General features: G+C 49.1%; 99 protein-coding genes, 1 tRNA gene and 1 pseudogene (1 of these 101 running past the window's edge). 53 read left to right on the top strand and 48 right to left on the bottom strand.

The annotated features are described in order from the left end of the window. Positions 1-210 precede the first annotated feature (210 nt). Positions 211-432, bottom strand: a complete 222-nt coding sequence (gene yidD, locus ACFS7Z_RS06525; protein WP_377482558.1) for a membrane protein insertion efficiency factor YidD — start codon at positions 430-432, stop codon at positions 211-213. Positions 433-529: 97 nt separating this feature from the next. Between yidD and ACFS7Z_RS06530 the strand changes: the two genes are divergently transcribed. Then, the gene (locus ACFS7Z_RS06530; RefSeq protein ID WP_377482560.1) at positions 530-2,863 is read left to right on the top strand and encodes a S46 family peptidase; all 2,334 of its coding nucleotides are present in this window, start codon (positions 530-532) and stop codon (positions 2,861-2,863) included. A 73-nt stretch (positions 2,864-2,936) separates the two neighbouring features. Here the strand turns inward: ACFS7Z_RS06530 and ACFS7Z_RS06535 are convergent, their stop codons facing one another. Both ACFS7Z_RS06535 and ACFS7Z_RS06540 read right to left on the bottom strand, forming a co-directional pair. Continuing rightward, the gene (locus ACFS7Z_RS06535) at positions 2,937-4,403 is read right to left on the bottom strand and encodes a SusD/RagB family nutrient-binding outer membrane lipoprotein (RefSeq protein WP_377482562.1); all 1,467 of its coding nucleotides are present in this window, start codon (positions 4,401-4,403) and stop codon (positions 2,937-2,939) included. An 18-nt stretch (positions 4,404-4,421) separates the two neighbouring features. Then, a complete protein-coding gene (locus ACFS7Z_RS06540) occupies positions 4,422-7,619 on the bottom strand; it encodes a SusC/RagA family TonB-linked outer membrane protein (RefSeq protein WP_377482564.1) in 3,198 nt (1,065 codons plus the stop codon). Between the two features lie 380 nt (positions 7,620-7,999). On the opposite strand from ACFS7Z_RS06540, the gene ACFS7Z_RS06545 reads away from it, so the two are divergent. Then, a complete protein-coding gene (locus ACFS7Z_RS06545; protein ID WP_377482566.1) occupies positions 8,000-8,833 on the top strand; it encodes a hypothetical protein in 834 nt (277 codons plus the stop codon). A 1-nt stretch (position 8,834) separates the two neighbouring features. On the opposite strand, the gene ACFS7Z_RS06550 is transcribed toward ACFS7Z_RS06545, so the two are convergent. Continuing rightward, complete coding sequence (locus tag ACFS7Z_RS06550; RefSeq protein ID WP_377482568.1) at positions 8,835-10,085, bottom strand: cation:proton antiporter; 1,251 nt, start codon at positions 10,083-10,085, stop codon at positions 8,835-8,837. An 84-nt stretch (positions 10,086-10,169) separates the two neighbouring features. On the opposite strand from ACFS7Z_RS06550, the gene ACFS7Z_RS06555 reads away from it, so the two are divergent. Then, positions 10,170-12,263 (top strand): ComEA family DNA-binding protein, encoded by a 2,094-nt coding sequence (locus ACFS7Z_RS06555; RefSeq protein ID WP_377482570.1) that lies wholly within the window; start codon positions 10,170-10,172, stop codon positions 12,261-12,263. 139 nt (positions 12,264-12,402) lie between these two features. Here the strand turns inward: ACFS7Z_RS06555 and sigZ are convergent, their stop codons facing one another. From sigZ to ACFS7Z_RS06595, 8 genes are all read right to left on the bottom strand, one after another. After that, on the bottom strand, positions 12,403-13,017 hold the full coding sequence (sigZ, locus tag ACFS7Z_RS06560; protein WP_377482572.1) for an RNA polymerase sigma factor SigZ: 615 nt from the start codon (positions 13,015-13,017) through the stop codon (positions 12,403-12,405). Between the two features lie 186 nt (positions 13,018-13,203). Continuing rightward, positions 13,204-13,617, bottom strand: coding sequence for an ArsI/CadI family heavy metal resistance metalloenzyme (locus tag ACFS7Z_RS06565; RefSeq protein WP_377482574.1), 414 nt, complete (start codon positions 13,615-13,617; stop codon positions 13,204-13,206). A 179-nt stretch (positions 13,618-13,796) separates the two neighbouring features. After that, positions 13,797-15,704 carry a DUF3857 domain-containing protein gene (locus ACFS7Z_RS06570; RefSeq protein ID WP_377482576.1) on the bottom strand — a complete coding sequence of 636 codons (1,908 nt, stop codon included), beginning with the start codon at positions 15,702-15,704 and terminating at the stop codon, positions 13,797-13,799. Between the two features lie 53 nt (positions 15,705-15,757). Continuing rightward, positions 15,758-17,719 (bottom strand): DUF3857 domain-containing protein, encoded by a 1,962-nt coding sequence (locus ACFS7Z_RS06575; protein WP_377482578.1) that lies wholly within the window; start codon positions 17,717-17,719, stop codon positions 15,758-15,760. Positions 17,720-18,314: 595 nt separating this feature from the next. Then, the gene (locus ACFS7Z_RS06580; RefSeq protein WP_377482580.1) at positions 18,315-18,683 is read right to left on the bottom strand and encodes a hypothetical protein; all 369 of its coding nucleotides are present in this window, start codon (positions 18,681-18,683) and stop codon (positions 18,315-18,317) included. 185 nt (positions 18,684-18,868) lie between these two features. Further along, the gene (locus ACFS7Z_RS06585) at positions 18,869-19,642 is read right to left on the bottom strand and encodes a TIGR03915 family putative DNA repair protein (RefSeq protein ID WP_377482582.1); all 774 of its coding nucleotides are present in this window, start codon (positions 19,640-19,642) and stop codon (positions 18,869-18,871) included. Positions 19,643-19,658: 16 nt separating this feature from the next. Further along, complete coding sequence (locus ACFS7Z_RS06590) at positions 19,659-19,799, bottom strand: hypothetical protein (protein WP_377482584.1); 141 nt, start codon at positions 19,797-19,799, stop codon at positions 19,659-19,661. Positions 19,800-19,942: 143 nt separating this feature from the next. Then, positions 19,943-21,208, bottom strand: a complete 1,266-nt coding sequence (locus ACFS7Z_RS06595; RefSeq protein ID WP_377482586.1) for a putative DNA modification/repair radical SAM protein — start codon at positions 21,206-21,208, stop codon at positions 19,943-19,945. A gap of 265 nt (positions 21,209-21,473) precedes the next feature. Between ACFS7Z_RS06595 and ACFS7Z_RS06600 the strand changes: the two genes are divergently transcribed. From ACFS7Z_RS06600 to ACFS7Z_RS06620, 5 genes are all read left to right on the top strand, one after another. Continuing rightward, positions 21,474-23,369 (top strand): hypothetical protein, encoded by a 1,896-nt coding sequence (locus tag ACFS7Z_RS06600; RefSeq protein ID WP_377482588.1) that lies wholly within the window; start codon positions 21,474-21,476, stop codon positions 23,367-23,369. A 283-nt stretch (positions 23,370-23,652) separates the two neighbouring features. Further along, the gene (locus ACFS7Z_RS06605; RefSeq protein WP_377482590.1) at positions 23,653-24,489 is read left to right on the top strand and encodes a CvfB family protein; all 837 of its coding nucleotides are present in this window, start codon (positions 23,653-23,655) and stop codon (positions 24,487-24,489) included. 236 nt (positions 24,490-24,725) lie between these two features. Continuing rightward, on the top strand, positions 24,726-25,397 hold the full coding sequence (locus tag ACFS7Z_RS06610) for an oxidoreductase (RefSeq protein WP_377482592.1): 672 nt from the start codon (positions 24,726-24,728) through the stop codon (positions 25,395-25,397). 51 nt (positions 25,398-25,448) lie between these two features. Further along, entirely contained in the window at positions 25,449-26,234 is a 786-nt protein-coding gene (locus tag ACFS7Z_RS06615; RefSeq protein ID WP_377482594.1) for an SAM-dependent methyltransferase, read from the top strand. A gap of 112 nt (positions 26,235-26,346) precedes the next feature. Next, positions 26,347-26,835 carry a hypothetical protein gene (locus tag ACFS7Z_RS06620; RefSeq protein ID WP_377482596.1) on the top strand — a complete coding sequence of 163 codons (489 nt, stop codon included), beginning with the start codon at positions 26,347-26,349 and terminating at the stop codon, positions 26,833-26,835. Positions 26,836-26,942: 107 nt separating this feature from the next. On the opposite strand, the gene ACFS7Z_RS06625 is transcribed toward ACFS7Z_RS06620, so the two are convergent. The 8 genes from ACFS7Z_RS06625 to cmk all read right to left on the bottom strand — a co-directional run bounded on the left by ACFS7Z_RS06625 (position 26,943) and on the right by cmk (position 33,984). Next, positions 26,943-27,884, bottom strand: a complete 942-nt coding sequence (locus ACFS7Z_RS06625) for a succinylglutamate desuccinylase/aspartoacylase family protein (RefSeq protein WP_377482598.1) — start codon at positions 27,882-27,884, stop codon at positions 26,943-26,945. Between the two features lies 1 nt (position 27,885). Further along, positions 27,886-28,785, bottom strand: coding sequence for a 30S ribosomal protein S6--L-glutamate ligase (gene rimK, locus ACFS7Z_RS06630; protein WP_377482600.1), 900 nt, complete (start codon positions 28,783-28,785; stop codon positions 27,886-27,888). 7 nt (positions 28,786-28,792) lie between these two features. Continuing rightward, positions 28,793-29,275, bottom strand: a complete 483-nt coding sequence (locus tag ACFS7Z_RS06635) for an ATP-dependent zinc protease family protein (RefSeq protein ID WP_377482602.1) — start codon at positions 29,273-29,275, stop codon at positions 28,793-28,795. A 163-nt stretch (positions 29,276-29,438) separates the two neighbouring features. Continuing rightward, positions 29,439-30,644: a PQQ-dependent sugar dehydrogenase gene (locus ACFS7Z_RS06640; RefSeq protein ID WP_377482604.1), complete on the bottom strand. Its 1,206-nt coding sequence runs from the start codon at positions 30,642-30,644 to the stop codon at positions 29,439-29,441. Positions 30,645-30,835: 191 nt separating this feature from the next. Then, the gene (locus ACFS7Z_RS06645; RefSeq protein WP_377482606.1) at positions 30,836-31,648 is read right to left on the bottom strand and encodes an alpha/beta fold hydrolase; all 813 of its coding nucleotides are present in this window, start codon (positions 31,646-31,648) and stop codon (positions 30,836-30,838) included. Positions 31,649-31,719: 71 nt separating this feature from the next. Further along, the gene (locus ACFS7Z_RS06650) at positions 31,720-32,298 is read right to left on the bottom strand and encodes a DUF502 domain-containing protein (RefSeq protein WP_377482608.1); all 579 of its coding nucleotides are present in this window, start codon (positions 32,296-32,298) and stop codon (positions 31,720-31,722) included. Positions 32,299-32,379: 81 nt separating this feature from the next. Next, on the bottom strand, positions 32,380-33,270 hold the full coding sequence (locus ACFS7Z_RS06655; RefSeq protein ID WP_377482610.1) for a 4-hydroxy-3-methylbut-2-enyl diphosphate reductase: 891 nt from the start codon (positions 33,268-33,270) through the stop codon (positions 32,380-32,382). A gap of 9 nt (positions 33,271-33,279) precedes the next feature. After that, complete coding sequence (gene cmk, locus ACFS7Z_RS06660) at positions 33,280-33,984, bottom strand: (d)CMP kinase (RefSeq protein ID WP_377482612.1); 705 nt, start codon at positions 33,982-33,984, stop codon at positions 33,280-33,282. Between the two features lie 265 nt (positions 33,985-34,249). On the opposite strand from cmk, the gene ade reads away from it, so the two are divergent. Beyond that, entirely contained in the window at positions 34,250-35,890 is a 1,641-nt protein-coding gene (gene ade, locus ACFS7Z_RS06665; protein WP_377482614.1) for an adenine deaminase, read from the top strand. 51 nt (positions 35,891-35,941) lie between these two features. Beyond that, positions 35,942-36,784 carry a sulfite exporter TauE/SafE family protein gene (locus tag ACFS7Z_RS06670; protein ID WP_377482616.1) on the top strand — a complete coding sequence of 281 codons (843 nt, stop codon included), beginning with the start codon at positions 35,942-35,944 and terminating at the stop codon, positions 36,782-36,784. A 147-nt stretch (positions 36,785-36,931) separates the two neighbouring features. Here ACFS7Z_RS06670 and ACFS7Z_RS06675 read toward each other — a convergent pair whose 3' ends face one another. Together ACFS7Z_RS06675 and ACFS7Z_RS06680 are read right to left on the bottom strand one after the other, a co-directional pair. Beyond that, a complete protein-coding gene (locus ACFS7Z_RS06675; RefSeq protein ID WP_377482618.1) occupies positions 36,932-37,366 on the bottom strand; it encodes a response regulator in 435 nt (144 codons plus the stop codon). Positions 37,367-37,731: 365 nt separating this feature from the next. Continuing rightward, positions 37,732-38,715, bottom strand: a pseudogene (locus tag ACFS7Z_RS06680) (PLP-dependent cysteine synthase family protein); the annotation flags it as partial. A 360-nt stretch (positions 38,716-39,075) separates the two neighbouring features. Between ACFS7Z_RS06680 and sucD the strand changes: the two are divergent. Both sucD and ACFS7Z_RS06690 read left to right on the top strand, forming a co-directional pair. Then, a complete protein-coding gene (gene sucD / locus ACFS7Z_RS06685; protein ID WP_377482620.1) occupies positions 39,076-39,966 on the top strand; it encodes a succinate--CoA ligase subunit alpha in 891 nt (296 codons plus the stop codon). Between the two features lie 156 nt (positions 39,967-40,122). After that, positions 40,123-41,517 (top strand): mercuric reductase, encoded by a 1,395-nt coding sequence (locus ACFS7Z_RS06690; RefSeq protein WP_377482622.1) that lies wholly within the window; start codon positions 40,123-40,125, stop codon positions 41,515-41,517. A 15-nt stretch (positions 41,518-41,532) separates the two neighbouring features. On the opposite strand, the gene ACFS7Z_RS06695 is transcribed toward ACFS7Z_RS06690, so the two are convergent. Together ACFS7Z_RS06695 and ACFS7Z_RS06700 are read right to left on the bottom strand one after the other, a co-directional pair. Beyond that, positions 41,533-42,537: a porin gene (locus ACFS7Z_RS06695; protein WP_377482624.1), complete on the bottom strand. Its 1,005-nt coding sequence runs from the start codon at positions 42,535-42,537 to the stop codon at positions 41,533-41,535. A 358-nt stretch (positions 42,538-42,895) separates the two neighbouring features. Then, on the bottom strand, positions 42,896-43,840 hold the full coding sequence (locus ACFS7Z_RS06700) for a hydrogen peroxide-inducible genes activator (RefSeq protein WP_377482626.1): 945 nt from the start codon (positions 43,838-43,840) through the stop codon (positions 42,896-42,898). A 175-nt stretch (positions 43,841-44,015) separates the two neighbouring features. Here ACFS7Z_RS06700 and ACFS7Z_RS06705 point away from each other — a divergent pair, with 175 nt between their 5' ends. Next, positions 44,016-44,489 (top strand): Dps family protein, encoded by a 474-nt coding sequence (locus tag ACFS7Z_RS06705; RefSeq protein ID WP_377482628.1) that lies wholly within the window; start codon positions 44,016-44,018, stop codon positions 44,487-44,489. Between the two features lie 286 nt (positions 44,490-44,775). Here ACFS7Z_RS06705 and folB read toward each other — a convergent pair whose 3' ends face one another. From folB to ACFS7Z_RS06720, 3 genes are read right to left on the bottom strand one after another with little or no spacing between them, the layout of a single operon-like run. Further along, positions 44,776-45,132 (bottom strand): dihydroneopterin aldolase, encoded by a 357-nt coding sequence (gene folB / locus ACFS7Z_RS06710; RefSeq protein WP_377482630.1) that lies wholly within the window; start codon positions 45,130-45,132, stop codon positions 44,776-44,778. A gap of 9 nt (positions 45,133-45,141) precedes the next feature. Beyond that, complete coding sequence (locus tag ACFS7Z_RS06715) at positions 45,142-46,128, bottom strand: DivIVA domain-containing protein (RefSeq protein WP_377482632.1); 987 nt, start codon at positions 46,126-46,128, stop codon at positions 45,142-45,144. Beyond that, positions 46,125-47,054, bottom strand: coding sequence for a WD40 repeat domain-containing protein (locus ACFS7Z_RS06720; protein WP_377482634.1), 930 nt, complete (start codon positions 47,052-47,054; stop codon positions 46,125-46,127). Before ACFS7Z_RS06720 ends, ACFS7Z_RS06715 begins: the two co-directional genes overlap by 4 nt. A 105-nt stretch (positions 47,055-47,159) precedes the next feature. Between ACFS7Z_RS06720 and ACFS7Z_RS06725 the strand changes: the two genes are divergently transcribed. Beyond that, positions 47,160-47,795: a 4'-phosphopantetheinyl transferase family protein gene (locus ACFS7Z_RS06725; protein ID WP_377482636.1), complete on the top strand. Its 636-nt coding sequence runs from the start codon at positions 47,160-47,162 to the stop codon at positions 47,793-47,795. A gap of 23 nt (positions 47,796-47,818) precedes the next feature. Beyond that, positions 47,819-48,403, top strand: coding sequence for a thioredoxin family protein (locus ACFS7Z_RS06730; protein WP_377482638.1), 585 nt, complete (start codon positions 47,819-47,821; stop codon positions 48,401-48,403). A gap of 71 nt (positions 48,404-48,474) precedes the next feature. On the opposite strand, the gene ACFS7Z_RS06735 is transcribed toward ACFS7Z_RS06730, so the two are convergent. From ACFS7Z_RS06735 to ACFS7Z_RS06750, 4 genes are all read right to left on the bottom strand, one after another. Continuing rightward, entirely contained in the window at positions 48,475-49,323 is an 849-nt protein-coding gene (locus ACFS7Z_RS06735; RefSeq protein ID WP_377482640.1) for a transglutaminase-like domain-containing protein, read from the bottom strand. A gap of 178 nt (positions 49,324-49,501) precedes the next feature. Then, complete coding sequence (locus ACFS7Z_RS06740) at positions 49,502-51,130, bottom strand: acyl-CoA carboxylase subunit beta (protein WP_377482642.1); 1,629 nt, start codon at positions 51,128-51,130, stop codon at positions 49,502-49,504. A gap of 95 nt (positions 51,131-51,225) precedes the next feature. Further along, a complete protein-coding gene (locus ACFS7Z_RS06745; protein WP_377482644.1) occupies positions 51,226-52,323 on the bottom strand; it encodes an MlaD family protein in 1,098 nt (365 codons plus the stop codon). Between the two features lie 16 nt (positions 52,324-52,339). Beyond that, complete coding sequence (locus ACFS7Z_RS06750; RefSeq protein ID WP_377482646.1) at positions 52,340-53,122, bottom strand: N-acetylmuramoyl-L-alanine amidase family protein; 783 nt, start codon at positions 53,120-53,122, stop codon at positions 52,340-52,342. A 71-nt stretch (positions 53,123-53,193) separates the two neighbouring features. On the opposite strand from ACFS7Z_RS06750, the gene ACFS7Z_RS06755 reads away from it, so the two are divergent. The 9 genes from ACFS7Z_RS06755 to ACFS7Z_RS06795 all read left to right on the top strand — a co-directional run bounded on the left by ACFS7Z_RS06755 (position 53,194) and on the right by ACFS7Z_RS06795 (position 61,921). Then, on the top strand, positions 53,194-55,941 hold the full coding sequence (locus ACFS7Z_RS06755; protein ID WP_377482648.1) for a putative LPS assembly protein LptD: 2,748 nt from the start codon (positions 53,194-53,196) through the stop codon (positions 55,939-55,941). A gap of 79 nt (positions 55,942-56,020) precedes the next feature. Beyond that, on the top strand, positions 56,021-56,839 hold the full coding sequence (gene panB, locus ACFS7Z_RS06760; RefSeq protein WP_377482650.1) for a 3-methyl-2-oxobutanoate hydroxymethyltransferase: 819 nt from the start codon (positions 56,021-56,023) through the stop codon (positions 56,837-56,839). Positions 56,840-56,978: 139 nt separating this feature from the next. Further along, the gene (locus ACFS7Z_RS06765; RefSeq protein ID WP_377482652.1) at positions 56,979-57,653 is read left to right on the top strand and encodes an RluA family pseudouridine synthase; all 675 of its coding nucleotides are present in this window, start codon (positions 56,979-56,981) and stop codon (positions 57,651-57,653) included. A gap of 157 nt (positions 57,654-57,810) precedes the next feature. Next, positions 57,811-58,584 (top strand): acyl-CoA desaturase, encoded by a 774-nt coding sequence (locus ACFS7Z_RS06770; protein WP_377482654.1) that lies wholly within the window; start codon positions 57,811-57,813, stop codon positions 58,582-58,584. A gap of 237 nt (positions 58,585-58,821) precedes the next feature. Continuing rightward, a complete protein-coding gene (locus ACFS7Z_RS06775) occupies positions 58,822-59,376 on the top strand; it encodes a 30S ribosomal protein S16 (RefSeq protein ID WP_377482656.1) in 555 nt (184 codons plus the stop codon). Positions 59,377-59,387: 11 nt separating this feature from the next. Next, positions 59,388-59,969: a ribosome maturation factor RimM gene (gene rimM / locus ACFS7Z_RS06780; RefSeq protein WP_377482658.1), complete on the top strand. Its 582-nt coding sequence runs from the start codon at positions 59,388-59,390 to the stop codon at positions 59,967-59,969. Further along, positions 59,969-60,646, top strand: coding sequence for a tRNA (guanosine(37)-N1)-methyltransferase TrmD (trmD, locus tag ACFS7Z_RS06785; RefSeq protein ID WP_377482660.1), 678 nt, complete (start codon positions 59,969-59,971; stop codon positions 60,644-60,646). The genes rimM and trmD overlap by 1 nt, the downstream gene beginning before the upstream one ends. Positions 60,647-60,820: 174 nt before the next feature. Beyond that, on the top strand, positions 60,821-61,174 hold the full coding sequence (gene rplS, locus ACFS7Z_RS06790) for a 50S ribosomal protein L19 (protein ID WP_377482662.1): 354 nt from the start codon (positions 60,821-60,823) through the stop codon (positions 61,172-61,174). A gap of 162 nt (positions 61,175-61,336) precedes the next feature. After that, positions 61,337-61,921, top strand: a complete 585-nt coding sequence (locus tag ACFS7Z_RS06795) for an inorganic diphosphatase (protein WP_377482664.1) — start codon at positions 61,337-61,339, stop codon at positions 61,919-61,921. Positions 61,922-62,281: 360 nt separating this feature from the next. Here ACFS7Z_RS06795 and ACFS7Z_RS06800 read toward each other — a convergent pair whose 3' ends face one another. Then, a complete protein-coding gene (locus tag ACFS7Z_RS06800; RefSeq protein ID WP_377482666.1) occupies positions 62,282-62,980 on the bottom strand; it encodes a DNA repair ATPase in 699 nt (232 codons plus the stop codon). 216 nt (positions 62,981-63,196) lie between these two features. Between ACFS7Z_RS06800 and ACFS7Z_RS06805 the strand changes: the two genes are divergently transcribed. The 3 genes from ACFS7Z_RS06805 (at position 63,197) to ACFS7Z_RS06815 (ending at position 65,320) form a co-directional block, all read left to right on the top strand. Then, the gene (locus tag ACFS7Z_RS06805) at positions 63,197-63,604 is read left to right on the top strand and encodes a 6-pyruvoyl trahydropterin synthase family protein (RefSeq protein WP_377482667.1); all 408 of its coding nucleotides are present in this window, start codon (positions 63,197-63,199) and stop codon (positions 63,602-63,604) included. After that, positions 63,567-64,271 carry a GTP cyclohydrolase I FolE gene (gene folE, locus ACFS7Z_RS06810; protein ID WP_377482668.1) on the top strand — a complete coding sequence of 235 codons (705 nt, stop codon included), beginning with the start codon at positions 63,567-63,569 and terminating at the stop codon, positions 64,269-64,271. The genes ACFS7Z_RS06805 and folE overlap by 38 nt, the downstream gene beginning before the upstream one ends. Before the next feature lie 128 nt (positions 64,272-64,399). Then, complete coding sequence (locus ACFS7Z_RS06815) at positions 64,400-65,320, top strand: TIGR01777 family oxidoreductase (RefSeq protein ID WP_377482670.1); 921 nt, start codon at positions 64,400-64,402, stop codon at positions 65,318-65,320. Positions 65,321-65,508: 188 nt separating this feature from the next. Here ACFS7Z_RS06815 and ACFS7Z_RS06820 read toward each other — a convergent pair whose 3' ends face one another. Then, entirely contained in the window at positions 65,509-67,839 is a 2,331-nt protein-coding gene (locus ACFS7Z_RS06820; RefSeq protein WP_377482671.1) for a penicillin-binding protein 1A, read from the bottom strand. 363 nt (positions 67,840-68,202) lie between these two features. Here ACFS7Z_RS06820 and ACFS7Z_RS06825 point away from each other — a divergent pair, with 363 nt between their 5' ends. The 4 genes from ACFS7Z_RS06825 (at position 68,203) to ACFS7Z_RS06840 (ending at position 71,222) form a co-directional block, all read left to right on the top strand. Then, positions 68,203-68,685 carry a hypothetical protein gene (locus tag ACFS7Z_RS06825; protein ID WP_377482673.1) on the top strand — a complete coding sequence of 161 codons (483 nt, stop codon included), beginning with the start codon at positions 68,203-68,205 and terminating at the stop codon, positions 68,683-68,685. A gap of 183 nt (positions 68,686-68,868) precedes the next feature. Continuing rightward, positions 68,869-69,654 (top strand): class I SAM-dependent methyltransferase, encoded by a 786-nt coding sequence (locus ACFS7Z_RS06830; RefSeq protein ID WP_377482674.1) that lies wholly within the window; start codon positions 68,869-68,871, stop codon positions 69,652-69,654. Positions 69,655-69,817: 163 nt separating this feature from the next. After that, positions 69,818-70,693 (top strand): UbiA family prenyltransferase, encoded by an 876-nt coding sequence (locus ACFS7Z_RS06835; RefSeq protein ID WP_377482676.1) that lies wholly within the window; start codon positions 69,818-69,820, stop codon positions 70,691-70,693. A 55-nt stretch (positions 70,694-70,748) separates the two neighbouring features. Next, a complete protein-coding gene (locus tag ACFS7Z_RS06840) occupies positions 70,749-71,222 on the top strand; it encodes a hypothetical protein (RefSeq protein ID WP_377482678.1) in 474 nt (157 codons plus the stop codon). 85 nt (positions 71,223-71,307) lie between these two features. On the opposite strand, the gene rho is transcribed toward ACFS7Z_RS06840, so the two are convergent. Beyond that, positions 71,308-73,116 (bottom strand): transcription termination factor Rho, encoded by a 1,809-nt coding sequence (rho, locus tag ACFS7Z_RS06845; protein ID WP_377482680.1) that lies wholly within the window; start codon positions 73,114-73,116, stop codon positions 71,308-71,310. 285 nt (positions 73,117-73,401) lie between these two features. Here rho and serS point away from each other — a divergent pair, with 285 nt between their 5' ends. Further along, a complete protein-coding gene (serS, locus tag ACFS7Z_RS06850; protein WP_377482682.1) occupies positions 73,402-74,676 on the top strand; it encodes a serine--tRNA ligase in 1,275 nt (424 codons plus the stop codon). 239 nt (positions 74,677-74,915) lie between these two features. On the opposite strand, the gene ACFS7Z_RS06855 is transcribed toward serS, so the two are convergent. From ACFS7Z_RS06855 to polX, 3 genes are read right to left on the bottom strand one after another with little or no spacing between them, the layout of a single operon-like run. Further along, complete coding sequence (locus ACFS7Z_RS06855) at positions 74,916-75,317, bottom strand: hypothetical protein (protein WP_377482684.1); 402 nt, start codon at positions 75,315-75,317, stop codon at positions 74,916-74,918. A gap of 18 nt (positions 75,318-75,335) precedes the next feature. Beyond that, positions 75,336-76,319 carry a glycosyltransferase family 9 protein gene (locus ACFS7Z_RS06860; RefSeq protein ID WP_377482686.1) on the bottom strand — a complete coding sequence of 328 codons (984 nt, stop codon included), beginning with the start codon at positions 76,317-76,319 and terminating at the stop codon, positions 75,336-75,338. A 36-nt stretch (positions 76,320-76,355) separates the two neighbouring features. Next, positions 76,356-78,053, bottom strand: a complete 1,698-nt coding sequence (gene polX / locus ACFS7Z_RS06865; protein WP_377482688.1) for a DNA polymerase/3'-5' exonuclease PolX — start codon at positions 78,051-78,053, stop codon at positions 76,356-76,358. Between the two features lie 203 nt (positions 78,054-78,256). On the opposite strand from polX, the gene ACFS7Z_RS06870 reads away from it, so the two are divergent. The 6 genes from ACFS7Z_RS06870 to ACFS7Z_RS06895 all read left to right on the top strand — a co-directional run bounded on the left by ACFS7Z_RS06870 (position 78,257) and on the right by ACFS7Z_RS06895 (position 82,755). Continuing rightward, positions 78,257-78,664 (top strand): hypothetical protein, encoded by a 408-nt coding sequence (locus ACFS7Z_RS06870; RefSeq protein ID WP_377482689.1) that lies wholly within the window; start codon positions 78,257-78,259, stop codon positions 78,662-78,664. Positions 78,665-78,737: 73 nt separating this feature from the next. Beyond that, entirely contained in the window at positions 78,738-78,920 is a 183-nt protein-coding gene (locus ACFS7Z_RS06875; RefSeq protein WP_377482691.1) for a hypothetical protein, read from the top strand. Positions 78,921-78,978: 58 nt separating this feature from the next. Beyond that, positions 78,979-79,383, top strand: coding sequence for an EVE domain-containing protein (locus tag ACFS7Z_RS06880; protein ID WP_377482693.1), 405 nt, complete (start codon positions 78,979-78,981; stop codon positions 79,381-79,383). Positions 79,384-79,498: 115 nt separating this feature from the next. Next, entirely contained in the window at positions 79,499-80,989 is a 1,491-nt protein-coding gene (locus tag ACFS7Z_RS06885) for a hypothetical protein (RefSeq protein ID WP_377482694.1), read from the top strand. Positions 80,990-81,276: 287 nt separating this feature from the next. After that, positions 81,277-81,825, top strand: a complete 549-nt coding sequence (gene pyrR, locus ACFS7Z_RS06890) for a bifunctional pyr operon transcriptional regulator/uracil phosphoribosyltransferase PyrR (protein WP_377482696.1) — start codon at positions 81,277-81,279, stop codon at positions 81,823-81,825. Between the two features lie 9 nt (positions 81,826-81,834). Beyond that, a complete protein-coding gene (locus ACFS7Z_RS06895; RefSeq protein ID WP_377482697.1) occupies positions 81,835-82,755 on the top strand; it encodes an aspartate carbamoyltransferase catalytic subunit in 921 nt (306 codons plus the stop codon). A gap of 284 nt (positions 82,756-83,039) precedes the next feature. On the opposite strand, the gene ACFS7Z_RS06900 is transcribed toward ACFS7Z_RS06895, so the two are convergent. The 3 genes from ACFS7Z_RS06900 to ACFS7Z_RS06910 form a co-directional block, all read right to left on the bottom strand. After that, entirely contained in the window at positions 83,040-84,701 is a 1,662-nt protein-coding gene (locus tag ACFS7Z_RS06900) for an OmpA family protein (protein WP_377482698.1), read from the bottom strand. A 192-nt stretch (positions 84,702-84,893) separates the two neighbouring features. Beyond that, positions 84,894-86,183 carry an aminopeptidase P N-terminal domain-containing protein gene (locus tag ACFS7Z_RS06905; RefSeq protein WP_377482700.1) on the bottom strand — a complete coding sequence of 430 codons (1,290 nt, stop codon included), beginning with the start codon at positions 86,181-86,183 and terminating at the stop codon, positions 84,894-84,896. A 290-nt stretch (positions 86,184-86,473) separates the two neighbouring features. Further along, positions 86,474-87,472, bottom strand: a complete 999-nt coding sequence (locus ACFS7Z_RS06910; RefSeq protein ID WP_377482702.1) for a glycosyltransferase family 9 protein — start codon at positions 87,470-87,472, stop codon at positions 86,474-86,476. 425 nt (positions 87,473-87,897) lie between these two features. Between ACFS7Z_RS06910 and ACFS7Z_RS06915 the strand changes: the two genes are divergently transcribed. From ACFS7Z_RS06915 to ACFS7Z_RS06930, 4 genes are all read left to right on the top strand, one after another. Further along, a complete protein-coding gene (locus tag ACFS7Z_RS06915) occupies positions 87,898-88,680 on the top strand; it encodes a hypothetical protein (protein ID WP_377482705.1) in 783 nt (260 codons plus the stop codon). Positions 88,681-88,830: 150 nt separating this feature from the next. After that, a complete protein-coding gene (locus ACFS7Z_RS06920; protein WP_377482707.1) occupies positions 88,831-90,063 on the top strand; it encodes a M16 family metallopeptidase in 1,233 nt (410 codons plus the stop codon). A 116-nt stretch (positions 90,064-90,179) separates the two neighbouring features. Continuing rightward, on the top strand, positions 90,180-90,824 hold the full coding sequence (locus ACFS7Z_RS06925) for an O-methyltransferase (RefSeq protein WP_377482710.1): 645 nt from the start codon (positions 90,180-90,182) through the stop codon (positions 90,822-90,824). 324 nt (positions 90,825-91,148) lie between these two features. Further along, on the top strand, positions 91,149-93,740 hold the full coding sequence (locus ACFS7Z_RS06930; protein ID WP_377482712.1) for a LysM peptidoglycan-binding domain-containing protein: 2,592 nt from the start codon (positions 91,149-91,151) through the stop codon (positions 93,738-93,740). Positions 93,741-94,477: 737 nt separating this feature from the next. Here ACFS7Z_RS06930 and ACFS7Z_RS06935 read toward each other — a convergent pair. Further along, positions 94,478-95,806: an MFS transporter gene (locus ACFS7Z_RS06935; protein ID WP_377482714.1), complete on the bottom strand. Its 1,329-nt coding sequence runs from the start codon at positions 95,804-95,806 to the stop codon at positions 94,478-94,480. A 281-nt stretch (positions 95,807-96,087) separates the two neighbouring features. Here ACFS7Z_RS06935 and dnaE point away from each other — a divergent pair, with 281 nt between their 5' ends. Both dnaE and trxA read left to right on the top strand, forming a co-directional pair. Beyond that, positions 96,088-99,708: a DNA polymerase III subunit alpha gene (gene dnaE / locus ACFS7Z_RS06940; RefSeq protein WP_377482716.1), complete on the top strand. Its 3,621-nt coding sequence runs from the start codon at positions 96,088-96,090 to the stop codon at positions 99,706-99,708. 461 nt (positions 99,709-100,169) lie between these two features. Next, complete coding sequence (gene trxA / locus ACFS7Z_RS06945; RefSeq protein ID WP_115563496.1) at positions 100,170-100,496, top strand: thioredoxin; 327 nt, start codon at positions 100,170-100,172, stop codon at positions 100,494-100,496. Between the two features lie 78 nt (positions 100,497-100,574). Here trxA and ACFS7Z_RS06950 read toward each other — a convergent pair whose 3' ends face one another. Next, positions 100,575-101,063 (bottom strand): DUF421 domain-containing protein, encoded by a 489-nt coding sequence (locus tag ACFS7Z_RS06950; RefSeq protein ID WP_377482718.1) that lies wholly within the window; start codon positions 101,061-101,063, stop codon positions 100,575-100,577. Positions 101,064-101,400: 337 nt separating this feature from the next. Here ACFS7Z_RS06950 and ACFS7Z_RS06955 point away from each other — a divergent pair, with 337 nt between their 5' ends. Both ACFS7Z_RS06955 and ACFS7Z_RS06960 read left to right on the top strand, forming a co-directional pair. Then, positions 101,401-101,808, top strand: a complete 408-nt coding sequence (locus ACFS7Z_RS06955) for a DUF5329 family protein (protein ID WP_377482720.1) — start codon at positions 101,401-101,403, stop codon at positions 101,806-101,808. A gap of 77 nt (positions 101,809-101,885) precedes the next feature. After that, positions 101,886-102,290 (top strand): SpoIIAA family protein, encoded by a 405-nt coding sequence (locus tag ACFS7Z_RS06960; protein ID WP_377482722.1) that lies wholly within the window; start codon positions 101,886-101,888, stop codon positions 102,288-102,290. A gap of 138 nt (positions 102,291-102,428) precedes the next feature. Here the strand turns inward: ACFS7Z_RS06960 and ACFS7Z_RS06965 are convergent, their stop codons facing one another. Next, positions 102,429-102,572, bottom strand: coding sequence for a hypothetical protein (locus ACFS7Z_RS06965; RefSeq protein WP_377482724.1), 144 nt, complete (start codon positions 102,570-102,572; stop codon positions 102,429-102,431). A gap of 65 nt (positions 102,573-102,637) precedes the next feature. Then, positions 102,638-103,504, bottom strand: coding sequence for a sugar phosphate isomerase/epimerase family protein (locus tag ACFS7Z_RS06970; protein ID WP_377482726.1), 867 nt, complete (start codon positions 103,502-103,504; stop codon positions 102,638-102,640). A 267-nt stretch (positions 103,505-103,771) separates the two neighbouring features. On the opposite strand from ACFS7Z_RS06970, the gene ACFS7Z_RS06975 reads away from it, so the two are divergent. After that, positions 103,772-107,272, top strand: coding sequence for a ThuA domain-containing protein (locus ACFS7Z_RS06975; RefSeq protein ID WP_377482728.1), 3,501 nt, complete (start codon positions 103,772-103,774; stop codon positions 107,270-107,272). Between the two features lie 433 nt (positions 107,273-107,705). Here ACFS7Z_RS06975 and ACFS7Z_RS06980 read toward each other — a convergent pair whose 3' ends face one another. Then, the gene (locus ACFS7Z_RS06980; protein WP_377482729.1) at positions 107,706-108,737 is read right to left on the bottom strand and encodes an isoaspartyl peptidase/L-asparaginase family protein; all 1,032 of its coding nucleotides are present in this window, start codon (positions 108,735-108,737) and stop codon (positions 107,706-107,708) included. Between the two features lie 66 nt (positions 108,738-108,803). On the opposite strand from ACFS7Z_RS06980, the gene ACFS7Z_RS06985 reads away from it, so the two are divergent. From ACFS7Z_RS06985 to ACFS7Z_RS06995, 3 genes are all read left to right on the top strand, one after another. Continuing rightward, positions 108,804-109,298 (top strand): NUDIX hydrolase, encoded by a 495-nt coding sequence (locus ACFS7Z_RS06985; protein WP_377482731.1) that lies wholly within the window; start codon positions 108,804-108,806, stop codon positions 109,296-109,298. Positions 109,299-109,309: 11 nt separating this feature from the next. Continuing rightward, positions 109,310-109,867, top strand: a complete 558-nt coding sequence (locus ACFS7Z_RS06990) for a hypothetical protein (protein ID WP_377482733.1) — start codon at positions 109,310-109,312, stop codon at positions 109,865-109,867. Between the two features lie 207 nt (positions 109,868-110,074). Beyond that, on the top strand, positions 110,075-110,785 hold the full coding sequence (locus ACFS7Z_RS06995) for an OmpA/MotB family protein (protein WP_377482735.1): 711 nt from the start codon (positions 110,075-110,077) through the stop codon (positions 110,783-110,785). Positions 110,786-111,194: 409 nt separating this feature from the next. Here the strand turns inward: ACFS7Z_RS06995 and ACFS7Z_RS07000 are convergent, their stop codons facing one another. Together ACFS7Z_RS07000 and ACFS7Z_RS07005 are read right to left on the bottom strand one after the other, a co-directional pair. Continuing rightward, entirely contained in the window at positions 111,195-111,707 is a 513-nt protein-coding gene (locus ACFS7Z_RS07000; protein WP_377482737.1) for a DUF6141 family protein, read from the bottom strand. A gap of 201 nt (positions 111,708-111,908) precedes the next feature. Continuing rightward, entirely contained in the window at positions 111,909-113,048 is a 1,140-nt protein-coding gene (locus ACFS7Z_RS07005) for a cystathionine gamma-synthase (protein WP_377482740.1), read from the bottom strand. Positions 113,049-113,227: 179 nt separating this feature from the next. Here ACFS7Z_RS07005 and ACFS7Z_RS07010 point away from each other — a divergent pair, with 179 nt between their 5' ends. The 3 genes from ACFS7Z_RS07010 (at position 113,228) to ACFS7Z_RS07020 (ending at position 114,763) form a co-directional block, all read left to right on the top strand. Continuing rightward, positions 113,228-113,947 carry a TVP38/TMEM64 family protein gene (locus ACFS7Z_RS07010; RefSeq protein WP_377482742.1) on the top strand — a complete coding sequence of 240 codons (720 nt, stop codon included), beginning with the start codon at positions 113,228-113,230 and terminating at the stop codon, positions 113,945-113,947. A 72-nt stretch (positions 113,948-114,019) separates the two neighbouring features. Beyond that, a tRNA-Arg gene (locus ACFS7Z_RS07015) sits at positions 114,020-114,093 on the top strand. Positions 114,094-114,211: 118 nt separating this feature from the next. After that, the gene (locus tag ACFS7Z_RS07020; protein ID WP_377482743.1) at positions 114,212-114,763 is read left to right on the top strand and encodes a hypothetical protein; all 552 of its coding nucleotides are present in this window, start codon (positions 114,212-114,214) and stop codon (positions 114,761-114,763) included. A gap of 51 nt (positions 114,764-114,814) precedes the next feature. Here the strand turns inward: ACFS7Z_RS07020 and ACFS7Z_RS07025 are convergent, their stop codons facing one another. Next, a protein-coding gene (locus ACFS7Z_RS07025) for a hypothetical protein (protein WP_377482745.1) crosses the window boundary here: on the bottom strand, positions 114,815-115,343 show its 3' portion. Its footprint extends 161 nt past the window's final position; only the last 529 of its 690 coding nucleotides appear in the window; its start codon lies off the right edge, out of view; it ends in the stop codon at positions 114,815-114,817.

Here is a 115,343-nt window from a genome sequence, read left to right on the forward strand (position 1 = left end):
TTTGACTACCTTCATACTGTGGCAGTAGGGGCAGTTTACCTGGATAGTTATCTCGCACATAACTTTCAACTAACACCCTTGCTGCCATACTTATTCCAACATCATACATTCTAGACCACAGCCTAATTTATTTTATATTTTAACCATACCTGTGAATGCTGTAGCAAATAGAGCGACTAAGTCAGGCACATTTCAAAAGTACTACAAGAGCTATTTCACAGGATCGTATCCACTGCCGCCCCATGGGTGGCATCGCCCAATCCGCTTCAGTGCCATTAAGCCTCCCTTGAAGGGTCCGTACTTATTTACAGCATCCACAGCGTACTGCGAACAGGTGGGTGTATAGCGGCAGGCGGAGGGTGTAAGCGGAGATATCATACGCTGGTATACCCAGATGAACGCCAGCATAATTTTCTTGAGGATCCAGGACATGGTTTGGTTTTTGCAACGGCTTAGAAACCTAACAGTTGTTAGGAGCCGTAATAATTTGTTAAATTTGCAACAGTTTAATTCATCTAAACAAATCTCAATGCTAAAAAGAATCCTTTCACTCTTACTTTTAGTCTCGCTTAGCGCACCATTTACGGCCAAAGCAGACGAAGGTATGTGGCTGCCTATGCTCATCAAGCGTCTGAACTATACAGACATGCAGAAGCAGGGGCTGCAGCTAACTGCCGAAGAAATTTATTCTGTGAACAACTCCAGCCTGAAAGATGCCATTGTGCAGTTTGGTGGCTTCTGTACCGGTGAGTTCATCTCCCCGGAGGGTTTGCTTCTCACTAACCACCACTGTGGCTTTGGCGCTATCCAGTCGCACTCTACCACAGAGCATGACTACCTGACAGACGGATTTTGGGCTACTTCAAAAGATCAGGAATTGCCAAACGAAGGCCTGTACGTAGACATTCTCCACCACATGGATGACGTGACAGCCAAAGTACTGGAAGGCATCGATAGCAATACGCCGGAAGAGCAGCGCGCCAGGTTAGTTGCAGAGCGTACGCAGGCTTTAGCCAAAGAAGCTTCTGAGAACGGGAAATATGTTACCTATGTACGCGACTTCTTCAACGGCAATGAGTTCTACCTGTTTGTGTACAACCGCTACAACGATGTGCGCCTGGTAGGTGCTCCGCCGTCTTCAATCGGCAAGTTCGGTGGCGACACGGATAACTGGATGTGGCCGCGCCACACTGGTGACTTCTCTATGTTCCGTGTGTACATGGCGCCGGATGGCTCACCTGCCGCTTACTCCGAAAAGAACGTGCCTTATAAGCCAAAGCACCACCTGCCCATCAACATCGGCGACAAAGAGCCGGGTGATTTCTCTATGGTATTCGGTTTCCCTGGCCGCACAAAGCGTTTCATGACCTCGCATGGCCTGAAACTGGAAGTAAACCAGCTGAACAAGTCGCGCATTAAGCTGCGTGAGCAAAAGCTTGGCCTCTGGAAAGGAGATATGGACAAGGACCCGGCTACACGTATCAAGTATGCCTCTAAGTATGCTTCTACAGCCAACTACTACAAATACTCCATCGGCCAGAACGAAGGAATCAAGCGCATGCGCACCATCGAAGGCAAAATTGTGGACGAGGATAAGTTTCAGGCGTGGGCCAATGCGGATGCTACGCGTAAGGCTACCTATGGCAACGTGCTGAACGACATTGCAGCTGCCTATAAAAACATCGAGCAGTATAACCTGGGAACAGTGTATCTGAATGAGGCTGTGCTGGGAGTAGAATCATTGCTGATGGCGTACCGCTTGTCACCGCTTTATACTACACTGAATTCTGGTAACCATGCTGCTGTACAGAAAGCAGTAGAAGATATAATGCCTCGCGTGGAGTCTCACTTCAAGGACTATAATGCTGCCTCTGACAAAAAAGTGTTCGCTGCTTTGATGAAGAACTACTACGAGGACATCCCGAAAGACCAGCAGCCGGAGGAATTTAAAAAGCTAGTAAACAAGTACAAAGGCGATTTCCAGAAACTGGCCGACTATGTGTACAGCAACTCTTTTGTGGTGTCAGAGCAAAAAACAAAGGACTTCCTGAACAACAACCCGACGCAGAAGAAACTGGAAAATGACCCGGCTTTCCAGATTGTGAATTCTATCATCACCAACTACAGAAGCAACATTGCTCCTAAGCTGGCGGAAAGCAATGCCAAGCTGGATAGAGCGAACCGCCTGTATGTGGCTGGTCTGCGCCAGATGAACCCAGACAAAGTGTTCTACCCGGATGCTAACTCTACACTGCGCCTGAGCTATGGTGCCGTGAAGGATTACAGCCCGCAGGATGGTGTTGTGTATAACTACTACACCACGCTGGATGGCGTGATGGCCAAAGAGGACCCGAACAACGAGGAGTTTGTGGTACCTGCTAAACTGAAGCAGCTATACCAGGCGAAAGAATACGGCCGCTATGCCAACTCGAAAGGAGAACTGGTAACTGACTTTATCACGGATAACGATATTACCGGTGGTAACTCTGGCTCTCCGGTTATTAACGGACGTGGTGAATTAATAGGATTGGCATTCGACGGAAACTGGGAAGCCATGACGGGTGACCTCGTATATGACCCAGCCTATAAGCGCACCATCAACATGGACTCACGTTACCTGCTGTTCCTGATCGATAAGTTTGCTGGTGCTCAGAACCTGATAAACGAAATGACAATTGTAGACAGCAACAGCCCGGGTGCCGGCGACGCTGCGCAGGCAAAAGCCGAGACCACTACCCCACAAGGCGAACTGTTAGAGGCCACCATAAAAGAAGCAAACGAAAAGCTTCGTGCCGGTAAAACAGAGTTTAAAGTGGAGAAAAAGAAAGGCGACGTGAAAGTGAAGCTGCAAGTAAAAGACTAAGCATTGCTTAAGCTAAATATAAAGGCGCCGGAGATATCCCCGGCGCCTTTTTCTATTGTAACAAATAACCAGATTAATCTTCTGTGCCATCATCCCACCATACACCATTGGTATAAATGTTTACATCTGGAACGTTGATAGCATTCGCATCACGCTCACTAAGCGAGTAAGGGAAGCGGAGCGGCGGCGCCGAAATAGAATGTTCGGTAATAAACTCAGGTAAGCCCGTCCTTCTCCAGTCATTATAAGCTTCGAAAGGCTGAAAGTAAAAATAAGCTATCCACTTTTGCCTGATAATGTCATCTAAGTCCAACGTTGCCGGTGATTGTGGCAGAGAGGGATTATCCAGATAATCATCTATTGCGACAGTTAAATCAATACCCAGGTCATCAAACGCAGACCCACCAATCTGCCGTGTCATCGCAGCCCTTATTCCTTCCTGGTAAGCTTCGAACGCTTCTGCCATGTTACCCAAACGCAGGTATGCTTCCGCTTCGATGAACTTCAATTCATCATAGGTCATCATTGGCATTGGAGAGGTAGGGTTCAGCACTGCTGAGGTTACATCAGAGAATGCTACGTTTGCCTGATCGTTCGTAAGGGTGGCATTTGGAGCCCCTACTATTTCTCCAATTTTTGGCACAGGTGCTACCATCGCATCTAATCGCGGGTCATTCAGGTTATCCAGCGTCTCGATAAATCTTTCACTAACTGCAAGGTGTGACCTATCATTTAGCTCCTGAAACCAGGGGTGCTCACCAATGGCTGTATTTTCGTAGCTGTTAAAAATAAATCCATCATCCAAATTCTGAAAACCTTGCTGCGCGGCATCCAGTGCATTTTGTGCAGCATTCTCATTCACATTGGTTAATCTTAACCAATATCTTGCCAACAGGGAATAAGCTGTCCTTTTCCAGTCCGTTACATTACCGTTAAATATCAGGTCAGTGCTTCCGGGGTTGGGACCACCTCTGTCCAGGTCAGCAATGGCTTCATTCAGCAGCTGAAATATCTGGTCATACACTTCCTCCTGTGGGTCAAACACAGGCTGCCTGTTTTCTACCCCCAGCCCTATCTGTGAGTAAGGTACACGTCCCCAGGCATCAGTGGCGACCGAAAGAGTATATGCCTTTAATATCTTAGCGATACCTACGCTGATATAGCTGCCTTCCTCTGATCCTCCTTCCGATCCCTTGGCAATGATGTAATTGAGGTCAGGTAAAACGCCTGCATAAATATTGTTCCACACGTTATTCACTAGCGTTGGGTTCTCCAGGTCTGTCCTTCTGTCCGCTTCCTGCAACTGGGCATGTACCCCTGCCGTGTGCCTTACAAACACAGAGGAGTACCATGCCAGGTCAACGCCATGCACTGCGGTCGGAACGTTAACAGTTACCTGGGGTATCAGCAGTGAAATGCTGACGTCATCCGGGTCATTGGGGTTAGTATCAATTTCATCTAATACATCGTCGCTACAGGAACTGGTACTTATGACCAATCCTATAACTGCCAGAAAGTATAATAATATATTCTTCTTCATGTCTTTTCTCTTTTACAATTAAAAAGTAACTTTTATTCCGGCCCCGTAGCTTCTCGTCTGTGGCAGAGACACATACTCAAGGCCCTGGAAGTTACCGGCACCACCCACGCTCGTCTCTGGATCAAAGTTAGGGTAGTCGGTGATTAGGAACAGATTGCGGCCTGTCAGGAAGAAAGAGGCGTTACTGAACGGTGTGTTTTCCAGCACAGTGGCTGGCAGCGAATAGCTTAGCGCCACCTCTCTTAGTCGCACAAAAGAAGTAGAGTAAATATTAGACTCGGTAATAGCGTCCAATCTGCTCCAGAAAGACTGGTCTTGAGGTATTGCAATGTCGTTTTCGCCTTCCACCACCAGATTTCCATCAGCATCGAAGAAGCCTTTAGAACCTCCGAAAACCTGTGGTGTCTCGCGATCTTCTGTAAGTTCTGCCATACCGTAAATCTTCAGCAGGCGCGTGTTACCAGCATACATGTTACCTCCTTTACGCCAATCAACTTGTGCACTAAGGGCGAAGCCCTTGTAGTCAATGCCGTTGATGAAGGACATTTCAAAATCCGGCTGCACGTTGCCTATATTCTCAAACTCGCCCACCAGTGGCATACCATAGAAAGGATTGGCTGCTCCGTTTATAGTTTGGCGGCTGTCCACCACAATGTTGCCGCCATCGTCTCTTACATAAGAAGAACCAAAGATGATAGGATATGCAGAACCTGCCTGCGCCCGGATGTTTGGCGTTGTAAAACCTCCCAAGAAGATATTATCTACACCAGGGGCTAGCTCCAGCACTTCGTTATTATAAGTAGAGAAGTTTGTGGTGATAGTCCACTGTAATGTCTCGTTCCGGACAGGAATGACGGTTGCCATCAGCTCATGTCCCTTCGTCTGTAACTCACCCGCATTTCTAAATTCAGATAAAAAACCAGCAGCAGGAGAAAGTGGAACACTAAATATCTGGTCCGTTGTGGTTTGTACATAGTAAGTGTAATCAAACACAAGGCGGTTAGCAAAGAACCTGAAGTCACCTCCAAATTCCACTGTTTTGGTGTTCTGCGGTCTAAGATCTGTTGTTCTCAAGGTATTGTTGTAGGAACGCCCTATCACGCTGTTGAAGGGAAAGGCAATACCATCCTGCAAAAAACCAGACCCTGAGGTACCTTGCAGAAAAACGTTTCTCGTGATATAAGCGTCTTCCGGTGCCTGTCCAACTTCTGCATAGGAGGCTCTTATCTTACCGAAATCCAGCACATTGCTTTCAATGCCAAAGGCATCTGTAAACACAAAACCTACTCCCACAGAGGGATAGAAGAAGTCGCGGTTGCCTCTCGCCAGGTTAGATACATAATCCTGGCGTGCGGAAGAGGTCAGGAACAGGTAATTTTTATAGCCTAACTCGAGGTTCGCATAGAAGCCTGCAACCCTTCGACTTGTAAGTATCTCACTGTTCGTCTGCACAATGGTGTTGGCTATGTTGTTAAACCCGCCCTGCTGAATACCAGAACCAAAGTTGTTGATGAAGCGTGTCCTGATGTCATAGATTTCATTCCCCAGCAACAAACTAGCATTCAGGTCTTCTGTAATATCGCGGATAAAGGAAACAGAAATGTTCGAGTTAACCTGGTTTTGGGAGAACACATAGTCGTTTATCTGGCCACCTGATGGTGTAGCCGTTCTACCACCTGTTTGTCCGGATCCCAACTGATAAACTTCTTTACCGTCTGTTGTGAAATAGTCAGTACCTATTCTGTAATTTGCAGTTATCCAGTCAGTTGGCCTGTAAACTAAATTCGCAGATCCAATAAAACGGCGGGTATCTTCAAAGAACTCATTGTTTGCCACAGACCATCTCGGGTTATCAATCGCTGAACGGTAGTTTACCTGCCGGAAAGGGTTGGCAGGGTCGGCATACGGGAGCCCCCATAGATCATAGGTTCGGGGAGCCGCATAGAGCGTGAAAAGTGGATTGGACAAGTTAGAACCACCCGGCACCTTATCGACGTGTGTATCTGAATAGATAGCAGATACGCCCAGCGTTAGCTTTGGATCAACGGTAAAATCTCCCGCTACTTTCGCATTAAGCCTTTCCATGCCTGTAGTTGGCACAATACCTTCCTGATCGGTGTATCCAAGTGAAACGGCATAGTTTCCAAAATCACCGTTATTGGCAACAGTGAGTGAATTTGTAAAAGTGTGGCCTGTCTCAAAGAAAGGCTCTACGTTATCAAAAACGACATTCCCGGGCACTGTTTCTCCCACAGCGTTTACCACATCGCCAAGTGTACTAATTCGAGGGCCCCAGGAAATGGAAGTGGCGTTATCATAATTGCCCCCTGAGCCTTGAGCATATGTATCCTGCAGGTCTGGCAGCACAGATACCTTATCTATGGAGTAATCAGAACTAAAGGACACGACAGCTCCTTTTCTCTCGGCTAAGCCCTTTCCTTTTTTAGTTGTGATAACAACAACACCGTTTGCAGCGCGGACACCATATAACGCTGCAGCTGCACCTCCTTTCAAAACGGTCATGGACTCTATATCATTCGGGTTGATATCAAGTGCTCTGGAAGAAGCATCCGCACCACTAATACCACCTGTACCGGGTCCGTTACCAGTAACAGGATCCTGCTGAATGGAGCCGCTTTCAATTGGCATACCATCCACCACATAAAGCGGCTGGTTGTTACCTGTAAAAGAACGGTTACCGCGAATGGTGATGGTGGAAGAGGAGCCTGGCAAACCACTTGACTGACGCACAATAACACCGGCTACTTTACCCTGTATGGCGTTTGTTACGTTAGGCTGATTTGCCCTGGTCAGCTTTTCACCATCAATCTGCTGCACCGAGTAACTCAGTGCCTTTTCCTCCCGCTCTATACCGAAAGCTGTCACAACAACCTCGCTTAGCTGCTTCGTGTCAAGCACAAGCCCGACATCAATAGTGCTTTGATTGCCTATAACTCTTTCACTCCGAGTGTAACCAACATATCTAAAAATAAGGGTTTGAGATGCTGCTGGCTCAGGAACTTGCAAACTAAATTCGCCTGATATCCCTGTTGTAGCACCAATATTTGTTCCTCTGACTTGAACTGACACACCAGGCAAAGGCTGTCCGCTTTCCTCGTCCACCACTGTACCAGTTACAGTAGTGGTACCTTGTGCAAAGCATTCTATCGACATCATTATTGCTAGCAGAAGGTTAAATAGTAAAGTCTTTTTCATAAGCAGTTTTATTTATATTTAGTTATTGGAATAGATTAATTTTTGTGCAGAAGCTAAGTACATTAAATACGAATTTAGGATACTGGTATGTCTCCTGTTAAAATACAATCTCAGTTCATTTATGCTTCAACAAACTAATTCTAAGTGTAGACATCCAATTTTATTGAGTACATAATCTAAATTACCAAGGGAAGGTTTCTATTATAAGTTTCTTTGTAACAGCAACTTAAGAGCAAAAACAGACTGTAACTATAACTAAGTGTACTAGTGTTTTGTATAAAAAAATCACTTATTCGTATGGAGATACTCGTAGTTCATATGAATAAATTCATTTTTACATGGGTATATAAAAATACCTGTCACTGTACTTCCAGAATCTCATGAAGCTAAATCTAATTATAGTGCTATTTATTGGGTTAGTGCTGTTATCTGAAGCACATGCGCAGGCAGATGAACCAATGGGTGCACGTGCCGCTGCCCTAGGAAATGCTTCTGTCACGCTTCCTGGTTTATGGGCATTACACAACAATGTGGCAGGCATTGCAAACATGGTGCAGCCTGAGGTGGGTGCCTATGTCCATAACAGGTTCGGCATAAGCGCATTCACAACAGTGGCCTTGCAGGCCGTATATCCTACAGGTAAGTATGGCACTTATGGCCTGAGCATGAGCAGGTTTGGGGATGAGTTGTATAGCCAGCAGGCGCTTGGCATTGGTGTGGCGCATAAACTGGGGCAGTTTAGCTTGGGTGCTAAAGCCGATGTATGGCAGGTGGCTGTAGAGGGCTATGGCAGCAGAAAGGCCGTGGCCTTATCAGTTGGAGGGCAGGGTGAGATAATTCCAAACCTGTACTTTGGCGCCTATGCCTATAACCTGAACCAGGCGAGGCTGTCGTCCTTCGAGGATGAGCGCCTTGCCACCATCATGAAGGCAGGCCTTTCTTACAGGCCCCACCTGCGGCTGCTGTTAGCCATAGAGACAGAGAAAAACATAGCGCATGATGCTGACTTTAAAGCAGGTATTGAGTACCAGGTACTAAAGGAGAAGTTTACCCTACGCACCGGCTTCAGCACCCTTACGGGCAAAGCTACTTTTGGCGCAGGTTTTCAGGCAAGGCAGCTGCAGGTAGACTATGCTCTTGGCTCCACCACCCTACTCGGCCTTAGCCACCACCTTTCCCTCTCTTACCAGTTCGATGTAGCCAGAAGCGAGTAAACTATACAGTCACTTTCTTTCGGGAAAGCCGCCGGATAAGTGGCTCGATGGTTAGCCCCTGCACCAACAGCGACAGCAGCACTACGGCATAGGTGATGGCCACAATCAGGTCGCGGTGCATGTCAGGGGTAAGCGACAAAGCCAGTGCAATAGAGATGCCGCCCCGCAAACCTCCCCACGTCATAATAGGCAAGGTGCCGGGGGTAAAGGCACGGTTAAGGCGTAGGGTATAAGATGGAACGGCCAGGGCTATATAACGCACTACCAGTACAATCACGGTCGTAATCAAACCTACTATCACATACTCCCACCTGAAGGGCACTAACAGCAGTTCCAGCCCAATCAGCACGAACAGCACGGCATTGAATATCTCATCCACCATCTCCCAGAACTTGGTCAGGTAGTCTGCTGTTTGCTCACTCATCGCCAGCTTCGTTCCCTGGTTGCCAATCAGCAGGCCAGCCGCCACCATGGCTAGCGGGCCTGAGAAGTGAAAAATCTGGGCAATACTGTAGCCCCCGGTTACCACTGCCAGCGAAATCAGCACCTCTGTCTGGTAATGGTCGATGCGCTTCATAAAGAAGTAGGCAATGTAGCCAATGAGCAGCCCCAGCACAATGCCTCCGCCAACTTCCAGCAGGAAAAGCTCTGCTATAAAAGAACCCTCAATGTTAGCCAGCCCCTGCTGGGCAATCTGGAAGAGAGAAATAAACACCACTACACCCACGCCATCATTAAAGAGGGACTCGCCTGTAATGCTCACCTCCAGCTGCTTCGGGATGTTGGCTTTTTTGAGGATGCCCAGCACCGCAATGGGGTCTGTGGGGGAGATGAGGGCGCCGAACAGCAAGCAGTAGATATAATCAATGGGCTGCCCCACAATTTGCAGCAGGAAGTAAAAAGCTGTACCGGTTAAAGCGGTGGAAATGGCCACACCCACAGTGGCAAAAATCATGATAGACCACTTTGACTTCGACAGCTTTTCCAGGTCAGTGTGCAGCGCACCGGCAAAAAGCAGGAAGCTCAGCATAAATTCCAGCAGTATCTCTGAAAAATCAATACCCCGCAGTTTGGCCTCCACCATCAGCTCAAATTTAGGAGACACTGCCCCCCACCCCTGCACCAGCAAAGAGATTAAAAGACCGGCCAGCAGGAGCGCAATGGCACTAGGTAAACGGATAAACTTTTGGTTGATGTAAGCAAAGAAAGCCGAGATAACAAGTATCGCAGAGAAGAGGTGAAAGAGCTCCATGTAACTATTTTTAGATAACCTACATTAAACTACCTATAGCTTAACGAGAGATTTAAACATATTCTATTTTGTGTACTGATGCCTATGGTACAAAGGTTACTGCTGTGTTGGTTTACGTTGCTCTTTGTGGTGCCGCTGCAGGCACAGGATTACGCACGCCAGAACATCGACCTCGACCTGCTGGTGCAGGAACTCTTCTCTGAGCAGGAAGATGAAAACATAAGCTACGAGGACTTGTACGAGACGCTGTTCCAGTACTACCAGCGCCCCATCGACCTGAACCATACTACACCAGAGGAACTTGCTTCACTGTACCTGCTTTCGCGGCCGCAGATTGCATCTTTCTTCCAGTACATAGAGGAGAACGGGGAATTGCTGAGTATTTATGAGTTGCAGGCCGTGCCAAACTTCGACCTGCTCACAATTTACCAGTTGCTCCCTTTTGTGCGGGTGCAGGATGCGGGTTTGCAGGCCGACCAGAGGCCGCTGTGGCAGCGTGTCATCGGGGAGGATAACAACGCGCTGATATTACGGTATGAGCGGACACTGCAACAGCGCCGTGGCTATTCCGCAATAGATAATACCAGCAGCCGCTCTACTACCCGCTACCTGGGGTCCCCAAATAAGTTATTCTTACGTTACCGCGTCAGCCATGCCCGCGACTATAGTTTCGGCATTACGGCTGAGAAAGACGCCGGGGAACAATTCACCTGGTCGCCTGGCACCCGCCGATATGGGTTTGATTACTACACCGCACACCTGCAGCTTTACAATAAGGGGAAATTTAAAACGATAGCACTAGGCGATTACCAGTTGCAGTTCGGGCAAGGGTTATTGCTTTCATCGGGCTACAGTGTGGGCAAGGGCAGCGAAACCATTGCCACTGTGAGCAGGGCAAACCTGGGCATCAGGCCTTACAACTCTGTCCTGGAATATGCTTTTATGAGAGGAGCAGCGGCCACCTATACAGCAGGAAAAATAGATATTACCGGCTTTTACTCTAACAAACGTGTAGATGCCAACCTGCAGGCACAGCTTGACACGCTGAGCACATTCAATGACTTTTTCACAGGTGTCCAAACCACTGGCTTTCACCGCACCCCTACTGAGCTGGCAAACAAGCACCAGGTACGGGAGCAGGTATATGGCGCAAACGCCTATTACAAATCTGACAACAGGGCTTTTTCTGCTGGCATTACGGCAATGGGCACTCATTACAGTTCTCCCATTCAGAAGGCGGGAGCTCCTTACCAGCATTTCGAGTTTAATGGCACCAGCAACTATAACATTGGTGCAAACTACAGCTATACCTGGCAGAATGTGTACCTGTTTGGAGAATCGGCCATGAGCAAAAGTGGTGGCATCGGCAGCGTAAACGGTCTCATCGCTAACCTGTCTAACAACATAGAACTTTCCATGCTCTACCGCTACTATGCCCGTAACTTCCACACCTTCTACGGCAGCGCATTTGGCGAGAGCACACGAAACATCAACGAGCAGGGCTTTTACACCGGTATCAAAATCAGGCCCATGCCTAAGTGGGAAGTCACCGCGTATTATGATCGATTTCGTTTTGCGTGGCTACGCTACCATGTGGATGCACCTTCCTACGGACATGAATACCTGGTGCGGCTGTACTTCAGGCCCAACCGCCAGAGCAGCCTCTATGCGCAGATGCGGTATGAGAGCAAAGGACGCAACGTGTTCAATAACACCACCAACATAGATTATGTGGCTCAGGCAGCGCGCAGGAATTATCTGATTTATTTCGAGACCTCTCCCACACGCATGCTTCACCTGAAGTCGAGGGTGCAGTTCAGTACCTATAGCCATGAGTCGCCTCAGACAACAGGCTACCTGATTGCGCAGGATGTGAATTTTACTTTCAGCAAAGTACGGCTCAGCACCCGCTACGCCCTCTTCGACACCGACAGCTATAACACCCGCCAGTATGCGTACGAGCGCGACGTACTGGGTGCTTTTTCTATTCCGGCATTCAGCGGCAAAGGCACCCGCCTCTATGCCCTGCTGCAGTTCCGCCCCCTCCGTGATTTGGATATCTGGGTAAAGTATGGCATCACGCACTACCGCAACCAGGATACCATCGGTTCGGCTCTTGAAATAATCGAAGGCCCCAGAAGGTCGGATGTGAAAGCGCAGGTGCGGTATAAATTTTAATTGCTTATTAATCGTTACCCGTTTTGAGATGAGTTGCTAATGATGCTCGTTATGTTTGCTGCTCAACCAGAGGTTTGTGCAGGCATTTGCATCAAGTCAAATCTTACAAAACGTCACGTGATACGAAAACGAACAACGATTAACGAGCATTGAATAACGAACCACTACAGCTGGCTTTCACTTGTGCACTTATAACCTGTCCGTCCTTATCAAATTCTAAGTGGCAGCACTCCAGGAACAGCGCTTTTAGCTTTTCACGGCCGCGCTGAATGCGGGACTTGGCTCCTGAGTAGGACATACCCAGCCGTTGCGCAATCTCTTTCTGGCTGACTCCTTCCAGCTCGCTCAGGCGGAGCGGTTCAGCGTATTCTGGTGGCAACAGGTTGATAAGCGGCTCCACCAGGGCCTCGACCTCGTGGCGCGCCTGCTCGGGCAGCTCCTCTACTGCAAGCTCTGTTTCGATACCCAAGGGTTGGCAGCGGCTGTTCTCCCGGAAGAAATCATATACTGTGTTGCGGGTAATCTGGTAGAGCCAGGCCTTCAGGTTATGCACTTCCTGCAGCTGTTCGCAGTTCTTATACAGCTTTAGGTAGAGCTGCTGCAGAATATCATCCGCCACATCTTTATCCAGCACCCGCTTCTGCACAAAACCTTTCAGTTGCGCTTCATAAACCAGGAATACAGGCGCTACGGCTGCACAGGAGTCTATGGCAGCAGCCTGATGGGGCTTAATGTTGTTACAGCAGTTTTCCATGTTCCGCTACTGGTTTTGAAAGATTGTTTAAAGCAAGTAGAATATGTATTGGCGGCTGTTAAATTTAAGAAAAGCTAATATGGGAATAGCTGATTGTATCTAAAATAAAATGGGAATGAACAGCAGCAGCCACATCTTACATTTTCACATGTGGCTGCTGCTAATGCAGTTTATTATATAAATGGACTAATGCTCTTCAATTTGTGCGGCTCTGGCATTCGCGCCTTCTCCATATACCGTTGACTCGCCAAACGTATAAAATGCTTCCCAATCCACGCCCTGCGGGTCAGTTATCCATGATTTCTCAGATTTAGCGTAGCAGCAGGTGCATTGGCCTTCTTCCCTTATGGCTCCCTTCGCATTTTTCAGGTTGCCGTATACTTCCGCCAGTTCTTCCTCGCTTTCCGCCTGAATGCCCAGGTGCTCGATACCGGCGTTTTCAGGGTGTAATGAGATGGCGAAGTTGATGCGCGGATCTTCCAGCATCCACTTGGCGTAATCTTCTTTCAGTACAGTAGGCGCTGTGGCAAATAAGGCTGTGTAAAACGCCGTTGACTCTTGCAGGTTCTTAACGCGTACATTTACATGGAATCTTTTCATGGCTCTAGCTCTTTTTTGGGTCCTTATTTGATTTACACCCTGATGACGGAGAGAACTCTGAAAAGACGCAGGCTCCTGAAAGTTTTTTAGAAAAACTTTCAGGAGCCTGCGTCTCATTTGTATCCCACCGCTTTTTGTTAATGCTGCAGAATAATTCGCACAGATTTACATCAACGCCTCTACGGTATGTTTTTCACAAATACCACCTTCTCGCTGTCTGACTTTATCACGTTGTTCAGGAACGTTACCAGTTGCGTGTAAGATTCCGGGCTGTAGCGGCCTTTGCCCATTTGCATGCTGCGCAAGTACACAACCCGCTGCCCATCCACTTTCACAGAGGCTTTGTACTCCCCAAAAACAGATTTATGCACCACTTCCTGCGGCAGGTACTCTACTGCGTAGCCAGCGGGCAGCTGAAACTCCACCGTATCCACATCCAGGAAGGCCATTCTGCGCACTACATCCGTTAACCTTTTTTCCTTCTGGTTAGGTACGTAGGTCCACTTGCTCATCAGGTTGGGAGATACAAACATACGTTTGCCGCTGATGGTGGCACACTGGCGAAGGCTTAGCTCCAGTTGCTCTGTTACTGCTGGCAGCTTGTCCTTCTGCTGCACGAAAGCATACTTCTCTATTTCAAAGGCAGGAATTTTCACCTGCTGGTACAGCCATTTGCGCTGCTCATCAGGCTGCATGTTCTGAACAGCATTGGCATGCGACTCCTGCTGCAAGCCGGTATAACGTGTCGTAACGCTGGCGCTGCCGCTTCCTTTCTCATCCAGTGTCACTTTTATCTGGCGTATCTGGGCATTATCAGTGGCTTTGTAGTTAGGCGTTTTCACCAGCTTGCCTCCTTCAGGCGTAATCAGCAGCGCATGGCGACCACCAGTGGAGCTCCCGGCATATCCTGCCGCCTCTGTCTGGCTCGTACACTCCAGCCAGAGCGTGTCTTTGGCCATCGGAACGGACAGTACCACATGGTTAAACTGGCTGCTCGGGAAGTTGGTCCTGATATCCGGCTCACCGTCTCCGGCACGAATCAGGGCCTGGTATGAATTTATACCGACTGCTTTCAGCATGGCTTGTGTGTAGTTAGTTAGCGCCTTACAGTCGCCGTAGCCTTTGCTGTCCACAAAGCTAGCCTCGAAGGGCTGCCAGCCGCCTATACCCAGCTGAATGGATACATAGCGTGTTTTTCCCTGCAGGTAATCATACACAATCCGCACCTTCTCTTCCTGTGTTTTTGCTTTGGAGGTCAGCTCAACCAGCTTTTGCTTCGTAGCCTCCGGCAGCACATCCCGGCCTTTGTTCAGCTGGTCTATCCAGAGGCCATAGCTTTTCCAACTCTCCATGTTGCCCTTGTAGCCTTCTACCTCAAAATCCGTTGGAGCCGTGCGCACAATAGGCACCAGTTCCTCCAGCCCAGGACCAAAAGGCTCTGTTTCCACAGGTTTCAGGTTCTGCACCTGCCAGGTATACACCTCATGGGTAGCTGTAGCTGTTTTCTTTGCAGGCTGCGGCACGTTGCTTTCTAGGTAACGCAGCTTCATTCCCAGCGGCATCTGCACCTCAAAGCTGGCCTTCTCCACTGTCAGACGCTCTTCGTCCTGAGGGTGAAATATGGGATAAAACAGCAGGTTTTCAAAAGTCACCTCATACTCAAACTCTACGGTATACGGGTACACCGTGTGTGTCAGGTCAGCAATCTTCACCCGGTTGTCCTCATACAGGGAGAAGTCGCTGATGGCGCTCACATCGGTAACATCCTTGTTTTTCAGGGTCTTTATCTTATTTCCTGAACGGTCATAAGAAACACCTTTGATGTAGCCCACTTTACTCAGCTTGTCGTAATGCACGTACTGCTTTGCCCGGTGGTTACCGTTGTTGTTTAGAATAGTGATGGACACTTTGTACCTGGTGGTACCGCTCTTGAGAGAGTTTACAGTAAAAATGGTCTCTTCTGAGCGAATAATAATGTTAGTATCATCTGAAGGTCGGCTGACGCTGCTTTTAGTGTCCGCCATTGCTGGAGACTGCAGGAGTAGCAGGCAAACGAAGCCCCAGAGAAAGGTATGGATCTTTCGCATAAATACTGTTCGACAGTTTGTAATCAGGCTCATGATAGTGGTTTAAAGTTCCTTTAGTTTGCTGCTACTTTTTTCAGCACAATCTGCTCCGCCTGCTTCGCAATTATCTGATTGTAAAACTCCTTGAGGAGGGCATATTCCGGTGCGAAAAAAACCGGCTTGGTTATGCTCACCTTGCTCATCACCTGTAAGCTGCTTCCCTCCTGCTTCACCACATACATGAACCGGCCGCCCTTCTCAGGCAGGTTCACAACCAGGCTCTTGGGGACTTCATCCAGCTCATAGCCAGCAGGAATAGTGAAATGACTGATAAATGTTTCGTCTCTCGGTGTACCAAAATCCACCGGGTACAGGCGCTCATTCAGCTTGAATGGATTCTCCTCCTCTGCCTGCCCTAGCATGGGGTTCAGGTAAATGATGCTGACCTGGCCGTTGCTATTGGCACTGATGTTATAAGTAATATCCAGGGCTTTATTCACATCTGTCAGGTTCTTGATTTCAGGCTTCGTCATCTTAAAATCACCAACCTCTTTGGCTATGCGCTCTGCAAATTTGCTTTCCCCTTCCTCCAGAATAGTCTTCCGCAGGTATAGCGCGTTGTAACCACCAGCAGACTCGTGTCCGGTACCAGTCAGCTCACCCTTTTCATTTATGGTAAGCTTCGCATTGAAGAGCTTGGTATAAGCTGTTGAAGGGTTCAGTTCCACCCAACGCTGGTCCGCTTTCTTTATCAGGCGCCCATTTCCGTTCAGGCAGCGGAATGGCAGCATACCTACAGGCGAAAGTGGCTCTGTGGCATCCAATAGGTACTCCTGCCCGCCTACATTCACATGTGTTATCACATAGTTGAATTTGTTTATCATCGGACTATAGTTGGTCAGTACACGACCATGGTCCCGTGTGCTGACCAGCACCGGAGCTGCATCCAGGCCAGCCTCCAGCAGCATGGATGTTAGCAGCAGGTTAATTTCTGCAGCGCTTCCCTGGCGCAGGTCATACGCTTTCCGGATAGGGTTGCTCGTGTAAAGGCCGGTGTGCTGGTTCCACTTCATGCGTGCCTTCACAAGGTCAAAGATTGCCTGCATCTGCTGCTCCGGCTCTTTATGCTTGACTTTGATAGCGGCAATCTCATCTTTAAAGAAGCCATTGCGGTTTAGCTGAGCGCCAAAAGAAGTCTCTGCCAGCAGGTCTTCTGTTACTTTATTCCAGCTTCCAGTCATGATCTCGGTGCCTCTTCCGGGTATGTTCACCTGCTGCAGCTCAAACTCTATCTTTGACTGGTAGTCACCCAACGAGGTGATATACTTCTCCTCCTTAAGGGCAGGCACATCTTTCATGACCCACACATAGGAGTTGTTAATCATTTCTGTACCACCATTGCTCTGCTTGTCGTTCTGGTGCAATGGATGGTAGCCCTGCATCTGGAACCTGTAGTCGAAGTACTGCGGGATGCGCGCGCGGTATTCACTCCATACCGTTGGAATGGTGGACTGGAACTCCCACTCACGCAAATTGTACACCCTGTCGGAAGTAATAGTATAGCTTACATCAATTACAGATCCTTCTTTTACATTTGGCATCGTGAACTTCTTCAGGTACCAGTACTCATTCCGCTGCTCATCGAAAACAGTTTTAGACTCGAGTTTCACTTTCTCTACTTTTCCGTTCTCTAGGTTATAAGTATAGCCCTTGATGCTACCCACATTGTCTTTTGTAGAACCATTTCTGTAGTAAGGCACCGAAATGTTTGCCCAGTCATAACCGGACTTTTTCAGAATTTTGATGCGAATGTGGCGCTCTGTTACCACCTTCAGGTCATTCACCAGGTTAAAAGTGGTAAAGCCATAGTCTGACAGGATAACTGCGGCTGCGCTGGTGTCTTTGTCATACGTGCGCAATTTTAGCTCTGCCTCGTCTATTTTGCCGAATTTAGCGGCCTGTGCCAGCACCTGCGACCAGGAGCAGCAAAACAAAGAGAGGAGCAGAACAAGTTTTGTGGGTGAGTTTGTATTCATAGATAAGCTGTTGTTGAGTGAATTGAATTTGGTTTAGATTTAATAAGCGCCTGTAAATCTCGGAGAAGTCTATTTGCATACAGATTATAGTGTTCCCAGCAAAACATTTCTCCAAGTCGGCCTAAATAAAGTAATATAATAGTATATAATCAAACTAAATATATAAATATTCTTTTTCTTTCATTTAGCAGTTAAATTCCGGCATTTACACCCTACTATTCAATATATTCTATGGCTGCTCCCACAGAGGCACCTGCGTAAGTCTTATTCCGCACAAATAAACTCCTGCAGTATATCGTCATTCAGCTGCAGGCAAAACTGACAAGTATGGGCAATTGAGGGTTATGATTTAATTGAGATAGCGCAGGCGGCTGTTATCCTGCCGCAAAACCGGGAATATGCCGGGTACTCTCCTTCTTTTGACATGAACGGCTTCAGCAGAACAGAAGCCAGAGAGATAAGTCGATGCATGAGGGAAAGGTAGAAGGCAGATGAAGTGAATGTAAGAAACAACAAAAGGCAGAGCGGCAGCCTAAGATATACTTAGTGCTGCCGCTCTGCCTTTTGTTATTCTACTGGTTTTACTTTATGTCTCTTATAAGTAGGATTTAAAGTTTTTACCGTCCTGCCAGAATTCACGGCATGCATCCCGCTGCTCCTGAATAAATTTATGGTTCCGTTTCAGGTCTTTCCAACTGCCATAGCCAAGTCGCTCACAAAGCCTGAAAAAGTTGTCTCCCTGGTTCTTCTGCCCTTTAACACGCACCAGAGCACTAAGCAGAGGCCTCCCGGCTGCATGCTCTTTTTCTGAAATCTCATCGATTACCTCTGTCAGCATCGATTTCTCGTATGTGTTTTCCAGGTTCAGGCCGAGTTCAGCCTCGTAGATAAGATTTTGGAAGGACATCAGGTGCGCCCGACCCCGGGCTACTTGAATCAATTTCTTTCGTACCCTTGTGTTCATAGTGTAAAACATGTTTTACGCAGCATAAAGATCCAAGCGATTTTCTCCCCCAGATCCTTTACCTGCAGATACAACTAAAAAATAATATATATAACATTGAACGTATTTTAGAAGAAATGGTTGCGATAAAAGTGCAGTTATTTTCTTTTTTTAGTACAAAACACGATTTGAAGCTCCAGAAGATGCTACCGCAGCGCGTGGGGTTGCTTCTCTGACAGGTATTTCCAGTAGCGCCTGGGGATGTGGCGCAGGTGTAGCTTTGGGTTCTTCCGTTCCGGAATGTTCACATGGTCGAAGTATACCTGCCATAGCTGTTTGTACCTGTCTTCTTCCGCATCCAGCGCAACACCGGACAGGTTTTTGCGCTGGTGGGGCGGCAGGTCCAGTTTTATAAAAGTTGTGTTGTGCAGGTCGTAGTATATGCCATAGCGGCGGCGGGTATCGTATATTGCCCAGTGCTGGTCTGCATACCGTTTCCGGAAGTGGCTCATAATAAGCGGCAACACATTAAAGTCAGGGGAAATGGTGGCGTAGAACAGTTCATCTGCTGTTTTCTGAAAGCGCACAAAAGCCTCCATACGGTGTTTTTCGCGGTGCACCTGCTTTGCCGCCTGCTGCACCTGCAGCACGCAGGGCGCGGCAAAATTGCCCTCTATGTTCTCTTCCGTCCCGAAGACTAATCTGCTATAGTCGAAGATAATTTGCTCCAGGCCGGGCTGCTCCCACAGGTAAGTGTAGTAAAGCTCTTTTAGAGCCCCTGCCGATAGCTTTTTCTGCAACCCCTGCCATACACGCTGCGCCTTCTGCTCGTCTGCCACCACGGCAGTGGTTTCTCCGAACATACTGGGTTGCGCCACCTGCTCCTGCTCAATGCTGGTAGGCCAGGCTTTGCGCTCATACGCCTCGAACACCACTGTCAGCAGCCCTTCGAAAGTACCATCGTAGGTATACAGGTGCATAGCAGTACAGGCTGTGTTATTTATTTCCGTTGTAGCTGTTGCGACTTTTCTCTCCGTTCTCGGATTGCATTCTGGCAGTCAGGCTCTGTAGTTGCGGCACCAGCATATTAAGTTTGCAGCAAAGAGACACACGGGCAACCTTCTGATTTTTTCTCATGACAGTAACTTCTTTAGTTTGAACAGAATTAGATGTATGATTTGATTTGACTGTTTTCTTTTTTGCTGCGGCCATTGCTTTCAAAGACAAATGATGCTGATTACCCGGCTTCCCCCTCACATATTTGTACAAACCGCCCGACATTAGCCAACCTGCCGGAACAGGTCCAGTTGCTGCGTCAGCAGTGCGCTCCGCACAGAACCATCACCGAACAAAATCTTGTTGCGGATTTGCTGCGAGTCAAGTTCCTGCCGTTGCAGGCTTCTGGTCTGGCAGGTGATAAAGTACTTCGCCCGCTTCAGCACGACCCCCATCTGGCGCAGGTGCTCAAACTGAAGTGCTGTAAACATCCTTGCCGACACAATCTTTTTAGCCGACTTCACTCCTATGCCAGGCACACGCAGGATTATCTCGTAATCTGCCGTATTGATCTCCACCGGGAAAGCAAAGCGATTGCGCAGTGCCCACGCCAGTTTTGGGTCAATGTCCAGTTCCAGGTTCGGGTGCAGTTCATCTGCAATCTCCTTTGCGTCAAAGCCATAAAAGCGCATCAGCCAGTCGGCCTGGTAAATCCGATTCTCCCGGATAACAGGTGGCTCCGTGATGATGGGCAGACGGTTGTCGCTGCTCACCGGCACGTAACCGGAGTAATACACCCGCTTCAGGCTATAGTTCTTGTACAGCTGATTCGAGAGCTGCAGAATCTGGTGATCATTTTCTGCAGAGGCTCCAACAATCAGCTGCGTGCTCTGGCCGGCAGGCGCAAAGGCAGGCGCCGACTTGAACAACTTCTTCTCTTCCTTTGCCTGCACCAGTTGCTGGCTGATGGAGCCCATTGGCAGCAGAATCTCATTGTAGTTCTTCTCTGGTGCCAGTTGTTGCAAACTTGCCTCTGATGGCAGCTCAATGTTTACACTCAGCCTGTCGGCATACAGCCCCGCCTCTTTTATCAGTTCCTCACTGGCGCCCGGTATCGTTTTCAGGTGGATGTAGCCGTTAAACTTATGCTCCTGTCGCAACTTCTTAGCCACCCGCACGAGGCGCTCCATCGTGTAATCCGCATTTTTGAATATTCCGGAGCTCAGAAACAGCCCTTCAATATAATTGCGGCGGTAGAAGTTAATCGTAAGGTCCACTACCTCCTGCACCGTGAAGGCGGCACGCTCCACATCATTGCTCTTGCGTGTAACACAGTAGGCACAGTCGTAAATGCAGAAATTGGTGAGCAGAATCTTAAGCAATGATACGCAACGGCCATCCTCTGTATAGCTGTGGCAGATGCCCATTCCCTCGGCATTTCCTAAACCTTTGTTCTCATTCTTGCGCTTCCCACCGCTGGAAGAGCAGGACACGTCGTACTTCGCAGCATCTGCTAATATCTTTAGCTTGTCACTTATCTTACTGTCCATACTCCTGATGTTCTTGCTTTTAGTACTTTAAAGGTAAGGACACCTGTGCTATTAAACCAATATTATTAGCAATTTTTTATTCACATTGTTATCAACAGTTGTTGATAAACTAAAATTATTAGTAACTACTGCCACTATAGGTCCCATCTTGACTCCGAGATTGAAGGAATATCAAATTGTAAGCAGGAGGAAATACTAATGCTTTAATAAAGCGTTATATTAGTAGCTGTTAAAAGTGATGCTTCAGCGCCGTTAACTTCTATTCATGTCTATTTCGCACCTCTTCTTCTGCCGTTTACCAGTGGCTTGCCTTGTAGGCTTGCTCTTGCTGCTGGGAGAGGTATGCCAGGCGCAGCAGGTTATCCCCCCCGTTACACAAGACTCCACCCTCACCGACACGACCCGGCAGAAGTTTGACGACCGGGTGATGGAGAACCTCCGGCAGATGTCGGAGCGGAAGACCATCATGGGGAAATTGCTGAAAGCGATACTGGTGTTCGACCGGGTGGATGAGGAGGTGTATGGCCTGGATGCTGAACTGATTGAGAAGGAGTATGAGAAGCACACATACAAGATTGTGCGCCGCATCGATATCATGTCCTTGAAGCCTTTTGGATATTCTGTCAACGATACTTCCCGGGTACCGGCCAACTTCTTCGAAAAGCTGGGCAATTCCCTGCACGTGAAAACAGGCCGCGGCCAGATCCGAAACAAGCTGCTCTTCGAGAAAAAGGCCCCACTCGAGCCACTGGCACTGATCGAATCGGAGCGTTTGTTGCGCCAGACCTCTTATATTCTGGATGCCCGCATTATTGTGAACGAGGAAACCACCACTGAAGACAGTGTGGATGTGTTTGTTGTGACAAAAGACATCTTTAGCCTGGGTGGTTCCGGCTCTTACACCCCCTCCTCCGGCCGCGGGCGTGTTTCGCTGCGCGAGTTAAACTTTCTGGGCCAGGGTCACCAGGTAGAGGCTTCTTACCGCTTTAACCTGAACAACAGGCCCCGCCCCTGGGAGGCAGCCGGCTACTACTCCATAGAGAACATTGGCCGCACCTATATTGCCGCTGATGTGGCTTACGTAGATAAAAACTACTTTAAAGAGAAAAGTGCGCACCTGCGCCGCGACTTCTTCTCTACCAACACCAAGTATGCCGGTGCGGTAGGAGTAAGCTGGATTGACCAGCGCATTATGTTACCGCCTACCTCCGAAGATACTATCCCCACCTATGCCAACCTGGTCTATAACCAGCAGGATGCCTGGCTCGGCCGCTCCTTCAGGTTTAAGTCTTACAACTTGGGGTATGAACCCCGCAGCCGGCTCATCCTGGGGCTCCGCTACACCCGCACAGATTATTCTGTCAGGCCCTCAAACAGCTTCCAGGACAACACGCTCATCATGGGAAGTTTGGGCTACAGCATCCGGAAGTACTACAAAGACCGTTACCTGTTTGGTTTTGGTAGAACAGAGGACGTTCCAGTCGGCACGCTCCTCTCCTTCACTACCGGTTATGAGAAAGGCGACCTCAGGGAGCGGAAGTACTTTGCTGCCTCGATCTCACTGGCTAAATATGAAACAGAATTCGGTTACCTGTATGGTAAAGCCTCTTATGGTTCTTTCATGCGGGAAGGAAAGTGGGAACAAGGTGTACTGCAACTGGAAAGCCTATATTTTACAAAGCTGGCGGAGTGGGGCAACTGGAAACTGCGCCACTTTTTCTGGGGCCGAAGCACCTGGGGCATCAACCGTAACCCGGAGGAACTGCTTTCCATCAACGACGAGAGCGGGCTGCGCGGCTTCCGTTCTACTCTTCTGCGGGGCTCCCGCCGTGTGTCTCTTAATTATGAAGCAAACCTGTATACCCCGTTCTCCCTCTTCGGATTTAAGCTCGCCACGGTGGCTTTCGCTGATTTAGCCTGGCTATCGGCCGGAAACAAAAGCTCTCCGTTTAAAGGAGTGCCTTACCAGGGCTATGGCATCGGGTTCCGCTTCCGGAACGAGTACCTGTCTTTCAGCACGATACAGCTCACGCTGAGTTATTACCCGCAGTTGCCGGTCAATGAGCAAATCAACGCCTTTCGGATTTTCAACACTTCCCGGCCTTACTATGATTTCCACGATTTTCAGTTCACCCGCCCCGGCGTTGCTGACTTTTATTAGGGAAGCGGCGAAAACCAAAGCATAGGCTTAGCCTGAATAAAATCAGAAAAAAGGCAGCCTGCGAAGGGCTGCCTTTTTTTGTTCCTGCAGCAGCACGGAAAGGTAAGTGAGCACATGTTGGTTGGTTCATCAACGTATCATGAAAACCTGCTCAGGCGAATATTCTCCTCTTCATACATACTCATACCTTCCCCATGCGCTGTCACGCCTTTCAACCGGGGCAGTATTTTGTTAGTTTTGTAAAAGCATTCCCGTATAACAGCAAAAACAGAGAAGACACAACATGATAGAACTTGGCAATTACAACAAACTGGAGATAGCACGCGAAGTGGATTTTGGAGTATACCTCACCTCTGAGGACGGAGACATCCTGCTGCCCGCCAAATACATCCCAAAAGGAGCACAGGTAGGTGACATGGTGCGCGTGTTCGTGTACCGCGACTCCGAAGACCGTATTATTGCCACTGACCTGGAGCCGTTTGCTACGGTTGGCCAGTTTGCCTGCCTTACCTGCACCGACACTGCCTCGTTTGGCGCTTTCCTCGACTGGGGACTGGAGAAAGACCTGCTGGTGCCGCTCAACAACCAGAAAGACAAGATGCAGGTGGGCCGCAAGTACTGTGTGTACCTGTATCTTGATGAGACATCAGACCGTGTGGTGGCGACCTCCAAGTTGGGCAAGTACCTGCAGAACGAGAACATGCAGCTTACAGAAGGCGAAGAAGTACAACTACTGGTGGCAGGCTTCACTGACATCGGCATTAAGGTAATCATCAACAACGCCTACATGGGCATGCTGTATCAGAATGAAGTGTTCCAGGACCTGCACATGGGCGACAAAACCACCGGCTACATCAAAGCCATCCGCCCGGACAACAAGGTGGATGTGACACTGCGCAAGCCGGATGCCACCGTACTAAGTGAGGCGGAGGACGCCTCTGAGAAAATAATGCGCTTGCTACAGCAGGGCAATGGCTGGCTTCCCCTCTCCGACAGCAGCACACCCGAAGACATTTACAAGACACTTGCCATGAGCAAGAAAACCTTTAAGCGCGCCATTGGCGGCCTTTACAAAGCTGGCAAAATAGAGATAGAAGAAGGTAGCATCCGCCTCAAATAAGCACCTTGTGCTCCTCCCTTAAATAATATGCCAGGCTTGCGGTTTATATTAGGCAGTGAACTGCGGCCGGTACGGAGAACGCGCTGCAGAGTAACCCCAACCAAAAAGTAAGGTATTCAACTAAATGTTCCGGATGCTACAGATGCCTTACAGTAACAATTTTTTGAGTTTATCTATTATACTTTATAGACTATATAAGCTCAAAGAACGTACTGACTGCGTAAGATATAATTCCTATGCAAAAAGTAAGGATTGCCCTTATTGCAGGCGCCAGCGGACTGGTTGGCGGCCACCTTCTGAACTTACTCCTGAGAAGCCAGCGCTATAGCGAGGTGATATCAGTAGGCCGCCGTGAGCTGCCCCTGATATTCCCTAACCTGGAACAGCGGGTAGTTGATTTTGATAACCTGAACCTGCACTCCTCCGATTTAGTGGCGGATGACATTTTCTGCTGCCTCGGCACTACCATAAAAAAAGCTGGCTCCAAAGAAGCTTTTTACAAGATAGACCACACCTATGTGGTGGATCTGGCCAAAATTACAGCCAATAAAGGAGCTGCTCAGTTTCTAGTTGTTTCTGCCATGGGTGCCGATGCCGGTTCCATGATTTTCTACAACAAGGTAAAAGGCGAGATGGAGCAGCATGTGCAGCAACAGTCTTTTACCTCCGTGCACATCTTCCGGCCATCACTACTGTTGGGTGAGCGGGAAGAGCAACGTACCGGTGAGGAGTTCGCGTCTAAAATCATGAAGCCCCTGAGCAGCCTGATGATTGGGCCACTGGAGAAGTATAAGCCAATAGAGGCCGAAACAGTGGCCAAAGGAATGTTATATGCCGCATCTCAGGACAAACCGGGCGTGCACATCCATCCATCTGACGATATTGCCGAATTAGGTGCTAAACTCTAAACTGTAGCGCCTGCCCTGCCGTAAGCTACAGGCATCTACATTACTTTTTTTATGCCTTCTCAATCAATATACCACGTTTTCCCGAAGGTCTCCCGCTACGATCCGGAGTGGGTGCGCCAGCATTCTATGGGAGAGAACGTACTCTTCAACCTCGAGAGCCTCACTAAATCACTGGAACTGAAGCCAGGAATGCGTGTGCTGGACTTAGGATGCGGCAAGGCCATTAGCTCAATCTTCCTGGCAAAGGAATTCGGTGTGGAGGTGTGGGCGGTAGACAATGCCATCTCTGCCAGCGACAACTACCAGCGCATACTGGATGCAGGCTGCGAAAAGAAAGTGACACCCCTGGAGGCCGATGCCCGTGCCCTGCCCTTTGCCGAAGAGTATTTTGATGTTGTCATTGTAGTGGACTCCTATACCTACTTCGGCACAGATGAAAAGTACCTGCCTTACATTGCCCGCTTTCTTAAACCAGATGGGTTTCTTGCCATTGTAGATGTCTGCTTTACAAAGGAAATAGAAACGCTGGAGCAGGTACCGGATTTCCTGAGCAAGGATTACCAGAAGTACTGGTACTTTATACATACCGTAGACTGGTGGCGCAAGCTCTGGGAGAAGACCGGGCTGGTGCATATAGAGGCAGCCGAGGAACTTGACGAGGCGCAGCACGTGCGGGAGCATTATATTAAGGATTACGAGAAAGAAGGAAGCCCAGATCCCTTTGCAAAAGCATTAAAACTAGACAAGGAGCATTTTATATCATTCTTCAAGCTGATCGGGCGGCGTACCCAGAAAACCGCTTACCTGCAGAACTACAAGAAGGATACTAAAAAGTAGCATACATCACACAATTGTCGCCCTCCGCTTCGTTAGATTATCTATATTTGCAGCCGCTGTAATATTCGGTACAGCAATGTTTATTGCTCATTTTTCAATTCTGTTCAATTTCATGAAGACAATTTACCGCATTTCTTTAGCGCTTGCTATTATGCTGTGCATGGCGGTTGGCGCGCAGGCACAGGAATACCAGACAGGTATTGGTTTCCGGGGGGGGGCCGCATCCGGCCTTACGGTAAAGCACTTTATTAAGAGTGACGCCGCCATTGAGGGTATCCTGAGCACCAGCTTCAAGTACAGGGGCACTGTTATTACGGTGCTGTATGAGAAGCATGCACAGGCATTTGGCGCAAACGGCCTGCAGTGGTACTATGGTTTGGGAGGCCACGTGGGCTTCTACAACGGCCACGACTACTATGACCGCCACCACAAGAACTACGATGACAATGTGGTTGGGTTAGGTGTAGACGGTATACTTGGCTTGGAGTACTATATCCGTGATATTCCCTTTACCATCGGTGCCGATGTAAAACCATACTTCAACATCCCGCGCGGCGGCGGCTTTTGGGATACTGCCCTGCATGTGCGGTATGTGTTTTAGTGGCTGAGATAACGAAAAATAAAAAAGAGGCCTCGCTCATAAGAGAGCGAAGCCTCTTTTTTATTTAAGGCGCTTCCTGTGAAAATTCCTTAGCGCAGCTATCTCACTCAGAAAGAAATATGCATCAGCGCGTCGCCCTGGTTTACGACGGGCATGTTGTTGAGGCCCACTACATAGCCCGCGGCGGGAGCATTCAGCCGGACCTCCATCTCGCCATAAGGATCTGTGATGCTGCCGATGTTTTGATTCTTTTTGATGTACTCTCCCAGCCTGACATGGCTGCGCCACAAGCCAGCATTCTTAGCCCGTAGCCAGATGTCTTTCATGCATACCACACTTTCTTCATGCGGTGGCGTAAAGCTTGCCATCATACCCAGATGGTGCAGCACGCGGCAGCTGCCTTCAATCCCCATACTTATCCCCTTCTCATCAAACCGTAGCGATTCGCCTGTCTCATACACCATAATGGATTTACCCAATTTTGCAGCCTCTTTGCGCAATGAGCCCTGGCGGTAAGGAGAGTTCAGGATAAAGGGCGCACCAAAAGCGCGGGCCAGTTCCTCGTTCCGGTAGTCGGCCAGCACGCAACGTATCTGGGGGTAGTTGGCACGGCTGGAGCCACCAGTGTGGAAGTCCAAGCCATAGTCTACGTACGGAATAACTTCTTTCATGAACCGGTACGCCACGCGGCTGGCCAGTGAGCCGTCGCGGTTCCCCGGGAAACTGCGGTTTACGTCTTTACCATCCGGCACCTCCCTCGAAAAGTTAAGGAAGCCGTAAATATTCAGTACCGGCACTGCGATAATGGTTCCCTTCAGCGGGTACAGCATTTTCTTGGTGAGCATGCGCCGGACAATCTCTGTCCCGTTTACTTCATCACCGTGCATTCCGGCCATCAGCAACACCACAGGGCCATCATGTACAGAGCGGAATACATAGATGGGTATTTCAATAACGGTACCGCTGGGCAGTTTGCTGATGGCTAGTTTCGTCAGCACCTTTTCTCCACGGTCTATGCTTTTACCGTTAATAACGATGGTTTCAGGCATGCTATTCCTTTACTTTTTTCTGCTTTTTTTCCGTGAGCCCCTCTATATACTCAATTATTTTTCCTGCAATATCTTTCTGCGTAGCACGCTCAATACCCTCTAGGCCTGGCGATGAGTTAACCTCCAGAATCAACGGCCCGCGTTTGGACTGCAGCATATCTACACCGGCAATGCCAAGGCCAAGCGACTTGGCAGCCAACAGCGCGGCTGCTTTTTCCTGGCGACTTAATTTAATAAGCATGGCCTTGCCGCCACGATGCAGGTTTGAACGGAACTCTCCTTCCTTGCCCTGCCGCTTCATGGCGCCCACTACCTCGCCGTTCACTATAAACGCCCGGATATCGGCACCACCTGCCTCTGAGATAAACTCCTGCACAATAATGCGGGCCTTCAGGTTATGGAATGCCTCAATCACTGACTCAGCTGCTTTTCTTGTTTCGGCGAGTACCACGCCCAAGCCTTGTGTACCCTCCAGCAATTTAATGACAAGTGGTGCGCCACCTACCTCTTTCACCAGCTCGGATGTTTGTTTGGAGTAGTTGGTAAACGCTGTTTTAGGCATCCCCAGCCCTGCACGCGACAGGATCTGAAGGCTGCGCAGTTTATCTCTGGAGCGCACAATGGCCTGCGAGTCTACGGCGCTTTTCACTTTCATCATCTCGAACTGCCGCACCACGGCAGTACCGTAGAAAGTAACAGAAGCCCCGATGCGGGGAATAATAGCATCTATATCAGTTAAGCGCTCGCCTTTGTAAAGAATATGTGGGTCGCCCTGCTCAATAACGAGGTCGCAGCGCAGGTGGTCTAACACAACAGCCTGGTGCCCCCGTTGCTCAACTGCCTCTACTAAGCGGCGGGTAGAATACAGCTTCTGGTCACGGGAGAGAATGGCAATTTTCATAAATGATTTATTTCTTGATTTTTTTGATCTTCAATTTGTGTGCGAGGTTCTTGCGTGACACATCCACAATGAACTTCCCCTTTAGCAGCTTGCGGCCAATCAGCACGGGGTATTTCATGTCACTGCGGTCTGACAACGAAAACTCGGCGTCAATGGTCTCATCAAAGAGCTTTATTTTTGTACGGATGACATACCGTTCCTGCACCTCCCCTATGGAACTCTTTATTTCACGCAGGTCGTATTCCGAAAACTTGAGCTTTTTGTGGTTATACTTTGGGTGAGAAGGGTCCAGCAGATCCAAAGCAATCACCTTTGTTCCGTCGGCCTTTGTCTCTTCGTGTATATCAGAACAATGAATCGCAGACGTATAAGCACCAGTGTCTATCTTGGCTTCTATCTCGTCAATGTCCAGTTCCGGAAACGAAACTAACTCACGCCTCCCGATAACTTTCTTTTCAGGCTTTAGACTACTTTGTTTTCCCTCTTTCATAAGCTACTCTGAATAATTATGCATGCTGCATTATGAATTATGAATGGGATTTACCGGATGAAAAGTTATTCAGCTTCTCCTTCGGTGTATTCCTCTCACTTAAAGTTGAACCACGTGTGGTGGAGCTTATTCATTCATACTTTCTAATGCAGCATGCATTATTCTATTTGCTGTAAGTAATGCGGTAGATGGCATCGTTCTTGTCGTCTGACACCAGCATAGAGCCATCCTGCATCTGCAGCACGTCCACCGGACGGCCCCAGTCTTCCTGGCCCTGTAGCCAGCCTTCCGCAAATGGCTTGTGCGTGGTTTTTCCGTTCGCGTCTGTCGTTACAGTGGCTACGCTATAGCCTATCTTTTCGGAGCGGTTCCAGGAGCCATGCTGTGCTACAAATATCTGGTTCCGATACTCCTCTGGGAACATGTTGCCTGTGTAGAACTTCATACCCAGCGTTCCGCCATGTGGATGCAAATTCTGCACAGGTGCCACAAACTCATTGCAGTTTCGGTTCTTGCCAAATTCAGGATCCGACACCTCACCGGCATGGCAGTATGGGTAACCAAAGTGCTGCCCTTTCTCTGTCGCACGGTTCAACTCATCCGCCGGCACATTATCGCCCATCAGGTCGCGGCCATTGTCTGTGAAGTACAGGTCTTTTGTTTCCGGGTGCCAGTCGAAGCCAACGCTGTTACGCACGCCCTCGGCATATACCTCCAGATTAGAGCCATCGGGGTCCATACGGGAAATGGAGGCATAGATGGGTTTTTCTGATTTACATATATTGCAGGGTGCTCCCACCGGCACATAAAGCTTTCCGTCCGGGCCAAAGGCAATGTATTTCCAGCCATGGTGCTCATCGCTGGGAAACTGGTCGTTCACTACTTCGTATTTAGGCTGATTGCGGAATGTCTGCTCGATGTTATCAAAACGGATGACGCGGTTCACCTCGGCCACATACAGGTCTCCGTCGCGGAGAGCTACACCATTCGGCATCTTCAGCCCGGAGGCCACTACTACAACTTCATCGGCTTTGCCATCGCGGTTTTCATCTACCACGGCGTATACCTTGTCTTCCTCACGGGTGCCCACGAAAAGAATACCCGACTCACTCATAGCCATAGAACGGGCGTTGTCCACATCTTTGGCGTAGTAATCTATACGGAAGCCTTCGGGCAATTTGATTTGCTCCAGGCCTTCCTCAATAGGGCCTGTAGGTATACCTATATCCGAGTCGCTCACTGCCTGCTGCGTTTCAGTTGGTCCCGTTTTGGTAACCTCCCCGTTTTCAGCATTTTCGTTGGAAGAACAGCCTGTGCTTAAAGCCGCAACGGCAAAGAAGGACAGTATAAAGCTTAGTGTTTTTTTCATTATGAGGGGCGTCTTGTAAATTTTTAGTGTTCAAAATTGCGCATACTCCCTTCAAGTAGCAACAGCTACGGCAGCATGGCTCATTGATTTAAGCTAATTATACTCGTACAGGGGCACAATGTTTAAATGAGAAGGTGGTTTACTACTTACAGGCACTTGCAACGGACTCGTTCCGCCTGATAAAGCCTGTTTCAGCGCCCGCCTTTCATCCGCTTCCGGTGCAGCAGCGCCGCTACATCCTGCAACAGGTAAGAGTGACCTGTTTTCAAGACAACCAATTCCCCTTTATCCAGTGCATCTACAAACACGCCTACCCTTTTAGGAGCTATGATTTTGTCGTACTCCCCCAGAAACATGGTAACAGCTACCTGGTGCCTGTTAAGCAGGCGCACAATTTTCCGGATATCGAAGTTGAGCTCCCTAAAGCCTACCCAGCTGCGGTACACGCGCAGGCGCTTAGAAGTGCTGTCCATTTGGTAGTGGGCAAAGCGCAGCATGCTTTTGTGCACGATGTTGTATCTGTCCAGCATGCGCAGCAGCCCAAAGAAAAACTCCGGCTTTACCACGGTTCGCTTAAAGAGCTGCTGTAACCAACCGGGGTAAGTGGCAATGTTATACCAGAAGCTCGTTTTAATGCCGTCCGGCGCAATCAGGAACAGCTCCTCAATTTTCTCCGGCATACACTCCACCAGCGTTAGGGCAAACTTACCACCCATGCTGAAACCCATCAGGGAGAATCGGTCCAGTTGCTCTTTGTGCAGAAAGTGCTCGATGAGTTCCTGAAGAAAATCCTTGGAGAGGGGCATACTACGTTTGTGCAGGTAGCTGCGCCCATGAAAGAAAAGGTCGAAAGCGAAAATAGTATAGTCATTGCCTAGCGCCTGCTCCATGGAGTGGTAATAGCTGCTGTTCTGCCCGTAGCCATGGAAGGCCAGCATCGCACGGCTGCCGCGCCCAATGACCCGGTAGTGCAGTTTGGAGCTATTTTTAATGATAAAAGGCAAACTTTCTAATTACGAATTATGAATTCCGAATGGTTAAATTTTATACACCATCAGGCTATCAAAGGCAACAACTACAGCTTCGATACGCCGCCTGAAACGATGAACTTCATCACTTCGCTGCTGGGGACGTCCAAGAGAGTAACGTTCCGCTTGGGCACAAGAAACAGCTCCCCGGAAAAGTTATAGGAGTGCGGAAAGTACACGGCTACTTTGTCTTCGATGTTGATGGTGGCCAGCGTATCCTGCGTTAAGAAGCCCAGTTTGTAGTTGTCAGACTCTTCTGCCATCTTCACCATAACCGGCTGGTTAAACTTTTGGTTATCTCCCACAAAGGCATCGAACAGGTCTTTGATGCTGGAGTAGATAATGCTGACGAGCGGTACCTTGTGCAGGAAACGCTCTGTTACGATAAAGAAGGGTTTCACAAAAAAAGAGGAACCGATAAACCCGACCAGCGTCAACAACATTACCATCAGCAGAATACCCAGCCCTGGAATGCCCAGGTCAAAGAGGCTGTCCAGCCAATCAATAATGCCCACCACTATAAAGACGGTAATAGCAATGGGTGCTATGATTAAGAGTCCGTTTATGAAGTAACGGAAGATGTTTCTCATAAAGATGACGTTCAGAAAGCGGAAGTATCGGGTCATGTGCTTGCGTTTACAAAAAAGGCTTTGCCGTAGCAAAGCCTAAATGTAGCAAAAATGCCAATATAGTATACTGGTAATATTTCACACAGGCTCTGCCTCAATGGCGGCTATGCTGGTAGCCACCTGCTCCATCAGCCACATAGGGGTAGACGTTGCACCACAAACTCCTACACTCGTAGCATAAGCGAACCACTCGTCTACCAGTTCCTCTTCGTTTTCTACAAAGTAGCTGTTCGGGTTGTGCTGCTTACATACGCTGTACAATGCTTTTCCGTTCGAGCTTTTCTTGCCGCTCACAAACACAATAACATCGTGCTCAGCGGAGAACCTGGCCAGTTGCGGCTCACGGTTAGATACCTGCCGGCAGATGCTGTCGTTGGCATCGAACGTGGGCTGGGTACTATCTTGGTTTGCCTGCTTTAAACGCTCCTCTATCAGGGCCTTGATATGGTAGAAGCCCTTTGTGCTTTTTGTTGTCTGGCTGAAAAGCGTTACCGGGCGGGTAAAGTCAATTTTATCCAGATCCTCCTCCGTCGTCACAATGATGGCATCATCGCCTGTCTGGCCGGCCAAACCGATAACCTCTGCGTGGCCCACCTGGCCATAAATAACAATCTGTCCGTTCTCTGCTTTGCCACCGTCATAAGCATGCTTCACGCGGTTCTGCAGCTTCAGCACCACAGGGCAGGAGGCATCAATAAGTTCTATGTTATTTTCCAGGGCCAGTTTGTAAGTTTCCGGCGGTTCACCATGCGCCCTGATGAGTACTTTGCAATCGCGCAGCTCCTGCAACTGCTCACGGTCTATAATGCGAAGGCCTTTGTTGTAAAGGCGCTTCACTTCCATTCCATTATGCACTATATCTCCCAGGCAGTAGAGCTCTTCGCAATGCTCCATCTCATCCTCAGCCATCTGTATCGCAAACTCCACCCCAAAACAATAACCGGAGTTTTTATCTATAGTTACCTTCATTTTTCTGTTTCAGTTCTTCTGCAAAGAAACTTCATTTCTTAATATTTTGGATGCCACCTTCTCTAGCACAAAATCCACCTGTTCATCAATCGTCATGTGCGAGGTGTCCAGCAGGTGTGCGTCCTCGGCACGGCGCAACGGGCTTTCTTTTCTGGTAGAGTCAATATGGTCGCGCTTCTGCAGGTTCTCGCGTATATCGTCCAGGTTCACCAGCTGCTTTTTCTCCAGCAACTCCTCCTGCCTGCGCTTGGCACGCGTATTTACATCAGCGGTCATGAAAACCTTTACCTCCGCATCCGGAAAAACGGCTGTTCCTATGTCACGGCCATCCATCACTACACCGCGCTTCCTGCCCATCTTCTGTTGCTGAGCCACCATGGCATGGCGTACCTCCGGCACTACGCTTACTTCGCTTACCTGGTTCGATATATACATTTTCCGTATCTCATCTTCCACGTTCAGCCCATTTAGGAAAACTTCATTACGCGCAGTTTTTGGGTTGTAATGAAACTCCACTTCTACCTTATCCAGGGCATCCTTTATTTCTCTGGGGTTGGTAAGTGCTATGTGGTGCTTCAGAAAATACAACGTAACCGCCCTGTACATGGCACCGGTATCTATGTAGGCGTATCCAAGTTCTGCGGCTACTAACTTTGCCGTGGTGCTTTTGCCACATGAGGAATACCCGTCGAGTGCGATTACTATTTTCTTCATATTAAAGGAGAACCAAAGGAGGTTTTAATTGGAGTCGCAGGGGCAAGGCAGGTTGCCAAGCTTGCTTTTCCTTTTGAGGGATGCTGTCTTTTTTTGCTGAGGCGTTTTGGCGGTACAGCCAGCCAGAGGGCCTGTAGCAAGAAAACTCGCCAAAATCAGGCATGAAATTATCTTTCTCAAATCAACTGAATTTAATGCAAATATAAAGTAATTTACCGTTTTCCGCCCACTATAAGGGCTATTAACAAAATAAACACCTGTTACCATGCACACCAGTTTTTCCATTAGCGGACGCATTGTCGACATCCATAGCCAAGGGATTTATGATGGCACTGTTCATGTCTCAAACGGCCGCATTTCTAAAATAGTTCGTGAGGCCACAGCGGCCACCAATTATATTTTACCCGGATTTATAGATGCCCATGTGCATATCGAGAGTTCCATGCTGGTGCCCAGTGAGTTTGCCCGGCTGGCCGTTCCGCATGGCACTGTAGCCACTGTATCGGACCCGCACGAGATAGGAAATGTACTTGGTCTGAAGGGGGTGGAGTACATGATTGAGAATGGAAACAAGGTGCCTTTCAAGTTCTATTTTGGAGCTCCGTCCTGTGTTCCGGCCACACCCTTTGAGACAGCCGGCGCAGAGATTTCGGCCGCTGATATTGAGAAGCTGTTTCAGCGGGAGGAGATAAAGTACCTGGCAGAAATGATGAACTGGCCCGGCACGCTGCATCGCGCACCCGATGTGATGGAGAAGATTGCACTGGCGCAGAAGTACAACAAGGTAGTGGATGGCCATGCCCCGGGCTTGCGGGGAGATCAGGCCCTGCTATATGCCTCCGCAGGCATCAGCACCGACCATGAGTGTTTCACAGCCGAAGAGGGTCTGGACAAACTGGCTGCAGGCATGAAAATCCTGATACGGGAGGGCAGTGCGGCTAAGAACTTTGAGGCCCTAATTCCGCTGCTCCCGGAGCACTACCGGCACATCATGTTCTGCTCTGACGACAAACATCCCGACAACCTGGTGGAGGGACACATTAACCTGCTGGTAAAACGGGCGCTGGCAGATGGAAACGACTTATTCCACGTGCTGCAGGCGGCCTGCGTGAACCCGGTGGAGCACTATAAGCTGGAGGTTGGCCTGCTGAGAGAGGGCGATGCCGCCGACTTTATAACGGTGGACAACCTGGACAACTTCAATGTGCAGGCCACTTACATAAACGGGCAGCTAGTAGCAGAGCACGGGAAAAGTAAAATTGCCTTCACAGAGAGTGACGAGGTCAACAACTTCAACACAGACTTAAAATCGCCGGAAGAGTTTGCTGTACTGGCCGGTGCCGCCACCAAAATCCGTGTAATGGAGGCATTCGACGGGCAGCTCATTACGAAAGAAAGCTGGGCTACGCCTAAGGTAGAAGGTGGCTTTATAATGCAGGACGTGGCGCAGGATGTGTTGAAGCTGACAGTAGTGAACCGGTACGAAAATGCACCGCCGGCTGTGGCTTTCATCAAGAACATAGGTTTAAAAGAAGGAGCCATTGCCTCTTCCGTCGGGCACGACTCCCATAACATTGTGGCCGTGGGAGTGGATGATGAAAGCATCGCCCGGGCTGTTAATCTTATCATACAATCCAAAGGCGGCGTGGCTGCCGTACGTGAAGGGGTGCAACAGTTGTTGCCGCTGCCAGTGGCAGGCATCATGTCGGCAGAAGATGGGTATAGAGTAGCAGAACACTACTCCGCATTAGATCGCATGAGCAAGGAGATGGGCAGCAAACTGGAGTCGCCGTTTATGACGCTTTCCTTTATGGCATTGCTTGTTATACCGTCTTTAAAGCTCAGCGACAAAGGTCTTTTCAACGGAGATGAATTCAAATTCGTATCTGTGGCAGAAATAGATTAATTATAATAGATTAACTATATATTCAGGCTCCCCTTCAGGGAACCAAGGCAGATGCAGGAGTTTATACTTTTTGTTGTAGGTGTTATCGTCAGTGCGTTCGGGACTACCGTAGGCTTTGGTGGAGGTGTCTTTCTCGTGCCCATCCTGATCATCTTCTTTGGCTACAACATAGAGATTGCCATTGGCTCCACCATGTCGGCCATGATGCCGGGAGCCATCATAGCTTCCCTCTTCAACTTTCGCGACCGAAGCATAGATTACTTGGTAGGCACGCTGATACAGTTGCCTGCTATGATAGGCACTGTTCTGGGGGCCTTTCTGGTTGCTTTCCTGCCTGTGCAGGAGCTGCAGATGGTGTTCGCGCTGTTTGTGGTGGGCATAGGGGTGATGATGCTGCTGCCTAAAAAGAAAGAAGAGCCCAAGCACGCGGGCATGATGTACCGCATCCGGCGGGTACCCACCACTTTTATCCGGAAGAACAGGGCAAAAAAGATAGCTTACCGGCTAAATGGCGGTGTGGTCTCCATTTTCGGATTTATATCGGGCACCGTAGCAGGACTGTTTGGCATTGGGGGCGGATTTCTGCAGACGCCCATGATGATAAAGCTTTTCCGGATGCCGGCTCAGATTGCCACCTCCACCTCGCTGTTTATACTGGTGGTCACCAGCTTCACCGGCTTTATCAGCCATTTCCTGCTGGGCAACGTGCTCTGGAGCCGCAGCCTGCCCCTGATGCTTGCCTTTGCCGTAGGGTCACTGATAGGCAACCTGCTCAAGAAAAGGACTCCCCGGGGAAAGAAGCTGGAAATCCTTATTGCCCTTGGTCTGCTTTTGGCTGGCATCGGGGTGACTCTTAACCTGATGTTGAAGTCGAACGGCGGCTTTTCTTTCTAAGTATTGCGATACAGAAACAGAGCGGGCCTTGCATCACTTTGCAAGGCCCGCTCTGTTTCTGTCTTTACTGATGTGATATACCTGCGGTTTAGCTATACATAACGATTCAATATCCTGCATCTAATGCCCTGATTTGAAATCTATAATCTATGCCTCTTTCTGTTCGAAATGTTTTTTGAGCAGGGCGTTTACCTTTTCGGCAGTTAACGGCTTGGTCAGGTATTCGGCATTGTATCTTTTAAAGTTAGCTGTGTCCTGTGGGTGTGTGGAGGTGGTCAACACTGCCATCACAATGTTGTGGCGGAAATCAGCATCGAGGCGTTCGTAAAGCTCAAGCATCTCAAACCCATCCATCACCGGCATGTTAATGTCCAGAAAGATTAGCTCCGGTTTAAAATAATTACTGTTTTCTGCCTCGTAATTGTTGTTGCTAACGTTGTAAAGGTAGTCGAAGGCCTGCTTGCCGTTGACGAACGTACGCACATTGTCTGTTACCTTCATCCTGTCGAGCAGGCGCTGGTTGAGGAAATTAGTGGTATCGTCGTCATCGATAAGTAATACGCCTGATAACTTCTTTTTCATTTTTAGATTTAAACCCTATGCATACTTGTATACGGGGAAGCCGGATGAAGAAGTTTATGCAGATTCCTCCAGAAGAGATGAAATAGCTCCGCTGTGTTGTCTGCAGTAGATGTTTAGAGTGTGTCGCCTTCCGCTTCTGCTCTTTCCCTGGCTGTTTCTGCTTCAAAAGCTGAATTTCCTCTTCCGGTTCTTCCGGAAGTCGTTGCTGGCCCAAGGACTGATTAATGTAAAAGTATACAATCTTATCCTATTTAAAAAAATTAACCGTTCAGTTGGCAATCATGCAGCTTATGCTGATGCAAAAAAGGAAGCCCAGGTCAACAAGACCCGGGCTTCCTTTTTTATTATGAAATTGAGACTAGTTAATCAATGTATCCCTGCGCACGCATCCAGTCATCGTTGTAGAGTTTAGCTAGGTAGCGGGAGCCGTGATCTGGCAGTATCACCACGATCATGTCATCCTCTGTCAGGTTGTTTTCCCTGGCATACTCTAAAGCACCAAACACAGCCGTTCCGCAAGACCAGCCAACAAACAGACCTTCTTCTTTGGCCAGTCTCCTGGTCATCACAGCACCGTCTTTATCTGTTACTTTCAAGAAAGAGTCGATGAGGTCGAAGTTCACGTTCTTAGGCAGAATGTCTTCCCCTATACCTTCTGTAGCGTATGGGTAAATTTCGTTTTCGTCAAAAATCCCGGTCTCCTTGTACTTTTTAAACACAGAGCCATAGGTATCAATACCCACTGTAACAAGCTCAGGCTTTTGCTCTTTCAGGAATTGCGATGTTCCGGAAACAGTACCGCCCGTGCCTACTCCTGTCACAAAATGGGTTATTTTACCGTTTGTCTGGTCCCATATCTCAGGGCCAGTCGTCTCGTAATGCGCCACCGTATTCGACATGTTGTCGTACTGGTTCGGGTAAAACGAGTTAGGTATTTCCTGGTTCAGTCGCCTGGCTACGGAGTAGTAAGAATCCGGATGGTCGGGAGCCACGTTGGTAGGGCACACGATTACCTCGGCACCTACCGCTTTTAGCACATCTATCTTCTCCTTGCTTTGCTTATCAGACATGGTAAAAATGCACTTATAGCCTTTTGCAATGGCAGTCAGCGCCAGTCCCATACCTGTGTTACCGGATGTTCCTTCGATGATGGTGCCACCTGGCTTCAGTATGCCTGCTGCCTCCGCATCCTCTATCATTTTAACGGCCATACGGTCCTTAATAGAGTTCCCCGGGTTCAGGTACTCCACTTTCGCGAGCACAGTAGGCCTGATGCCTTTGGTGACATTGTTGAGCTTTACCAGCGGGGTGTTACCGATTGCCTCGGTAATATGGTTCAGATACTTCATCTGTTTTGTTTTTTGTTGCAAAGGTAAGAATTTAAATTGTTTTATGTTTTGAATCGGCAGCACCACAAAGCCAGTCTTCTTGCCATTCTACTGCCTCTCCCGGCCCTTATTGCACCTGGCAGATACAGCAAAGGGCTAAATAACAATGCCAACGGCTACAGCAGAAAATGCGTTTACGTTCACATTGGCCTATGCAATCAGGCCACTTAACTAACAGCATTACAGCCCTGACTCGTTCCGTTTTGCGTCATAGCCTGGCTCTATATTAGGGGCAACTATTTTTTGCAGGGGCAACAAAAAAGCCTATTTTTGCACAAGCTTATAGTTCGACCGTCAATACACAAACTAAATAAGATACACATGAGTGTTTTAGTAAATAAAGATTCGAAAGTGATCGTGCAGGGCTTCACAGGCTCAGAGGGATCTTTCCATGCACAGCAAATGATCGAGTACGGCACTAACGTAGTTGGTGGTGTAACTCCAGGCAAAGGTGGTTCTACGCACCTCGATCGCCCGGTTTTTAACACAGTTGAAGAGGCTGTTGAGAAATCTGGTGCCAATGTATCTATCATTTTCGTACCACCAGCTTTCGCCGCCGACGCTATTATGGAAGCTGCTGACGCTGGTATTAAAGTAATCGTGGCTATTACAGAGGGTATTCCTGTAAAAGACATGGTGCAGGCTAAAAACTACCTTCAGAACAAGGATGTGACATTAATCGGTCCTAACTGCCCGGGTGTTATCACGCCAGGCGAAGCGAAAGTGGGTATCATGCCGGGCTTCGTTTTCAAGCCAGGACGTATTGGTATCGTTTCTAAATCCGGTACTTTAACCTATGAAGCGGCAGACCAGATTGTAAAAGCTGGTCTGGGTATCTCTACAGCTATCGGTATAGGTGGTGACCCCATTATCGGAACGCCAACCAAAAATGCTGTACAGCTGCTGATGGAAGACCCTGAGACTGATGCTATCGTGATGATTGGCGAGATTGGTGGTAACTACGAAGCGATGGCTTCCAAGTACATCAGCGAGACTGGTAACCAAAAGCCGGTTGTGGGTTTCATTGCTGGCCAGACAGCACCTGCAGGACGCCGTATGGGCCATGCCGGAGCCATTGTGGGTGGTGCTGAAGATACAGCTGCTGCCAAAATGAAAATTATGCGTGAGAACGGCATCCATGTAGTGGAGTCTCCGGCTGAAATTGGCGATGCCATGGTGAAAGCTTTAAAAGAAGCTGGAATCACCGCTTAATTATTTGATACTACATACTTTTAAAGTATAAAGCTACGGAAAGGCTGCCCCGCAAAGGCAGCCTTTCTTTTTTTGTCTCTCTCCTGCTGGCAACCGACCGCTGCTAACGCCGTTTGGAATACTTTCACCACACCCAAGCTTACACCAACCACACTAATGCCAGAAAATCAGCAGCATTACAACACCATCATTATAGGAACTGGCCAGGGAGGTATTCCATTAGCCAAAGCCTTAGCCGAAGCGGGCCAGAAAATAGCTATCATAGAAAAAGACACCGTAGGAGGCTCCTGTGTAAACTATGGCTGCACGCCCACCAAAACATTACTTGCCAGCGCCCAGACTGCCCATATGGCACGGCGCGCGGCAGATTACGGTGTGCATGTGCCGGAGGTGCAGGTAAATATGGCGGAGGTAAAACAGCGTCGCGATAAAATGGTAAAGCAATTCAGGGAGAGCAGCGCAGAGGGTTTAGAGAATTCAGAGGCTGTGCTTATACGCGGCACTGCCTCGTTCCTGGATAAAAAGACATTAGAAGTGCAGTCTGAAGGAAAGGCTACGCAAACACTGACTGCTGACAGAATTGTCATCAACACGGGCGCCGCCCCCTTTGTACCTGCTATAGAAGGTATAGAACGTATAGAGCACCTCAACCATAAGACCATACAGGATCTTACTGTTGCACCAGAGCACCTGCTTATACTAGGCGGTGGCTACATTGGGCTGGAGTTCGGGCAGATGTTCCGGAGGTTCGGCAGCAAGGTAACGATAGTGCAGCACGGGGAACAGCTGCTGAGTCGCGAAGATGAGGATGTGGCATCAGAGCTGAAAAATATATTGGAAGAAGAAGGTATCAACATTCTGCTTGACACCTATCCGCAGCAGCTAACACAAGAAGGCAATAGCATTAAGTTAAAAGTAAAATCTAAAGAAGGAAAGCAGCAGGAAATAACCGCCAGCCATTTGCTCCTGGCTACCGGCGTAAGGGCAAACACAAAAGACCTTAACCTAGACAAAGCAGACATCAAAGGGGACGAGAAAGGCAATATCAAAACGGATAAGCACCTGCACACTTCTGCGGAGGATGTCTATGCCATCGGTGACGTGAAGGGTGGTCCGCAATTCACACATATCTCCTACGACGACTACCGCATATTGCGCGACAGCCTGCTGCACGGCAAGCACCGCTCCACCGATGACCGGCCTGTACCATACTGTGTTTTTACCGACCCGCAACTGGGCCGCATAGGACTAAGCGAGAAGCAGGCGAAAGAGCAGAGACTAAAGTATAAGGTAGCCAAGCTGGAGATGGCGAAGGTGGCACGGGGAGTTGAAACCGGCCATACTAAAGGCTTCATGAAGGTGCTGGTAAACGAGGAAAACGAGCAGATAATTGGAGCGGCCATACTGGCTGCCGAGGGAGGCGAAATTATGACGGCACTACAGATTGCGATGATGGGCAAGCTGAGCTACAAAGAGCTGCAGGAAGGCGTGTTTGCGCACCCAACTTACCTGGAGTCGCTGAACAACCTGTTCATGAGTATGGGTGAATAATTTATTCTGCGCTTTTCAGAACTTAAAGGAAAATGAAGTGACTAATAGCAGGTTGTTTTCTTCCGCCTCCTCTTCCCCATAAAAGATGCTGTCTTTGGAATTGTAGCCCCGGGCCTCCAACCGCCACAGGAAGTTTGGGGCTGGAATGTAGTCGAAGTTAAGCGAGGTGCTGGAGGTCTGAAAGCCGCCCGGAGTATCGGTTGTGATGATGATCTGGTCTGCATCGTTGTAATGCTCTACTCTGCCAGCCAGGGCAAAGTGCTTGCTTAGCCTGTAGCGGGCAATCAGCATTCCTGCGTACCAGCTGCCTGTTTCATCGCTGCCAAACAATTCCTGTCGTCCATAATCAGCACTGGCTCCCATCGAGAACCTGTCGGAGAAGGTGTAGCCGGCGTTGATGTTATGGAAGAACCGCCGTTTTGCCTCCATCTCATCTGGCGCTTCATTGCCATAGTAGTTATTGTAACTCAGCTCCAGTTCCTCTGTTGGGGTATAGCTAATGCCAAAGCCCAAGGACTTGGCGTTGTTTGTCTCCTGAATGTTCTGCCAGCCGTTCAGCACCAGAAACTTCATCGTTACCTTCTCTGACACCGCTGCCGTTAGCCGCGCTCCTGTCTCATAGTAAGGCGAATTTTCGGCCATCAGTGCCCGGGTATATATCTCGTTATTGCCGGAGAAAGTAGACTCATATCCGATATGCGATGGCAGAATACCAGCATCCAGCCACACGCCTTCGGCCAGCCTTACACCTGCATTTGCCTGCGCTATTAGTTGCGTCAGTTCGTTCGGTTCGGCAGCATAATTTGCCTGTACATAGGTTCCTGTATGTAGTGCCAGCGTGGCACGAACCCGGTCCGTGGCATAATCAGCTCTCAGAAATGCCCAGTTCAGGTTAAACTCATTATGCCGGTAGGCCTGCGTAGTGTACAGGCGGTCTAGCCCGATGGGTTCTGAAAAATCGTACCCATAATATACATCCACTGCCCCACTCAGCTGAAAAGGCCTTGCAGCAGCCTTCATGCTTAAAGAGTCTAAAGACTGAGCGTGTAAATTATTTGAATATGTAACTAGTAGAAGCAGGAATATGGAGGCAAGAAATCGCATAGTATATTTTTAACCTGTTACTGTCCTTTTGGTTCGTACACAAGTATTTTTTATATGCTATTTACCTCGTTTCAGGTTGGTGGGTTGTTTCTGCTCCAGCCTTGGATGCAAAATCAGGAGTCATGTTGAAGATAAAAATGTTGGAAGATACTGAAACCAGGTGGCATTACAGGACATACACATTCCACCGCGTTTGCCGTTGTTGCAAATTCTCACCTATAGAACTTGCTGGTCAAAAGACGCAGCAAGGGCGAAACGGCACAGGTGATAGAACTTACTTTATCGCCACTACCTGCTCTTTCTTTCTTGTGCTGATATTTTGCGGCACAGCGGCTATAATCTCTTTCTGTAATGCTTCAATCAGTTTTTTCTTCAGGAAGCTGCGGTGCACGGCCAAGCTTACCTCGCGCAGCGGCTGCGGCTCCTGGAAAGGGCGCACTAGCCGGAGCTTTTCGTCCGGCATGTCCAGCACTGATAGTTCCGGCAGAAGCGTGAGGCCGTGTTGTGTCTCCACAATACGTTTCAGGGTTTCCAGGGAACCACTCCTGTAATCGAGGTGGCCTTTGCCCTCTGCGCCTACATGCACGCCACGGTTGCAGATGTTAAGCACCTGGCTTCTGAAGCAGTGGCCCTCGTTCAGCACCCAAAGCTCTTCCAGGTCCAGCTCCGCCGGATCTATCGCCTCTGATTTGGCCAGTGCATGGTTCGGGTTTACGTACGCTACGAATGCCTCATAAAAGAGCGGCAGCTCCCTGATGGATTTGTTCTCCAACGGTGTTACCAGCAGCCCTACATCCAGCAACTCATGGTTCAGCTTTTCCACAATCTGGTCTGTGAGCAGTTCCTGCACCACAACCCGCACATTGGGGTATTTATCCAGGAAGTTTGTGATGAAGAGGGGAATCAGGTAAGGTGCCAGCGTCGGAATCACTCCCACGCGAAGTTCCCCGCTTAGCTCCTGCTTTTGGTTCTGCACTATTTCCTGCACCTTCTTCGCCTCTGCCAGCACTATCCGGGCCTGCGCAATAATGTCCTTGCCCACTTCTGTGGGGCGTACCGGCACGCGGCTTCTGTCAAAAAGCTGTACGCCAAGCTCCTCTTCCAGCTTTTGTAACTGCATGCTGAGCGTGGGTTGCGTTACAAAGCAATGTTCTGCTGCGGTGGCAAAGTGCCGGTAGGTGTCTACCGCCACTAAATAATCTAGCTGCACGAGTGTCATTGGCTCAATGAATTATATTCAAATAAAATGGATTCGGCTCCAATTGTTGAGCATTGCAGCAAAGTTAGCAAATAGATAAAACTGATACATGTATAACTAATATCAATTTGATTGATAAAAATACTTGCATCATCTTTGTACATAAACTCAGAGACAACTACTTAATAAAACGACTATGGAAAGACTAACTAATATAGGATTGCAAAAAGAAGATAGCCAGCAGATAGCAGAGAAGCTCAATGAGTTGCTGGCGAATTATCATCTATACTATCAGAACCTGCGTGGCTTCCACTGGAATATCAAGGGCATTCACTTTTTCCAGCTGCATACCAAATTTGAAGAGCTGTACACGGTGGCACTCACCAAAATTGATGCCATTGCAGAACGCATCCTGACCATCGGACAGCAGCCGTTGCATACCTTCTCTGACTATGTGCGGGTATCGAGCATACAGGAAGCTGGCAAGCTGAGTGGCGACAAAGAGACTATAACGGTGACACACCAGAACCTGAGCACCTTACTTGACCTGGAGCGCGAGATTCTGAAGTTAGCCGCTGAAACAGGCGATGAAGGTACCGTAAGCCTCATCAGCGAAGACATTAATGAAAATGAAAAAACGCTCTGGATGCTGAACGCCTTCCTGAGTTAATTTTTAGCGTAGCTTATACAACCCAACTACATACAAAAAGGAACTTTCTCGTCCCTGTCATCCTGAAAGAAACTTGTGAGATACCTGCAGGTAATTCACAAGTTTCTTTCAGGATGACAGAATAGAACAGCTTCATTCATTTTAAACTTTTACTTCTTTGAAGGCAGTGTGGGAGCTAAATAAATAACACAAGCGGCTGGCCCTTTCCAGGACCAGCCGCTTCTATTCTAGTGTATTGGGTTCAGGAAAAAGTCTTGTGTCTTATGTCCTGGAACGTGTTTCTATACTATCTCACTTCTTCCAGAGTAACTTTTGCCCATTGGCAAATGCCTCCTAGGGGCGGGTTAAACTTATATACGTTTACTTTAACAGAAGAAACGAAAGGGAACTTCTCGTACACTCTGTCTATGATACGGTGGCCCAGGTGCTCGAGCAAACGGGCAGGAGACTTCATCTCAGTCAGCACCAGCTTGTACAGCACCTCGTAGTTTACTGTCTCGTGCAGGTCGTCGCTTTCTGCAGCCCGGCGAAGGTCAGTATCTATGATTAGATCGATGCCATACTTGTTGCCTATTTTCTGCTCTTCATCATAGTACCCATGAAAAGCAAAAAACTCCATGCCCTCCAGCGCAATCTGTCCCATTGGTATAGTTTAGCCTATTTCATCGAAGAAAGAACCGGCAGTTGCAGGCTGTCTTACAGGAGCGGCGGCACTGTTGGCGTAGCTGCGTGACGGCTCTGTAAGCGGAGGCTGTATCTCGGGCTTGTCGGGCTGCACAGGCTGTATCTCGGGTACGGGTTGCTCAATGTCCGGCGCTGGCACACGGCCAGGATAATCCGGCTGCACTGGCTCTATTTCCGGGGACGGCACATTAGGAACCGTTGGCTCAATGGGGCTTGGCACCTCTGGTTGTGGCTGCGTTACGTCTGGCGCAGGATCACCCAGCGGGTGGTACCCGTTGGCATTACTGATGGCTACAGGCGCATTGGCAGCTGTAGATTCTGGCAGCTGATAGGCTGTAGTTTCGGTTGTCGTTTTCATCTCTTTCAAGGTTTTCAGCAGCTCGGCGCTTTCTACTTTCACGTCGGCGACTCTTGAAAGGATACTCTGTGTGTTGGTTTTAGGTTTTGCCTTTGTCTTCTCGGCTCTTTCCAGTGCCTCGTTGGCCAGGTTCTTCAGGTCACGCACCATCGTGTCCAGGTGTCCTTCCATGCGCTGGTAATCCTGCTCCAGCACTTTTACCTCCTGCTTCATCTCGGCTATCAGCTTCTCCGACTGCTTGGTAGCTTCCTCCAGCACCTGGCGGGCTTGGTTTCGGGCCTGGTTCAGCAGTTCATTGGCCTTTAGTTCTGCTTCGCGGGCTCTCAGTTCTGCTGATTTGGTTGCCTGCTCCACAATGCTGCTACCAGTGTCTTCGGCTGTTTTGAGGGTTTTGTAAAGCGACGATTCTACTTCACGCAGTTTTTGGGTTTCACGGTGCGAAGCGTCCAGCTTCATGCGCAAATCTTTGTTCTCATCCAGCAACTTTTCCCACTGTTGCGAGAGCGTCATCAAAAAGGCATTCACCTCATCCTTATCTAATCCTCTGAAAGCCTTTTCAAACGTTTTTTGTCTGATCTCTAATGGTGTAATCTTCATAACTCAAGCTCTTTAATATCCCAAACCGAAATGGTGCGATCGTCACTACACGAAACTAACTGATTCTGATGAGCCGACCAAAATAATTTGTTAACCGATGTGCCGTGGCTGGCATTCCGCACTTTGTCAATTACCTTCAGCAGTTTAAAGGTTTCTGCATCCCATATCTTAATGGACTTGTCCATGCTGCAGGTGGCAAAGTAGCGTCCGTCGGGGCTAAAGGTAATATGGTTGATGGTGTACATGTGCGCAATGGTATAGCCGCGCTCTTTGTAGTGCTGCTCCACCTCCCACACTCGTAGGTGCGCATCGCGGCTGCCTGACAGCAATTGTTTGTCATCCGGTGAGTAGGCCACGGTAAATACGGAGTTGGCATGAGAGGTCAGCTCGTGCTTCAGATCCATGGTGCCGGCATCGAATATCCGGATGATGTTGTCGCTGTAGCCCACTGCCAGTTCCTGCGTCTGCTGGTTATAGCCCATGCTGCGGGCGCTCTGGCCTGTTTTCCGGACGCTGGTTTGCAGCTCAAAGGTATCGCTGCTGATGACACAAATGGCGCCGTTGCCCATAGCTACAAATATCTTCTGTAAAGCAGGGGCATAGGCAATATCAAAAATAGCCACCTTCGGCAGCGGCACCGACTTAAGTATTTTCTTATCCTTTAGATCGATGACCTGCAGCCCTTCCTGGTTTTGCCCGATGAGCAGCAGGTTACGGTCCGGCATGTAGCGGAGCGCGTAAACAGAAGTACTCACCCGGGCCATCAGCTCACCGTTTTCCGGATCATCCAGGTTCCAGGCAACCACCATGCCGTCGCCGGCAGCTGAGAAAATAACGTGCTCCTCCTCTGACCTTTCCAGGGTATACACACAGTCGCGATGACCGGTGAGGGTTGTTATTTTTTGTACTTGTACTTTACTGGCCATAATGCCGTAGCGCTTTTAATCTCTAATTTTAGCTAAATTTACAATAAATACGCCGAACCTGCGGTGCCTGCAGGTATAAAACCACCGCCAACAGGAAGTTTACCTATGCCCCTTCTGCTCACCCGACAATTACAAAAAGACACCTGGCTCGGCATCTGGCAACTACAGGAACCTGTACAGGACTTGCTCGCCCTGCTGCCACCGCACGCTGACACCAGCGCTATGGAAGGCAAGGTGCACCCTAGGCGGCAACAGGAATGGCTGGCCAGTAGAGTGCTGGTATACCAGTTGCTGCAGCTTTATACAAATGAGCCGCTGGTGCTCGCGCGCAACGAGCACGGCAAGCCCTATTTCCCGAACCAACCCCTGCACGTATCTATTACGCACTCCCCAAAACTGGCTGCCGTTATACTTTCGGGGCAGCATCAGGTTGGCATAGATATTGAACTACTGTCACCAAAGGCATTACGTGTGGCAGACAAATTCCTGACAGAAGCGGAGAAGCAACATACCGCATCTAACGAAACGGCGACCTGCCTGTACTGGAGCGCAAAAGAAACATTGTACAAATTATACAGCCGTAAAAAGTTGATTTTCAAAGAAAATCTAGTGGTAGTTCCTGGAATAGAACCAAATTTATTACTGGGTCGTGTACAAGTCGAAAATTTTTCTAAATTGTATCAGATTTATCACGAAGTTATTCAGGAACACATACTCACTTACTGCGTTGACAGTAAATAAAAAGACAATAAACTAAAAACGATATGAAATACTTAGCCTCTCTTGCTACAGCTTTGTTCCTCTCAGTTGGTGCGTTTGCTCAGTCTGGAGGCTATCAATTGGGTGATAAAGTGACAAACTTCTCATTGAAGGGCAGCAATAACCAGACGACTTCACTGAATGATTTTGCCAATGCCAAGACGGTAGTCCTGGTGTTTACGAACAGCCAGTGCCCTTATGCAAAATTGTACGAAAACCGCTTGGTTACTCTAGCGAGCAGCTATGCCAGCAAAGGCGTGCAGTTTGTGTTTGTGAACCCGGGCCTGGGCGATGGAACTGAGACACTGGAGGCAATGGCCGCCAAAAACTACAGCTTCCCCTACTTAGCCGACGAAGGCCAGAAAGTAAGCAAGCAGTTTGGTGCTACTAAAACGCCAGAGGCATTTGTGCTGCATAACACCGCCGATGGCTTTGTTCTAAAGTACAAAGGTGCCATAGATGATAACCCACAGGTGGAGAGCGGGGTAAAAAATCATTACCTTAAAAGCGTCATTGATTCTGTACTGGCTAATAAAACAGTAGCTACGCTCGATAAACGTGCCACTGGCTGTTTGATTAAAAGATACTAGCCCCAGCAGCACCTGATAAAAGAAGAAGGCCATCCTGAGAGATGGCCTTCTTCTTTTAATCCTTCCCCTGCTTAAGCAGGAGTATCGTCATCAGTAATGGCGGCGAGCAGCTTGGTTACTTCTGTTGCCTTCTCCAGGTCATCCATTTTCTCGAATGAGAAAGACAGGTTACGCAATGCCCGCTTTACCACATCCAGGTTAGAGCAAGGCTCATAAAAGATATCCACCGGGTTCAGGTTCAGTTGCAGAATGTAGTTATCGATGTCTGATTTAGAAAGGATGAGCCCTTTGTTATACACGTTGATGTAAAACTGCACCCCATCCAGCTTATAAGTCAGAATAAACAGGTTTGGCAGGTTTACGCCATATACCGGCATCCCGAGTCGCTGCGCCAGCGTCATGTAGATAACGCACAGCGTGAGCGGGTTTCCGCGCTTTGTCTCCAGCACCAGGTGCAGCATGGAGTTTGCCGGCGAATGAAAATTCTTAGTGTTGGCTGAAAAGCGCTTTTCCCGGAACAGCACGTTGTTCAGCGACTTCACCTGGTCATACGGATGCATCTCATCCTTCATGTGCGTCCAGGCATCAAAATACAGCTGATCCATTATTCTGGAGATGTCGGCAAACTCCACATCCGGGTACATGTAAGAGTTTACGAGCCACAACCCCTCCAGCAGGTTCTCTGCTCCGTTATTTTTCCATGTTTTCAACCTGGAATGCAGCCCTTCGAACTGCAGGTTATGAATCAAATCCTCTATTTTCTTCTGAAGGTCTGAGTCCAGCGTTTCTTCCCATTCTTCCTCCAGAAACGGTATTATTCCTTCTCCCAACGCCACTATCCGCTGCTCCACATACTGCGCCACCTCGTTGTCATGATCCTCCAGCAGTGAGATCATCGCCTTAATTTCTTTCTTCGTCACTATACGCTCTTATATAAAAATTTAATACTCAAATTCAGCCTGTGAGCTGTATGAAGTACACAGAGATTAAATGCAGTTTCAATTGCCCTTGTACTTTTATTTTCCTCTTTTAATTGTACGGCAGGTATCCGTCTGGTTCCGATTTTTACTTTATAAATTCAGATACTTCACCAACTAATCACGTCTGTATCACTCCCACATTATAGCGCTTTTCAATGGGTGCGTGGTTGGCGGCCTCAATTCCCATGGAAATCACTTTCCGCGTTTCCAGAGGATCGATGATGCCATCCACCCACAGGCGGGCAGCCGCGTAGTACGGCGACAACTCTTCGTTATACTTGTTCGTGATGCGCTCCAGCAGCTCTGCTTCGGCCTCCGGTGTAATTTCCTCTCCCTTGGCCTTCAACGAAGACACTTGGATCTGGAGCAGTGTTTTAGCGGCCGCGGCCCCACTCATCACGGCTAGCTGGGCTGTTGGCCAGGAGTAGATCAGGCGCGGGTCGTAGGCTTTGCCGCACATGGCGTAGTTGCCGGCTCCATAGCTGTTGCCTATTAGGATGGTAAATTTAGGCACCACAGAGTTTGACATGGCGCTCACCATTTTGGCTCCGTCCTTTATGATGCCGCCATGCTCTGATTTGCTGCCCACCATAAACCCGGATACATCCTGCAGAAACACCAACGGAATCTTCTTCTGGTTGCAGTTCATGATAAAGCGGGCGGCCTTGTCGGCAGAGTCGGAGTAGATAACGCCGCCCATCTGCATCTCGCCTTTTTTGCTCTTCACAATCTTGCGCTGGTTCGCCACAATGCCCACCGACCAGCCGTCGATGCGGGCCAGGCCACAGATAAGTGTCTGCCCGTATAGTTCTTTGTAAGGCTCAAACTCAGAGTTGTCGACCAAGCGATGGATAATGTCCATCATGTCGTAGGGCTTCACGCGGTCGGATGGCAGCAGGCCGTAAATCTCCTGCTCGTCCAGCTTTGGGGCAGCGGGCTCTGAGCGGTTAAAGCCTGCAGAAGGGTTGTCGCCCAACTTATCAAAGATGTTGCGGATGTGGTCTAGGGCCTCCTGGTCGTCCTTGCACTTGTAATCGGTAACACCGGATATCTCAGAGTGGGTAGTCGCTCCGCCCAGCGTTTCATTGTCGATGGTCTCACCAACGGCCGATTTCACTAAGTAAGAACCCGCCAGGAATACAGAGCCTGTTCCTTCCACAATTAAGGCCTCATCGCTCATGATGGGCAGGTAGGCACCACCTGCCACGCAGCTGCCCATGATGGCAGCGATCTGCACAATGCCCATAGAGCTCATGACAGCGTTGTTGCGGAACATGCGGCCAAAGTGTTCTTTATCGGGGAAAATCTCGTTTTGCATGGGCAGGAAAACGCCGGCACTATCCACGAGGTACACAATCGGGAGCTTGTTTTCGATGGAGATTTCCTGCGCTCGAAGGTTCTTCTTGGCGGTGATGGGAAACCAGGCACCTGCCTTCACGGTGGCGTCGTTGGCCACCACCACGCACTGCCGGCCTTTGATGTACCCGATGCCTGTTACCACGCCCCCGCTCGGGCATCCGCCCACTTCTTCGTACATGCCTTCTCCGGCAAAGGCTCCAACCTCTAAAAACTCACTTTCCTCGTCGAGCAGGTAGCTGATGCGCTCGCGTGCGGTCATCTTGCCCTTCTCATGCTCCTTGCGGATGCGCTTCTCTCCTCCTCCCAGGTATACTTTATTCAGTTTTGTTTTCAGCTGGTACGTCAGCTGCTTTAATGCATCTTCGTTTTTGTTGAATTCAATATCCATGCAGACTGTTTTGAGGTGTAGAACTGACAGAGTAAAATGAAAAATCCGCCCTTGGAAGCGGATTTCACAAATATACCATTTTTAGCCTTGAAGGTTTAGTTTGATTTGACTGCCCCGGCTTTAGCAGGCTTTACAGCAGCCCCGGTTCCTGTTTTTGGCTCGGGCACCGGTACGTAGACAGTGTCCGGCACTGTGCGAAACTCCTGTGGGTTGCGTTCCTGTATCTCTTTTACTTCTTCCAGCGACACCACACGGCCTGTTTCATCTACTTTATACTTATCCTTCCGCCCAAAAACGGAGAAGCTCACGTAACGCTTTGGGTTGGTCTGGAAATCGAGCAGAAGCGAGTTAAGCGCTGCCGTAGAGCTTGCCAGGTTTTCATACAGTGTCTCATCGTTTATCAGCATACCCGCAGTCCCCTCCCGTGAGTTAAGCTTGTTGGCGGCCGCCTCCAGCTCAGCTACGGCGCTGTTTGCGTTCTGCACCAGTTGTTTTACTTCCAGTTGCTTTAGCGTGTCTGTGATATCAGCCATGTTAAGGGCCAGGCGGTTAATATGGCGTTCTGTCTGCTGCAGGGAAGCTGTAAGTGCGCTGAGGTTAGACGTTATCTGCCTTACGTTGTCTTGGTTGGCTCGAAGAATCTCGTTGATGGCATCGGTGGTTGCCTTAGTGTTGGCCAGTATTTCCTGTACGTTGCCTTTCGCCTCGCTTTCAAGTATCCTGTTTACACGGGCAAGGGTAGTATCTACTCTGTCTATTACCGGCACCGTCTTATTAGAGATGATATCTGCGATGCTGCTCTCTTTATAGGCAATTAGTCTTTCGCCGCCATCAAAAATCGTTGTACTATTACCCAGGTATAACGTGATGGCCTTACCTCCTAAAAAGTCAGAGTTACCGAGGGCCGCGATGGTAGAGTCTCCTATCTCCAGTTCTTTAAGCACCTCAATCTGTACCTGTATCTGATTCCCCTGGTCTGACAGCAGGGCCATTTCCTGTACGGTACCCACTTTGATACCGTTCATCATCACAGGGTTTGATGCTGTCAGGCCGTCGACATCATCATACACTACATAATAGGTATTGGTGTCGGAGAATAAGTCAGAGCCTTTCAGGAACATGAAGCCAAAGTACAGGATAACAATGGCAACTATAGCCAACAGGGCTACTTTTACTTCTTTAGAAATCTTCACGTAAGAGTGTTTAGTATTAATTCATGACCTCCAACTCTTTCTTGTATTCCTTGAAGGCCCGGTATATACCTGATGCCATATACGTTTGCCCGGTTTTATCGTTAAGAAATTTCTCCTCTTCCGGATTTGTCAGGAACCCGCACTCAATCAGCACACTAGGCATATAAGACTTCCAGAGCACCAGAAAGGGGGCCTGTTTCACACCGCGGCTCTTGCGCCCCACCCTTGAGCGGAACTCATTCTCCACCTTGTCGGCAAAGCGCAGGCTGTTATCGATATACGCGCTCTGGTGCAGCGTGAACAGGATGTGGCTCTGCGGGGAGTTCGGGTCGAAGCCGTTGTAGTTTTCTTTGTAGTTATCTTCCTGCAACACCACGGCGTTCTCGCGCTTAGCTACCAGCAGGTTGCCCTCAGACTTCTGGATACCCATGGTATAGGTTTCTGTACCGTAGGCAGTGGCAGGGCCGGAGTTGAGGTGGATGGAGATAAAGAGGTCAGCGTTGTTTTTATTCGCGATGCCGGCACGGTCTATCAACTCCACAAAGTGATCGCTCTTCCGCGTGTAAACAACTTTTACATCGGGTAGGTTTTGCTCAATAAGAGAACCAACCTGCAGCGCAAGCTTCAGGGCAACATCGGCTTCATGAGACACCCTTCCGTTACACCCTACATCCTTCCCACCATGGCCTGCGTCGATTACTACGGTACGCACTTTGTAATTTCTCTTAAACTCCAGCTTGTTTGAGGAGAAGAGCATAAAAACGATAGCCAGAAACGAAACACCAACAATATTTTTCACAACTTTCGTTAGTTAAAAGTTAAACAATAACTTTGTACAAAATAAGTAAACTTTTAGGGAACTCTGAAGATTTGCGCCACTTTTTAATTTTTTTACTCCTGCTGCCTTTCGCTTTACTCACCCCTTTGCTGGTGGAGGGCCAGGTATTGCAGCAAATGCCTGTTGCAGGGCAGGATACAACCCTTGCCGCGCAGGACTCAGTCACCCTTTCTGCCCCAAAAGGCGACATCGCAACGACTATCAAATATTCTGCCAGGGACTCCATCCGTTTTGAGGTAGACCGCAAGGTGGTACACCTATACGGCGATGCCAAAATCAACTATGGTACCATGTCGCTGGCCGCTGCCTATATTGAGATAGACTACGAGACCAACATGCTGTCCGCCCTCGCCCAGACCGACTCAACCGGAAAGGAGATTGGCGTACCTTTGTTTACAGATGGAGGCGAAACGTACGCAGCCAAAAAAATCGCCTATAACTATAAAAGCAGAAGAGGACGCATCTCTGAAGTAGTAACGCAGCAAGGCGAGGGTTATATACATGCGGAGGTGGTAAAAAGAAACGAGAACAATGAGTTCTTCGGCCTGCACTCCCGCTATACCACCTGCAACCTGGAGCACCCGCACTTCTACATCGGCTCACAGAAGTTTAAGGTAATCCCAAACGACAAGGTGATGTCCGGACCCTTTAACCTTGTTATTGGAGATATTCCGACTCCACTGGGCTTCCTTTTCGGCCTCTTCCCTACCCCGAAGGCACAAAAAAGGGCATCGGGCATTCAGGTGCCAAGCTTCGGAGAAAACACCCGGGGCTTTTACCTGCAGGACCTGGGCTATTACTTTGCCTGGAACGACTATATCGGCACCCTGGTAACAGCAGATATCTACTCTTTGGGAGGCTATAACTTAGATGCGAAAACAGACTATGTGAACCGCTACAGTTACAGAGGGTCGTTCGGCTTTCAGTACAATTATCTGAAGAACGATGAGGCGGATATCGCTTTCAGGTCAACCAACATCAATCCGCTTCCGCCAACACAGCGCAGTTTCTGGATTGACTGGTCGCATACGCCTGTGCAGAAACCAGGGCGCGGCCGCTTTTCGGCGAACGTGCGGGCAGGAACCCCGGGACACCAGCGCGTAAACTACAATGGCACCGCGAATTACCTGGCGGCACAGTTCAATTCCTCCATATCCTACCAGAAGACAATACCGAACTCGCCATTCAGCTATACCATCAATGCGCGCCAGGCGCAGAGCAACTCTCCCAGGGCTCAGACTAACGTGCGCGGTGAGGGACAGAGCACTGCTCCCGGTGCCGGCAGCATGTCCTTTGTGCTTCCCGACATTAGTTTGAGCATGACGACAGTAAGTCTTTATGAGCTTTTCAGTAAGGCACCTGCCACCGGCGCCTGGTACGAGAATTTTACAATAGGCTACAACGTGCGGGCGCGGAACGAAATAACCAATTATCTTCCTGCCCGGTCATTCCCAGGACTGAACAATGACAATATCATCGGCGAAACAGCAGCCGACACTATTCCCTTAAACTTCAGTAACCTCCAAAAGCTTTGGGAGAGTGGCAAGAGGCAGGCCGACCACAGCCTAAGCATTGGCCTTGGTAATTATAAAGTTTTCCGGTTCTTCAACTTCTCGCCAAGTGTCAGCTACAGCGAGACCTGGCTTGATGAGAAGTACTCGTTCCGTTTTGATCCGGATTCACAAAAAGTTAAAATAGACACCACCAACTTTGGGCGGGTGTACCAGTACGCGGCAGGCGCTTCCCTCAGTACCACTATTTACGGTACGGCTTACATCAAGGGCAAGAAGGTAGAGGCCATCCGCCACCTGATAAGGCCAAGCATCAGCTATAACTACCGCCCGGATTTTGGCGATGCCCGTTTTGGCTTTTATCAGGATGTACTGGTGGGGGCAGAGCCAACAACTAACCTGCCGTTGTACCGGACCCTGCCACGTTTCCGTTCCGGGGTGCCAGGTTCCTCTCTCAGCAGCGCGATGGGCTTTTCCATTGACAATAACATTGAGATGAAGGTGCGGGCTAAAACCGACACAGCGGCAACCAAATTCGAGAAGGTGACCCTGATTAACAACCTCAGGCTGAGTTCCGGCTATGACTTTGCGGCAGACTCTTTCAAGCTTGCTCCTATCCGCCTCACCATGAACACCCGCTTGTTCAAAGTGGTGGATGTTACCCTGGCATCGAGCTTCGACCCTTACAGGATCGGGGCTGATGATGCGGGTATTGTCAGAAGGCTGGATGAATATTACTTCGACATTACAAAATTAAGACTAGCAAGGGTTACCAATGCCAACCTGAACCTGCGCACCAACCTGAACCCGGCTGCAAGAAAATCGGAAACTACCTCCCCGACCAACCTGCCCGCCCTGCAACAGGATATGGACCCTTTGCTGCCAGACTATGTTGACTTCAAAATTCCGTGGACACTCTCGCTGGACTATACCTTGTCTTATAACCGCAATCTCGAAAGGACTGTTGTAAACAGGATAACAGTTATAAAGGAAGCCAGCAAAATCAACCAAACGTTTGGTATTAATGGTACCCTGGGCATCACAGAAAAGTGGCAGGTATCCTACAACGCCCAGTACGATTTCGTAAACCAGAACATTGCCCATGCCAACGTAAACATACACCGCGACCTGCACTGCTGGGACATGAGCATTGGCTGGGTTCCCTTTGGAATAATGCGTGGCTACAACGTCACCATCAACGCTCGGTCAGCGCTGCTGCGTGACCTGAAGCTGACGAAGAGAAGCAGAGGTTCCGGCCTTTACAGATAAGAATGCAGAACAGCCACACCCAATGTGGCTGTTTTTGTTTCTAGATTTTATAGCTTTACAGCTCAAAACTGTATCAACTATGTCTGTTCATAAAAGCGACGTAAAGAAAATAACCACGCACCAGTTGCAGAACATGAAGGAGCGCGGCGAGAAAATATCCATGCTAACGGCGTATGATTTCTCGATGGCAACCATTCTGGATGCTGCCGGCACAGATGTACTGCTGGTGGGCGACTCTGCCTCCAACGTAATGGCTGGACACGAGACCACCTTGCCGATTACACTGGACCAGATGATTTATCATGCCTCTTCTGTAGTAAGGGGCGTTAGCAGGGCCTTTGTGGTAGTGGATATGCCTTTTGGCTCTTACCAGGGCAACTCCTCCGAGGCACTGCGCTCTGCTATCCGCATCATGAAAGAGTCCGGGGCGCATGGCATCAAATTGGAAGGCGGAGCCGAGATAAAGGAGTCTGTGACCCGTATCCTGAGTGCGGGCGTGCCGGTGATGGGGCATTTAGGGCTGACACCGCAGTCTATCTATAAATTCGGCACGTACACGGTGCGCGCCAAGGAGGAGGCAGAAGCTCAAAAGCTGGTAGACGATGCGCAGTTACTGCAGGAACTGGGGTGCTTCGCCATTGTACTGGAGAAAATACCTTCCGAGCTGGCCAAGCGCGTGGCGGAGACGCTGACAATCCCCATCATCGGCATTGGTGCCGGCCCTCATGTGGACGGGCAGGTACTGGTGGTGCACGACATGCTGGGCATCAACAAAGAGTTTAAGCCCCGCTTCCTGCGCCGCTACGCCGACCTGCACACCATTATGACCGATGCGGTGACCAACTACATCAAAGACGTGAAAAGCCTCGACTTCCCGAACGAGAAAGAAGCCTACTGAATAATTACGTATTAAGAATTTCGAATGGGTGAGGTTCTGAATTGCCTTCTTGTGCATGCGCTGGATGACGTAAGAGAGGTACTATTACCGCCACTCCAAGTTCTGATTCGGAATTCTTAATCCGTAATTTCGTAACTAAATGATAGAGGTTCTGTTTGAAGACAACCATGTGCTGGCGGTAAATAAACCTGCGGGGCTGCTGGTGCATGGCGATGAGACAGGAGACACGACACTGGCTGACCTGGCAAAGGAATATATCCGGGAGAAGTATAACAAGCCAGGCAATGTGTTTATAGGCGTAGTCCACCGCCTCGACAGGCCGGTGAGCGGTGTTATACTGCTGGCCAAAACCTCTAAAGCCCTGGCACGCCTGAATGAACTGTTCAGAAGCAAGAAGACGAAAAAGACTTACTGGGCTGTGGTGCATAACAGGCCGGCACAGGAAGAGGGAACGCTGGTACACTGGCTCGTGAAGGATAGCTCAAAAAACATCACAAAGGCCTTTGCCAAAGAAAATAAAAGCGGGCAGCGCTCTGAACTGCATTTTAAGCTCCTGAGTGCGCAGCAGAACAAGCACCTGTTGGAAGTGACCCCCATCACAGGCCGGTCGCACCAGATACGGGTGCAGCTTGCCTCCATGCATTGCCCTATTCTCGGCGACCTGAAATATGGTGCTCCGCAGCCACTGCCCGATAAAAGCATTGCCCTGCATGCCCGTCAGTTGGAATTTGAGCACCCCACGCTCAAAACAAAAATAACAGTAAGTGCCCTGCCGCCACATAATGCCACCTGGTCACCCTTCCGGCAGGTTTGATAACTCATAAAAATGATTTTAATCATTTTTATGAACTTTTACCCCCTCATCTCTATTTTACATTCGATTCCTGTCGTAGATTTGCAAAAATGCATGGCGAGGTTATGACAACCTGCTATATAACAGACTCAAACAATAATTTTCATTTCTTAAGTTAATGGTTATACTTGTTTTTTTCGTGGTGCACTGGTACCTGTCGCTGTTCGTCCAGACATTTTACCTGCACCGTTATGCCGCTCACAAAATGTTCACTATGAACCCATTCTGGGAGAAGGCTTTTTACCTGTTAACCTATATGGCGCAGGGCTCCTCTTTCCTTTCGCCACGTGCCTATGCTATTTTGCACCGCATGCACCATGCTTTCTCTGACACAGAGAAAGACCCGCACTCGCCGCATTTTTCTAACAATGCATTTACGATGATGTGGAAGACAAAAAACATTTATAACAACGTACTGCATAACCGTGTGGAGGCAGAGCGCCGCTTCGAAGGTGATTACCCTGTTTGGGGCGCACTGGAGAAAGTAGGTGACTCTTACTACTCCAGAATTGGATGGGGCGTATTTTACGTGGTGTTCTACATTGCCTTCGCTACGCAGTGGTGGATGTTCCTGCTGCTGCCTTTTCACTTCCTGATGGGACCAGTGCACGGCGCTATTGTAAACTGGAGCGGCCACAAGTACGGCTATCAGAACTTTGACAACAACGACAAATCCAGAAATTCGCTTTTCTTCGACTTCTTGACAGGAGGTGAACTGTTCCAGAACAACCACCACAAGCTGCCTAACCGCGTAAACTTCGGAGTGAAATGGTGGGAAGTAGACCCAACCTGGCCGGTTATCTGGACGCTAAACAAGCTCCACATCATCAAACTAAAGTCAGCGAAGGTGAAGGTAAAAGCGCCAAGACAGAACTCTCAGGCAGCAGCATAACAAGACAACTCATTGAAGCCCTCCCGCAACGGAGGGCTTTTTTTATGGCTCGGCTACCTCCGAACAATGTTGCGGCCCCACTTCCTGCCTAATACAGTCCGGTGCTACCGAACTGAGATACTGGTAAGTAGGCACAACTTTAATTCAGATATACTTGCAATTTTTCCGCTATAAATTCTTACCTTTGCGGTTCTAAACTGGTGGACGGGTTCCACCGACGTAAATTTTATATATAAAATGGCAGTAAAAATCAGACTGGCCCGCAGAGGCCGCAAAAAAGCAGCTATCTATGATATCGTAGTAGCAGATGCAAGATCACCACGTGATGGTAAGTTCATTGAGAAACTGGGTACTTACAACCCTAACACTAACCCTGCGTCTATTGACTTCAGCGAAGACAAGGCATTCCAGTGGTTAATGAACGGTGCACAGCCTACTGACACTGTAAAAGCAATGCTTTCTTATACTGGCGTGCTTTACAGAAGACACCTGCAGATTGGTGTAATCAAAGGTGCTATTTCTCAGGAAACTGCTGATTCCCGTCTAACAGAGTGGAAAGAAGCGAAAGCATCTAAAATCGAAGACAAGCGTCAGAACGTTGGTTCTGCTAAAGAGGCCGCTAGAAAAGCTGCTTTCGATGCTGAAACCAAAGTGAAGGAAGCGCGTGCCGAGGCTATCCGTCAGCGTGAGGCAGAGAAGGCTGCTGCTAACGCCCCTGCTCCTGCTGCAGAAGAAGAAACTCCGGAGGCACCTGCTGCCGAAGGCGAAGCAACTACGGAAGAGCAAGCATAAATAACATTGCCATGAACATTGATGACTGCTTTCAGTTAGGCTTTATCGTCAAGACCCATGGCACCAAGGGGCAAGTAGTCGCGTTTTTTGATGTAGACTACCCTGAAGATTATGAAGATCTGGAATCAGTTTTCCTTGAGCAAAAAGGAAGACTGGTTCCTTTTTTTATAGACACCATGGAGCCGGTGCAGAAAGGCCGCTTTATCATCCGGTTCGAGGATGTTAAAACCATCGAACAGGCCGAGGCACTACGCAACACGGCCATTTACCTGCCGCTCGATGAGCTGCCGGAACTCGAAGATGACCAGTTCTACTTTCATGACGTGATCGGTTACCAGGTAGTAGACCAGAACTATGGCCCGTTGGGTATTGTGAAAGAGTTTTACGACCTGCCGCAGCAGCAACTGATGGCCATGGAGTACCTGAACCAGGAGATGCTGGTGCCGGTGATTGACGAAGTCTTTCTACGTGCAGACCACGAGACAAAGCAACTGCATGTGAATATGCCGGAGGGCCTGCTGGAGGTATACACCCAACCGGGCGGCCCTGACGAAGCCGATGACAGCGACGAGGATTCGGAGGAAAAACACTAATGCGTTTTGACATCATCAGCTGCCAGCCTGACCTGCTGCACAGCCCCTTCAGCCATTCTATCTTAAAGCGTGCGCAGCAAAAAGGACTTGTGGAAATCCACATCCACGACCTGCGCAAGTATGCCGTGAACAAGCACGGCCAGATAGATGACTATGCTTTTGGTGGCGGTGCCGGCATGGTGATGATGATTGAACCGATTGACAAGCTCCTGTCTGAACTGAAAGCGGAGCGCACGTATGATGCCATCATCTACATGACACCAGACGGGCAGACGCTAAACCAGAAAACGGTAAACCAGTTTTCGCTGCTGCAGAACGTGGTTATCCTGTGTGGGCATTATAAAGGGGTGGATGAGCGCGTGCGGCAACATTTCGTTACCCACGAAATCAGCATCGGCGACTATGTGCTGTCTGGTGGTGAGCTGGGTGCGGCTGTGCTGGCAGATGCCATTATCCGCATCATACCTGGTGTGCTGAACGACGAGTCATCGGCGCTGACGGATTCTTTTCAGGATGGGCTTTTGGCTCCGCCTGTTTATACCCGGCCAGCGGAGTACAAAGGCATGCAGGTTCCGGAGATACTGCTTTCCGGAAACAACCCGAAAATAGATGAGTGGCGTTTTGAGCAGGCGGTGGAGCGCACAAAGCAGCGCCGACCCGACCTGCTAAACGACTAAGTAAAGCAATACAAGCACTACTACTGCGGGGCTTTTATAGCTACGAGCCTCACAGTCATAGAGAAAAGGTAGCTAAAAACAATATTTTTTTACTGCAGATATTCTTATGTAAGAAATAATTACATATCTTTGCAGTCCGAAATTTGAAGAAGATACTTTAAGAACATAGCCATCATGAGCGAATTAATTAAATTCATTGAGCAGGAATCTACAGACAAGCGTGCCTCTTTCCCATCTTTTCAGGCGGGCGATACTGTAAACGTACACGTAAGAATACGTGAAGGTAACAAAGAGCGTATCCAGCAGTTCCAGGGCGTGGTGATACAGCGTAAGAACGTGAACACGAACGGCGAAACTTTCACTGTAAGAAAAGTATCTAACCAAATCGGATTAGAGCGTATTTTCCCTTTACTTTCTCCATCTATCGAGCAAATCGACCTGGTGAGAAAAGGTAAGGTAAGAAGAGCCAGACTGTACTACCTGAGAGGTTTGCAGGGTAAGGCTGCTCGTATCAAAGAAAGAAGATAAAAATACCTGTTTTCATAATTATAATAGTTTTAGTGAGAGAGGAGCCGACCAACGTCGGCTCCTCTTTTTTGTTTACCGGATTTTGTAACACGCTCCGGCATTACTTTCCTCTCCGGCACAGGCTTGCTATATTTGTGATACCCTGAATCAAAAAAGCGAAAGATGAAACTGTACACCGCTCTGTGCCTGCTCCTGCTGGCATTGCTGCTTTTCTCCTGCAAAAATGATTATGCCGAGTTGCCTGCTTACACCGGGAATAAACAGCTTCAGGCTGTAATAGAGACCCCTGCCGGCAGCAACCACAAGTTGGTGTACAATCGCGAAAAGAAGGCGTTTGTGAGCGACAAAGCCGCCGACATGGACCGCGTGATTGGCTTCCTGCCCTACCCCGGCAACTTCGGCTTTATTCCCTCCACAGAAATAGACAGCAACGGCAAAGGGCTGGAAATACTGGTACTCTCAGAGCGAACAGAGACAGGCACTGTGGTCGAGGTGATACCTGTAGGGTTGATACAGCTGGAAACAGCCGGAGAGCTGCAGCACATTGTGGTGGCAGTGCCAGCAAGGCCAAGCGAGCGTTATATTGATGTCACCAGCTTTGTCGCCCTCACCCAAGAGTACCCTGCTGTTAAAACCATCCTTCAGAATTGGTTCGCGAACTACAACCCCGCCGCCCACACCAGCTTCGTAGGCTGGCGCGACGAAAAATTTGCAGACAAAGAAATACAGCGCTGGATGAAACTATAGGGTTAGTTTTCTTTTATACCTACTAGCCTGCATAAAAGCAGGATAAAAAGCAATCTAGTTTAGCTCATTTGTGCTCAAAATTAATTTTATTCACAACACAACAAGACCCTAAAAACTGAAGCAGCAGACTCCCCTCCTTGGATAAGGAGGGGTAGGGGTGGTTTGACCCGGTAAAGCAGAAACAGGGTCTGGGAAGTCCCCAGCAGTTTGGTTTCGGACAGAGATATCCGAAAAAGCATATAAGAAGCTTTAGCGACTCGCCAACAAGATCCTTACAGGATGACAGAAAACAGCACGCCCGCTATACATGCGGTATAGCGGGCGTTTTTACACTTTGGCTGTTACAGCTTAAAAGCTGTGTTACTTTATTGCCTTCAGCTTCTCTCTTACCAGTTCTACAGACTTCTCCATATCCTGCACCTGTTGGCGGCTAATTTCCTGCTGCTTTACGTTGTGCTCCACATTGAGTTCTAACTGTTTCAGTTCCTCCGTATTCCGTGCCAGTTCAGCCTCCAAATCCTGCTTCCGCTGTCTATTCTTGTCAATTTGATTCTGAATGCTGTTGGCTTCCTTCACCACCCTGTCCTGCTCTGATTTTCTGGCGCGCAACACTTCCTCCGCCTCGTTTATCTGGCGCAGCACATCATCGCGATACAGCCTACGGGCGAAGCCTCGCATAAAGCTTTCGGCTGCGGCATACTCCTTTGGCGTGGCGTCTTTATCAACATAAGCCACACCCATGTCCAGGCTCCACCAGATATTACTGCCCTGCGCGTTGCTGCCAACCATGGAAGTAACACGTAACGGAGTGCTTGAAATTGTATCAATCACAGCACCCTCAACCGTTAACAAACCTTTACTGGTTTTTACTTTCCCTGCCTTTTTGCCCAAGTATTCTTTCCAGGATTTCTCTACTGTCTTCGGGTCAAGCTCTACCGAAAGCTGCTGTCCACGCCTGATTACCCCATTTATCTCCCGTTCTTTCTCTATTACATGCAATGTTTGTGCCTGGCAAACTCCTGCAATCAGTAAAAGCACTGCAAGTATAATTCCTCTCATCAGCTAAGGTATAATTGTACTATTTGTATTGATTTGCAGGTACTAAAATAGGAAAACAGGCGGAGAAAGAGTGTGTGCCGGCGAAATTATTTTCACCTGAAATTGGTTTGGGTTTCAGGGTAGGTACATTAACTTTGCAAACTTATAGCTTTCGCAGTCCGAAATGGTTTTGCCCTGGCACCGAACAAACATACAACTGATGTTGTTGGAGATACTATGAAAGTAACTATTTGCCGAAAGGAACATTTCAACGCTGCCCACAGGCTCCACAATCCCGCCTGGACTGATGAGAAAAATCAAGAAGTTTTCGGACTGTGCAACAACCCCAACTACCACGGCCACAACTATGCGCTTTTTGTAAAGCTAACTGGCACCGTAAATCCTGAAACAGGCTATGTGTATGACCTCAAAAAGCTGAGCGATCTCGTAAAACAGGAAGTAATAGATTTGTTCGACCACAAAAACCTGAACCTCGATACAGAAGAATTCAGGAACCTGAACCCGACTGCAGAGAACATAGCAATCGTGATATGGGAGAAGCTTCGCGCTAACATCAGCACCGATTACGAATTAGCCGTAACACTTTATGAAACAGAAAGAAACTTTGTGGAATACAATGGATAACCACAGCAACAATATTGACAGAGATGAGGAGGCGATAGATGACCACGTGATGAGTTCGCTGGATACACCCCTGCGGGCTGATGCATTTGCTCTTTCTGACGCAGAGAAAGTTGAGATCATCAAGGGTCACTTTCATGAAATTATGCACACGTTGGGTCTTGATTTAACAGATGATAGCCTGAAAGGCACTCCGCTTCGCGTAGCCAAGATGTATGTGAAGGAAATCTTCAGCGGCCTGAATCCGGAAAACAAGCCGGTGGCACGCCGATTCGAAAACAAGTACATGTATAACAAAATGCTGGTGGAGCGTGATATCACGGTTTACTCCTCCTGCGAGCACCACTTTGTCCCTATCATAGGAAAAGCACACGTGGCTTACATCCCGAATGAGCACGTAATAGGCCTTTCAAAACTGAACCGCATTGTGCATTATTATGCCCGCCGCCCACAGGTGCAGGAACGTATGACCATGCAGATAGCCGATGAACTGAAGCAGGCCCTGCAGACAGAAAACGTAGCCGTAATGATAGAGGCTGACCATTTATGTGTGATGAGCCGTGGCGTAGGCGATGTGAGCAGCAGTACCATCACCGCTGAGTATTCCGGCCTGTTTGACAAGCAGGAATACCGCACTGAATTTTTAAGTCATATACGCAGCAAGCATTAACTCCTGCCATTGCACCACTGGCTTTGCCAATTTACCCGCTTATTTTCCTCCTAAGCAATATTAGAAAACTTAAATATACTTGTATTGCGTATAGGGGAAGCAACGCCTAAACCCGTTCAAGAATTACTATGTCTGGAAAAATATTAATTACAGGGGGATCAGGATTAGTCGGTATGCGTCTTTCGGAGATGCTCATCGACCAGGGCTACGAAGTAGCGCACCTGAGCCGAAACCCTGACAAGGTCTCCAACTATAAAACCTTTAAATGGGATGTGAAGGGAGGCACTATTGATGAGAACGCCATCACCTACGCAGACTACATCGTGCACCTGGCAGGTGCCAGTGTGGCAGAAGGGAAATGGACGGAAGAGCGGAAGAAAGAGATAATCGACAGCCGCGTGCAAAGCTCTAACCTGCTTTACAGATGCCTGAAAGAATCTGAACATCACGTGAAAGGGTTTATTTCTGCCTCGGGTATCAATGCTTACGGCGACTCCGGCGACAAGCTGGTATCAGAGGAAAGCACCACCGGTAATGATTTCCTGGCGGAGGTTTGCAGGGCTTGGGAGGACTCTGCATGGCAGATGCATGAGTTGGGTTTGCGCACGGCTATCATGCGGCTTGGCATTGTATTGAGTACAAAAGGTGGCGCCTTACCACAAATGGCAAGACCTGTAAAGATGATGGCCGGCGCTACGCTGGGTTCCGGCAAGCAGTATATGTCCTGGATACATATTGATGATGCCTGCCGCCTCTTTATCAGGGCCATAGAGGATCCCCAGTTTGAGGGTGTTTACAATGCTGTCGCACCACATCCCGTTACAAACAAGGTATTTATGAAAGAGTTGGCTGAGGCCATGAAAAGGCCACTCGTGCTACCCAAAGTACCTGCTTTTGCCATTAACTTGGTGATGGGAGAAATGAGCGATGTAATACTGGCCAGCCTTCGTGTAAGTGCTAATAAAGTACTACAAACCGGTTTTACCTTTGAATATAATTATTTGGAAGAGGCCCTAGAGTCTTTTTATAAGGAGGAAAACAATGGATAAAACTCTACTTTAAAAAATACATGAGTACAAGGATAGGAGACAATATTATTTCTTTCGGATAAAGGCGTCAGAAAGCTTCTGGCGCAAAAGAAGCGATAGGGTTCTTTATATTTCGCAACATAAAACGGAGAGGGCCAGCTACAAATAGCTGGCCCTCTCCGTTTTATGTTTTCTCCGTTCTGGTGATGCTATAAAATACTTCCTCCTACGTTCAGGAGTTCCAGCATTTCATCCAGTGCGGTCGAATCCGGCTCCACCTGCCTTGGCAGCACGGTAGTGCAGTTATACTTTTTACTTATATCAACAGTTGGTCCCGGAAAACGGCCTTTGGTATAGCCCAGCGACTTGTCTTCATAAATTTTCTCCATGTACAGGCCAAAAACAGGCAGTGCCGTTTTGGAACCCTCCCCCAACTGCGATGTACGGAAGTGAATACTTCTGTCTTCACCACCTACCCACACACCGGTTACCAGATCTTTCGTCACACCCATAAACCAGCCGTCAGAGTGGTTGGAGGTCGTACCGGTTTTACCGCCAATCTCATTGCCATTCCAGAGGTCATACTCCCACAGCGCCTGCGATGTACCACCCGGTTCCTCAATACCGCCCTTCAGCATGTGCATCATCAGGAAAGCTGTTTCCTCGCTCAGCACCTTCTTCTGCTTCGGCACAAACTGGTGAATCAGGTTACCATTTCGGTCTTCGATGCGGGTAATGAACATGGGCTCTGTATGGAAACCCTGATTCGGAAAGGTGCTGTAGGCACCTACCATATCGAAAATGGAGACATCACTCGGGCCAAGGCCAATAGAAGGCACCTCCTGCAGCGGGCTGGTAATGCCCAGGCGGTGTGCATAGTTCACCACAGTCTCCCACCCTACCCGCTCTGTAAGCTGCGCAGTTACCGAGTTCACTGATTTACCCATGGCACGGCGCAGGGTCATAGGAGCACCGGTATATTCCCAGTCGGCATTAGTAGGCGACCAGTCCATTTTCTTCCCGTCCTCCACATAGTTAATGGTGATGCGCTTGTCTACAATCTTATCGCAGGGCGAGTAGCCATTGTCAATGGCAGCCACATACACAAATGGCTTAAAAGTAGAGCCAGGCTGGCGACGCGCCTGTTTCACGTGGTCATACTTAAAGTACTTGAAGTTGATACCTCCAACCCAGGCTTTGATATGACCGGAGAAAGGATCCATCGTCATCATGCCCCCATGCAGGAAGTGCTTGTAATACGCCAGTGAGTCCAGCGGGCTCATCATCACTTTCTTTTCCAGCGAGTCGTTGTCCCAGGTGAACACCATCATCTCACGCGGGGTGTTCAGCTCTTTGTTGATGGCAGCCTCATCATTACCATGCTTTTCTTTCAGGCGCTTATAGTAGGCGGTTCGCTTGATTGTTTCTTCTATGAAGCCTGAAATCTCCTGGTCTTTCTCATCCACCCAGGGATTCCTGCCTTCCCAATGGTTATCGAAGCGGCGCTGCAGCGTGCGCATATGCTCCTCCATTGCCTCCTCTGCGTGTACCTGCATCCTGGAGTCTATGGTGGTGTATATTTTCAGGCCATCGCGGTACAGGTCGTAGCCATTTTCTTTTGTCCACTCCTGCAGGTGTTCGGCCACGGCCCCTCTGAAGTAGGTGGCAGGGCCATCATAGTGGTTTTCTACCTTATATTCCAGCACCAGGGGCAGTTCACTTAACGAATCAGCTTGTGCAGGCGAAATATACTTGTACTTAGCCAACTGCCCAAGCACAGTGTTACGGCGGCGGGTTGCATTTTCAGGGTTAAATTTAGGGCTGTAGTACGAAGGGGCTTTCAGCAGTCCTACCAGTACAGCAGCCTGCTCTGTTTTGAGGCTATCTGGTGTGGTATTAAAAAAGGTTTTGGAGGCCACCTTAATGCCAAAGGAGTTCGAACCGAAATCCACCGTGTTCAGGTACATGGCTAGGATTTCCTCTTTGGTATAGCGCTGCTCCAGCTTAATGGCCGTCAGCCATTCCTTTGTTTTGGCTATAACAAGGCTAACTCCAGGAACATGACCCAGCACGCCTTTGGAATCGGCTGTACGGGTTTTGTAGAGGTTCTTGGCCAGCTGCTGCGTAATGGTACTGGCGCCCCGGGCATCGCCCTGTAAGCTGCCGTAAGCTGCCGACATAATAGCGGCCGGGTCAATGCCGGAGTGATCATAAAACCGGATGTCTTCTGTGGCAACCAGGGCCTTTATCAGCATCGGCGACAGGCTGTCGTAGCCAATCGGGCTGCGGTTTTCCTTGAAGTACTTCCCAATCAGCTTTCCGTCTGATGTATAAAGCTCAGACGCCATATCAGAGCGCGGATTTTCCAGCCTGTCGAGGCTTGGGGAAGAGCCAAACAGGTAGAACAGGTTGTTGTCTACACTCAGCAGGTACCCCAGCACAAAAGCAAAGCCCAGAAAGAAAACTTTCCAGACAAACCCTATCACACTTTTATATACCGGCCGCTTCGGTTTTTCTATCTTTTCTTGCTCCTTCAGCATTGTAATCAAACAGAGGGTACTATCTTTAAATTCCCGTTCACGCTCACACCGCACGTTTAGCCCTTCCCTGGAACCGCAAAATGAAGATACCAGAAATCCAAAACTACGAACACAGGCATGTAGTTCCGGCTACTGACTAAAAATAAGCTCTGCCGGCACTTGTGGTCTTTCCTTTTCACGGGCAAACCAAAGTTCAAACATGATCCGTAAACGACTGCAAATATACCTTTTGTACGCAACAACTAAGATGTAACAGCACAAAACTTAGTGAAGATCGGGTCAACACAACCGTTCTTTTCTGATGGCTGCCTATCTTTGTGGTATATGCGATTATCAGGAATGCAACAAACACTACAACAGGCTTTGGATAGATTGAAAGGGCTGCCGCTCACCAAAACCACCCGGAACGAGCTGGTGCAGTACTTTCACTTCGGCAGCACCCACTATACTACACCGCAAGGCCTAGTGCTGGACATAGGGGAACTCACTCTGGCTGTGAACTGCCCCTGGCAGCTGCAGCAGCCGGAGGAGGCACCTATCAGGCACAGCGAGGTTTTCATGCGGAAGCGCGAAGCAGGCCTGCCCTCGCTTAAATTCGACTGGAAAATACCAGGTGCTAACCTACGCGACCAGCGCCTGATGGAGCTTATAAGAGCAGGCAAAAGCCTTGCAGTAGAGCACGTGGAACAACTGGAAAACTTTGGACTGGCTATTCACTTTACTGCTCAAGCCACACTCACTGTCTCTCCTAACTCTGAAAAGCCGGCAGAAGAATACTGGCAGCTGTTCAGTAACACCGGGGATGGCCTGAAAGCTGGCGCTGGCCAGGACGGTATCAGAGTATAGGTTTTGTCACTTTCAGAATAGATATTTTCTCTGTTCTTCAGATAAAGCAGCCAATAGTTTAACTGCCCTACCCTACTGCATCAGGAAGAAAGTTCAGGACATCCTTAGTTACGCCCAGCCGCCCTTACTTGCCGCAGTAACCTTTCAAGTGGTGGCATAGTATGGTTCTACAAAGCATCTGCCTTGAACATACGCCTTCAACTTTTTGAACTGGAAGACCAGAAGTGGTTTCCGCACGTCATCCGGCAGGGGATGCTGGACTTCCTGCGTTTTATGATCTCGAAGTTAGGAGCCTATAAACCAGCGCTTCCCCTGTTGCAGGAGCTGTTAGAGCGCACTGGCCGGCACCATATCACAGACCTTTGTTCCGGTGCCGGAGGAGGCATTGAAGGAATCCAGCAGGCGCTGAGCCAGCGCATGGGCACCACCATCTATGTCACCCTTACCGACTTATATCCTAATTTAGAAGCATACCGGTACCTGCAGCAGTCATCAGGAGGGGCACTTGATTTTATTCCGCAGCCCATAGATGCAACAGCCGTGCCTGAGAGCATTACCGGTGTGCGCACTATCTTTTCGTCTTTCCATCACTTTCCGCCTTCCGTTGCGCAGGCCATACTACAGGATGCGGCCAACAAGAAGTCGGCGATTGGTATTTTTGAGGGAGCCAGTAAAAAATGGTACGAACTGCTGCTGCTGTGGCTATTCTTTCCGGCTATTATATTTGTCGCAACGCCTTTTATTCGGCCCTTCAAGGTTAGCAGAATCTTTTTCACCTACTTTTTTCCACTTATTCCACTGGGCATTATCTGGGACGGCACTGTTTCGCTCCTTCGTATATACACACCGCAGATGCTGCAGCACATGACAAATAAAATTGATACCCCCGGCTATACCTGGCGCACTGGTAAAGTTGGCTCACGCACAGGCAAGCATGTTATTTACCTGATAGGGTATCCGGCAGAATAATGTGATTGCCTTATGATTGAATGTGCAAATGATGTAGGGACCTGCAAAACTCAAGCAAGATCCCTGCCTGTTGAAAGGACAACTTTGCAAGAAAGCCCTCCTTAAGAAGGAAGACACAATATTATAATATAACACAAAAGCATCTGTTAATAGTAACTGATAAATGAATAGCTATCGAAGTGCCCTCACGCTGATGCGTATTCCATTTTCTATCTACCTGATGCCCATCTTCTGGTTTGCATTGAGTACGGTGACAGATTATGATATCTGGCGGGCAGTAGCTGTATTCTTAATTCTACACCTGCTGGTGTACCCTGCCAGCAACGGCTACAATTGCTACTACGACCGGGACGAGGGCAGCATAGGAGGACTCAAACATCCGCCTAAGGTAACACAGCAACTGATGCACCTTGTCTTGCTGTTTGACATGCTAGCCATCGTGTTGGGGATTATACTGTCACCGCTTTTCGGTGCACTGGTTGCCCTGTACCTGCTTATTTCGAAGGCGTATTCTTACGACGGAATCCGCCTGAAAAAGTACCCGGTTCTCAGCACTTTCGTCGTCACCTTTTTCCAGGGGGCTTTTACCTATTTTATGGTGCAGGTAGGTATTGGCCTTTCCCTGGTAGCGGTGCTGCAATCTCCCAATGTGTGGTTTGCCCTTGTCAGTACTCTCTTTCTCTGTGGCTCCTATCCCCTCACCCAGATTTACCAGCATGAAGAAGACAGCCTGCGCGGAGACAGAACTCTGAGCTTGGTTCTGGGTGTAAAGGGCACCTATCTCTTTGCCGGAGTCAGCCTGGCTCTTGGAAGTGCCGTGTTGCTTTACCTGTATTACAATACAGAACAGGTATGGAATATTTTTATTTTCCTGGTCTTCACGGCACCTATCCTGTACTTCTTTACTGGCTGGATGCTAAAGGCGCAACGCGACCTGCAGGTGGTGAATTATCAAAACACCATGCAGATGAACAAGATTTCCTCTATCTGTATCAGCTTAGCCTTTATTTCCATTATTGTAGCAGGTTTGTATCTGTAGCACATTTAAAACTTAAGCTTCAGGCATCGTATACAGGTAAAACGCTGGTGTACTTATGATGTTCCTCTATGCTGTACTTGCTGGCTTAGCTGCCACCGCCGCCATGACTGCTTTTCTTTACCTGCTTTCCTACGCCACGCACCGGGTAATGAAGGTGACGAAGATTTTAGGGACCATGCTGCTATACCGCACACAGCCTGACGGAGGCCTTTCCGATGCAGGGAGTACCAGAGCAGTCGGCAATCTCGCCCATTATGCCGTAGGTGTTTTCTTTGCCCTGATGTACCTGGCCACCTGGAATTCCGGAGTGGGTTTGTTAACTGCCTCATGGGGACTTTTCCTCGGCCTGGGGCACGGCATTATTGCCATGGTGGTCTGGTATTTCTTTTTCATGGTACACCCTAAGCCGCCGCTCCTGAAGTTACAGACTTACCTCATCACACTTATTTTTGCCCATATTGTTTTCGGCTTTGTCGTCACCTATACCTTTCACCTGCTCACCCAGCCGGAGTACAATTTCTGGCAGTAAGTAAAATCCGCATTTGTCTGAAAACAAAGCAGCCCGCTTACCTTTCGGCAAGCGGGCTGCTTTGTTTTCAGTGTCGATAAATGGCTTAGCCGTTCATCGAGATCAGGAATTCCTCGTTGCTCTTGGTTCCCACCATTTTGTCTTTCAGGAACTCCATTGCTTCTATAGAGTTCATGTCGGACATAAACTTGCGCAGAATCCAGATACGGTTCAATTCGTCTCTGTCCATAAGCAGGTCTTCGCGGCGTGTACCGGAAGCAGGAACATCGATAGCAGGATATGTACGTCTGTTCGCCAACTTGCGATCCAGCTGAAGTTCCATGTTACCGGTACCTTTAAATTCTTCAAAAATCACCTCATCCATCTTAGAGCCAGTGTCTATCAGGGCAGTGGCGATGATGGTAAGCGAACCACCGTTCTCTACGTTACGGGCCGCACCGAAGAAACGCTTCGGCTTGTGCAGCGCATTGGCATCCACACCACCTGATAATATTTTACCGGAAGAAGGAACAACCGTGTTATAGGCACGGGCAAGGCGGGTAATGGAATCCAGAAGGATAACTACATCATGACCACACTCTACCATGCGCTTGGCTTTATCCAATACAATGCTTGACACCTTCACGTGGCGCTCGGCAGTTTCGTCGAACGTAGAGGCAATTACCTCTGCATTTACGCTGCGTGCCATATCTGTTACTTCTTCTGGTCGCTCATCTATCAGCAAAATCATCAGGTATACTTCCGGGTGATTTTCAGAAATGGCATTCGCAATTTCCTTCAGCAATACCGTTTTACCTGTCTTTGGCTGCGCCACAATCATACCGCGCTGGCCTTTACCGATTGGAGCAAAGAGGTCCAGTACACGTGTTGATATCAGGCTTGGTTTTGTTGTCAGTTTCAGGCGCTCCTCCGGGAAGAGTGGCGTCAGGTGCTGGAACGGGATACGATCACGGATTTCCTCAGTGGTTCGGCCGTTTACCGTCTCAACCTTTAGAAGGGCAAAATATTTCTCTCCTTCTTTCGGAGGACGAATCTGTCCTTTTACTGTATCTCCTGTTTTAAGTCCAAAGAGCTTTATCTGCGACGGCGACACATAAATATCATCCGGAGAGGCAAGGTAGTTGTAGTGCGTAGAGCGCAGGAAGCCATACCCATCCTGCATCAGTTCCAACACACCCTCGTTCAGGATAATGCCATCAAACTCTTTAAAATTGTTGCTATTCGCGGCCTGCTGTTGCGTGTTACGGCGCGGATTAGAATCGTTTCTGTCGCTGCTGCGGTTGTCGTTGCCCCTGTTATCGTTGCGGGGTTCCCTCTCGTTACGGTCGCTGCGGTTGTCGTTACCACGGTTATCGTTGCGGGGTTCTCTTTCGCTGCGTTCGCCTCGGTTGTCATTTCCCCTGTTATCGTTGCGGCCTTCTCTGTCGGTGCGGGAATCTCTGCCATCGCTGTTGCCCCTGCTGTCTTTGCTATCATCCCGTTGCACACGCTCACGATGGTTCTGAGAGCCATGGTCTTTGGTTGGTGCCGGTGTCGGTACAGCAGCGGTAGCTGGAGCATTCTCGCTGCGTGCAGTTGCCTGCTCACGTGCAGGGCGCCTTTCTTTTCTTGCAGGTGCAGGTTTTGCCGGAGCCGGTGCTGCTGCTACTTCTACGGGTACTTCCTCTGCCGCAATTGCACTTTCAGGCGCTTCAGCCACACCGACTGGAGCAGCTACAGGGGCAGATTTGTACTTCTTAGGTAATTTCTCAGGAGGGGTAACTGCTTGCTGATCAAGTATCTTATACACAAGGTCCTGCTTGCTTAGCTTCTTGAAGTTTTTTACGCCTAAGTCCTCAGCAATTTCCTTGAGTTCTGAAAGAAGTCTATCTTTCAATTCATCAATATTATACATAAATAACGGTATGGTAGTTTATTAGCCTGCCAGGTCGCACTTGAGCGAACGCAGCGAGAAATCTGTTATCAATCAGGAAAATAGAATAGGTTGCGAAAGAGTCAGAGTGGCGCAGGGAAGAGCCTTACTCAGTAATTGTAACGCAATGTTATTGCAATGCCTTTTAATTAACAAATATTACGGAGTATTTAATAAAAAAAGTTTCAGTTTTATGCGAAAAGATTTCGTAAATGCCTCTAACTCCTCAAAAAAGTATATTTTTGTGGGTATACATAACACCCAACTATGCTACAGTTAACAGTTTTAAGAGAGCAGACAGCACATGTGATTGAAGGTCTGAACAAGAAAAACTACAAAAACGCGGCCGATGAAGTTAACACTTTACTAGACCTTGACCAGCAGCGCCGCCAGGTACAAAGCGAACACGATGAGCTTCAGAGCAGGGCCAACACTATCTCAAAAGAGATAGGTGTGCTGATGAAGAACGGGGAGCGCGAGAAAGCAGAAGCCTACAAATCCGAGACATCTGAACTGAAGCAGAAGACCAAATCACTGGCCGAGCAATTTTCTGCCCTGGAAGAGCAGATACAGCAAGCTTTATACAGGCTGCCGAACCTGCCGCATGAGAGTGTGCCTACTGGTAGAACAGCAGAAGACAATGAAGTAGTTCTGCAACACGGGGAAATTCCTGAATTATTTGAGGGGGCTCTACCGCATTGGGAGCTTATCCAGAAGTACGACATCATAGATTTTGAGCTTGGCAATAAAATTTCAGGAGCAGGTTTCCCTGTTTATAAAAAGCAGGGAGCGCGTTTGCAGCGTGCCCTCATCAACTTCTTTTTAGATGAGGCCACCAAAGCCGGCTATATGGAGGTGCAGCCCCCTATCCTGGTAAACGAGGCGTCTGGTTACGGAACCGGCCAGCTCCCAGACAAGGACGGCCAGATGTACCATGCCACAGCTGACAACCTCTACCTTATACCGACTGCGGAAGTGCCTATCACCAATATTTACCGGGATGTTATAATGCCTGCGGAGCAGCTGCCTGTTAAGAATGCCGGCCACACGCCCTGCTTCCGCCGCGAGGCAGGCTCATGGGGTGCCGACGTGCGCGGGCTGAACCGCCTGCACCAGTTCGACAAGGTAGAGATTGTGCAGGTAACGCTGCCGGAGAAATCGTATGAGGCATTGGACGAAATGAGCCAGCACATACAGGGACTTTTGCAGAAGCTGGAGCTGCCCTACCGGGTACTGCGCCTGTGTGGCGGCGATATGGGTTTCACCGCTGCGCTTACCTTTGATATGGAAGTATATTCTGCTGCTCAGGGCCGCTGGCTGGAAGTTAGTTCTGCCTCTAACTTTGAAACGTACCAAGCAAACCGCCTGAAGCTGCGTTACAAAACTGAGTCTGGCAAAACGCAGCTGCTGCACACACTGAACGGCAGCGCCCTGGCCCTGCCACGCATTGTAGCCGCTTTACTCGAGAACAACCAGACTCCAGACGGCATTAACATGCCGAAAGTGCTGCATCCTTACCTAGGTTTTGAGAAAATAGGTTGATTTGAAGATTTGGTGATGAAGAGATGGTTGAGTCTCCAGGAGGCACATAACAGAACAGCCGATGAAAGGTAGATTCATCGGCTGTTCTGCATTATGCTGTGCTTGGCTTTACTGTTATGCAGTGACTCGCCCTCGTACTGTACATGCCTTTACATGCCGTTGTTATTGCTTTCACCAACAACGGTGAAAGGCTGTAGATCCTTCGCATTATCAAGTCTCCTTATCCCCACATTTCAACGTTAGCCGCCAAACTGCTCCTGGTACTGCTGATAATAATTTTTCAGCTTATACTTTTTGAGCTTGACCTTCGCCTCTTCTATACGTTGCTCCGTCAGTTCCTGCCTTTGTAAGAGTTGCAGCAGTTGCTCTTGCTCATCAGCACCTTTCTCCACCGACGAATGCGCCTGATGAAACTCCGGAGAGAGCGATAGTTTGTTCTTTAGCACATCTATAAAATTTGCAGCCACCAGCTTTTCCAGCGCCGCTTCTACTTCCTTTAGTGAGAACACAGTGCCATCTATGGCATCGGCCATCAGCAGTACATCCTGCAAGTTGGCTCCTCCTTCTCCAGCAGTTACCAGCAGCAGCGCCTCAAGGAACTGTGAATCTGTCTCCTGCCACATTAGGTTATACTTCGGCATCTTCAAACTTCCTTTTCTTCAAATATTCAAATCTTCAAAAGAAATATCCCGCATACACTTAAAATGACCTTTGGGGCATTTGCTGTAGCCAATCTTGGAACAGGGGCGGCAGCTGAGGCCGTGCACTTCCAGTACTTTATACTTTGTCCGGAAGGGATACATGCCAAACTCCGGAATGGTATTGCCCCACACGCTGATGATGTCTTTCCCAAAAGCAGCTGCAATGTGCATCAGGCCGGTATCATGGCTGACCACCTTCTCAGCCTGCCGCACCAGCGAGGCAGAACCATTTAAGCTGTACTTGCCGCAGGCGTTGTGTATCGTTGTCTGTTGTCCGTTGCTCTTTTTTCGGGTTTGGAAGTAGGCTGCTATTTCTTCTCCGGTGGCAGCGTCTTCTTTGCCGCCTAGCAGCATAACAGGCTGCTGCAGGCGCTCACACAGCTCAATAATACGCTCGGTAGGCAGGCGCTTGGTGTAGTGCTGGGCACCTATGGCAAACGCCACATACCCTTTCTGAAACGCGGATGGCAAAGTATGTGCATCAACCTCGTCTTTGGCAGGTATAAAGTAGTCCAAACCTTTGCCATCGTCTTTTACGCCCAAGGAAGCGGCGGCATCCAGGTAACGCTGCACAATATGAACATCCGGCAGGCGGTTGAGCTTGAAGTTAACCATGAGCCACTTTTCGTAGTTAAGCTTTTTAAAGCTCCTGCCAGGCTTGCCCAGGCGGGTCCTGATAATGCGGGTGCGCAGGTTATTGTGCAGATCCACGACATAGTCAAAGTTCTCGGCCTTCAGCTGTTGTACCAGCTCTTTCAGGCTACCACCCAGCAAATGCGTTTTATCAACGTAGGGGTTGTGCTCCAGTATACTTTTAAAAGCCTGCTTGGTGCAGTAATGCACCTCCGCATCAGGTACCTGCTGTTTGATGCAGCGCACCACAGGCGTCGTCAGCACAATATCGCCGATAGAGGAAAAGCGTAGTATAAGGATTTTAGGCATTTGCTTTTAAATGCGCCGGGTGGTGCGTTCTCTATTTTATTTTGTTTTCCGCGCTCTGAAGTACTGCTCCACCTCTTCTGCAGGCTTAGCGTTGAAGGTCATTTCTTTTGTAAGGCCTCCCTTTCTGCCAACCAGCACGCCATAGCGCATATCGTCGAATCCGCTGGTATGGTGAGCATCGGGGTTTATGCTCAGCATCACCCCTTTTTCTATTGCATACTGCACCCAGCGCCAGTCTATGTCCAGGCGCCACGGGTTAGAATTGATTTCGATGATGACGTTGTTGGCAGCACAGGCATCAATCACCATCTTATGGTTTATTGGGTATCCTTCGCGGCGCAACAACAGGCGGCCTGTCGGGTGGCCGAGGATGGTGGTATAGGGATTTTCTATCGCAGTGATGAGACGGGCAGTGGCTTTTTTTTCATCCATGTTCAGCGTGCTGTGGATAGAGGCCACGATAAAGTCGAATGTCTTCAGGATATCTTCGCTGTAATCCAGCGAGCCATCACCCAGAATATCAGATTCTATTCCTTTAAAAATTTTGAACGGTGCCAGTTTCTTATTCAGTTCATCAATTTCCTTTTGCTGCCGCAGCACATCTCCCTCCCGCAGGCCTCCGGCATACGAGGCTGTTTTGGAGTGGTCTGAAATACCCAGGTATCCGTATCCCATGTCGCGGCAGAAGGCAGCCATTTGCTCCAGCGTATGCGCACCATCAGAGTAGGTGCTGTGGTTGTGCAGGCTTCCTTTCAGGTCTGACAGCTCCAGCAGTTTCGGCAGTTTGTTCTCCAGGGCCAGTTGCAGTTCGGTAGTTCCCTCACGCAGTTCCGGTTCAATATAAGCCATACCTGCCGACTTGTATATATCTGCCTCAGACGCATATGCCTGCTCGCGCACGACCGTTAGCAGGTTGGTAGTGCTGGTAAAAAGCTGTGCCAGGTGCTCCAGCGCAGCAGAATGCAGCAGCACTTCGTTGGCAAAACGCGCTGTCGGCGCCAGCTTTACCTCCACTGATAACCCACTTAGCGTATGACTGCCGCGCCAGGCCAGCGGCCCGGATGCTTTTTCATCCTGCTCCAGCGTCTGTAGGTTGTTCAACTTTTCTGTTGCGTCGGCAGGGGCATCGGTTGCCACCACCAGTTGCAGTTGCTCCACTATTTCCATGCATCGGCGAATATCCCCCGTCAGGCTTACCTGTACCTCCGGGAGAGCTTCCTTTACGCTCTGCAGCAATTCATGAGCGGCAGACTCGGCTTCGGCGAACAGCAGCTTACCCCGGTTCTGCTGCGTAAATAGCAGGGCCTGCTTTATGTTTTCCTGTGTTTTGGCTCCAAAGCCTTTCAGCTTGCTTACCTTGTCCTGCTCGCACGCCTCCAGCAGCTCCTCCACCGTCTCGGTGCCAAGTTCTCTCCAGAGCGTACGGACTTTCTTAGGCCCTATGCCTTTTATGCGCAGCATCTCCACCACCCCGGGCGGTGTGGCCGCCAGCATCTGGTCCAGTTCTTCAAAAGAACCTGTGGTGTTTATTTCTACAATTTTGGCGGCAATGCCTTTGCCTACTCCACCTATTCCCTCCAACTGGGCCTGGCTCATTCCGGCCAAAGGTGCCTCCACCAGTTCCAGTGCGGCTACCGCATTGACGTAAGAGCGTACCTTAAAAGGATTCTCATCGTGCAGCTCCAGCAACTCCGCTGTCAGCTTAAACAGTTTTATAATATTCTTATTTTCCAAAGCGCTGTTCTGTATACCTGCAAAGATAGAAAATGCCGCTGAACCTTGCCTGCCACACCACCTATATTCAGCCGCCACCCGTATACTTTTGATTTGCAGCAGCACTTGTAGCTAAATCACCTTAGCACATCAGGCTTTTACATTAGCAGGCTTCTATATAAAAGAAGAAATGCCTAACTTAGCCTTGTAAACCCATTTTAAGTATGAAATACGCCTCATTACTCTGCCTGCTCTGCCTCGTGCTGGCAGCGGTTACCTGCAAAAAAACCGATAAGCTGGCAGCAGCGCTGATAGATAAAACCTGGCTGCATTCTTTTGAGGAAGACAACGGTGACACGCTTGTATACCGCCCGAACACCTACGAGTTTCCACCGTCCCGTGGCCGCACCGGATTTATGCTGGAGTCTGGCGGCGTGATAAAACGCTATGAAATTGCCCCAACCGACGGGCTGGAGGAAAAACTGGGGGAATGGGAAGTGATAGACAAGCGCAATGTGCAAATCCGGATGAAGCCTGACAGCAACCCGCCGCAGCATTACCAGGTGCAAATACTTTCACTTGAGGGCGACGTGCTGAAAATAAGAAGACAGCCTATACCCGGAAGTAATTAAGTATTACTTCCGGCTGGCTTTGTTCCTCTGTTTGGTACAGCCTGTGAGAGTTGAACAGTTTAAACCTGCCCTCATGTATAAGAAGCTTTCACTAAAGGCGAGAATAATTATTTTAGCAGCGCTGACAGTTCTGTTCATCTTCACGCTGTCTATGACTAACATAGAAAACCTGCTTGGATGCATTATCGGGGGCATTATTGCTGGGCTGCTGTTCACGGAGTACAGTATGTACCTGCAGCGCCGTAGAGCAGAATAATACTCCAAATTCGTTCCCTCTGTTTCAGAAATTCAACAGTTTACCTATACAACAATACATGCAACACTGGCTCGTAAAATCAGAACCCGAGAAATATGCCTGGGCCGATTTAGTGAAAGATGGCCGTACTACCTGGGACGGCGTCCGGAACTACCAGGCGCGTAACAACATGCAGCAGATGCAACCCGGTGACTTGGTACTATACTACCACAGCGTATCGGAAAAGGCTGTAGTAGGCATCGCGAAAGTAGAAAAAGCCGCTTACCCGGACCCAGCCACTGATGACGACAGATGGGTGGTGGTGGATTTGGTACCCTTCCGCGACTTTAAGGAGCCCGTAACACTGAAGCAGATAAAGCAGGACAAGCGCCTGGAAAACATAGCGCTCCTGCGCCAGTCACGCCTATCGGTCATGCCGCTTACCGGCGAAGAGTTTGATGTACTCCTCGCATTGGGGAATTAAGACAGAACTTAAAAACTGGTCAGCCATAACAACGAACAGCAGCTAAATTCAGTACAATGATTTAGCTGCTGTTTTATATTTACCCGTACCTAATAGCATTAACACCCTGTTATTTATGGTTCTCTTTCGTTACCTGATCACCTTTCTTTTCTTGCTTCTACTGTTCCCGGCGCTCGCTCAGGGTCCTGCACAACCCGTGCGCCTCGAGCTGCCCCTCGACATGGAGGCAACCGACGCAGAAGTGATAGCCCTCCCGGATAGCAGTCTGCTGGTATACTACAGGGTCAGCAACACTTGGCAGACTGAGGCCTCTTATAACTTTTCGAAATTCAATCACGAGCTCGAGCAGGTATGGTCAGACACTGTGAATATTGCTGCGAACTCTTACTACATCCGGCATTACACAGAAGCCCCCTATACCTATTTCGTGTTTGGCGAGGATGACCTGCAGGAGTATACGTTTGTGAAGCTAAACAACAAAACGGGGCAACTACAGCACAGCCATTATGAGTTGGAGCCGATAGATGCGGTATATGAGTTCAATGTACTAAAGGGCAACTACTTTGTGATTGGCCGAAACAAGAAAGAAAAAAGACCAGTGCTCCTGCACGTGAACACCAGCACGAAAAAGGTACAGCTGCTGCCATCGGTATACGGAGAAGAGTCAACCTTTTCTGACCTTTTAGCCGATCCCGCACAAGGCCGTATCTATGCAGTTCTGTCGGAGTCTAACGGGCGCATTTCGCGGCTGCAGGTAAAAAGCTTCGATGCCTATGGCAGGTTACTTAATAACCGCTTCATACTGCAACAGGAAGACAAGACCCTGCTAAACGCAGAGATTACTCCCGGCGACAGTTCCCAGAAAATGCTTTTTGGCACCTATGGCGCCCGTGACTTGCGCTACAACCAGGGCTTTTTCACTACCCCGGTGAACACGACCATGGTGGATGAGGAAGGCAACTTTTACAGTATGACGCAGCTAGAGAACTTTTTTAAGTACCTCAAGCCCCGCCAGGAGGAGCGCACCCGCCGCAGGGAGGCAGCCCGCCTGAAATCGGGCAAAGGCCCGGGATACCGTTACCGCCTGCTGCTCCACGATCTGATTCCTTTTCCTGACGGCTACGTAATGGCAGCAGAGGTATACTACCCCCAGTACCGTAGTTCAAGCAGCAACTGGGGCCTCGACCGCTCCTTCTCCCTGGGCCGCCAGGAAGAAGCCTATAAACGCACCCATGTTGTTGTCTTAGGCTTTACGAAGGAGGGCAGGCTGCTCTGGGACAATGCCTTTCCGCTTAAGGACGTAGCCAGTTACCAACTAGTGCACACTGTTGAGGTAGGCCGCCTACCAGATGGCCGCGTGGTGGTGGCTTATCCAAAAGAAGAAAAGATCATCTACCACATCATGGACGGCAGCAAGTTCAGGGAAGAGGAGACAGAACTCGAAATACTCACCTACGAGGAAAACGAAAAAATACAGGCCACCTTCAGCCCTGGTATTATACGCTGGTACGGCGACAACTTCGTAGCATTCGGTTTTCAGCGTATCAAGCCAAAGGCTGAAGCTTCCCGCACCATTTTCTACCTTAACAAGATCACATTCGATTAAGCTGCTTGCTATACGCATCTTTGCTGCATCATCAACCGGGAGGAGGCACGGGCCAGGTACATGCATCTTAAGGAAGCGTCACCTCTCTCGTTAAGCCTGAATTGCCGGCGGCTGCACCAGCTATGAGGACACTTTTGCGGGCGTGTTTCCTTCTGGTAGTCCATTATCACACTGCGCTATTCAACAACTGAGCGAGCAGCTATCCTACAGTCTTGTTCCTTCACCATCGAACATTTATTTCCGCATCTTAATCAGACACGTTATATTTGCAATCAATATTTCCGGCTATGCAGAAAAGACTCATCGTAAACCACCAACTGCTCGATATCATGGTGCTGCGCCTTTGCCACCAGCTCATCGAGAACCACGGCGACTTTTCTGATTCTGTTATACTGGGTCTGCAGCCGCGCGGCAGGTTTGTAGCGCAGCGCATCCAGGCCACTCTGGCCACCATACTGGGCAGGCAGGTACCTACCGGTTACCTCGACACTACCTTTCACCGTGACGATTTTCGCCGCCGCGATACACCGCTCACCGCCAACGCCACCAAAGTCGATTTCCTGATTGAAGGCAAAAAGGTGATTCTGGTGGACGATGTACTGTATACCGGGCGTTCCGTACGGGCTGCGCTGGATGCGATGATAGCCTATGGCCGCCCTGCCAATGTAGAGTTGCTGGTGCTGATTGACCGCCTCTACTCGCGCCACCTGCCTATACAGCCAACGTATGTGGGCCGCCACGTTAACTCGTTGCAGAGCCAAAGGGTGTTGGTAGAGTGGAAAGAGCAGCAGGCCCCGGAAGATAATATATGGTTAATTACCAAAAACGAAGAATAAATTCTCCCCATGCAAGAGCTCAGCGTCCGGCACCTGTTAGGCATCAAGGATATTACATCCCAAGACATCCAGCTCATTTTTGAGACGGCGGATAATTTTAAAGATGTGCTGAACAGGCCGATAAAGAAAGTGCCTTCGCTGCGCGATATTACCATTGCCAATGTTTTCTTTGAAAACTCTACGCGCACCCGCCTCTCCTTCGAGCTTGCCGAGAAAAGGCTCTCTGCCGATGTTATCAACTTCAGCAGCAGCAGCAGTTCTGTAAAGAAAGGCGAAACCCTGCTGGACACGGTGAACAACATCCTGGCCATGAAAGTGGACATGATTGTGATGCGCCACTCCAGCCCTGGTGCTCCCCACTTCCTGAGCAACCACATCAACGCCAACATAGTCAACGCCGGCGACGGCACGCATGAGCACCCGACGCAGGCGCTTCTTGACGCTTTCTCTATCCGGGAAAGGCTGGGCGATGTAGCAGGCAAAAAAGTCGTGATTATAGGGGATATCCTGCACTCGCGGGTGGCGCTGTCCAATATCTTTGCGCTGCAGAAGTTGGGAGCCGAAGTAATGGTGTGTGGCCCTACCACCCTGCTGCCAAAGCACATCAGGCAATTAGGCGTTAAAGTGGAACTGGATGTGCGGAAAGCTCTGGCATGGTGCGATGTGGCGAACGTGCTACGAATACAGCTGGAGCGCCAGCAGATGAAGTATTTCCCGTCGCTGCGCGAGTATACCTTATACTATGGCATTGACAAGAAAATGCTTGACAGCCTCGACAAACAAATAACACTCATGCACCCCGGCCCGATAAACCGTGGCGTGGAACTGAGCAGTGATGCAGCAGATTCTCACCACTCCATCATCCTGAACCAGGTAGAGAACGGTGTGGCTATCCGGATGGCAGTGCTGTTCCTGCTTGCTCAAAAGTAGCAGCATCCAAGGTTAAACCTGCTTCTTCTGATATACAAAGGGCCTGTTCCAGATAATGGAACAGGCCCTTTGTTTTTTCTTTGATGAACCTACTGGTAGGTATCTTACCATTTTCAGAGGTGCATCCTACAGGAAAGGTCTGTAAGCGCGCACCCAACCAGCACCAGGTTTAGATCTGCTGTGTCTGCCGGCAAGAGCAAGTAGCCCTCCCGTAGAACATAAAAACAGCTACAAACAAAAAGGCCGCAGGTTTTCCTGCGGCCTTTTTATAGTTTTTAAGCAATTTAATCAAGATTCAGCTGCATGTCCGGGGTGTTCATTTCGAAACCAACCCTTCGGTTAATCAGTCGCTGAGCTTCCGTTCTGCGACGTGGCAGACGCTCATTCACCTGTACCAATGGTCTGGACTCGCCATAACCTCTTGTTATCAGACGGTCAGGGTTCTGAACGCCTTGCTGTATAAGGTAATCTTTCACGTTCTGTGCTCTGGCTTCAGATAGCGCCTGGTTGTATTCTTCAGAACCAATGTAGTCAGCATGACCTTTGATTAGAAGTACGTGATCCGGATACTTCTGCAGTACTACTACAATACTATCCAGCAGCTGCTTGTAAGCATCCTGCACACGAGCCTGGTCAAACTCAAAGCGTACTTTCTCTTCAATTAGTCGCAGTTCGTCAGGAGTTAGTTCAGGGCAACCGTTCGTTGTACCTGGGCCTGCAGTGTTAGGGCAAGCATCCTGGTAGTCAGCCACACCGTCACCGTCAGTGTCAACAGGGCAACCGTTGGCGCCTACCTGTACACCGGCTGGTGTGTCTGGGCACTCATCACTTGGGTCAGCTACACCATCTCCGTCAGCATCCGGGCAACCTCTCATGGCAGCAGTACCGGCCTGGTCTGGGCATTGGTCGTCTTTGTCAGCTACACCATCACCATCACGGTCTGGGCAACCTTGCGTAGCAGCTGTACCGGCTTCTGTAGGACACTGATCCTGGTAATCCGGAACACCGTCTGCGTCGCCGTCAAGAGGGCAACCTCTCTTGTCTACCTGTACGCCAGTTGGGGTATCCGGGCAGTCATCTCTTCTGTCAGGCACACCATCACCGTCAGTGTCTGTGGCTTTGCCTAAGTTAAAGCCAAGGCCAATGTTGTGCTGCAGGAAGCGGTCGTTCTTGTCATCTGTGAAGTAGCCGTCGATTTTATCCTGACCAATAATCAGGTAGTTCGTTTCGATGAAAGCGCTCACAGCATCTGAGAAGCGGAAACGGATACCGGCACCACCTTTTAAAGCAGCAGTGAAGAACTTATCATCTTCCTGTCTCATGCCAGCTGCTGTCATGGCATCTGTTTTAGCCCAGGCACCACCACCCCCTACTTGCAGGTATGGCCCTATAAAGGCATCTTCTTTCAGGATGCTACCATACAGCTTCAGACGCAGGGCCAGCATAGCAGTACCCATTTGTGCATCAAAGTTAGCACCATTCAAGTCACCAGAGTTCATGGCCTCTACACTACCATAGGTAAGGTGAAGACCACCATCCAGACCAGAAGTCAGATATCGGTTCAGATTAAGACCACCACCCCACTCCAGCTTATTGCTTTCGAAGTATTGGTCATCAATCTCGCCTTTATACTGTAAGGCACTTCCGTATATCTGAATATTCATTCGTTGATCTGAGCTTTGGGCAAATACCCCGCTACTTGCTGTCAGCAAGAAAACGAGCGCCATAGCTAGTTTACTAAGTTGTGTAAGTCGTTTTTGCATAATTTTACAAAGTATTTTGATATGACAATACGTGCATGTGTGGAAAGGAGTTTTTGTAATGTTTAAAAAAAGACACCACAGATGAAAACTGTAGAGTTTCTGCTGATACAAATAGTAGGAGGAGGAAACGTTTATCCATAGGCACTTTAGAAAATTGAACATTTGCAGTTGGCTGAATACCATTGCATTTAGTTACTGCTGCTCCTCAGCTCCTGCTGGGCACGCTTGTATACTTCAACTGATACAATGGCACAAGGTTGTACAAGAAAAAAAATTTTGACGCAAGGGCTCTAATTTAAGTGTAAGTACAGGAAAAAAGGCTGCCAGCATACTTACGGCAATCTTCCCTCTGAGGCTTTTTCCCAAGGTAAAAGCCTATTTCTGCATCAGGCGCTCAATATCGTCTGCCTCAATCGGTATAGCCTGCATTAGATTCTGTGCTCCGTTTTTCGTGATGAGGATGTCGTTCTCCAGCCGGATGCCCAGCCCTTCTTCCCTGATGTAAATACCGGGCTCACAGGTAAAAACCATACCTTCTTCAAACCTACGGAATTTATTCCCGACGTCGTGTACATCCAGGCCCAGGTGGTGCGAGGTGCCATGCATGAAATATTTCTTGTACATGGGCTTTGCCGGGTCCTGGTTACGCACGTCGCTCTCGCTCAGCAAGCCCAGCCTGATAAGTTCATTTTCCATGACAGTGCCTACAAACTTGTGGTACTGGTCCAAGGTGTTACCGGGCACCAGCATTTGGGTGGCAGCCTTCATCACCGTTAGCACCGAGTTATACACATCGCGCTGACGCGGCGTGAATTTACCGTTTACAGGCACCGTTCGCGTCAGGTCTGCGGCATAGTTGGCGTATTCAGCCCCGAAATCCATTAGCACCAGTTCCCCTGCTTCACATACCTGGTCATTATCCACATAGTGCAGGATGCAGGCATTTTCACCGGAAGCAATAATGGGGTGGTAAGCCGGCCCCCTGGAGCGGTTGCGCAGGAACTCGTGGTACAGCTCTGCTTCTATTTCATACTCCTTCACGCCAGGCTTGATAAAGCCCAGCAGGCGATGAAATGCTTTTCCTGTGATGTCGCAGGCCTGCTGGATCAGCGCTATCTCCTGCTCCGACTTTACTGCACGGAGCTGGTGCATGATAGGGGCGCTGCGCTCATACTTGTGCAGGGGGTAGTGCTGCTGGCACCATTTAATAAAGCGGGCATCACGGGTCTCCACCTCTATTACAGCCCGCAGGTGCTCGTTCGTGTTCAGGTAGAGGTGCTCCGCCTCAAATAGCTGGCTCCTGAGTATCTGCTCAAACTGGTGAGTCCACAAAACGGTCTCTATGCCGGAAGCCTCCTGGGCCTGCTGCTTTGTTAGCTTATATCCTTCCCAGGTAAGGATGTGTTCGTTGGTTTCGCGCACAAAAAGTACTTCTTTCATGCGCTCGTCCTTTGCATCCGGAAAGAGCAGCAGGATGCTTTCCTCCTGGTCAACTCCGGTTAGGTAGAAAAAATCGCTGTTCTGGCGGAAAGGCATCGTGGCGTCTGCATTCGAAGGCATCAGGTCATTCGAATGGAAAATGGCAACGGAGGAAGGCTTGAGTTGCTTTACAAAGCGGCGGCGGTTTTGCTCAAAAAGCTCCTGCCCTATTGGTACATATTTCATTTGATTCAGTTTTCTGAAGATTGGAACAATTGTATCAACAACTTAAAGCTAATACAAAAAATCTTTTTAAAGTAATTGCGCCTGTGTGTCTTCAAAGGCTAACGTCACTTATAAAAAGTATGCGGTGAAACGCCACTACCTGAAACAATGGGAAAGAGAACGAGAAGAGAAGACGTTCTACTATTTTTATGATAGACCGGGAGCCATGGCGCTGTCAACTCGACTGGGTAGTTATAGTTAAGAAATTTAGCTTTTACGCGTCGCAAGGCAAAAGCGAAAGAAATGAGCTATTAGCTTACGGCTAGCTGCAGTACCTCCAAAAGCTGCTCATTCCGAATGTCGCGGGCGCATCTAAAATGTCCTTCCGGGCAGGCTTTGTAGCCGTGCAAGCCACAAGGGCGACAGTACAAAGGCTCCTCCCGCTCTACTATATGCGCAAAGTCAGACAGCGGGCCAAAACCGAAGCGCGGCACTGTGGAGCAGTAGATGGCACAGGTAGGTGCATTCAGCGCAGAGGCCAGGTGCATCGGGCCGGAGTCATTCACATAGTTGAGCACCGCATCCCGCATCAGCGCCGCCGATTGCAGCAGGTTCAGTTGCCCGCACAGGTTCTCCACGCGAGGGTTGGAGCTCTGGCTGATGATGGCGTCGCAATGGGCCTTGTCGGCGGGTGAGCCCAGCAGGTAGACTCTATAGGTTGTTTCGATGCTGTTGATGAGTTGCACCCACTGCTCCTGCGGGTACTGCTTTGTAAACCACACAGAGGTAGGCGCCATACAAATAAAAGGCTCCTGCTTTAGTTCCTGTACTTTCGCAAAATCTACCGGAGAAGGATATAGCTTTGGTTTGGAAGGTATGGCGTTGGTGAGGCTTTGTATCAGCATATCGTTGCGTTCCACCTCGTGCGTACCCGACTTTACATCGTGCACATAGCGGCGGGTGAAGAGGCGGGAGAAAGGATTTTTCTCGAAACCTACTGTTTCCTTCGCCCCAGACAAAGCAGTCAGAATACCAGTGGCACCAAAGCGCTGCACGTTCACCACCAGGTCATACTGCTCCGCCCTTATGCGCTTCAGCAGCTTCAGCAGGCTTTTGTACTTACCTTGCTGCTTGTCCCAAATTAATACTTCCCGTAACAGAGGATGACCTTTCAGTAGTCCCTCATTTCCTTTGCGCAGCAGAAAATCCAGTTTCGCCTCTGGGTAAAAGGCGTGCAGCTTCTCCACCAGTGCTGTGGCGAGTACCACATCTCCTAAAAAAGCCGTTTGAATTACCAGAATTTTTTCCATGCCGGGTTTAAGCTTCGGACAAAACTACACCAAAGCGCGCTGAGTTAAAAAATAAAGCCTGAAATGAGCAACAGGAGGGGATTTCAGTCAAAATAAATACTGCTGTCCAGGCTAAAAAGCAATATATAGTATACTACTGTTTTAAGCAAAGTGAAAGTTATTTTTAAACTAAACATAAAGCCACTTTGACTTAATACTTCTGATTTGTTTATAAAATATGGATTTGTGTCTTGATATTTGTGGCTGGTTGCAGCCGTAAATCAGGCAGATGGCTTTCCCGGATCTTCATGGTGCCTTCACAACGTTTTGTGGCGGTCCTTCATTCGGCTGCCACTATTCATCTGTGCACTACCTGCCTTAGCAGGAGCTAAAACAACATAAACAGGAAAGGAATCAGCATAACCTTTCCCATCTATTATAAAGTTATGACAAGACCAGTACTCTTTCTAGGCTTGCTAAGCGTTCTGCTTTCCGTGTCTGGCTGCGTTTCTACGTACATGCCCAACGTGCCCAATGTGCCTATGTTCACACAAAAAGGGGAGCTGAGTACAGGTGGCCACATCACACCAAAAGGCAACGTGACTTTTAATACAGCCTATGCCGTGACCGACCACTTTGCTGTGCTGGTGAATGGCTCCATGCTCAACAGCGAGCGCAGAAAAAGAGACCTGCGCCACAACCTGATTGAAGCGGGGGCAGGTTATTTTACCACCTTTGGCAAGGACAACAACCGGGTGCTGGAAGTCTATGGTGGCTTTGGTGGCGGCAGCAGCGACCGAACTGAAAAAAAAGAAGATGACGAGGGGGTGATTACGGCTGAGCGCCGCGAGGCAAACTTCAACAAATACTTTGTGCAGGTAAATTTCAGCTCCAAAAGGAAAAAGTCGCTGCGCCTGTTTGGTAACGAGTTTCCTTTGAACTATGGCACTGCTTTGCGGGCCAGCTACATCGATATGAGCAAACACTTGTTCAACGGGCTGCCAGCAGAGGAAGAAGACAACATCTTCCTGGAGCCAATTTTCTTCACCCGCCTCACCCTGAACCCATCGGTGCAGCTTCAGTATACCAGCGGCTCTAACTTTGGATTGAAGAACCGCAAAGCCCTTACTGCCGGTTATTCTGTTTTCTCGCTGGGCTTTGTAATCAATGTAGGAGGCCGCAACACAACGCAGAACAAGGCAGGCATCAATAAGCAGGGAGTACGCTAAAGGCATTCATAACCAAATAAAGACACACCACCCCCATCAGGCCGAACTTAGTGTAGCGGGAATGCAGGTATAGCCTTTGTCCGGTAATGGTAGCATTGAAAAGATTCTGGCACTTTTTCCGTACCTTTGCAAGCCTAAATTTGATATTGAATGCCTGATTACCATATCCATACTTTACCCAACGGAATAAGAATAGTACACAAGCAGGTGCAGCATACCAAAATAGCCCACAGCGGGTTTATTATGGACATCGGCAGCCGCGACGAACTCTCCAACGAAACGGGAATAGCCCACTTCTGGGAGCACATGGCCTTCAAAGGCACTGAAAAACGCAAGTCGTTCCACATCCTGAACAGGCTCGAGTCTGTGGGAGGCGAACTGAACGCCTATACTACAAAGGAGAAAATCTGCTTTTACTCTTCCGTGCTGGACAAGCACTTCGATAAATCATTTGAACTACTGACTGATATCACCTTCCGTTCTGTGTTCCCGGAGCGGGAGATTGAGAAAGAGCGGGGCGTGATTCTGGAAGAGATGTCGATGTACCTGGACACCCCGGAAGAAGCCATTGTAGATGAATTCGACGCCGTAGTGTATGACAGCCATCCTTTAGGAGCTAACATCTTAGGAACGAAAGAGAGCGTTTCCAGCTTTCATAAACAGGATTTCCTGAGTTTCCTGGACCGCAACCTGAGCACCGATTCGCTCATTTTCTGCTCTGTCAGCAACCTGCCTTTCGAAAAGGTGCTAAAGCTGGCAGAGAAGTACCTGGGTGATATTCCGGAGATTAGGAAGCACCGGGAGCGCATCCCAGTCAGCCACTATGTGCCGAAGTCTGTCACCGTTGAGAAGTCCATCTCGCAGGCGCACTGCGTGGTAGGCACTCCCGCATACGCCCTCTCTGATGAGCGCCGCATACCCTTTTTCATGCTTGTAAACATATTGGGCGGCCCGGGCATGAACTCACGCCTGAACCTGGCGGTGCGGGAAAAGCACGGCCTGGTGTATACCATAGATGCCAATTACGCGACTTACCTCGATACCGGCCTGCTCACCATTTACTTCGGTACAGAAAAAAAGCAACTGAAGCGCACTACTTCGCTGGTGCTGAAGGAACTGAAAAAGCTGCGTGAGAAGCCACTGGGCTCGCTGCAACTGCACACAGCCAAAGAGCAATTGATGGGGCAGCTGGCCATGGCCGAGGAAAGCAACATGGGCTTGATGATGATGATCGGCAAGAGTATTCTGGACCAGGGCCGGGTAGACTCGCTGAACGAGATCTTTGGCCAGATAAAGAACATCACCGCCACCGACCTCGTGGACATCGCTAACGATGCCCTCCGCGAAGATCAGCTCAGCTTTCTGAATTATGTGCCAGCTTAGTCGGTGATTGTTAATCGTTCATTGTTGTTCGTTTTAACAGTATAAGATTCTACAAAGCCTTACCGTTCAGCGATAGAACCATTCAGCAATAAATAAACAATCAACAATCAAAAGAGATGGAATTCATAGACGAAGAACTGCTGCAGTACGCGGAGGAACATACCTCACCGGAAAGCGATTTGCTGCACAAGGTAAACCGCGAGACACACCTGAACGTGCTGCGGCCGCGCATGCTTTCGGGGCACCAGCAGGGGCGCTTACTGTCTATGTTCTCGAAAATGATACAGCCGAGGCAGATTCTGGAGATTGGCACCTATACCGGCTACTCCGCGCTTTGCATGGCCGAAGGGCTGCAAACGGGTGGCACCTTGCACACCATCGACATCAATGAAGAACTGGAGGAACGGGTGCGGGGTTACTTTGAAGAAGCTGGCTTGTCAGGTAGTATAAACTATCACATCGGCAATGCGCTGGAGATTATTCCGGGCATTGGTGCTTCCTTTGACTTAGTATTTATTGATGCCGATAAAATAAATTACGCCACCTACTACGACATGGTCATTGACAAAGTGCGCGCCGGAGGCTACATCATCGCTGATAATGTGCTTTGGAGCGGCAAGGTGCTCGAGAAGTACCGCCGCAAACTCGACGAAGACACCAAAGCAGTGATTGATTTCAATAAGAAAGTGCAGGATGATGAGCGGGTGGAAAATATCTTAGTCCCCATACGGGATGGCCTGATGGTGGCACGGAAAAAATAAAATCAGTAGAGCGGGAGGACGGGTAAGAAGTTCTACCGCTTTTCTTTTCAGCCCGAATCTACTTTTATTTTTCCTAATCACTTATCCTACTGCGTCTTACTTTCAACACTGCATTTCCCTCTCTTTTCTGGGCCACCCGCTGCCCTAAAATATAATGTAAGAACTTGGCGAAGCGTTTTAAAAAGCGAGGCAAATTGCGTTATTTTTGTGAAGGTATATATTACCTTTCGAACATATTAGAGCTTAGCTATTTAAGCAGCTTTAACTCAACAGAAAGTAGAACACCAAAATCAACGTTTAGCCAACATTGTAAAGTACCAAGCCATGAGAAAATCCTTCAGCAGCCTTCTAGCTTTGTTGTTCCTGCCCTTGCTGGCGCTGGCGCAACTCGTTAATGTGCCTAAAAACGTGTACTTCGCCGACATCCACCTCCGGATATCAGATGGGGCACAGGAGGAAATTCAGAAGAAGGTAGATGCGCTGCACCGCAACCAGACATACTTTAAGATGAAAGTGGATCTGGCAGATGCTTATTTCCCTGTTATCGAGCGTATATTTAAGGAGGAAGGTGTGCCGGATGACTACAAGTACCTGGCCCTGCAGGAAAGCGGATTGCTGGGAGACGCTGTTTCTACTTCTAATGCTGTTGGCTATTGGCAGTTTAAGCGGGAGGCGGCTCTGGACTTCAACCTGCGCATGGACAATAAGATAGACGAACGCCGGCACATCATAGAAGCCAGCCGTGGTGCCGCTAAGTATTTCCTGCGCAGCAATAAGTACTATGACAACTGGTTTAACTCGCTGCTTTCGTACTACCTGGGTTATACCGGAGCTAAGGCTTACACCAGTCCATCGGATATTGGTTCCCGCAAAATGGATGTTACAGAGAGGTCGCACCCATACGTTATCACGTTCCTGGCCCACAAAATAGCCTATGATGCCTTTGTTGGCAAGGCAAACCCTCCTGCCCTGTCTTTGCGCGAGATGCGCGGCACCCCAGGCCAGAGCTTAGCCGACATCGCCATGTCTACCCAGACAGACTACGCTGAACTGGAGAAGTATAACAAGTGGCTGTTAGGCAGCTCCATTCCATCTGATAAAGATTATTATGTGATGATTCCGGTGCGCAACGGCGGCAGCGATGCAGGTCTGCTGGCTTCAAAAGGTACATCTACACCGGCAGCAAGAAAAGGTCTGGGCGCAGCAGTGATGTCGAAGCGCAACGGGTTGAGCACGATTACCGCACGCCCGGGCGATACAAAGGAAAAGTTGGCAAGAAAAGCAGGTGTCTCTACTAAGAAATTCCTGAAGTATAATGACATGCACAGCTTCGATGACATTGTGCCTGGCTCCACCTATTACCTAGAAAAGAAAAACATGACCGCCGATGCGGAATACCATGTGGTGCAGCCAGGGGAAACGATGCAGCTGATTTCGCAGCATTATGGCATCAGGCTAAATTACCTGCTGTTTAAGAACCGCATGAGCCGCAGTGAGGCACCAGTACCGGGCCGCGTACTGTGGCTTCAGAACCGCAGACCAGCCAGCACACCAGTGGAAGTGCGTGACCTGAACAAGTCGCAGGCAAAAACTGCTGCCACTGCATCAACTCAGAATTGGCCGGAAGCTACCGCTGCCCAAAGAAGACAGGATGAACCAAAGCAGGATGATGATAAACCTACTAAAACAGAGCGAGCTTCAGAGGGCAATATCTTTAAACGCTTCATTAACAGCTTAAAGCGGTTCAAAAAGCCAGAGCCTGAGCAGCAGGAAGAATTTGAGCAAGAAGAAGCCATTGTTGCTGAAAAAATAGTAGTGGAGACAAAGGAATCAGCTCCCGCCCCCGCTGTATCTACTAAAGCCACCGAAGTTGTGAAAGCTAAAACAGCGGAGGAGGAAGAATGGATAGAAGCTGATAAAGAGGAATGGGTGCAGCCGGAGAAGCCAGCAGCAACAGAGACCGTAAAGGAAGTCCCTGTGAAAGTAGTTCCGGTGCCGGCAGCAGAGCCTCAGAAGAAGAAGTCGGTGCTGTATCCGCAAAAGGACACTGTACCTGCTGTACAAGTGCCTGCACAGCAAGCCCCAGTTGATTCACTGCCTGTACCTGCCACAGAAGAAACATTCCCTGCCGAGGTGACTGCACTCCCTTCTACCAGCCCCGTGCCTGCAGAGGAAGAAGGACAGCCTGAAGAACAGACAGAGGAATGGAACATCGGAACAACAGCAGAAGACGGAACGGAGACAAAACCAAAAGACATATTTGTAGAGCCAGCCACTACGCCTGCTACAAAGCCAGCCGCTACTGCTAAAAAGCAGCAATCAGCTCCTGAGGCAGCACCACAGCCAGCACCGAAACCGGCAAGGCATGTGGTAAGGCAGGGAGAGACGCTCTATGGCATCTCCAGAATGTATGCTGTTACGGTGAATGACCTGAATGCCTGGAACAAATTGGGTGATGCCCCGATTCGCGTGGGCCAGGAGTTACTGATAGCAGAACCGTTGGTTCGACCTGAACAGCAGGCAGCGACAGAAGAGGTGTCTGCTACTATGCCCTCCTCCACCAGTGAGTACCATACTGTAGTTGCGGGTGAAACACTTTACCAGATTTCAAAGAAGTACGATGTTTCGCTGGCAGATATGCGTAACTGGAATAACTTGACAGACAACAACATTCGCTTAGGCCAGGAACTGCGCGTGAAGGCTCCCGCAGGTACAGCAGCACCAGCTAGAGCTACGGAGTCAGAATCAGAAGCAAGTGCACTGCCAAGCACCGGCTACCACACCGTAGCAGGCGGCGAAAGTATGTACCAGATTTCACGCAAGTACGGTGTCACCATCAAAGACATTATGGAGTGGAATAATAAGTCTGATTTCGCTGTGAGTGTCGGGGAGAAATTGTTGATTAAGAAGAAGTAAGACTTTTATTGATTACAAGAATATTAAAGAGCCTGCCATTGACAGGCTCTTGCTTTTTATAGGGAGAGTATAGCCTTTGCCCCAGCGTATGTTCGACTGTATCTTTTGAGAGGCATCATGACGAGCACCTGTTCGTTTGCATTTCTGTCTAAGCTTCCGTGGCTAAGGCTAATCCAGTACCATCTCCCCAATAGTTTCAAAGCTCTTGTCTTAGCTCTCTAGGCCGAGAGGCCTCGTCTTTGGGCATCGCGCTGTGTAACTGAAGCTGCCCTCGCTCTGCTCGGGCTGCCTCACTTCGTTCAGCACCGCAACATTTACAAGGCGCTCAACCCAAAGCCTGGAAACATACTCACTTCGTGCTAACGGATTCAAAAGTTGTGGTGAAGCTGTTTTAAGTATGCTTGTTACTGTAGTCCAACATCAGTGATTGAATTACAGAAGTAACTTAAACCGAGAAAGGTATAAAAGGGCTTAAAGTGCCTTTAAAGCTACAAGGCAGATAAGTTTGCCAGGTGCACTTAATGACACTCCACTGTACGAGCGTTCAGCGAGTTTAAAGGGTCTTGATTCTTTTGCTTACTTTTCTCATCAAGGAGAAAAGTAAGGCCCAGCCGGCGAGGCGAAAAACTAGCAGGAAATGATTGGCTTTGACAATTGATTTGGAATTGGCAGAAAGGGATAAAGGTTATAAATCTATACCTAGATAAAATACCTCCTGTTTTGGAAGTTTTCTTGCTTTACCTCTTTTCCGGAGGAGCCGTAAGGTTGGACGCTGACTGAAGCCCGGTGGCAATCTCCGGCACAATACCTAAACGCTCATAGATGGGCCACACCATCTGCCGGAGGCGGGGCAGGCTTACTGCGAAAGGCACAATACTCAGCGCGCACAGCAGACCGCAGCCTGCCAGGGTATACCCTACGCCTACATGTTCTGCCACAGCCCCTGCCAACATACTACCGATAGGCGCCATGCCCATAAACGCCGTCGCATACAGGCTCATCACGCGTCCCCGCTTATCATCGTCCACAATGGTTTGCAGCAGGGTGTTGCAGGAAGCCATGGACACAATCATGCCGAAGCCGGAAAAAAGCATCAGCATAAGAGACAGCACCAGCATCGTTGAAAAGGAAAAAGCAATCAGCGAGGAGCCAAATAAGACCATCATTCCCACTATTATTTTCCCTAGCCCCAGCACAGATTTCCGCTGCGCCAGGAACATAGCGCCAGCTAAAGCACCGAAGCCAGAGGCACCCATCAGGTAGCCTAGCGTGTTAGCGCCACCGTGTAAAATATCCCGGGCAAAAACGGGCAGCAACACGCTGAAGGGCATCCCAAACAGACTTAGAAGCGCTACAATTAAAATCAATGCCCGGATAGGCGGAAAGCCAAAAGCATATTGAAAGCCATCTTTCAAGGATTGCCAGGCCTTACGCTGCTGCGCCACCCGCTCGAAAGGCTTCAGCCGCATCAGCAGCAGCGAGGCCAGCACCGCAATATAGCTGAGGGCATTGATGAGGATACAGATACCCTCCCCCACAACTGCGATGATCAGACCTGCTATGGTTGGCCCAACTAGGCGCGCCATGTTGAACATAGAGGAGTTCAGGGCAATAGCGTTGCTGATGTTCTCCCGCTTCTCTACCAGTTCAAAAACAAAGGCCTGCCGGGTAGAGATGTCGAAGGCATTAATAATACCCAAAACGGCACTCAATGCCAGCACATGCCATATCTCAATGGTTTCCGTTAATACCAGCACGGCCAGTGTGGAGGCCTGTAGCATCGAAAGCGTTTGCGTTACAAGTAATACCTTGTGGCGGTCGAACTTATCGGCGGCAACACCTGCAAAAGGGCCGAGCAAAAAAGACGGAATCTGGCTGGAGAAGGTAACAGCACCAAGCAGGAACACCGAATCAGTGAGGCGGTACACGAGCCAGCTCAGGGCAATCTGTTGCATCCAGGTACCTATAAGTGAAATCCCCTGCCCCACAAAAAATAATTTGTAGTTGCGCGACTTCAACGCCCTGAACATGCTGCTTAATTTTCCTTCTGACTTTTCCTCTCCCATAAACGAATTACTCCTGCACCGGCACAGCTTTTTACTTACGTAGTAACACCTCCACGGAGTTATATATTAAACAGCAGCATGTTAAATTAAAAGCAAAAACGAGTGCCCTTAAAGAGATAAACTATACCTCTTATTTGTTGTCCCAGAAGCTGCTTTTTGGTTTGGGCAGCCGCCCTATTTTTCGTACTTTTAACATCCCAGGAATGGCCCCAGAACATAGATTTCCACTAATACATAAGCTATTTCCACTTCATAATTTTTAATTTCTAATTCCTAGAGATTTGCCAGTTTTTTCTCATTTACATACACACACGCAGTACTCGCTGCTCGACGGCCAGGCCAGCATCAGCGCGCTCATGAAGAAGGCGCAGGCCGATGGCATGCCCGCCGTAGCCATGACGGACCACGGAAACATGTTCGCCGCCTTCAACTTTGTGGCCGAGGCGAACAAGTATAACGTGAAGCCGATTGTGGGCTGCGAGTTTTACCTGGTAAAAGACCGCCATCAGAAAACTTTTACCAAAGAGCAGAAAGATGTGCGCCACCACCAGCTGCTGCTTGCCAAAGACCAGGAAGGCTATCAAAACCTGGCAAAGCTGTGCTCCCTCTCATATATAGAGGGGGTATACAGCAAGTGGCCGCGCATGGACAAAGAGCTCCTTTTGAAGTATAGCAAAGGCCTGATTGCCACCAGCTGCTGTATTGGTGCCGAGGTGCCCCAAGCCATTCTCTGGAAAACTGAGGAGGAAGCAGAAGAAATATTTAAGTGGTGGCTGGATGTGTTCGGAGAAGATTACTATATCGAAATACAGCGCCACGGCCTGCAGAACATCGACGGCACAGGCAAGAGCCAGGAAGACATCAACCAGGTGCTGCTGAAGTGGGCGAAGAAGTATGATGTAAAGGTTATCTGCACCAACGACTCCCATTATGTGGACCAGGACGACTGGAACGCGCACGACATTCTGCTTTGCGTGAACACCGGTGAGGACCAGTCAACACCGGTGGGCGATTTTGCCACGCGCTACTACCGCTTCCTTTCAGATGACCAGAAGGTGATTTACGATACGGTCGATAACGTCCGGAACAAGTACAGCAACAACGCCAGCGTACGGCAGATGCTGCAGCGCATTGATGAGGCTGGCCCGAAGACACGCTTCGGCTTCCCGAATGACCAGTTCTACTTCAAAACGCAGGCGGAGATGAACGAGCTGTTCAAAGATGTGTCGCAGGCGGTGGATAACACGAACGAGATTGTAGACAAGATAACGCCCCCGAAGCTGAAGCGCGACATCCTGCTGCCCAACTTCCCGATACCGCCGGAACACGCGGGTGCCGATGCTTACCTGCGCCACCTCACCTACGTGGGTGCCAAAAAGCGATACACTGACATTACGCCCGAAGTTGAAGAGCGCCTGGATTACGAGCTGCGCATTGTGGAGACCATGGGCTTTGCTGGCTACTTCCTCATTGTGCAGGACTTTATTAACCGTGGCCGCGACATGGGTGTGTTTGTAGGCCCGGGACGTGGTTCGGCGGCTGGTTCTGCAGTCGCCTACTGCATCGGTATCACCAACATCGACCCGATTAAATACAACCTGCTGTTTGAGCGATTCTTGAACCCGGAGCGTGTGTCGATGCCCGATATTGATATTGACTTTGACGACGTGAACCGCCAGCGCGTAATTGACTACGTGGTGGACAAGTATGGCAAAACGCAGGTAGCCCAGATTATTACATTTGGCACCATGGCTGCCAAATCATCTATCAAAGACGTAGCGCGCTCTACCTCTCTGCCGCTGGCCGATGCAAACGAGATGGCGAAGATGGTGCCGGACATGCCGGGTACTACACTGGCAAAGGCCTTTATAGAAAACCTGGAATTAGCTGCCATCCGCGAAGGAACCGACGCGCGCGCTGCCGTACTGAAGCTGGCCGAGAAGCTGGAAGGCTCTATCCGGAACACGGGTATACACGCAGCGGGTGTTATCATCGCCCCGGACGACATCACGAATTACATTCCGGTTTCTACCTCCAAGGATTCTGACCTGCTCGTAACGCAGTTTGACGGTAAGGTGATTGAGAGCGCCGGCATGCTGAAGATGGACTTCCTGGGCTTAAAGACACTGACCATCATCAAGGATGCCATGGAGCTGATTAAAAAGAACCACGGCGTTGAGATTGACATCGACAACATTCCGATAGATGACGAGAAAACGTACCAGTTGTATCAGCGCGGTGATACCATTGGCACGTTCCAGTTCGAGTCGGAGGGTATGCGCATGTACCTCAAGGACCTGCAGCCTACCAACATTGAAGACTTGATTGCCATGAACGCCCTTTACCGCCCGGGCCCGATGCAGTTCATCCCGAACTTCATTAACCGGAAGCACGGCAAAGAGGAGGTAGAGTATCCGCATGAGCTGCTGGAACCTATTCTGAACTACTCTTATGGTATCATGGTGTACCAGGAGCAGATTATGCAGACGGCCCAGGTCCTGGCTGGCTACTCACTGGGTGGTGCCGACTTGCTGCGCCGCGCCATGGGTAAGAAGGATATGAAGAAGATGGCAGAGGAGCGGGAGAAGTTCATTGCCGGTGCCAAAGAGATTCACAACATCCCGTCTAAAAAAGCCTCCGAGGTGTTCGACGTGATGGAGAAGTTTGCCCAATACGGCTTCAACCGTTCCCACTCTGCCGCTTACTCTGTAGTAGCCTACCAAACAGGTTACCTGAAAGCCCACTACCCTGCCGAGTATATGGCTGCCGTGCTCACCAACAACATGAACGACATCAAAAAGGTGACGTTCTTTATTGAGGAGGCACGCAAGCAGGGCGTACAGGTGCTGGGGCCGGACGTAAACGAATCCTTACTCAAGTTCAATGTGAACGAGCAGGGCAATATCCGTTTTGGCCTGGCCGCGATAAAGGGAACCGGCGAATCTGCGGTGGATGCTATTATAGCGGAGCGCGAGAATGGCTTGTACCGGGATATCTTCGACTTCGCGAAGCGGGTGAATCTGCGTGCCGTTAATAAGAAAACATTTGAAAGCCTGGCGCTGGCTGGTGGCTTTGACTCGTGGGATTTATACCATCGTGCCCAGTTGGTAGAGGTACCGGAAGGCGAAAACATGAGCTTACTGGAGAAAGCGGTGCGTTTTGGCAACAACTACCAGGCTGAACTGCAGGCTGCCCAACAGTCTTTGTTTGGAGGCGGAGCCGCTGTGGCTGCTCCTATGCCAAAGATACCGGAGGTAGCCCCCTGGACGCAGGCCGAGATGCTTCGCCGCGAGAAAGAGGTGGTCGGCTTCTATATGTCGGGGCACCCGCTCGACCAGTTTAAACTCGAGATTGACTCCTACTGCACTTGCCCGCTAAACAGGATAGAAGAGTATAAAAACCGCGACGTAAACGTAGCCGGTATGGTGACGGACATTGTGATTCGTACCGCCCGAAACGGTAATCCGTTTGCGCTGTTTACGGTAGAGGACTATGACACATCGATGCAGATGGCGCTGTTCGGAGAGGATTACGTCAAGTTCTCGCCTTACCTGAAGATGGGCTTATACCTGTTCATCCGGGGCAAAGTGCAGCTGCGCTATAAATCCGAAGACCAGTGGGAGTTGAAACCGCAAAGTATCCAGCTATTAGGCGACATTACTGATAAAATGGCTCAGGGCGTACAACTCAACATTAACCTGCAGCACTTCACACCTAACCTGGCCGAAGCGTTGGAAGGCGCCATTGTAGCCAGCCCAGGCCAGAAGCGCCTGGAGATAACGCTGCACGTGCCGGAAGAAAAGCTGGCCCTGCCGATGTACTCCCGCAAGTACCGCATCGATCCAAAGCAGTTTTTGGCAACAATTAAGGATATGGGCGTGGGGGAATGTAAGTTGATTTAATATAGCTGCCGGGTGTAAAGCCCCAATAACAAAAGGGGTGTGCTGCTGTGGTGGCGAACCCCTTTTGTTTCTATTAGCTAGCGGCCCTCTATGCTCTTTCGGACTTCTTAGTCCGAAAGCTTTCTACCGGAGACTTCCTTATCTCCGTACTGGTGTTCCTGTTAACGCGGATTAGAAAATCCGCTTCAGGTTTAATTCTGGATTAACAATTACAGAACTAAGCTTGCTCAATCCCCCCTCGCAGTTCAAACATTTTCAGTATATACTTGTTGGTACAAATTAAATAATACCCTGAGAGGCCTTGCCACCGTAAGTATATAGAGTAATGATTGCATACGGCGACCACAAGGGCAGATAGCAAGACAGCTTGTCAGGTAATTTGACTTTGGGCGTATATTTGCCAAACTTATAATTGTTACTATATTTAAACATAGAACTTAACACAACAAACCGTTAAAATTATGGCTAACAAAGCAATAGAAATCACAGACGCGAATTTTGATGAGATCATCAATTCAGATAAACCAGTATTAGTAGACTTTTGGGCAGAGTGGTGCGGACCGTGCCGCATGGTAGGCCCTATAGTAGAAGAATTGGCTGGCGAATACGAAGGCAAGGCCGTTATTGGCAAAGTAGACGTAGATGCTAACCCGCAGACTTCTGCTAAATTCGGCATCCGAAGCATTCCAACCCTTCTTGTTTTCAAGAATGGCGAAGTAGTAGACAAGCAGGTAGGTGCTGTACCTAAAAACGTGCTTTCTCAGAAACTGGAGTCACAAATGGCGTAAGCTACATCATATTAAACTTTATATAAAAAGGCTCTCCCGCTATAGCGGGAGAGCCTTTTTACTTTTCTGTTAATTTCTTTATTCCTTGTCCTTCTTCAGTATGATGCTGATGCTACCGCTCCGTTCGAGGTAAGCTTCTTTTATCCTGTCCAGTTCTGTGGCCGAACCTGAGCTACGTAGGGCTTCGAGAAGGTCGTTTCTTGTTACGCTGTTCGCACGCATCTCCTTCTCCTGTATCTTCCCGTCTTTTACGAGTAACTGCGATTGCCCTTTGATCATGTTCCCGAAACCGAAGTTGGAGTGATAGGCTATAACTGCCAGCGCTTTGTGTAGCATCACTAAGGTAAAGGCTGCCGCTAAAGTAGGCCAGAAAGGTGAGTTGCCCGTAATGGCGCGGCTGAGCACGGAGCCATAGATAATACCGAGGATAATATCAAAAGCCGTGTTTTTGCCGAAAATGCGGTGGCTCCCGATCCGGATGATAAACAAAGCGGCAAAGAACACGCCGATGGCCCTTGCAGACATTTGCCACCAGGTCAGCGTTTCTTCATGTAAGCCGAAAATCATATCAAAAGCTTCCTGCATACCACCAAAAACGCAAGAGCCTGAGTAGGGTTATACCTGCCTCAGCTGCTGTCGCCGCAGTTGCACAGGTTCTTGTCGAGGTTGTAAGTGTACCCGAGGCGGGTCTCATTATTACGTTGGGCAAAAGCCTAAAGCAAATCAGCAGCATCAGCAGAACTGAAAGGAATCTTCCCATACAGTATGTTGTTTGGCTTGTGCTGTTGCAAGAGGTAATGAAATTTGAAAACCTTAACGACAAAAAATTAATATAAGTGCAGCAAAGGTGCTAATAATTAAGCGTGTTACGTACAATATAATTACATATTTGAGGAATAAAAAAATGAAGATACAGGTAATGTTAGGGACAGTGCTTTTAACATCGTTTCTTTCTGCTCAGGCTGCACCCGGGGGCGCGGCAAACCCAATAGAAACTGTATGCAGCAGCACTGTAGCCGAACTTACAGAGGTCCAGAAAGTAGAGCGACTGATTGAATTTGTCCGTGGGCTGGAGGGAGCCACTTTTATCCGGAACGGCACCGAGCACAATTGCCAGGAAGCTGCAAATCACCTGCAGGCCAAATGGGAAAAGCATAAGGACAAAATAGGCAGCGCCAAGGATTTTATAACAGAGCTTGCCTCCGCATCTGGTATGACCGGAGAAGCCTATAAAATCAAATTCCCGGACGGCACCATTGCCGAAACAAAAGAAGTGCTGATGAAAGAACTGGAACGGATAGAGCAACAATAGCCTGCTGCTTTTATCAAACGTGTCCTGTTGCTGCCACGTATGAAAAGTATAGTCTGATAAGCTCAATATCTATTGCTATGCTACAACTACTAGAAGAGTCACAGGAAAATCTGGTTGCCTTCCGTATTTCCGGAAATGTCGACAAAAGCGACTACAATGTCATGCTCCCGGTGCTGGAGGAAAAAATTCAGCAGCACGGAAAAATCAAAGTATATGCCGAGGTCCAGGATGTTCAGAACTATAGCCTGCGTGCCCTGTACGAAGACATCAAGTTTGACCTGAAGCATGCCTCTGACTTCAGCAAAGCGGCCATTGTTGGCGACCGCGAGTGGATAGACTGGTTAGCAACAGCAGCACGCCCCTTCACGACCGCCGAAATAAAGTATTTTGACTTTAGCCAGCGCGAGGCCGCCTGGGAATGGGTTCATGATGGGACTCCACCTGCAGGTGCCAGAGCGCAAAGCCCGCAATCACCTGCCTAAGCACTCTGAATAGTAAAAGGTGTGTTTATGGAAACTGGCACATGTTATAGACAGTGAAAGTTAAAGAGCAGCAGGAAATATCATCCTGCTGCTCTTTAACTTTCACTGCCGTTGTTGGTCTTTCACCAACAACTAAAATTAACTGGCACCTTCGCTTGCTGGTGAAAACATGCAGCAATGGCGGCCGTTTAGCAGCCAGCACACATTAACCTCGTCAAACAGAAAAGCTGATTCTACTTCATCGGCACCGGCATTTGCTCTAACTTCTATTCTGATACTCATATTCCCAGCAGGCTTGTACGGGCGAAAAAATTGGAGCAACAGCTAGCATAAAGCCATCCCCTGTTTTACTTCTTCAGGCTTTTCAGGTAAGCCATTGTTTTGGGTACCTGCGTAATCACGCGGGGGCTTTCGTCCTCAATAAAGTAGTGCTTGATACCCACTTTCTTCGCTGCCTTCAGTATTGCCGGAATATCCAGTTGCCCCTCTCCCAGCGCTACATCGTTCTCAACTGGTGTATTCCCGGTAAAATCGCCTTTTACGCCTTTTTTCAGGTCTTTCAGGTGCATGGTAGTCCAGCGGTCAGGGTACTTCAGGAGCAATTTGGCAGGGTCTTGTCCGCCATGGTAGGCCCACAGAATGTCCATGGTGAACGATACGTATTCAGGATCAGTGTTTTGGGCGATGTAATCGAAGAGGGTGCCGTTCTGGTAGGGCTTCATTTCGTAGCCGTGCGTGTGGTAGTTAAAAGTGAGGCCGTTTTCCTGCAACACCTTGCCCACACGGTTGAAGTCGGCCGCTGCTTTCTGAGCGTCTTCTAGTTTAAAGTTATTCTTCTCATGCGGTATCCAGGCCACCTGCACATACTTCGCTCCTAAGGCTTTCGCTTTACGAGCCACTTCCTGCGGGTCTTTCATCAGTTCCTCGTATCCTACTCCCACAGACGGCGCTTTCATACCGCGGGCATCCAGCATCTGCCGGAATGCCTCCGGCTCCAGGTTATAAGGATTCACACCCACCTCTATTTCTGTTATACCCAACGCCCTGATCGTATCCAGCGTAGCCTCCACTCCTTTCGGAAAACTATAGCGATAGGTGTAGGCCGCCATACCAGGAGTCTGCGGAAAGAGCGGTTTGCCTTTCTGGGCGAGCACGCTGCTATAGCCAGAGAGCAGGAGGCACATCAGGCTCATGATAAAGGTTAGTTTTCTCATATACGTGTTAACAAAAGTTATTAGCAAAGAGCTTCTGTACTTATGATGTTTGCCGATGATGCTACGCAAACATGCATTTGTTTTGTTATTAAGTTCCAGCGGGACTGCTGCGCGCTTGTGCCAGCAACCTGAAATACAGGCCCTACACCAAGTATAACGAAACCGCCTTTAATCAGCAACTAATCCCGAGCTTTCTGTGCCTTTTGTATCATTCTTTTCTATCTTGTGATTGCGTACTCACATTAAACTGAACCATACTTCCCATTCATGACACATTTGCAACAGGCATCGCGGCGTTTGCTTCGCTTTCTGTGCCTTTCAGGTATCACCCTGGGCGCTTATGCCTGCCTTAACCCAAAACAACAAGTTTCAGAAGAGGCGGCCACTCCACGCGTGCTGGTTTTCTCAAAAACTAAAGGATGGAAACATACCTCTATTCCCCATGGTATTGCTGCCTTTCAGAAGATGGCACAGGAGAACGGCTTTCGGGTGGATACAACTAAGAACGCTGCTTACTTTGTAGATGACAGCCTTCGGAATTACCAGGCAGTTGTCTTCCTGAGCACTACCGGTAATGTGCTGAACCCGGAACAGGAGGCAGCCTTCGAACGCTACATACAGGCAGGCGGCGGCTACATGGGCATTCACGCAGCGGCAGACACCGAATACGACTGGCCCTGGTACGACAAGCTGATGGGTGCGCACTTCTCGAGCCACCCGCTGAACCCCGGCGAACGCAAGGCTACCGTGGAAGTCCTGGACAAGAACCATCCCGCTACGGCAGGTTTGCCAGACCATTGGGAGCGCACCGACGAGTGGTACAGCTACAAATCCTTCTATCCTGGTCTGAAGGTGCTGGCTAACCTTGACGAAAACACCTATGAGGGCGGAACCAACGGGGCAAACCACCCTATTGCCTGGTACCACGCGTTTGACGGCGGCCGTGCGTTCTATACCGGTGGCGGCCATATGGATGAGAGCTATAGTGACCCGCTTTTTGTAAAGCATTTACTCGGTGGTTTGCAGTATACCATGGGTGATGGCAAACCTTTGGATTACACCAAGTCTTATGCAAAGGTGGTACCGGAGCAGAACCGTTTCGTGAAAACCGTTTTGGTGAACGACCTAAATGTACCTATGGAACTGGCCGTGTCGGATAATGGGCGGATTTTCTATTCAGAACTGAGCGGCAACCTTTTCATGTATGACACCAAAACTGGTCAGAACAAACTGCTGCATCAGTTTCCGGTGGTAAGGAAAGGCGGCACTGGTTTGATCGGCGTAACGTTGGACCCGAACTTTGCTTCAAACAGTTTTATTTACCTATACTATTCTCCGCCAAAGGCCGCAGAGCCTTATCTCTTCAACCTCTCCCGCTTTAAAGTGAAGGATGATAACACACTGGACTTGGCTTCGGAGAAAGTGCTGCTGCAGGTGCCGGTGCAGGAGAACAGCGGCTCCCACCATGGCGGCTCGCTGGCTTGGGACAAGGACGGCAACCTCTACCTTTCCACCGGCGATAGCACCACGCCTTTCCCTTCGGATGGCTATGCACCGGTAGACGAGCGCCCGGGCAAAGAGTACTATAGCATGGATGCGCAACGCGCTGCCTCCAACACGAATGATTTAAAAGGTAAAATCCTGCGTATTCATCCGGAACCCGATGGCACCTACACTATCCCGGAAGGTAACCTGTTCCCGAAAGGAATGGAGAAAACACGGCCGGAGATTTACGTGATGGGTACGCGCAATCCTTACCGTATTGCTGTCAACCCGAAAACCTCTGTGCTGTATTGGGGAGAGATAGGTCCGGACGCCGGTAAAGACAGCATCCAGGGACCGAGAGGGTATGACGAGTTTAACCAGGCGAAGAAGTCGGGTAATTATGGCTGGCCTTACTTTATAGGTAACAACTACGCCTACTCAGAATGGGACTTTGCCACCAAAACGGCTGGTCCGCTCCACGACCCGAAAGCGCCTGTAAACAACTCTCCTAACAACACCGGGCTCACCAATCTGCCACCTGCCACGCCCGCTATGATATGGTACCCTTACGCCGCCTCAAAAGAGTTCCCGGAGTTGGGTGTGGGCGGAAGAAGCGCCATGGCCGGAGCCTTTTATACGTTTGACCCGAGTTCTACCTCAACTAACAAGTTCCCGGAATACTACGACGGTAGCCTATTCCTGATGGAATGGATGCGCAACTGGGTAATGGCGGTGCGGTTTGATGAGAACGAGAACTACCTGCGAAGCGAGCCCTTTATGACGGCTAACGGTGACTTCCGGCGCCCTATCGACATGGCGTTTGGCAAAGACGGCGTAATGTACATGCTGGAATATGGCTCCGTTTATGGAGCTGATAACGATGATGCACGCCTAGTGAAGATTGAGTATAACAGGGGAAACCGTGCACCCATCGCTAAGGCCACTGTAACAGATTCGGCTGCCGTAGCGGATATTAATAAGCGCGTGTTCCTGACTTCAGAGCGGGACCTGCCGGAGATACGTGAGGCAATAGGCCAGGCCCCGTTGCGTGTATTGTTCAGCAGCCGTGGTACCCGCGACTTTGACGAGGATGACAAACTGACGTATGAGTGGCAGTTTGATGGCAAAACCGTCGGCTCCACAAAACCGAACCCTACGTACACGTACACTCAAAACGGCATCTACAATGCCATTCTGCGAGTATCCGACTCACAAGGTTTGGTAGACGCAGATACAATTGAAGTAAGAGTAGGCAATGCCAAGCCGGTTGTCACTATCAGCACGCCTGGCAACAAATCTTTCTTCTGGGAAAATAAGCCGCTGCAGTATGCTGTGGCAGTCTCTGATAAAGAAGACGGTAAAATCGACCCAAAGAAGGTGAAGGTGTACTTCAACTATAACCCGCAGCAGGGTGCTAAACCAGCTGCTCCTGTAATGGGGCACCAGGCAACAACCACTGCATCTTTCTCTCTTGGCGAAAGCCTGATTGCCGGCAGCGACTGCAAAGCCTGCCATACCATTGATAAAGTCTCCGTTGGTCCGTCTTATATGGACGTAGCCAAACGTTATAAAACGAAGGATGGCGCGGTAGAAGCCTTGGCAAAAAAGATAATTGAAGGCGGGGGCGGTAACTGGGGCAAAACCTATGTGATGAGCGCCCATCCGCAACTAACACAGCAGGATGCACAGGAGATAGTAAAGTATATTTTCTCACTGACCGATAAGAGGAAAGAGCAGACCGCATTGTCATTAGAAGGAAAGTTGTCTTTCAAGGAGCATAAAGCAGATGAGCCAGCAGGCAGGTACACCCTGGCAGCTATCTACACCGATAACGGCGGCAAGGAAGTTGGCCCGCTCACAAACTCAGAGGTGCTCACCCTGCGAAATGCCAAGGTAAAAACTGCCTTTGCCGATGCCCATGTTGGTTTCCCGAGGTGGGGCAACAGCCTGAGTCAGGGCGATCATAAATCCTACATCCTGCTCCGCAACATTGACCTGACTGGTATCCAGCAGTTCACGTATGAGTATGCTTCTTTAGACAGGGATGGTGAAATTGAAGTTCGCATCGACTCTCAGGGCGGTCCCGTTATCAGCAGAACGCCTTATAAAGCCACCGGCTCCTGGGATAAGTCTAACAAAGTAACAGGCGACGTTACCACGCCAACCACCGGGAAACATGATGTCTACTTTATAGTAGTAAAGCCTGATAAGCCGAACAATGACATCATCTCCCTAAGGACAATAGAGTTTAAAGAGGGAGCGTCTGCTGTACAGAATCCGTAAGTTGGTTTTGTTTCACTCTTCGAAAGCAAGGCTGAAATAATGCCTGTTACTGAACAATTTCCTCCTGCCCTTGCTGGTGCTTTCATCAGCAAGTATAAGTGCGCAAGGTCATCGAAAGGACAAAGTTATAGTGCCTGTTACTGATAAGTACTACTGATGCCCTTGCTGTGTGTTTTCACCAGCAAGTAAAAAGGCCGTAGGGGCATAAAGCATATGTAAACAAAGTAATTGTCATTCTGTTAAGAAACTTGGTAGATAGGAGGTTAAGCTTTCGCTACTGGCCCACAAGATCCTTTACAGGATGACAAAATATAGAATGAATCCGCCTCGCCTTCAAAGGGGAACATCCGCAAACACTGGCGATAATTCCTGTAAACGAGAAGAGGACCTGTGCGTTCACAGGTCCTCTTCTCGTTTGAAACATCAAATACTGTTAGTCTTTATAAACTGCTACTTCTGACTTGCCTTTCTTGATGTAGCCGCGGTACATACCTGCTGAGTTGAATGGCATGGCCACGTTGCCGTCTTTGTCTACGGCTATCACGCCGCCTTCTCCACCCCGCTCTACCAACTTCTTCATCACTACCTCATCGGCAGCTTTCTTGAGCGGCAATTTCTTGTAGTCCATCAACGAGGCAATGTCGTGGGCTACTACTGAACGGATAAAGTACTCACCATGGCCGGTTGCAGATACAGCACAGGTATTGTTATCGGCATAGGTTCCCGCCCCGATAATCGGCACATCGCCTACGCGGCCGTAGCGTTTATTTGTCATGCCGCCTGTAGAGGTGGCCGCTGCCAGGTTGCCATAAGCATCCAGCGCTACAGCACCTACGGTACCAAACTTCTGGCCTTCGATAAAGATGTTCTCCGTACTGCCGGTTCCACCATTATGGTCCAGTTGGGTTTTCTCTTTGTCCCTGATTTGCTGCAATTGGTTGAAGCGGGTTTCGGTATGGAAGTAAGAAGGGGCTACAAGCTCCAGTCCTTTCTCTTTTGCAAATTTCTCTGCTCCGTTGCCAATCATCATCACGTGCTCCGACTGCTCCATAACCGCACGGGCAGCGCTGATAGGGTTTCGGATGGTTGTTACGCTGGCTATGGCACCCGCTTTTAGAGTCTTGCCATCCATGATGGCAGCGTCCAGTTCGTTCTTGCCCTCGTTGGTGAAAACGGCGCCTTTACCAGCATTAAACAGCGGCGAGTCTTCCATCACCCGCACGGTGGCTTCTACGGCATCCAGGCTACTGCCTCCTTTTTCCAGGATGGCGTAGCCTGTTTTGAGCGCCTCATTTAGTTTCTCCTTATAGGCCTTCTCCTTTTCAGGTGTCATGTTGTCGCGCGTAATCGTACCGGCACCGCCATGTATCACCAAGGTAATCTTATTGTAGTCGGGCTTAGACTGTGCCAGGCCCACGAAACCAGCCAGCAGGAACAGGCACAGGAAGTATAATTTTTTATTCATGATGTATGTAAAGTGAAAAGAAAACACAATGAGGCAGCCTATAAGCCGCTTTTAAAATTAGCGTAATTGCGTGAGAAAGTAAAAACGCGACGCGGCACTATTAAATTCCTTTTCACCAAAAGCAGGTTTACGTTTTCCGGTATCAGCCCTTATCTTCGCATCATGACGTTGATAGACAAGCTGGCCTGGATAGAGATTCAGGACAGGAAAATACTGAGCACCCGCAGCAAGGGCAAGGACACCTACTATATACCGGGTGGCAAGCGCGAAGCCGGTGAAACAGACCACCAGACACTTATCCGGGAAATTGAGGAAGAACTGACCGTGCAGCTCCAGCCGGATACGCTGGAATTCATCCAGGTATTCCAGGCACAGGCACACGGGCATGCCGCCGGAATCGAAGTAAAAATGCAGTGCTACAAAGGTCTTTACAGCGGCACCATTACGGCCAGCTCCGAAATAGAAGAAGTTGCCTGGCTCACTTACCAGGAAAGGGACCAGGTATCGCCAGTAGACAAGTTTATCTTCGACTGGCTCAAACAGCAGGACCTTATTGATTGACGAAGCAAAACATGCCGCTCCTCCTCCGCCTGAAGCATTGGCAGGCTTTTCTGCTGCTATTTGTACTGCCTTTCCTGCTACAGTTTGGCCTGCCTGAGTTATTTAGTGCTGTCGGTGTAGATTTGCACTGGGCAACAGCTTTACTTCTTGATGCGCTGCCTTCTGCCACGTATATGCTTTGGATGTGGCGTGTGGCACTGCACCTGTACCGTCGGTTGCCGGTGCAGGTAAAGATTAGCCCTGTGTACCTGCACCTGGGAGCTTTGTATTTTGTGCTGTACACGCTGCTGTTCGTTTATACACTGAGCCTTGTGAAAGAGAGTGTGCTGGAAGGAAACTTCCCCTACGGCATGCTGTTGCTCCTTGCGCCGATGCACCTGCTGGCCACCTTCTGCTTTCTGTACATTGTGTACTTTGCGGCAAGATCGCTGGTGAGCGTGGAGCAACAGCAGGTAGTATCTGCCGGGGCGTTTACGGGTGCTTACCTGCAGTTCCTGTTCCTGCCCATTGGCATCTGGTTTCTACAGCCCCGGCTGAATAAGCTACCTTCAACGCCTGTAGCATTATAAACCGCTATGCTTTCACTGTCAGAACATCATAATATTTTTATCTAAAAATATTCTCTGCATAAAATATTCTATATAACCTGCCGTTTATAAGCGAGAATGGCGGAAAGATTTCATATTTTTGCAGCGATTGTTTCGACTGCCCCTGATATTTTGCCATATTTGCAACGCTTCTAATAAACCTAAACAACCAACAATTAACTACTTAACATGAAATTCAATTTTTCAAAAGCCTCCCTTTCGTTAGTGCTGTGCGCATCACTAATGGCATCTTGCGTATCATCCAAGAAGTACGAAGACCTTCAGGCAAGCAAAGAAGCGCTCGAGCGCGAGCAGGCAGCCTCCAAGCAAAGAGTAGACGAGCTTTCTGCTTCTCTGAAAGAGCGTGAGCAAAAGCTTGCGGAGATGGAGCGTGCCATGAATGAGCAGCAAAAAATCCTGGATAACCTGAAAAACGAGGTGAACGCTGCACTGCAAGGCTTTAACCAGGGCGACCTGAGCGTGAACGTGAAAGACGGTAAAGTATATGTTTCTATGTCGGACAAGCTTCTGTTCCCTACTGGTAGCACAAAAGTAAACCCGGGTGGCAAGAGAGCAATTGACCAACTGGTAGATGTGCTGAAGAAAAACCAGCAAGTGGACGTAATGGTAGAAGGCCACACAGATGACGTAAGTGTAGCAGGCGGCATGAAGTACATGTCTGACAACTGGGACCTGAGTGTACTGCGTGCCACAGAAATTACCCGTATGATGACACAGAAAGGCCTTTCTCCTGATAGAGTTACCCCAGCCGGTCGTTCTTACTACATGCCAGTGGACACAGGCCGTTCTGCTGAGGCAAAAGCGAAAAACCGCCGTACAGAAATCATCCTGACGCCAGACTTCTCTGAGATCTACAAAATTATAGGTATTCAGTCTTAATTTAGATCTAACCGATAGCAAAAAGCCGGTGCTCCTTTAAGGGGCACCGGCTTTTTTATTGAGCTGATCGATGATTGCTTATAAGTTATAGAAACTGCTAGTACGGAAGTTATAGGGTATACCTTTTTGAAACTCAATTAAGATTCAACTAAAGTAGCCAAAACAGAAAACAACCATGCAACCAACGCTCAGCGAACAAAAGAACCAAACTCCCCGCCTTGGGCAAGGAGGAGTCGGGGGTGGTTTGACCCGGTAACTGAGATACGGGAACAAGTATATCCCTGGCAGTCTGTTTACAAACAAAGACATCCGAAAACAGCAGTTGGTTAATCAGAAATAAAAGCCACTCCTAACCCCTCCGAGTAGGGGTGGCTTCTTTAGCCTCATCTAATGTTATCTACAACAATCCTCACCTTTTCATTTCCTTCGCCTGCCGGATAGCCTCAAATAGTTCATCCGCATTCTGGGAGCCGATGAGCAGCGGCTTTCGGTTGTAGAAGTGCAGTTGCACACCCTCGTTGCCTGACATGTTATAGGCCTTGCCCCTCAAACTCCACCGGATGCCCCAGCCCCCGTAGTCGCGGATGGGATGGTAGGTGATGCGTGCATAGTCCCGGACCGTATGCAGCGGTATACGCTTTGGACTTAGGTGGAAGGGCCAGAAACGCACCTGCAACTCCCCCGGCTGTACCAGCGTTGTGAGCCGCATGCTGTAGAAAAAAACAGGAAAGCCTATGCCCATCACAATGAAAAGCACAATAACCTGCACATCAGAAATTGGGTTATTGGCAAAACCGCCATCGAGCACTATCTGAGACACAAAGCCTGCCCAGAAGATACTGGCTACCACCAGCACCACTACCCACAGCCAGAACTGGGTGAAGCGCTGTCGTTCCCTGAAGAGTATGTTTTGCTCTGTCATTATCAGACGTTATATATTAGACGTTGGACCTGGCTTTTGTTTCAGTTTCTACGGGTGAGCGCCAGTAGTAAGTTTACAAATTGAAGAATCAAACCATGCATCAGCTATAAAATAAAACCGCATGCTATTGCAGCATGCGGTTTATCATAATATCAGGAAAAGAATCTAACGTCTACTATCTAGCGTCTAAAGTCTAACCCACTAACGCAGCGCCTGCTCTAGGTCGCTCAGCAGGTCTTCTATGTCTTCCACGCCTACGCTCAGGCGAATCAACGACTCGCTTAAGCCGGCTTTCATACGCTCCTCACGCGGAATGCTGGCGTGCGTCATACTGGCCGGGTGCCCACAAAGTGACTCGACACCTCCTAATGACTCCGCCAGTGTGAAGAACTTGAACTTCTCCAGCACACTAATCGCATCCTCTACCTTATCGCCTTTCAGCACAAAAGACACCATGCCACCGAAATCGCGCATCTGCTCCTGTGCTACTTTATGGTTTTTGTGCTCCTCGAAACCAGGCCAGAACACCTTCTCTACCTTCACATGGCCTTTCAGGAATTCCGCTACCTGGCGTCCGTTCTGGCAGTGGCGCTCCATGCGCAGGTGCAGCGTTTTCAGGCCGCGCAGTACCAGGAAGCAGTCCTGAGGGCCTGGTGTAGCGCCGCAGGAGTTCTGGATAAAGGCCAGCTGCTGGTGCAGGTCATCATCCTTCACCACAATCGCGCCCATCACCACATCAGAGTGGCCGCCCATATACTTCGTCAGGGAGTGCATTACTATGTCAGCGCCCAGGTCAAGGGGTGTTTGCAGGTATGGCGTGGCAAAGGTATTGTCGGCTACCACCAGCAGTTTGTGTTTTTTGGCAATCTCAGCGCAGCCTTTTATGTCGATGATGTTCAGCAGCGGGTTTGTTGGCGTCTCCACCCAAATCATGCGCGTGTTCTCGTTCACCAGCGACTCCACTTTTGTCAGGTCGCCCATGTCGGTGAAGTGAAACTTGATGCCATAGTTCTGGAAAACCTTGGTAAAAATGCGGTAGCTGCCCCCGTAAAGGTCGTTGGTGGAGATAACCTCATCGCCGGGCTTCAGCATTTTAATGATGGCATCCACAGCCGCCATTCCCGAAGAAAAGCAAAGACCGTGATTGCCGTTCTCCAGTGCCGCCAGTGCATTCTGCAGCTGGGTGCGGGTGGGGTTGTGGGTGCGGGAGTATTCGTAGCCTTTGTGGTCGCCGGGTGAGCGTTGCACGTAGGTGGATGTCTGGTAAATGGGCGTCATAATAGCGCCTGTAGTCGGGTCTGGCTCTACGCCAGCATGTATGGCTTTTGTTCCGAATTTCATATTCAAAGTATGGTTTTAGACTGATCGGTAGGCTGCAAGTTAAAAAAATAAAGGCAGAAGAAAGAATGGCCGCACATACTGTTGCTTCACTCCCACAAACAGCACTTTTTAAACCGCTAAAATCTTTTGTCCTTTGTATTTCGTCTATTTAGTAACGAAACCAACACAAAAACGGCCTCATGAAGAGACTCCCCATTATACGCACCTTTATTCGTGAGAACGCTTCTACGTTTGTTTCTATGCTCCTGCTGGTGGTGGTGCCGGTGGTGGTAAGCTCTACACTGGCCGTAGTGCTGTACAATTACCAAGACCTGCTCACAGACCTGTCGTGGGTGGAGATGCTGCTTTACTTTACTGTTATATCCGTAACGATGGCGCTCGCCCTAACGCCGACTACCTTTGTAGCGCTGGTGAGCGGGTTTTACCTGGGCTGGAGTGGTTTTACCGGTATTGTGGTGTCCTATGGCATTGCTGCGCTGATAGGCTACAGCCTCGCCAGGATTATAGACCATGGCAAAATGATGAGCTTCCTGAACCGCTTCGAGAAAGCCCGCATCCTCATGCAGGAGCTGCGCAACCAGAGCTGGAGCCTCATCATCCTCACACGCATTTCGCCGGTACTGCCTTTCGCGCTCATGAACTTCGTGCTTTCGCTGCTGCAGGTAGACCGGCAGCGGTTTATTATAGCCAGCATCATCGGGATGCTCCCGCGTACCCTGTTCTTTTTCTGGATAGGTACGCAGGCCCGCGACATTGTTTCAGTGCTGCAGGACCCTGATGCCGGCGCCGGCGGGCAAATCCTGTTGATTTCCCTGATTGTCATTTCCATAGGCGGTTTATACTTCCTTTTCGACAGGGCTCTGAAGCGCGCGCTGCGGAAAGCAGCTGAAAAAAGTTAACGAAATCTTGCCCCAGAACTTGCGTATAAGGGAAAAAGACCTTTACTTTGCACCATCATCACAGAACAAAACGGTCACGTAGCTCAACTGGATAGAGCATCTGACTACGAATCAGAAGGTTAGGGGTTCGACTCCCTTCGCGACCACTTGAAAATCAGCCACTTACGAGTAAAATCGTTAAGTGGCTTTTTTTATTTGCATACAATTTGCATACAAAGGCTATCAAAGAACCGAATAAAACCTTTACCTAACCAACGAAAAAAAATGCTACACCCAGTACTACTTTATTTAAACCAGTTTCAAGACAATCTCTTTCATAATCTCTCTCAAGCTAATAATGTGGATGTCAAAAGCACTTCATTATCTGATTTGGAAGACTTGGAGTCTGAAGGTTTTATATATATCATAAACAAGCCCACTGTTTTTATTGAGTTCACTGACTCGCCTGTAGACGAGCAAGTAGAAGTTCAATTAACCGATGAAGGTAGAAACTATATAAGAACCCGAATGAACCAACTTGAATTATCAAGTGCGATAAGGGGGCATCAGGTTCTTGTGCTGGAGTTTACAGATTCTGAATTAAGGCGAAAGGAGCAATTTGAGCCATATATACATGGCATGGAAAACAATAGGCAGTTTATTTGGGGCAGGCTACGTCAGCAAGGAGTAGAATACCAAATTTGGTTAGACACCATTAGTAACTTCAACTCTTCAGCTGCCCAGTTTAGAATTGACGGAGAAATCTACTATAACCGGCCAAATACTGTAACTGTTATTTCTAAAGCAAAAGGAATCGTTGTTAAAGATGCTCTTTAGTATCATAAGGTTGTGAGGCCTTTTACCCTAAACATAAAGGGCCTCACAAGCTCAATTTGCTATAAGGAAATAGTCGGAAATATCCTTTAATGTCATACCTGCAATTGTTGATACAGAACTAACTGCACTTAAGCCGTCAAACATCCCTTTCAATAATCTCTTTATTACACTCAGGTTAACTCTTTCTTCCTTTGCAATTAATGCCTGCTCGCTTAAGAATTTCAGATTATCCAAGTATTCATTTTTATCATGATACTCTATTTCAACAGCCTCTTCAATCGCTTTAGAAAGCTCTAAAATACTGGCAGATACGTTCGTAGCTCCTTCTGACTCTAACTGTTGTGTATTTGTGATTATAGAGTCCCTAATTTCACCAAAATTTAAAACAGAGTTTGAGCCATTAATTGACAGGCTACCGATATAGGTACCAAACACCCGCTGCACGCCTTCGTTCTCAGTCAGCTTCTTTACCTGCTCTATCTCCTGATTTGCAAAGTATAGGACCTTTTCACACATAATATCAGTATGACACTTCTCAGGATTGCTACAATTTGGGTGGTGTTCATCATAGCGCTTCTGA

Source organism: Pontibacter toksunensis (genome assembly GCF_042686245.1).
Taxonomy (GTDB): Bacteria; Bacteroidota; Bacteroidia; order Cytophagales; family Hymenobacteraceae; genus Pontibacter; species Pontibacter toksunensis.

Coding starts and splice junctions, on each gene's coding strand:
- ACFS7Z_RS06905 (WP_377482700.1), bottom strand. CDS start 86,183: ATGAAATATGTACCAATAGGGCAGGAGCTTTTTGAGCAAAACCGCCGC.
- ACFS7Z_RS06800 (WP_377482666.1), bottom strand. CDS start 62,980: ATGAGAGGAATTATACTTGCAGTGCTTTTACTGATTGCAGGAGTTTGC.
- ACFS7Z_RS06885 (WP_377482694.1), top strand. CDS start 79,499: ATGGTTCTCTTTCGTTACCTGATCACCTTTCTTTTCTTGCTTCTACTG.
- ACFS7Z_RS06960 (WP_377482722.1), top strand. CDS start 101,886: ATGCTACAACTACTAGAAGAGTCACAGGAAAATCTGGTTGCCTTCCGT.
- ACFS7Z_RS06620 (WP_377482596.1), top strand. CDS start 26,347: ATGAAGACAATTTACCGCATTTCTTTAGCGCTTGCTATTATGCTGTGC.
- rimM (WP_377482658.1), top strand. CDS start 59,388: ATGAACATTGATGACTGCTTTCAGTTAGGCTTTATCGTCAAGACCCAT.
- ACFS7Z_RS06925 (WP_377482710.1), top strand. CDS start 90,180: ATGGAATTCATAGACGAAGAACTGCTGCAGTACGCGGAGGAACATACC.
- ACFS7Z_RS06595 (WP_377482586.1), bottom strand. CDS start 21,208: ATGGACAGTAAGATAAGTGACAAGCTAAAGATATTAGCAGATGCTGCG.
- ACFS7Z_RS06580 (WP_377482580.1), bottom strand. CDS start 18,683: ATGAACACAAGGGTACGAAAGAAATTGATTCAAGTAGCCCGGGGTCGG.
- ACFS7Z_RS06930 (WP_377482712.1), top strand. CDS start 91,149: ATGAGAAAATCCTTCAGCAGCCTTCTAGCTTTGTTGTTCCTGCCCTTG.
- ACFS7Z_RS06715 (WP_377482632.1), bottom strand. CDS start 46,128: ATGAAGATTACACCATTAGAGATCAGACAAAAAACGTTTGAAAAGGCT.
- ade (WP_377482614.1), top strand. CDS start 34,250: ATGCACACCAGTTTTTCCATTAGCGGACGCATTGTCGACATCCATAGC.
- ACFS7Z_RS06920 (WP_377482707.1), top strand. CDS start 88,831: ATGCCTGATTACCATATCCATACTTTACCCAACGGAATAAGAATAGTA.
- ACFS7Z_RS07010 (WP_377482742.1), top strand. CDS start 113,228: ATGAAGAGACTCCCCATTATACGCACCTTTATTCGTGAGAACGCTTCT.
- ACFS7Z_RS06575 (WP_377482578.1), bottom strand. CDS start 17,719: ATGAATACAAACTCACCCACAAAACTTGTTCTGCTCCTCTCTTTGTTT.
- ACFS7Z_RS06550 (WP_377482568.1), bottom strand. CDS start 10,085: ATGGAGCTCTTTCACCTCTTCTCTGCGATACTTGTTATCTCGGCTTTC.
- ACFS7Z_RS06690 (WP_377482622.1), top strand. CDS start 40,123: ATGCCAGAAAATCAGCAGCATTACAACACCATCATTATAGGAACTGGC.
- ACFS7Z_RS06820 (WP_377482671.1), bottom strand. CDS start 67,839: ATGCTGAAGGAGCAAGAAAAGATAGAAAAACCGAAGCGGCCGGTATAT.
- ACFS7Z_RS06880 (WP_377482693.1), top strand. CDS start 78,979: ATGCAACACTGGCTCGTAAAATCAGAACCCGAGAAATATGCCTGGGCC.
- ACFS7Z_RS06535 (WP_377482562.1), bottom strand. CDS start 4,403: ATGAAGAAGAATATATTATTATACTTTCTGGCAGTTATAGGATTGGTC.
- ACFS7Z_RS06870 (WP_377482689.1), top strand. CDS start 78,257: ATGAAATACGCCTCATTACTCTGCCTGCTCTGCCTCGTGCTGGCAGCG.
- yidD (WP_377482558.1), bottom strand. CDS start 432: ATGTCCTGGATCCTCAAGAAAATTATGCTGGCGTTCATCTGGGTATAC.
- ACFS7Z_RS06625 (WP_377482598.1), bottom strand. CDS start 27,884: ATGCCTGAAACCATCGTTATTAACGGTAAAAGCATAGACCGTGGAGAA.
- ACFS7Z_RS06565 (WP_377482574.1), bottom strand. CDS start 13,617: ATGAAAAGATTCCATGTAAATGTACGCGTTAAGAACCTGCAAGAGTCA.
- rho (WP_377482680.1), bottom strand. CDS start 73,116: ATGTATAATATTGATGAATTGAAAGATAGACTTCTTTCAGAACTCAAG.
- ACFS7Z_RS06835 (WP_377482676.1), top strand. CDS start 69,818: ATGAATAGCTATCGAAGTGCCCTCACGCTGATGCGTATTCCATTTTCT.
- ACFS7Z_RS06615 (WP_377482594.1), top strand. CDS start 25,449: ATGCCTTCTCAATCAATATACCACGTTTTCCCGAAGGTCTCCCGCTAC.
- ACFS7Z_RS06860 (WP_377482686.1), bottom strand. CDS start 76,319: ATGCCTAAAATCCTTATACTACGCTTTTCCTCTATCGGCGATATTGTG.
- ACFS7Z_RS06585 (WP_377482582.1), bottom strand. CDS start 19,642: ATGCACCTGTATACCTACGATGGTACTTTCGAAGGGCTGCTGACAGTG.
- ACFS7Z_RS06635 (WP_377482602.1), bottom strand. CDS start 29,275: ATGAAAGAGGGAAAACAAAGTAGTCTAAAGCCTGAAAAGAAAGTTATC.
- sigZ (WP_377482572.1), bottom strand. CDS start 13,017: ATGGAAAACTGCTGTAACAACATTAAGCCCCATCAGGCTGCTGCCATA.
- ACFS7Z_RS06655 (WP_377482610.1), bottom strand. CDS start 33,270: ATGAAGGTAACTATAGATAAAAACTCCGGTTATTGTTTTGGGGTGGAG.
- ACFS7Z_RS06695 (WP_377482624.1), bottom strand. CDS start 42,537: ATGAAGGCTGCTGCAAGGCCTTTTCAGCTGAGTGGGGCAGTGGATGTA.
- ACFS7Z_RS06705 (WP_377482628.1), top strand. CDS start 44,016: ATGGAAAGACTAACTAATATAGGATTGCAAAAAGAAGATAGCCAGCAG.
- ACFS7Z_RS06765 (WP_377482652.1), top strand. CDS start 56,979: ATGATAGAGGTTCTGTTTGAAGACAACCATGTGCTGGCGGTAAATAAA.
- ACFS7Z_RS06970 (WP_377482726.1), bottom strand. CDS start 103,504: ATGAGAAAACTAACCTTTATCATGAGCCTGATGTGCCTCCTGCTCTCT.
- ACFS7Z_RS07000 (WP_377482737.1), bottom strand. CDS start 111,707: ATGACAGAGCAAAACATACTCTTCAGGGAACGACAGCGCTTCACCCAG.
- ACFS7Z_RS07005 (WP_377482740.1), bottom strand. CDS start 113,048: ATGAAATTCGGAACAAAAGCCATACATGCTGGCGTAGAGCCAGACCCG.
- rimK (WP_377482600.1), bottom strand. CDS start 28,785: ATGAAAATTGCCATTCTCTCCCGTGACCAGAAGCTGTATTCTACCCGC.
- serS (WP_377482682.1), top strand. CDS start 73,402: ATGCTACAGTTAACAGTTTTAAGAGAGCAGACAGCACATGTGATTGAA.
- ACFS7Z_RS06805 (WP_377482667.1), top strand. CDS start 63,197: ATGAAAGTAACTATTTGCCGAAAGGAACATTTCAACGCTGCCCACAGG.
- ACFS7Z_RS06950 (WP_377482718.1), bottom strand. CDS start 101,063: ATGATTTTCGGCTTACATGAAGAAACGCTGACCTGGTGGCAAATGTCT.
- ACFS7Z_RS06590 (WP_377482584.1), bottom strand. CDS start 19,799: ATGAGAAAAAATCAGAAGGTTGCCCGTGTGTCTCTTTGCTGCAAACTT.
- ACFS7Z_RS06815 (WP_377482670.1), top strand. CDS start 64,400: ATGTCTGGAAAAATATTAATTACAGGGGGATCAGGATTAGTCGGTATG.
- ACFS7Z_RS06955 (WP_377482720.1), top strand. CDS start 101,401: ATGAAGATACAGGTAATGTTAGGGACAGTGCTTTTAACATCGTTTCTT.
- ACFS7Z_RS06740 (WP_377482642.1), bottom strand. CDS start 51,130: ATGGATATTGAATTCAACAAAAACGAAGATGCATTAAAGCAGCTGACG.
- ACFS7Z_RS06545 (WP_377482566.1), top strand. CDS start 8,000: ATGAAGCTAAATCTAATTATAGTGCTATTTATTGGGTTAGTGCTGTTA.
- rplS (WP_377482662.1), top strand. CDS start 60,821: ATGAGCGAATTAATTAAATTCATTGAGCAGGAATCTACAGACAAGCGT.
- ACFS7Z_RS06725 (WP_377482636.1), top strand. CDS start 47,160: ATGCCCCTTCTGCTCACCCGACAATTACAAAAAGACACCTGGCTCGGC.
- ACFS7Z_RS06965 (WP_377482724.1), bottom strand. CDS start 102,572: ATGAGTATCAGAATAGAAGTTAGAGCAAATGCCGGTGCCGATGAAGTA.
- ACFS7Z_RS06775 (WP_377482656.1), top strand. CDS start 58,822: ATGGCAGTAAAAATCAGACTGGCCCGCAGAGGCCGCAAAAAAGCAGCT.
- ACFS7Z_RS06935 (WP_377482714.1), bottom strand. CDS start 95,806: ATGGGAGAGGAAAAGTCAGAAGGAAAATTAAGCAGCATGTTCAGGGCG.
- ACFS7Z_RS06730 (WP_377482638.1), top strand. CDS start 47,819: ATGAAATACTTAGCCTCTCTTGCTACAGCTTTGTTCCTCTCAGTTGGT.
- ACFS7Z_RS06600 (WP_377482588.1), top strand. CDS start 21,474: ATGTCTATTTCGCACCTCTTCTTCTGCCGTTTACCAGTGGCTTGCCTT.
- ACFS7Z_RS06700 (WP_377482626.1), bottom strand. CDS start 43,840: ATGACACTCGTGCAGCTAGATTATTTAGTGGCGGTAGACACCTACCGG.
- ACFS7Z_RS06990 (WP_377482733.1), top strand. CDS start 109,310: ATGCCGCTCCTCCTCCGCCTGAAGCATTGGCAGGCTTTTCTGCTGCTA.
- ACFS7Z_RS06770 (WP_377482654.1), top strand. CDS start 57,811: ATGGTTATACTTGTTTTTTTCGTGGTGCACTGGTACCTGTCGCTGTTC.
- ACFS7Z_RS06555 (WP_377482570.1), top strand. CDS start 10,170: ATGGTACAAAGGTTACTGCTGTGTTGGTTTACGTTGCTCTTTGTGGTG.
- ACFS7Z_RS06895 (WP_377482697.1), top strand. CDS start 81,835: ATGCAAGAGCTCAGCGTCCGGCACCTGTTAGGCATCAAGGATATTACA.
- sucD (WP_377482620.1), top strand. CDS start 39,076: ATGAGTGTTTTAGTAAATAAAGATTCGAAAGTGATCGTGCAGGGCTTC.
- ACFS7Z_RS06875 (WP_377482691.1), top strand. CDS start 78,738: ATGTATAAGAAGCTTTCACTAAAGGCGAGAATAATTATTTTAGCAGCG.
- ACFS7Z_RS06610 (WP_377482592.1), top strand. CDS start 24,726: ATGCAAAAAGTAAGGATTGCCCTTATTGCAGGCGCCAGCGGACTGGTT.
- ACFS7Z_RS06650 (WP_377482608.1), bottom strand. CDS start 32,298: ATGACCCGATACTTCCGCTTTCTGAACGTCATCTTTATGAGAAACATC.
- folE (WP_377482668.1), top strand. CDS start 63,567: ATGAAACAGAAAGAAACTTTGTGGAATACAATGGATAACCACAGCAAC.
- ACFS7Z_RS06540 (WP_377482564.1), bottom strand. CDS start 7,619: ATGAAAAAGACTTTACTATTTAACCTTCTGCTAGCAATAATGATGTCG.
- cmk (WP_377482612.1), bottom strand. CDS start 33,984: ATGAAGAAAATAGTAATCGCACTCGACGGGTATTCCTCATGTGGCAAA.
- ACFS7Z_RS06975 (WP_377482728.1), top strand. CDS start 103,772: ATGACACATTTGCAACAGGCATCGCGGCGTTTGCTTCGCTTTCTGTGC.
- ACFS7Z_RS06640 (WP_377482604.1), bottom strand. CDS start 30,644: ATGAAAAAAACACTAAGCTTTATACTGTCCTTCTTTGCCGTTGCGGCT.
- ACFS7Z_RS06910 (WP_377482702.1), bottom strand. CDS start 87,472: ATGGAAAAAATTCTGGTAATTCAAACGGCTTTTTTAGGAGATGTGGTA.
- panB (WP_377482650.1), top strand. CDS start 56,021: ATGTCTGTTCATAAAAGCGACGTAAAGAAAATAACCACGCACCAGTTG.
- ACFS7Z_RS06570 (WP_377482576.1), bottom strand. CDS start 15,704: ATGCGAAAGATCCATACCTTTCTCTGGGGCTTCGTTTGCCTGCTACTC.
- ACFS7Z_RS07020 (WP_377482743.1), top strand. CDS start 114,212: ATGCTACACCCAGTACTACTTTATTTAAACCAGTTTCAAGACAATCTC.
- ACFS7Z_RS06995 (WP_377482735.1), top strand. CDS start 110,075: ATGAAATTCAATTTTTCAAAAGCCTCCCTTTCGTTAGTGCTGTGCGCA.
- ACFS7Z_RS06795 (WP_377482664.1), top strand. CDS start 61,337: ATGAAACTGTACACCGCTCTGTGCCTGCTCCTGCTGGCATTGCTGCTT.
- pyrR (WP_377482696.1), top strand. CDS start 81,277: ATGCAGAAAAGACTCATCGTAAACCACCAACTGCTCGATATCATGGTG.
- ACFS7Z_RS06530 (WP_377482560.1), top strand. CDS start 530: ATGCTAAAAAGAATCCTTTCACTCTTACTTTTAGTCTCGCTTAGCGCA.
- ACFS7Z_RS06980 (WP_377482729.1), bottom strand. CDS start 108,737: ATGAATAAAAAATTATACTTCCTGTGCCTGTTCCTGCTGGCTGGTTTC.
- trxA (WP_115563496.1), top strand. CDS start 100,170: ATGGCTAACAAAGCAATAGAAATCACAGACGCGAATTTTGATGAGATC.
- trmD (WP_377482660.1), top strand. CDS start 59,969: ATGCGTTTTGACATCATCAGCTGCCAGCCTGACCTGCTGCACAGCCCC.
- folB (WP_377482630.1), bottom strand. CDS start 45,132: ATGGGACAGATTGCGCTGGAGGGCATGGAGTTTTTTGCTTTTCATGGG.
- ACFS7Z_RS06720 (WP_377482634.1), bottom strand. CDS start 47,054: ATGGCCAGTAAAGTACAAGTACAAAAAATAACAACCCTCACCGGTCAT.
- ACFS7Z_RS06605 (WP_377482590.1), top strand. CDS start 23,653: ATGATAGAACTTGGCAATTACAACAAACTGGAGATAGCACGCGAAGTG.
- ACFS7Z_RS06840 (WP_377482678.1), top strand. CDS start 70,749: ATGATGTTCCTCTATGCTGTACTTGCTGGCTTAGCTGCCACCGCCGCC.
- ACFS7Z_RS06675 (WP_377482618.1), bottom strand. CDS start 37,366: ATGAAAAAGAAGTTATCAGGCGTATTACTTATCGATGACGACGATACC.
- ACFS7Z_RS06915 (WP_377482705.1), top strand. CDS start 87,898: ATGACAAGACCAGTACTCTTTCTAGGCTTGCTAAGCGTTCTGCTTTCC.
- ACFS7Z_RS06900 (WP_377482698.1), bottom strand. CDS start 84,701: ATGGTATTCAGCCAACTGCAAATGTTCAATTTTCTAAAGTGCCTATGG.
- ACFS7Z_RS06670 (WP_377482616.1), top strand. CDS start 35,942: ATGCAGGAGTTTATACTTTTTGTTGTAGGTGTTATCGTCAGTGCGTTC.
- ACFS7Z_RS06855 (WP_377482684.1), bottom strand. CDS start 75,317: ATGCCGAAGTATAACCTAATGTGGCAGGAGACAGATTCACAGTTCCTT.